General features: G+C 47.7%; 91 protein-coding genes (1 of these 91 running past the window's edge). 76 read left to right on the top strand and 15 right to left on the bottom strand.

Translation table 11 applies throughout. The annotated features are described in order from the left end of the window. Together NE473_RS16390 and NE473_RS16385 are read right to left on the bottom strand one after the other, a co-directional pair. Positions 1–160 (bottom strand): helix-turn-helix domain-containing protein (locus tag NE473_RS16390; protein WP_256265338.1); only part of this gene is annotated, 160 nt, incomplete at its 3' end. A 545-nt stretch (positions 161–705) separates the two neighbouring features. Then, positions 706–2,127, bottom strand: coding sequence for a uracil-xanthine permease family protein (locus NE473_RS16385; protein WP_055649619.1), 1,422 nt, complete (start codon positions 2,125–2,127; stop codon positions 706–708). Positions 2,128–2,463: 336 nt separating this feature from the next. Here NE473_RS16385 and NE473_RS16380 point away from each other — a divergent pair, with 336 nt between their 5' ends. The 29 genes from NE473_RS16380 to NE473_RS16240 all read left to right on the top strand — a co-directional run bounded on the left by NE473_RS16380 (position 2,464) and on the right by NE473_RS16240 (position 39,353). Continuing rightward, positions 2,464–3,150: a helix-turn-helix transcriptional regulator gene (locus tag NE473_RS16380; RefSeq protein ID WP_006775490.1), complete on the top strand. Its 687-nt coding sequence runs from the start codon at positions 2,464–2,466 to the stop codon at positions 3,148–3,150. A 107-nt stretch (positions 3,151–3,257) separates the two neighbouring features. Continuing rightward, complete coding sequence (locus tag NE473_RS16375) at positions 3,258–3,680, top strand: hypothetical protein (RefSeq protein ID WP_006775489.1); 423 nt, start codon at positions 3,258–3,260, stop codon at positions 3,678–3,680. Between the two features lie 221 nt (positions 3,681–3,901). Further along, on the top strand, positions 3,902–5,179 hold the full coding sequence (locus NE473_RS16370) for an L-cysteine desulfidase family protein (protein WP_055649617.1): 1,278 nt from the start codon (positions 3,902–3,904) through the stop codon (positions 5,177–5,179). Between the two features lie 16 nt (positions 5,180–5,195). Next, the gene (locus tag NE473_RS16365) at positions 5,196–6,527 is read left to right on the top strand and encodes a cation:dicarboxylate symporter family transporter (RefSeq protein WP_055649616.1); all 1,332 of its coding nucleotides are present in this window, start codon (positions 5,196–5,198) and stop codon (positions 6,525–6,527) included. Continuing rightward, complete coding sequence (locus tag NE473_RS16360) at positions 6,524–7,864, top strand: CoA-disulfide reductase (RefSeq protein ID WP_055649615.1); 1,341 nt, start codon at positions 6,524–6,526, stop codon at positions 7,862–7,864. The genes NE473_RS16365 and NE473_RS16360 overlap by 4 nt, the downstream gene beginning before the upstream one ends. Before the next feature lie 33 nt (positions 7,865–7,897). After that, on the top strand, positions 7,898–9,469 hold the full coding sequence (locus tag NE473_RS16355) for an AbgT family transporter (protein WP_196411666.1): 1,572 nt from the start codon (positions 7,898–7,900) through the stop codon (positions 9,467–9,469). Positions 9,470–9,524: 55 nt separating this feature from the next. Then, positions 9,525–10,601: a M24 family metallopeptidase gene (locus NE473_RS16350; RefSeq protein WP_055649613.1), complete on the top strand. Its 1,077-nt coding sequence runs from the start codon at positions 9,525–9,527 to the stop codon at positions 10,599–10,601. Between the two features lie 146 nt (positions 10,602–10,747). Beyond that, the gene (locus NE473_RS16345; protein ID WP_006772193.1) at positions 10,748–12,400 is read left to right on the top strand and encodes a plasmid pRiA4b ORF-3 family protein; all 1,653 of its coding nucleotides are present in this window, start codon (positions 10,748–10,750) and stop codon (positions 12,398–12,400) included. Between the two features lie 192 nt (positions 12,401–12,592). After that, on the top strand, positions 12,593–13,813 hold the full coding sequence (locus tag NE473_RS16340) for an ATP-binding protein (RefSeq protein WP_055649612.1): 1,221 nt from the start codon (positions 12,593–12,595) through the stop codon (positions 13,811–13,813). Positions 13,814–13,926: 113 nt separating this feature from the next. Next, the gene (locus tag NE473_RS16335) at positions 13,927–15,234 is read left to right on the top strand and encodes a YecA family protein (RefSeq protein WP_172682239.1); all 1,308 of its coding nucleotides are present in this window, start codon (positions 13,927–13,929) and stop codon (positions 15,232–15,234) included. A 10-nt stretch (positions 15,235–15,244) separates the two neighbouring features. Then, complete coding sequence (locus NE473_RS16330) at positions 15,245–15,835, top strand: RQC-minor-1 family DNA-binding protein (protein WP_055649610.1); 591 nt, start codon at positions 15,245–15,247, stop codon at positions 15,833–15,835. A 57-nt stretch (positions 15,836–15,892) separates the two neighbouring features. Beyond that, complete coding sequence (locus tag NE473_RS16325; protein ID WP_055649712.1) at positions 15,893–16,282, top strand: ribosomal maturation YjgA family protein; 390 nt, start codon at positions 15,893–15,895, stop codon at positions 16,280–16,282. Between the two features lie 335 nt (positions 16,283–16,617). After that, the gene (locus tag NE473_RS16320) at positions 16,618–17,715 is read left to right on the top strand and encodes a nucleotidyltransferase domain-containing protein (RefSeq protein WP_155521575.1); all 1,098 of its coding nucleotides are present in this window, start codon (positions 16,618–16,620) and stop codon (positions 17,713–17,715) included. Beyond that, complete coding sequence (locus NE473_RS16315; RefSeq protein ID WP_055649609.1) at positions 17,705–18,535, top strand: nucleotidyltransferase domain-containing protein; 831 nt, start codon at positions 17,705–17,707, stop codon at positions 18,533–18,535. Before NE473_RS16320 ends, NE473_RS16315 begins: the two co-directional genes overlap by 11 nt. Before the next feature lie 2 nt (positions 18,536–18,537). Next, positions 18,538–19,671, top strand: coding sequence for a Gfo/Idh/MocA family protein (locus NE473_RS16310; protein WP_055649608.1), 1,134 nt, complete (start codon positions 18,538–18,540; stop codon positions 19,669–19,671). A gap of 52 nt (positions 19,672–19,723) precedes the next feature. After that, positions 19,724–23,248 (top strand): DEAD/DEAH box helicase, encoded by a 3,525-nt coding sequence (locus NE473_RS16305; protein ID WP_055649607.1) that lies wholly within the window; start codon positions 19,724–19,726, stop codon positions 23,246–23,248. 60 nt (positions 23,249–23,308) lie between these two features. Next, positions 23,309–24,910 (top strand): response regulator transcription factor, encoded by a 1,602-nt coding sequence (locus NE473_RS16300; RefSeq protein WP_242866088.1) that lies wholly within the window; start codon positions 23,309–23,311, stop codon positions 24,908–24,910. A 16-nt stretch (positions 24,911–24,926) separates the two neighbouring features. Beyond that, positions 24,927–25,775 (top strand): sensor histidine kinase, encoded by an 849-nt coding sequence (locus tag NE473_RS16295; protein ID WP_155560818.1) that lies wholly within the window; start codon positions 24,927–24,929, stop codon positions 25,773–25,775. Beyond that, positions 25,772–27,160 (top strand): sugar ABC transporter ATP-binding protein, encoded by a 1,389-nt coding sequence (locus tag NE473_RS16290; RefSeq protein WP_055649604.1) that lies wholly within the window; start codon positions 25,772–25,774, stop codon positions 27,158–27,160. Before NE473_RS16295 ends, NE473_RS16290 begins: the two co-directional genes overlap by 4 nt. After that, positions 27,157–28,065, top strand: a complete 909-nt coding sequence (locus NE473_RS16285; RefSeq protein WP_256265342.1) for an ABC transporter permease subunit — start codon at positions 27,157–27,159, stop codon at positions 28,063–28,065. Before NE473_RS16290 ends, NE473_RS16285 begins: the two co-directional genes overlap by 4 nt. 94 nt (positions 28,066–28,159) lie before the next feature. Next, positions 28,160–29,188 carry a sugar ABC transporter substrate-binding protein gene (locus NE473_RS16280; protein WP_055649602.1) on the top strand — a complete coding sequence of 343 codons (1,029 nt, stop codon included), beginning with the start codon at positions 28,160–28,162 and terminating at the stop codon, positions 29,186–29,188. A 466-nt stretch (positions 29,189–29,654) separates the two neighbouring features. After that, on the top strand, positions 29,655–31,157 hold the full coding sequence (locus tag NE473_RS16275; RefSeq protein ID WP_039891063.1) for a sugar ABC transporter ATP-binding protein: 1,503 nt from the start codon (positions 29,655–29,657) through the stop codon (positions 31,155–31,157). Continuing rightward, entirely contained in the window at positions 31,144–32,103 is a 960-nt protein-coding gene (locus tag NE473_RS16270) for an ABC transporter permease (RefSeq protein WP_006772178.1), read from the top strand. The genes NE473_RS16275 and NE473_RS16270 overlap by 14 nt, the downstream gene beginning before the upstream one ends. 150 nt (positions 32,104–32,253) lie before the next feature. Beyond that, the gene (locus NE473_RS16265; RefSeq protein ID WP_055649601.1) at positions 32,254–33,114 is read left to right on the top strand and encodes an MBL fold metallo-hydrolase; all 861 of its coding nucleotides are present in this window, start codon (positions 32,254–32,256) and stop codon (positions 33,112–33,114) included. A gap of 347 nt (positions 33,115–33,461) precedes the next feature. After that, entirely contained in the window at positions 33,462–34,205 is a 744-nt protein-coding gene (locus NE473_RS16260; RefSeq protein WP_055649600.1) for a metallophosphoesterase family protein, read from the top strand. A gap of 278 nt (positions 34,206–34,483) precedes the next feature. Continuing rightward, complete coding sequence (locus NE473_RS16255) at positions 34,484–35,716, top strand: hypothetical protein (protein ID WP_055649599.1); 1,233 nt, start codon at positions 34,484–34,486, stop codon at positions 35,714–35,716. Positions 35,717–35,891: 175 nt separating this feature from the next. Further along, positions 35,892–37,031: a restriction endonuclease PLD domain-containing protein gene (locus NE473_RS16250; protein WP_055649598.1), complete on the top strand. Its 1,140-nt coding sequence runs from the start codon at positions 35,892–35,894 to the stop codon at positions 37,029–37,031. Positions 37,032–37,042: 11 nt separating this feature from the next. Next, the gene (locus NE473_RS16245) at positions 37,043–38,884 is read left to right on the top strand and encodes a Z1 domain-containing protein (protein ID WP_055649597.1); all 1,842 of its coding nucleotides are present in this window, start codon (positions 37,043–37,045) and stop codon (positions 38,882–38,884) included. Between the two features lie 49 nt (positions 38,885–38,933). Next, positions 38,934–39,353: a very short patch repair endonuclease gene (locus NE473_RS16240; protein WP_055649596.1), complete on the top strand. Its 420-nt coding sequence runs from the start codon at positions 38,934–38,936 to the stop codon at positions 39,351–39,353. A 42-nt stretch (positions 39,354–39,395) separates the two neighbouring features. Here the strand turns inward: NE473_RS16240 and NE473_RS16235 are convergent, their stop codons facing one another. Continuing rightward, positions 39,396–40,448 (bottom strand): DNA cytosine methyltransferase, encoded by a 1,053-nt coding sequence (locus NE473_RS16235; protein ID WP_055649595.1) that lies wholly within the window; start codon positions 40,446–40,448, stop codon positions 39,396–39,398. A 1-nt stretch (position 40,449) separates the two neighbouring features. Next, positions 40,450–40,776 carry a helix-turn-helix domain-containing protein gene (locus tag NE473_RS16230; RefSeq protein ID WP_055649594.1) on the bottom strand — a complete coding sequence of 109 codons (327 nt, stop codon included), beginning with the start codon at positions 40,774–40,776 and terminating at the stop codon, positions 40,450–40,452. 239 nt (positions 40,777–41,015) lie between these two features. Here NE473_RS16230 and NE473_RS16225 point away from each other — a divergent pair, with 239 nt between their 5' ends. Continuing rightward, positions 41,016–42,938, top strand: coding sequence for an AAA family ATPase (locus NE473_RS16225; RefSeq protein WP_055649593.1), 1,923 nt, complete (start codon positions 41,016–41,018; stop codon positions 42,936–42,938). Further along, on the top strand, positions 42,913–43,524 hold the full coding sequence (locus NE473_RS16220; RefSeq protein ID WP_055649592.1) for a retron system putative HNH endonuclease: 612 nt from the start codon (positions 42,913–42,915) through the stop codon (positions 43,522–43,524). Before NE473_RS16225 ends, NE473_RS16220 begins: the two co-directional genes overlap by 26 nt. Before the next feature lie 229 nt (positions 43,525–43,753). Here the strand turns inward: NE473_RS16220 and NE473_RS16215 are convergent, their stop codons facing one another. Both NE473_RS16215 and NE473_RS16210 read right to left on the bottom strand, forming a co-directional pair. After that, positions 43,754–44,533 (bottom strand): DeoR/GlpR family DNA-binding transcription regulator, encoded by a 780-nt coding sequence (locus NE473_RS16215; RefSeq protein WP_055649591.1) that lies wholly within the window; start codon positions 44,531–44,533, stop codon positions 43,754–43,756. Between the two features lie 24 nt (positions 44,534–44,557). After that, positions 44,558–44,842: a hypothetical protein gene (locus NE473_RS16210; RefSeq protein WP_155521573.1), complete on the bottom strand. Its 285-nt coding sequence runs from the start codon at positions 44,840–44,842 to the stop codon at positions 44,558–44,560. A gap of 233 nt (positions 44,843–45,075) precedes the next feature. Here NE473_RS16210 and NE473_RS32865 point away from each other — a divergent pair, with 233 nt between their 5' ends. From NE473_RS32865 to NE473_RS16155, 11 genes are all read left to right on the top strand, one after another. After that, a complete protein-coding gene (locus NE473_RS32865; protein WP_055649589.1) occupies positions 45,076–46,617 on the top strand; it encodes an ABC transporter ATP-binding protein in 1,542 nt (513 codons plus the stop codon). After that, the gene (locus NE473_RS16200; protein ID WP_039891047.1) at positions 46,595–47,674 is read left to right on the top strand and encodes an ABC transporter permease; all 1,080 of its coding nucleotides are present in this window, start codon (positions 46,595–46,597) and stop codon (positions 47,672–47,674) included. The genes NE473_RS32865 and NE473_RS16200 overlap by 23 nt, the downstream gene beginning before the upstream one ends. Then, the gene (locus tag NE473_RS16195; protein WP_055649588.1) at positions 47,671–48,606 is read left to right on the top strand and encodes an ABC transporter permease; all 936 of its coding nucleotides are present in this window, start codon (positions 47,671–47,673) and stop codon (positions 48,604–48,606) included. The genes NE473_RS16200 and NE473_RS16195 overlap by 4 nt, the downstream gene beginning before the upstream one ends. A 91-nt stretch (positions 48,607–48,697) precedes the next feature. After that, entirely contained in the window at positions 48,698–49,828 is a 1,131-nt protein-coding gene (locus NE473_RS16190; protein ID WP_055649587.1) for a BMP family lipoprotein, read from the top strand. 84 nt (positions 49,829–49,912) lie between these two features. Next, the gene (locus NE473_RS16185) at positions 49,913–50,803 is read left to right on the top strand and encodes a dihydrodipicolinate synthase family protein (RefSeq protein WP_118040547.1); all 891 of its coding nucleotides are present in this window, start codon (positions 49,913–49,915) and stop codon (positions 50,801–50,803) included. A 13-nt stretch (positions 50,804–50,816) separates the two neighbouring features. After that, positions 50,817–51,761, top strand: a complete 945-nt coding sequence (locus NE473_RS16180) for a ribokinase (RefSeq protein ID WP_055649586.1) — start codon at positions 50,817–50,819, stop codon at positions 51,759–51,761. 18 nt (positions 51,762–51,779) lie between these two features. Then, the gene (locus NE473_RS16175; protein ID WP_055649585.1) at positions 51,780–53,111 is read left to right on the top strand and encodes an amidohydrolase family protein; all 1,332 of its coding nucleotides are present in this window, start codon (positions 51,780–51,782) and stop codon (positions 53,109–53,111) included. Between the two features lie 39 nt (positions 53,112–53,150). Beyond that, positions 53,151–53,618 (top strand): hypothetical protein, encoded by a 468-nt coding sequence (locus tag NE473_RS16170; protein ID WP_055649584.1) that lies wholly within the window; start codon positions 53,151–53,153, stop codon positions 53,616–53,618. A 7-nt stretch (positions 53,619–53,625) separates the two neighbouring features. Continuing rightward, entirely contained in the window at positions 53,626–54,177 is a 552-nt protein-coding gene (locus tag NE473_RS16165; protein WP_070102770.1) for a nitroreductase family protein, read from the top strand. Positions 54,178–54,241: 64 nt separating this feature from the next. Further along, positions 54,242–54,895 (top strand): deoxyribose-phosphate aldolase, encoded by a 654-nt coding sequence (deoC, locus tag NE473_RS16160; RefSeq protein WP_055649709.1) that lies wholly within the window; start codon positions 54,242–54,244, stop codon positions 54,893–54,895. Between the two features lie 165 nt (positions 54,896–55,060). After that, entirely contained in the window at positions 55,061–56,077 is a 1,017-nt protein-coding gene (locus NE473_RS16155) for a DUF7309 domain-containing protein (RefSeq protein WP_055649583.1), read from the top strand. A 275-nt stretch (positions 56,078–56,352) separates the two neighbouring features. On the opposite strand, the gene NE473_RS16150 is transcribed toward NE473_RS16155, so the two are convergent. Next, positions 56,353–57,270 carry a helix-turn-helix transcriptional regulator gene (locus NE473_RS16150; RefSeq protein ID WP_070102769.1) on the bottom strand — a complete coding sequence of 306 codons (918 nt, stop codon included), beginning with the start codon at positions 57,268–57,270 and terminating at the stop codon, positions 56,353–56,355. A 177-nt stretch (positions 57,271–57,447) separates the two neighbouring features. Here NE473_RS16150 and NE473_RS16145 point away from each other — a divergent pair, with 177 nt between their 5' ends. The 6 genes from NE473_RS16145 (at position 57,448) to NE473_RS16115 (ending at position 71,223) form a co-directional block, all read left to right on the top strand. Next, on the top strand, positions 57,448–59,505 hold the full coding sequence (locus tag NE473_RS16145) for a DUF2264 domain-containing protein (RefSeq protein ID WP_055649582.1): 2,058 nt from the start codon (positions 57,448–57,450) through the stop codon (positions 59,503–59,505). A 229-nt stretch (positions 59,506–59,734) separates the two neighbouring features. After that, positions 59,735–65,368, top strand: coding sequence for an Ig-like domain-containing protein (locus NE473_RS16140; protein WP_055649581.1), 5,634 nt, complete (start codon positions 59,735–59,737; stop codon positions 65,366–65,368). 13 nt (positions 65,369–65,381) lie between these two features. Further along, positions 65,382–66,416 carry a hypothetical protein gene (locus NE473_RS16130; RefSeq protein ID WP_055649580.1) on the top strand — a complete coding sequence of 345 codons (1,035 nt, stop codon included), beginning with the start codon at positions 65,382–65,384 and terminating at the stop codon, positions 66,414–66,416. A 26-nt stretch (positions 66,417–66,442) separates the two neighbouring features. Next, entirely contained in the window at positions 66,443–68,212 is a 1,770-nt protein-coding gene (locus NE473_RS16125) for a sensor histidine kinase (RefSeq protein WP_341474584.1), read from the top strand. A gap of 25 nt (positions 68,213–68,237) precedes the next feature. Further along, the gene (locus tag NE473_RS16120) at positions 68,238–69,839 is read left to right on the top strand and encodes a response regulator transcription factor (protein WP_055649578.1); all 1,602 of its coding nucleotides are present in this window, start codon (positions 68,238–68,240) and stop codon (positions 69,837–69,839) included. Between the two features lie 58 nt (positions 69,840–69,897). Next, positions 69,898–71,223 carry an ABC transporter substrate-binding protein gene (locus NE473_RS16115; protein ID WP_006774973.1) on the top strand — a complete coding sequence of 442 codons (1,326 nt, stop codon included), beginning with the start codon at positions 69,898–69,900 and terminating at the stop codon, positions 71,221–71,223. A 2-nt stretch (positions 71,224–71,225) separates the two neighbouring features. Here NE473_RS16115 and NE473_RS16110 read toward each other — a convergent pair whose 3' ends face one another. Genes NE473_RS16110 through NE473_RS16095 form a run of 4 tightly spaced genes read right to left on the bottom strand, consistent with a single transcriptional unit; the run spans position 71,226 to position 75,620 of the window. Next, positions 71,226–72,548 (bottom strand): sulfatase family protein, encoded by a 1,323-nt coding sequence (locus NE473_RS16110; RefSeq protein ID WP_055649577.1) that lies wholly within the window; start codon positions 72,546–72,548, stop codon positions 71,226–71,228. Positions 72,549–72,573: 25 nt separating this feature from the next. Further along, positions 72,574–73,392 (bottom strand): carbohydrate ABC transporter permease, encoded by an 819-nt coding sequence (locus NE473_RS16105; protein WP_055649576.1) that lies wholly within the window; start codon positions 73,390–73,392, stop codon positions 72,574–72,576. Beyond that, a complete protein-coding gene (locus tag NE473_RS16100; RefSeq protein ID WP_055649575.1) occupies positions 73,389–74,267 on the bottom strand; it encodes a carbohydrate ABC transporter permease in 879 nt (292 codons plus the stop codon). The genes NE473_RS16105 and NE473_RS16100 overlap by 4 nt, the downstream gene beginning before the upstream one ends. Positions 74,268–74,279: 12 nt before the next feature. Next, positions 74,280–75,620: an ABC transporter substrate-binding protein gene (locus tag NE473_RS16095; RefSeq protein WP_055649574.1), complete on the bottom strand. Its 1,341-nt coding sequence runs from the start codon at positions 75,618–75,620 to the stop codon at positions 74,280–74,282. Positions 75,621–75,738: 118 nt separating this feature from the next. Here NE473_RS16095 and NE473_RS16090 point away from each other — a divergent pair, with 118 nt between their 5' ends. From NE473_RS16090 to NE473_RS16080, 3 genes are all read left to right on the top strand, one after another. Then, a complete protein-coding gene (locus NE473_RS16090) occupies positions 75,739–77,577 on the top strand; it encodes a sensor histidine kinase (RefSeq protein WP_055649573.1) in 1,839 nt (612 codons plus the stop codon). After that, positions 77,561–78,349 carry a response regulator transcription factor gene (locus tag NE473_RS16085; RefSeq protein ID WP_006774141.1) on the top strand — a complete coding sequence of 263 codons (789 nt, stop codon included), beginning with the start codon at positions 77,561–77,563 and terminating at the stop codon, positions 78,347–78,349. Before NE473_RS16090 ends, NE473_RS16085 begins: the two co-directional genes overlap by 17 nt. Before the next feature lie 111 nt (positions 78,350–78,460). Continuing rightward, the gene (locus tag NE473_RS16080; protein WP_006774142.1) at positions 78,461–79,867 is read left to right on the top strand and encodes an MATE family efflux transporter; all 1,407 of its coding nucleotides are present in this window, start codon (positions 78,461–78,463) and stop codon (positions 79,865–79,867) included. Between the two features lie 129 nt (positions 79,868–79,996). On the opposite strand, the gene NE473_RS16075 is transcribed toward NE473_RS16080, so the two are convergent. Further along, the gene (locus tag NE473_RS16075; protein ID WP_055649572.1) at positions 79,997–80,851 is read right to left on the bottom strand and encodes a MurR/RpiR family transcriptional regulator; all 855 of its coding nucleotides are present in this window, start codon (positions 80,849–80,851) and stop codon (positions 79,997–79,999) included. 255 nt (positions 80,852–81,106) lie between these two features. Between NE473_RS16075 and NE473_RS16070 the strand changes: the two genes are divergently transcribed. The 5 genes from NE473_RS16070 to NE473_RS16050 all read left to right on the top strand — a co-directional run bounded on the left by NE473_RS16070 (position 81,107) and on the right by NE473_RS16050 (position 87,530). After that, a complete protein-coding gene (locus NE473_RS16070; protein ID WP_055649571.1) occupies positions 81,107–82,483 on the top strand; it encodes an FAD-dependent oxidoreductase in 1,377 nt (458 codons plus the stop codon). 64 nt (positions 82,484–82,547) lie between these two features. After that, complete coding sequence (locus NE473_RS16065; RefSeq protein ID WP_055649570.1) at positions 82,548–83,819, top strand: citrate transporter; 1,272 nt, start codon at positions 82,548–82,550, stop codon at positions 83,817–83,819. 82 nt (positions 83,820–83,901) lie between these two features. Next, complete coding sequence (locus tag NE473_RS16060) at positions 83,902–86,037, top strand: hydantoinase/oxoprolinase family protein (protein ID WP_055651626.1); 2,136 nt, start codon at positions 83,902–83,904, stop codon at positions 86,035–86,037. 51 nt (positions 86,038–86,088) lie between these two features. After that, on the top strand, positions 86,089–86,760 hold the full coding sequence (locus NE473_RS16055) for a hypothetical protein (RefSeq protein WP_055651584.1): 672 nt from the start codon (positions 86,089–86,091) through the stop codon (positions 86,758–86,760). 107 nt (positions 86,761–86,867) lie between these two features. Beyond that, positions 86,868–87,530 (top strand): metallophosphoesterase family protein, encoded by a 663-nt coding sequence (locus NE473_RS16050; RefSeq protein ID WP_055651585.1) that lies wholly within the window; start codon positions 86,868–86,870, stop codon positions 87,528–87,530. A 290-nt stretch (positions 87,531–87,820) separates the two neighbouring features. Here NE473_RS16050 and NE473_RS16045 read toward each other — a convergent pair whose 3' ends face one another. Then, on the bottom strand, positions 87,821–88,618 hold the full coding sequence (locus NE473_RS16045; RefSeq protein ID WP_256265341.1) for a P-loop NTPase family protein: 798 nt from the start codon (positions 88,616–88,618) through the stop codon (positions 87,821–87,823). A gap of 214 nt (positions 88,619–88,832) precedes the next feature. Between NE473_RS16045 and spoIIID the strand changes: the two genes are divergently transcribed. Further along, positions 88,833–89,111: a sporulation transcriptional regulator SpoIIID gene (spoIIID, locus tag NE473_RS16040; RefSeq protein WP_006774147.1), complete on the top strand. Its 279-nt coding sequence runs from the start codon at positions 88,833–88,835 to the stop codon at positions 89,109–89,111. Positions 89,112–89,115: 4 nt separating this feature from the next. Here the strand turns inward: spoIIID and NE473_RS16035 are convergent, their stop codons facing one another. After that, a complete protein-coding gene (locus NE473_RS16035) occupies positions 89,116–89,568 on the bottom strand; it encodes a type II toxin-antitoxin system PemK/MazF family toxin (RefSeq protein WP_006774148.1) in 453 nt (150 codons plus the stop codon). A 272-nt stretch (positions 89,569–89,840) separates the two neighbouring features. Between NE473_RS16035 and NE473_RS16030 the strand changes: the two genes are divergently transcribed. The 5 genes from NE473_RS16030 to NE473_RS16010 all read left to right on the top strand — a co-directional run bounded on the left by NE473_RS16030 (position 89,841) and on the right by NE473_RS16010 (position 94,629). After that, entirely contained in the window at positions 89,841–90,245 is a 405-nt protein-coding gene (locus NE473_RS16030) for a protease complex subunit PrcB family protein (protein WP_085952166.1), read from the top strand. Positions 90,246–90,490: 245 nt separating this feature from the next. Beyond that, the gene (gene cysE, locus NE473_RS16025; protein WP_006774152.1) at positions 90,491–91,144 is read left to right on the top strand and encodes a serine O-acetyltransferase; all 654 of its coding nucleotides are present in this window, start codon (positions 90,491–90,493) and stop codon (positions 91,142–91,144) included. A 27-nt stretch (positions 91,145–91,171) separates the two neighbouring features. Next, positions 91,172–92,095, top strand: a complete 924-nt coding sequence (locus tag NE473_RS16020) for a tRNA 2-thiocytidine biosynthesis TtcA family protein (RefSeq protein ID WP_055651587.1) — start codon at positions 91,172–91,174, stop codon at positions 92,093–92,095. Positions 92,096–92,172: 77 nt separating this feature from the next. Further along, positions 92,173–93,783 (top strand): DUF3794 and LysM peptidoglycan-binding domain-containing protein, encoded by a 1,611-nt coding sequence (locus tag NE473_RS16015; protein ID WP_022030937.1) that lies wholly within the window; start codon positions 92,173–92,175, stop codon positions 93,781–93,783. A gap of 576 nt (positions 93,784–94,359) precedes the next feature. Next, entirely contained in the window at positions 94,360–94,629 is a 270-nt protein-coding gene (locus NE473_RS16010) for a GIY-YIG nuclease family protein (protein WP_022030936.1), read from the top strand. Here the strand turns inward: NE473_RS16010 and trhA are convergent. Continuing rightward, complete coding sequence (gene trhA, locus NE473_RS16005; protein WP_006774157.1) at positions 94,614–95,261, bottom strand: PAQR family membrane homeostasis protein TrhA; 648 nt, start codon at positions 95,259–95,261, stop codon at positions 94,614–94,616. The genes NE473_RS16010 and trhA overlap by 16 nt on opposite strands. Before the next feature lie 216 nt (positions 95,262–95,477). Here trhA and NE473_RS16000 point away from each other — a divergent pair, with 216 nt between their 5' ends. The 14 genes from NE473_RS16000 to NE473_RS15935 form a co-directional block, all read left to right on the top strand. Beyond that, a complete protein-coding gene (locus NE473_RS16000; protein WP_055651588.1) occupies positions 95,478–96,212 on the top strand; it encodes a nitroreductase family protein in 735 nt (244 codons plus the stop codon). Between the two features lie 11 nt (positions 96,213–96,223). Beyond that, entirely contained in the window at positions 96,224–96,931 is a 708-nt protein-coding gene (locus NE473_RS15995; protein ID WP_055651589.1) for an RluA family pseudouridine synthase, read from the top strand. Between the two features lie 53 nt (positions 96,932–96,984). Beyond that, positions 96,985–98,586: an AbgT family transporter gene (locus tag NE473_RS15990; protein ID WP_055651590.1), complete on the top strand. Its 1,602-nt coding sequence runs from the start codon at positions 96,985–96,987 to the stop codon at positions 98,584–98,586. A gap of 193 nt (positions 98,587–98,779) precedes the next feature. Next, a complete protein-coding gene (locus NE473_RS15985; RefSeq protein ID WP_055651591.1) occupies positions 98,780–99,832 on the top strand; it encodes a LacI family DNA-binding transcriptional regulator in 1,053 nt (350 codons plus the stop codon). Between the two features lie 23 nt (positions 99,833–99,855). Beyond that, positions 99,856–100,920, top strand: a complete 1,065-nt coding sequence (locus tag NE473_RS15980; protein ID WP_006774162.1) for a zinc-dependent alcohol dehydrogenase — start codon at positions 99,856–99,858, stop codon at positions 100,918–100,920. Continuing rightward, on the top strand, positions 100,920–101,711 hold the full coding sequence (locus tag NE473_RS15975) for a sugar phosphate isomerase/epimerase family protein (protein WP_055651592.1): 792 nt from the start codon (positions 100,920–100,922) through the stop codon (positions 101,709–101,711). Before NE473_RS15980 ends, NE473_RS15975 begins: the two co-directional genes overlap by 1 nt. A gap of 29 nt (positions 101,712–101,740) precedes the next feature. Next, a complete protein-coding gene (locus NE473_RS15970) occupies positions 101,741–102,793 on the top strand; it encodes a Gfo/Idh/MocA family protein (RefSeq protein ID WP_055651593.1) in 1,053 nt (350 codons plus the stop codon). Then, positions 102,790–105,030, top strand: a complete 2,241-nt coding sequence (locus NE473_RS15965) for a glycosyl hydrolase family 65 domain-containing protein (RefSeq protein WP_055651594.1) — start codon at positions 102,790–102,792, stop codon at positions 105,028–105,030. The genes NE473_RS15970 and NE473_RS15965 overlap by 4 nt, the downstream gene beginning before the upstream one ends. After that, a complete protein-coding gene (pgmB, locus tag NE473_RS15960; protein ID WP_055651595.1) occupies positions 105,005–105,658 on the top strand; it encodes a beta-phosphoglucomutase in 654 nt (217 codons plus the stop codon). The genes NE473_RS15965 and pgmB overlap by 26 nt, the downstream gene beginning before the upstream one ends. Positions 105,659–105,680: 22 nt before the next feature. Then, positions 105,681–106,763: a CdaR family transcriptional regulator gene (locus NE473_RS15955; RefSeq protein ID WP_006776447.1), complete on the top strand. Its 1,083-nt coding sequence runs from the start codon at positions 105,681–105,683 to the stop codon at positions 106,761–106,763. A 109-nt stretch (positions 106,764–106,872) separates the two neighbouring features. Further along, positions 106,873–108,228, top strand: a complete 1,356-nt coding sequence (locus NE473_RS15950) for an ABC transporter substrate-binding protein (RefSeq protein ID WP_118040580.1) — start codon at positions 106,873–106,875, stop codon at positions 108,226–108,228. A 180-nt stretch (positions 108,229–108,408) separates the two neighbouring features. Beyond that, positions 108,409–109,359: a carbohydrate ABC transporter permease gene (locus tag NE473_RS15945; protein WP_006776450.1), complete on the top strand. Its 951-nt coding sequence runs from the start codon at positions 108,409–108,411 to the stop codon at positions 109,357–109,359. After that, positions 109,356–110,399 carry a carbohydrate ABC transporter permease gene (locus NE473_RS15940; RefSeq protein WP_006776451.1) on the top strand — a complete coding sequence of 348 codons (1,044 nt, stop codon included), beginning with the start codon at positions 109,356–109,358 and terminating at the stop codon, positions 110,397–110,399. The genes NE473_RS15945 and NE473_RS15940 overlap by 4 nt, the downstream gene beginning before the upstream one ends. Positions 110,400–110,418: 19 nt before the next feature. Further along, positions 110,419–110,926 carry the 5' portion of an ABC transporter ATP-binding protein gene (locus tag NE473_RS15935; protein WP_022030925.1) on the top strand. The gene runs 596 nt beyond the window's last position, so 508 of the gene's 1,104 nt are visible here — the first part of the coding sequence; the start codon lies at positions 110,419–110,421; the stop codon falls past the right edge of the window.

The following is a 110,926-nucleotide window of genomic DNA, read 5'->3' as shown; positions in this document are numbered from 1 at the left end:
ATGCTCCGATTCCATGAATTCTGTATTTAGCAACCCACTCTTTCAATGTTTTACACCCGATATTATATTTAGTGGCTAAATAATTATAGGAACCCAATCCATCAAGGTATTCCTGTGACACCTTTGCCCGGAATTCCGAAGTATGAGGGGATTTGGACATAAAAATACCTCCTAAGTAGATTTTGGTTATTTATCTTGTCTACTTAAGAGGTATCATATCAAGTTTAGGGTGGTTTTCTATGTTAAGCTAGCGACAAATCAAATAAATGAATGTCAGTAACGCTAAGATAAACATTCCAAAGGCCATTAAATCCTTAAAATCGAAATGTTTCATAGACATCACCTCCATCCTATGTAGAATGAAGGCCAACGCCACCCTGCAACACGATTGCTCCCTAAAGAAAGTATATTATATGAGTTCAAAGACAACAATAAATAAATGTACGAAATTCTCTGCCAGCAGTCCGTTTCACGGTCCGCGCAGTCCCTTGTAAACACCCCTAAATATCATAATAAAAAGCAACAAAAAGTAATAGCAGCTTAAAAGCAAAGAGTTATACTCATAAGCTTATTAAGTGATCCCTTTGATACGAGTGAAATCAAGATGTGTATAAAAATCAGGTATAATAAACAAGGAATCGCCAGAACCGGCATTTGCCGGAACTGGCGATTCCTAATTAAGGACTTATTTTAGAGCCCCTCTGATTATTTTTTTGCCGTCTTTTCTGCAGCAGATTCTTTTGGAAGGCATACATTTAAAATGATTGCCACCAGAGCAGCCGGAACGATACCGGAACCGCCGAAGATTAAACGTACCGGTTCAGGAAGGTATGTAAGGGCAGCTGCATTGGAGCCAAGGCCGTAACCGAGGCCGAGGGCTACGGATACGATGGTAATGCTTCTCGTATTGACCTCCTCTTTGGTGATCAGCTGGATACCGCTGACTACGATGGAGGCGAACATCATGACAGCCGCTCCGCCGAGAACACTCTGAGGCATGATGGATACGATGGCCGCCAGTTTCGGGAATAAACCGCAGGCGATTAAGAATACGCCGCCGGTTGCAATGGCGAACCGGTTGATGATCTTCGTCATGCCGACCAGACCTACGTTCTGGCTGAAGGAGGTGTTGGGAAGTACGCCGAAGAGGGCCGCAAAGGAAGAACCGAGGCCGTCACACATAACGCCGCCTGCCAGTTCCTTATCTGTGGCTTCCCGTCCCATACCGCCTTCCGTGATACCGGAGATGTCACCTACGGTCTCAACTGCCGTTACGATGAACATGATTCCGATCGGGATAATGGCGCGGGCGTCAAACACCAGCTTTACAGGCATCAGCTTTGGAATGGAAAACCAGCTGGCTTCGGCAACCTTATTCCAGTTTAAAACCCAGGATTTCGTCAGCTCTGCCGCAGCTCCGGTAGCCGGATCCGTGAAGGTGAAGGTATTGGGAAGAAGGAATCCCATGACTGCCGCTACCACGTAACCGATGATGATACCAATTAATATAGAAGATACGCTTGCAAATCCTTTGCAGAAATGCTTTAACAGTACGATGCTCAAAAGGACTACAAAGCCCAGGAATAAATTCTCCAAAGAGCCGTAATCCTTAGAACTGCTGCCGCCGCCGAAGGAACCGATGCCGACGCTGATTAAGGAAAGACCGATGGAGAGAACGACTGTACCGGTAACCACAGATGGGAAGAAACGGCGCAGAGGCTTTAAGAAAAAGCCCAGTACTGTCTCAAACAATCCGCCCAGCAGCGATGCTCCGAGAATGGCACCGTAAGCTGCGACACCGCCGCCCATGACGCCGGCCACACTCTGGCATACGCCGATAAAACCGGAGCTGGTTCCCATGACAATGGGAAGTTTGCCTCCCACCGGACCGATGGAGAAGAGCTGAACCAGTGTGACGATACCGGCTACCAGCATGGCATTCTGAAGAATTGCCACCTGTTCCGCAGAGCCGGCTGTGATCCCGCACGCGCCTGCGATTAAAAGAATCGGTGTTAAGTTTCCTGCGAACATGGCGAGAACGTGCTGAAGACCCAGCGGGAATGCTGTTTTAAGCGGCAGTTTTCCGTCCAGTTCGTAGGGAGATGAGTAATTTGTTTCCTGTTTCATATCAATGCCCCCTTTTAGGATAATAATGTTTCCATGAAAACTATACATAAAATGGCAGAATTTGTCAACAAATTACAATAAATGATACAATTTATTGAATTTTACGTAACAGTTCAGACGGCGGGAAAATTGGTGCGAAAATGGACGTTGAACTTGCTCATAAGACCGTCTTTGCACCAATTTTCACATCGGATGAATATCCGATGCTTCTTGACCTGCTTTTTCGGTCAAGAAGATGAGCCGTCTGCACTGTTACAATTTTATGGCAGAATGGGGCGGCGGAATCGGTTGCGGAACGGTTTTTCCTCTGTTATAATGAAAAAAGAGTTTTGAACGATGCGGAAAGGAACTGTGGAATTGGACATACTGGATTATTATAAAAAGCTGGTTGATTTTCTGGGAGAGGTTCTGGGAGAGAATGCAGAGGTCGTGCTGAGAGACTGCCGCAAACCGGACCACGATATTATCGCCATTGCCAACGGACACGTCAGCGGCCGTACGATAGGGGCGCCTATTACTGATTTTACGCTGTCCATACTGGCCAATGAAGAGTGGAAAGAAAAGGATTATGTAGTAAACTATGAGGGGAAAGCGGCTCCTGATAAGCGGCTGCGTTCTTCGACGTATTTTATCCGGGAGGAAGGGAAACTGGTGGGACAGCTCTGTGTCAATATTGACATGACGCCGTATGAGCAGGTCATGGATCGTATCCGCCAGCTGAGCGGCATGGGGCTGATGAGCGACGGCGGCCAGTCGGGAATCATCTGTTCGGGCCCTGTCGAGAATTTCTCTGAAGATGTAATTGGGGATATGATGAAAAAAGCTGTGATCACCGTGGTGGGATCCAGCGAAGCAAAGGTCAGGGAGCGTCTGACGCAGAAGGAAAAGATTGAGATTATCGGAGAACTGAACCGCGCGGGACTGTTCCAGCTAAAGGGCGCGGTGGGCGCGGTCGCAGAGTATTTATACTGTTCTGAGGCGAGTGTATATCGTTACCAGTCTAAAATTCAGAAGAAGACGTAAGAAAAGAAGCAGAAGAAGAAAAATATGAGAAGAAATATATAAGAGGATATAGGTAAGAGAATACATACAAGACGATATACAAAAGAGAAAATGAAGGGGGATTTCTGATGAGTAAGAAATCGATGATCTTGATGATTGTAACACTGCTTTGTATTATTACGACGGTAGTTCTGCGGGGAGTTGTCGATAAGGCGGACGCGGAATATACAGAGGTTGAGGTGAGGGTTGTAAGTTCTGATACGGTATACCGGAAGATATTAGGGAAAAGGCAGATGCAGTATGATGTCTTTGTATCCTATCTGGGTCAGGAATATGAACTGAAGAATGCCCACAGCAGTGCGCCCTATATACCGGGACGCAGTGTGACCGCCTATTTATCCAAGGGTAACTTGTATGCGAACATTGAGGGGGTCAAGACCTCCACACCAGCTGCGATGGTCTACTTTGGCTTCCTGTTTGCTTCGTTTGCCATGCTGATTACTACTCTTTCGTCTTTTGGAAGCGGGCGGAAGAAATTAACCGCTGTTTAAAAAGGGCGGCAACATACATTTCAACTGAAACAGGAGAGAGGTCCGGAAGGCAATAGTCCGGGTCTCTTTTTTTTCTGTTTAGAAGGATAAACTGTGTGAAGAAAAGAAAAATTATTATTATAATAAAAAAAAATCATTAAAATCATTGACATATCAAACAGAATAAGATAAAATTTTCCTATAAAATTATAAAAAATATATAAAGAAATCGGAGGGAAATCATGGAGCGTACCGGAATTCAATATTCTACCTATGTACAGATTTTAAAAGAGGAACTCGTGCCTGCCATGGGGTGTACGGAGCCGATTGCTCTGGCCTACTGTGCGGCTAAAGCCAGGGAGGTGCTGGGCTGCCTTCCGGAACGCTGTGTGGTGGAAGCCAGCGGCAATATCGTGAAAAATGTAAAGAGTGTCATTGTCCCCAACACGGGCGGGCTGAAGGGAATCGAAGCCGCGGCGGCAGCAGGGATTGCAGCCGGAGATGCCTCCAGGATTCTGGAAGTCATCGCAGGGGTGACAAAGGAGCAGAAGGCACAGATCAGGGAGTATCTGGATCACGCAGATATCTGTGTGAAACCACTGGATACGGATGAGATTCTCGACATGGTGGTGACGGTATACGGAGGCGGGTCCTGTGTGAAAGTGAGGATCGCGGGGTATCATACCAACATTGTACTGATCGAAAAGGACGGAGAGGTTCTTTATAAAGTGGGAGCCGTGGCCGCCAGGGAAGCCCAGATGGCGGACCGGAGCCTTTTAAATGTGGAAGACATCTACGAGTTTGCAAAGACGGTAGATTTAGATGATGTGAGAGAAGTGATAGGGCGCCAGATCGCTTATAACCGTGCGATTTCGGAGGAGGGCCTTAAGAACGACTGGGGCGCCAATATCGGAAGCGTTCTGTTAAAAGCCTACGGTGACGATATCCGCGTCAGGGCGAGAGCTGCGGCCGCAGCGGGATCAGACGCCCGTATGAGCGGATGCGAGCTTCCCGTCATTATCAATTCCGGAAGCGGGAATCAGGGGATGACAGCGTCTCTTCCCGTGATTGAGTATGCGAAAGAACTGGGATCCAGTGAGGAGGAGCTCTTCCGTGCCCTGGTGCTTTCCAATTTAATTACGATTCATCAGAAGACGGGAATCGGCCGTCTGTCTGCCTACTGCGGAGCAGTCAGCGCGGGATGCGGAGCCGGGTGCGGAATTGCCTTCCTGCTGGGGGGAGATTATAAAACGATCGCCCACACCCTTGTCAATGGTCTGGCCATTGTGTCGGGCATCATCTGCGACGGCGCAAAGCCTTCCTGCGCAGGCAAGATCGCGGCTGCGGTGGACGCCGGAATCATGGGATATTACATGTATTTAAACGGCCAGCAGTTTAAAGGCGGCGACGGTATCGTGTCCAAAGGCGTGGAAAATACGATCACCAACGTGGGCCGTCTCGGAAAAGATGGAATGAGAGAGACAGATAAGGAAATAATCCGTATTATGACGGAGTGCTGACAGAAAGGGAATATTCATGAGTACAATCGGGTTTTTAGGATTAACGAGGGCGGAGAGTCTGGCAGGAGTGATTGTGTTTTTCGCTCTGCTTTTTGGAATCAGCCGCCTGCCAAAGAAGAAGTTTTCGTTTGCCTCCAGAGTGCTGATCGGAACGGGAACGGGAACCGTATACGGACTGATCGTATGGGGGGTATCCGGCCGCACGGGGGCGTATGCGGCTGATCTGGGCCGATGGTTTTCTTTAGTTGGGAACGGATACGTCTCCCTTTTCCAGCTTTTGATCGCGCCGGTTGTCTTTACTGCAGGAGTGCGTCTCGTGATTCACACGCCTCTGGTTAAGGCGGAAACACCTCTGACCAAATGGAAAAAATGGGTGAATACGCTGATGCTGGCGGCCAGCGCCCTGATCGGCGCCTGCTTTGGCCTCTGGTTGAAAGTCGGCGCGGCACCGGGAGCGGATACCGTGGTCTTTTCCTGGGATGTCGGGGAGGGACAGAAGATTACCGATTCCATCGCGCATCTGATCCCCTCGGGTGTCGGTTTTGACTTCCTTACCGGCAATGTGGCGGGAATTTTCGTTTTTGCCGTATTTATTGGTATTGCGGCCCGCAGAATGTCCGGCAAATATATGGATACGGTAAAGCCGTTTCTCGATTTCACAGATGCGGCGTTCTCCGTGATTACGAGTGTGTGCAAGGCCGTTATCGCCTACAAGCCCATGGGAGCGGCTGCGGTCATGGCCGCATTTACGGCGGCGTACGGGCCGGCGTTTCTCCTTATGCTGGTGAAGATGCTGCTGGTTCTCTGTGCGGCGTCTCTGGCCATGCTGGCAGTGCAGATGATTCTGTGTGCAGTTTCCGGTGTGAGCCCGGCGGCATTTTTCCGTGCGGGAAAGGCTGCGATGAAAAAGGCTCTGGTTACCCGCTCCGGTTCTGCCTGTCTTCCGGACGCTCAGGAGGCGCTGGCGGCCGGGCTGGGTCTTAAAAAGGAGATTACCGACGAGGTATCTGCTTATGCGATTGCTTCGGGTATGCAGGGGTGCGGCGCTCTGTTCCCGGCTATGGCCGCGGTATTTGCCGCAGGCTTAAGCGGTCTGACCATGACACCGGCGCTGGTGTTCGGCCTGGTGGTGGTTATCGTGCTGGTCTCCTATGGAATTACCGGAGTTCCGGGAACGGCCACCATGGCGGAATTCGGAGCTGTGATGGGAAGCGGAATCATCGGCGCGGTGAACGGCCTGGGACCGATGATCGCTGTCGATCCCATCGGAGATGTGCCAAGGACACTGATTAATGTAACTGGCTGTATGACAAATGCGATTATCGTAGAAAGAAGGGTGAGAGAGTGAAAACAGTGATTATCGGCGGTGTGGCCGCCGGAATGTCGGCGGCATCCAAGTTAAAAAGACTTCTGGGCGATGCGGTGGAAATCGTGGTTTACGAGAAAGGCGGAGAGGTATCCTTTGGCGCCTGTGGTATCCCGTTTTATATTTCTGATCATATCAAGCAGGGGAAGGAACTGATTGCCAGGACGGCGGAAGAGTTTGCCAAAAGCGGGATTCCGGTAAAGACTTACCATGAGGTGACTGCCGTGGATACGGATGCGAAGACCGTGACGGTGAAGAATTTGCAGACCGGAGAGGTGTTTGAGGATACCTATGACAAGCTGGTGATCGGAAGCGGAGCGGGGGTGCGCCATTTCCCACCGTTCGACCGTTCTTACAGCAATTTATTCGAGATCCGCGACGTGGCGGATGGAACCAGGGTGAAACAGGCGTTATTCGATGAGAACCAGCGCCATGTAGTCATCGTCGGAGCCGGGTTTATCGGCCTGGAATTGTCCGAGGCATGCAGGCATTACGGCAAAGAGGTAACGATAGTGGAGCTGGCCGATCACGTGCTCCCGGCCTTTGATGCCGAGGTCAGCGAGGCTCTGGAGGCCGAGCTTGCCGGAAACGGGGTGACCGTGCGTGTGGGAACGATGGTTCAGAGTCTGATCGAGGAAGACGGCCGTATCGTGGGCGCCGTGCTCTCAAGGGGAGACGGAACCGAAGAAATCCCGGCGGATATCGTGATCAACAGCGCGGGCATCGCACCTGCGACCTCGTTTATCACCAATGTGGAGAAGGCGAAGAATGGGGCCATCTGCGTGAATGAGCGGATGGAGACCAGCATTCCGGATGTTTACGCGGCGGGTGACTGCAGCATCATGAAATCCGCAGTCACCGGAGATTATATGTATGCGCCGTTAGGAACCAACGCCAACAAACAGGGAAGAATCATCGGTGATATCCTGGGCGGGGCACAGCCGAAGCCGTTTAAACTGATCGGAAGTTCGGCGCTGCGGCTGTTTGGCATGGATGCGGCAAAGGTCGGTTTATCGGAGAAAGAGGCGAAGGCCAGGGGGCTTAATTACAAGGCTCATACGATTACGGGAAACAGTTATGCGTCCTACTACGGAACGGAGAAGCTGAACATTAAGCTGATCTACGACGCCGATACGAGAAAGATCCTGGGGGCGGAGACGTACGGACAGGGAATTGTGGTTCCGAGAGCCAATTACTATGCCATCGCTATTTATGCCGGACTGACGGTGGACGAGATGGGATTTATGGATTTGTGTTATTCCCCGCCGTTTTCCGGTGTGTGGGATGCCGCTCTGATTGCGTCAAATACTGCGAAATAGGCAGTAAATAATATAATGTATAAAGGAGAAAGTATGAAAAACACAACCAAGACAAAAAAACGTTCCTGGATCCTGCGCTTTCTGGATAAGATCGAAACCGCAGGGAACAAGCTTCCGACACCGCTCACCATATTCTTTTACTTAGCTGTGGCGGTAGTCATCGTCTCCGGTATCGGTTCGGCCCTCGGGTGGAGCGCCGCAGGTGAAATGTACAACTCAGGCAGCGGTACGGTGGAGGAGGCCACGGTATCGATCGTCAGTCTGTTCAGCATTAAGGGGCTTCAGTACATGCTGACCTCCGCGGTAACCAACTTTACCAGCTATGCGCCGCTGGGATTTACCATTGTGATCATGCTGGGAATCGGCGTGGCGGAAAGCTCCGGCTATTTAAACGGCCTGATCCGCAAGGTGGTTAAGGTGACGCCGGCTGCGCTGGTGACACCGATGGTCGTCTTTATCGGCGTTATGACAAACGTGGCGGAAAATGCCGGCTATGTTGTCTTTATTCCGCTGGCTGCCATGATCTTCAAGGCATACAAAAAGCATCCCCTGGCCGGTATTGCCGCAGGATTTGCCGGTGTATCCGGCGGCTTCTCCGCAAACTTACTGATCGGTTCCGCGGATGCCACCTTATCCGGTTTCTCTACTGCAGCAGCACAGACGCTGGATCCGTCCTATACGGTTACACCGTTGGGAAACTGGTTCTTCATGATTGTATCGACGATCCTGATCACCATTGTGGGAACCTATATTACTGAGCGTGTGATTATCCCGCGCCTTGGGCCGTATAAGGAAAATGGAGACGGAACTCTGATCGAGGCGTCAGACAGCATTTCCGCGAAAGAAGAAAAGGCATTAAAGGCAGCTAACTGGGTATTTGTAGGAATCGTGGCATTCTATATCATCTGCTGTATTCCGAAAAATTCCTTTATGAGAAACCCGGAGACCGGCAGCTTAATCGACGGTTCCACCCTGATGAACGCGATTATTCCGCTGTTCACCCTGCTGTTTTTCATTCCTTCGTTTGTGTATGGGAAAATGTGCGGTACCTTCCAGTCCGATAAGGATGTGGTGGCTTCCTTTAATAAGGCCATCGCTTCCATATCCGGTTTTGTGGCAATGGCGTTTGTTGCGGCTCAGTTTACCAATTACTTCAGCTATACCAATATCGGCCGTGTTCTGTCTTTCAAAGGTGCGGAGCTGTTAAAGAGCTTAAATGTGAACTCGGTTGTTCTCGTGATCTGCTTTATCCTGGTTGCAGGCTTTGTGAACCTGTTTATGGCTTCTGCATCCGCGAAATATGCGATCTTCGCTCCGGTATTCGTACCGATGTTTATGAAGATGGGATTATCCCCTGAGCTGACTCAGGTGGCCTACCGGATCGGCGACAGTACCACCAATATCATCGCACCGGTTATCGCATGGATTCCGTATATCCTGACGATTATGAAGAAATACGACAAGGATACCGGCTGGGGAACCCTGGTTTCCTCCATGCTACCGTACTCCATGGCCTTCTTATTCTTCTGGTCTCTGCTTCTGGCTGTCTGGATGATCGCGGGCCTGCCGTTAGGACCTGGAGCGCCTGTATTTTACGGAGTTTAATGGAGTAAAACAGTTGACGGGGTACGCCGGGTGCCCATAGTGAGGAGGAAGAACGATGTTTGAAGAGAGAGTAGGCCGCGTCTTACATAATATGGAGAAGATGGGCCTGGAGCAGATGATCATCAGCGATCCGCCGTCAGTCTTTTATCTGACCGGCAGATGGATACTGCCCAATGAGCGTTTGCTGGCATTATATTTAAATAAAAATGGGAACCACAGGCTGTTCATCAATAAACTGTTTACCGTGGACGGCGATATCGGAGTGGAGAAGGTCTGGTTTTCCGATACAGACCCGGCCTGCCAGATGATTGCAGACTGCACAGACCACGGCAAACCGCTGGGGATTGATAAGAAGATGGCGGCCAGGTTCCTTCTGGAGCTGATGGAACTGGGAGCCGGTTCTTCCTATAAAAATGCGTCCGAGTGTGTGGACGGAGCCCGCCGGATCAAGGACGAGGAAGAGAAGGAAACGATGATTCTGGCGTCCCGGTTAAATGATGAGGCCATGGCCCGTTTCCGCGGCCTGATAAAGGAAGGCGTGACGGAACTGGAGGTTGCCGCAGGAATGTGTGCGATCTATAAGGAGTTGGGGACGGAAGGGCCATCCTTCGGCCCGCTGGTGAGCTTTGGGGCCAATGCGGCCATCGGCCACCATAAGCCGGATGGAACGGTTTTAAAGGACGGAGACTGTGTGCTCTTCGATGTGGGATGCAAAAAAAACAGCTACTGCTCCGACATGACCAGAACGTTTTTCTATAAGAATGCAAGTGAAAAGGGCAGGGAAGTGTATGAGATCGTAAAGAAGGCTAATTTAGCTGCCCAGGCGGCCATGAAGCCGGGCATGAAGTTCTGCGAGATCGATAAGGTGGCCAGGGATATCATCACGGAGGCCGGATACGGCCCATTTTTCACACACCGTCTCGGCCACTGTATCGGAATCGAGGTGCATGATGCCGGAGACGTGTCCTCCGCGAACCAGGACGTTGTGCAGGAGGGCATGATCTTTTCCTGTGAACCGGGAATCTATCTTCCCGGCGAGCTGGGAGTAAGAATTGAGGATCTGATGCTTGTGACGGCGGACGGCGCCGTGAGCCTGAACCGGGATTCCAAGGAGATGGAAATCATCGGCTGACGATCCGGACAGATACGCCGGGGAGGAAAAAGTAATCTGGAATATGGTACTGCTCAAAGAAAATTTGCAAATAGACTGGACAGAAGCAGGGAATCTGTGGTAAATTGTCATGGCGTCATTTTTTACTTTGACAGGAGGATATTTTCATGGGAGCTTATCAGTTCAAGATTATAATAAAAGGAAGTAAACCACCGATCTGGCGAAGGGTCCTGATTCCGCAGGGAATTACGTTCGAGACGCTGCATCAGATGATTCAGACGGCATTTTGCTGGTCGGACTGCCATCTCTTTGAATTTGAGTTCCGGACTATGGGAATTCGTGTAACCGATGACCGGCTGGAGGAGGAGTTTTCGATGCCGGGAACTGTTTCCGGCAGTACGGTTATTGATGAACTGGTGGCTGATACGAAGAAATTTACGTATACATATGATCTGGGTGACAACTGGGAACATACCATTGAGGTGGAGAAGATTCTGGAAGAAGACACGGAGCCGTATGCGCGGGTGGTGAAGTATAAAGGTGATGTCATACCTGAGGACTGCGGCGGAATTTACGGGTATTATCACCTTCTGGATATTCTTGCAGACCCGAAAAAGCTTGAGGAATTAAAAGCGGAAAACGGGATCGATTACCTGGAATGGGCCGGGAACCAGGGAATGGGAACCTATGATGTGGAGCTTGTGAATGAAAAGCTGAAGGCGTTGTCCTTTTCGGAGGGGCGTGTTCCGGAGTCGGGAAAGCTGCTGCTGGAGGATATTTTCGGCTGTTATGATAAAGAAAGTATCACAGCACTGGCAAAACGCCACGGTATGAGCGGATATTCGAAGTATAAAAAGGAAGAACTGATCAGGGAGACTGTGGACTATTTAATCCGGCCGGAGGTGATGAGACGGTATTTCCTCTGTGCAAGAGATAAAGAGATTGAGCTGTTCGAGCAGATTCTGGAGGGCAATGGCTGGATTCCGTTGTATGAAGACGAAAATATAGATTATCTCTACGCAGGCGGCTATGTGACAGAGGCCGTTCAGCAAGGGACGTATCTGGTGGCTGATGATGTGAAGACGGCTTATGGAGTAATGAACACGGAGCAGTTTCAGGCTGAGCGCAGCCGCATCAGCCGGATCGGTGACTGCCTGTGTGCGGCCAACTCGCTGTACGCGGTGTCACCGGTATCTGCGGTACTCGATATCTTTAATGAGTATGCCTCCCCAAAGCTGACGGAAGGAGAACTTCTTGAGGCGTATGAAACGCTTTCTGCGGCCCGTCCGGTCGTGGAACTGGTTGATGGAAGGTTTGTTGACCGTGTACTGGCGGAGCAGAATACATATGAGGAACTGTACCGTATGCAGAGGAATATTCCTTACTATATTCCCTCCCTGACCGAGTTGAAATTTATGGCGGACAATGGCGGCTTCCTGATGGGGAAGGAGCTGCAGAAACTCGGGGAATTCCTGACTGGTGAGCTTGGTGTTAAAGATGAAGTGATTCCGGATATTCTGCGTGATGTCCAGTCTGCAATCAGTGTGGGTGCAAATTTACAGACCGTGATAGACGAGCTTGGAAATTACGGAGTCGTATTTTCTGAACAGCGGGAACTGGAGAAGTTCTCGAACGTGATTATAGACGTGTGGAACAACACACGCATGGTTATGAATCACGGGTATACACCGCATGAACTGGTCAGGTATGGCTTCAGTGAGGCGCCGGGACAGAGGAAAAATGTTCAGAAGATCTATCCGAATGATCCGTGTCCGTGCGGAAGCGGGAAAAAATATAAAAAGTGCTGTGGAAAGAAGTAATACCGGCGAAAGAAGCGGAAGCTGCCTGATGGGACAGGGGCTTTCGCTTCTTTTATTTGGAATTGGAAATGGAATTAAATCCTAAAAAATGAGATAATAATAAAAAGTTAGGAAATAATTCCTAACTTTTGTTGACAATGGAATAAAACAGGATTAAAATGTATATAATAGCAGAAAGAAAGGAGTGACAGAATGACAAAAATTAACCGTGAAGAGTATATGGACTGGCTGATCAGGTGGAAGGACCGTCAGATTATAAAAGTAGTTTCAGGCGTGCGCCGCTGCGGGAAGTCTACGATGTTTGACATGTTTCGGGAATATTTACTGACAGACGGAGTGAGCCGGAGCCAGATTATCATGCTTAACTTTGAAGATATTGAGTACGAAGAATTAACGGATTACCAGAAACTGTATTATTATATAAAAGAACGATTGCTTCCGGATCAGATGAATTATATATTTCTCGATGAGATTCAGCATGTAGCCGATTTTGAGAAGGCGGTGGACAGTCTTTTTATTAAGGAAAACTGCGATGTCTATATCACCGGTTCCAACGCATACTTTATGTCGGGAGAGCTGGCGACGCTTCTTTCCGGCCGTTATGTGGAGCTTAAGATGCTGCCGCTGTCATTTGCAGAGTTCTGCAGCACTTTGACGGAAACGGATTTTTCACTGCAGCAGAAATTCAGCCGGTATTTGGAATACAGTTCGTTTCCTTACGTTACACGTATGGGATTGGAATTAAAAGACGCCAAAGAGTATCTGATGGATATTTACCATACGGTTCTTTTAAAGGATGTCGTGGCAAGGCTTAATATTTCCGATATCACCGTATTGGAAAATGTAGCAAAGTTTCTGCTCCACAACGTTGGAAACCTGGCGTCTCCCACGAAGATTGCCAACACGCTGAAATCACAGGGGACAAAAGTGGATCAGAAGACCGTGGATAAGTATTTAAGGGGTCTGACAGACAGCCTCCTTCTCTACGAGGCGGGCCGGTATAATATTAAAGGAAAACAGTATTTGACACAGCAGTGCAAGTACTATGCGGTTGACATCGGCCTCCGCAATGTTCTGGTCCGGGGAAAAGACAGTGATATCGGTCACATTTTGGAAAATGTCGTCTATCTTGAACTGCTCCGGCGCGGCTTCCAGGTCCGGGTCGGCCAGATGAATGACGGGGAGGTGGATTTTGTAGCCATGAATTCGGAGGAAACCGTCTATTATCAGGTGGCTGCGACCACGCTGGAGGAATCAACTCTGGAACGGGAACTGGCGCCTCTCCGGAAGATTCAGGATAATTACCCCAAATACCTTCTGACCCTGGATGAATTGTTCGGAAACGCGGATTATGAGGGAATTAAAAAGAGAAATGTGCTGGAATGGCTTTTGAAAGAAAACAGATCACTTTAAAGCAGTGAAAAGCTGAGAATACAGTGTTGGAATTTTAATGGTAAACAGGTATACTATAGGTAACACAGATGCTGGATAAGTGCATTTATCACATGGAAAATACAGGGGGGAAAATGGACGAATATTTATTTGACGATTTAAGTATGGAATTAAGGTCATTGTTTGATATGGTAAAGGAACCGCTTGTAGAGTCATTTTTTTTAAAAGGAGAGCCGGATCACTGTCTTGGAACGTGCTTAAAAAGATGTCCGGAATCTCTTCTGGATGTAATAGCTGAGGAATATGGACTGGAACTGGGGAGAGGAAAAGAAAGGAAAAGACAGCTGGAGTCGTTGGAACATAAGATTATTGAGGGGCTGTCCGCAAAGATCGAAGCAGTGCCGGCAAATGAGCTTCAATTGCTGATAAAACTGGCTGTTGAAGAGTGTGAGACAGAAGAAGCGGCAGAGGGGCTCAGCCTGCAGAAGAACGGCTGGGTATTTTACTATGTTGACGAAGAGGAAATGAATACAACTCCCGTGGTTCCATATGAAATTGTGGATAAGATAAAGGAGTTAGCCGGGGAGATGGGGTTTGCCTCACGTATGGCTTACTATGAGATGGTTCGAAGTTATATCAGTACATTCCTGAGGCTGTATGGAGTCTTTGAAACGAAATGGCTGTTTGAGGTAATCAGGAAGCACGATATTCCGGCGGAGAGTGCGGAAGAGGAAAGTACGGCAAAGGAAAGTATGGCAGAGGAAAGGACGGCGGAGAAGTCAGAAGATATACCGGAAAAAAGAGACTGGCTGCCAGACGAAGCGGCACTATCAGATGAAATGTTGGAAAAAACGGTCGTCAGGCTGAAAGAGGAATCAGAAAATTTTGGGTTGGAGGCGGGATATCTGTTTGATCCCGATTTAGAAGATGAGGAGGAGTATAAAGAGCGCTTTGATGCGGTGAAGGACATGCCATATTATGAGCCATCCATTGAGGACCTCCTGTTTTACCGTGAGAACTACATTGATGAGCATTTGAAAGAGTACCGGATATTAAAAGGGTATCTGAGTAAAAGAATGGACAGCAGTATGGAGGCGGAGCAGCTGTTGAGGGAACTTTCCATTGAAGCCGTGGAGGAATTGGGTGGAATATTTGCAGTTTCAGAGATTATGGAAAGATATGAGGGTATTTTTTCTTCCGGTGAGGAGTTAAAAGAATTTGAACAGCTTTTCAGGGACTGGGAAGATCATGTGCGAAAATGGAATAACCGTGGATTCACCAATGCAGAAATGAGAGCGCGCGGGGAACATGGCTGCCAGACAAAAATTGAATGGGATCTTACCAAAATAAAGTTTAAAGCGAATACGCCTGATCCTGACGCTCCCTGTCCATGCGGCAGCGGGAAGAAATACAGGCAGTGTTGCGGAAGAGTGAAGAAGTAAGGTATGTGTAATGACCAGAAAATCAAGAATTCATTATGAACTGGAAACAGGGGAGATTACCAGCCTTAAGCCTGAAGAACTCAGGGCCATATTAAGAGCCGCGGATGAGCTGATTGCAACAGGAGGCCGGGGTATGCTGGTAAAGATATTAAAAGGCTCAAAAGATAGGAAAGTGCTGGAATATAAGCTGGACCAGTGTCCAGCCTACGGCTATTACCATGATCTGACGATGGATGAGATCAGCAGACGAGTAGACTTTGCAATTGTAAAAAGGTATCTAAGGATTGAATACAGTGGCCGCCTTCCCATGTTGGTATTTACGGATAAGGGATGGGAAATAGAATGTGAAACGTATACGGAAGAGTGGTTTCAACGTTTTGAGGAGGCAGTGACATCAAAGGTACTTCATCTGGATATGTTTGAGGAGTTAAAGAGGGTTAACCACCAGGTGGTATTTGGACTGCTGAACCGGATAAAGGAAAGGGGAGATAAAGAGTACATTCCTCTTTTGAAGGCATGGCAGGAAGGTGAAGTACGCAAGGTCAGAGAGAAACTTGGGGGAGTTATTAAATTTTTGGAAGAAGGCAAGGGGTGTGAATAGGATACGATACGCTGGGATGGTGTGGAAGATCGTATGAAGAGGAAAGGAACCTTCGCGATGAGAGGAATGACAGAGAGAGATAAGAAACTGCGTCTGCTGTACGGAGCTGCGTTTCTGGTGCTGATGGTGGTGGAAACGCTGATTGCCCTGTACGTTCACGACAAAGTGATACGTCCCTATGTGGGAGACATGCTGGTGGTTTTAGTAGTATACTGTTTTGTCAGGATCTTTATCCCGGTGAAGGCGCGGCTGATGCCGCTTTATGTGTTCGTGTTTGCGGCATGTGTGGAAGTGCTTCAGTATTTTGATCTCGTGACGCTGCTGGGACTATCCGGAAACAGATTTGCCAGGATCGTGTTCGGCTCGGTGTTTGACGTGAAGGATCTGGCCTGTTATGCGGCCGGGTGTCTGCTTTTGGAGGTCTGGGAGCGGAGAATCCGAAGATAAATATGCGGAAAGACGGGACAGAAGCGGGAAGAACCGGGAAGTGGCGGGAAGAACCGGAAGTGGCGAGAAGAACCGGTATAAAAGAGGCAATAAAAAATGAAGACAGCCGATAAGGAAATACTGGTTCTTAAAGAAAAGTAAATAGGTATGATAACGCAGTACCCGGTGATTTCTGAATATGGAATACCGGGTATTTTTCTGTGTTTTCCGGTTATATGCCACCCGGTAATCCGGCAGTATGGTTCTCGGGTTTAAAAGTCTGAAACGGTTGTTGGCATTTTTCCGGGAAGCAGTTATACTATAAGTATTCTATTTGCAGGAAAGGGGGAATCCCCATGAGTGATACAGAGACGATAACAGAGCTGCCGAAGTCGACGCGGCCACATTTAACGCAGCCGCATATAACACAGCAACTTCCATCACAGGAGCTCCTGATACAACCGCAGTACAGCTTCTTAAAAACAGATCCCCATCTGGGAAAACACATCATCCTGCTGGGGCTGGCAGGCAGTTATTCCTATGGAACGAACAATGAAAACAGCGATATTGATGTCCGGGGCGTGACATTAAACAGGAAATCCGATTTGATCGGAATGACCTCCTATGATCAGTATACGGATGAGAACACGGATACCGTGATCTATACGTTTAACAAGATCATCCGGCTTTTGCTGGAGTGCAATCCCAATACATGTGAACTGCTGGGGCTGAATGAAGAGCACTACTTATACTTATCCCCAATCGGGAGGGAACTGCTTGCCAACCGCCGTTTATTCCTTTCAAAGAGGGCGATCCAGTCCTTCGGAGGATACGCAGACCAGCAGCTGAGGAGGCTCCAGAATGCGCTGGCGCGGGACCGGATGGCTTCGGAGGAACGGGAAAGACATATCTATAATTCCGTAAAGAACGCCATGTATGAATTCAGGGAGCGCTACCGGATTTCCGATTACGGAACGCTGAAAATCTATATCGACGAGGCGGAGAATCCGGAGATGGACACAGAGATTTTTCTGGATGCTCAGTTTTCCCACTATCCGCTGCGGGATTACCGGAACATCTGGGGTGAGATGAATAACATTGTGAAAGAATATGATAAGATTGGTAAACGGAACCGGAAGAAGGATGACAACCATCTAAATAAGCACGCCATGCATTTAATCCGCCTGTTTATGATGGCGATCGATATACTGGAGAAAGAAGAGATTATTACGTACCGGAAGGACGAGCATGAGCTTCTGATGAAAATCCGCGGGGGAGAATTTCAGAAGGAGGACGGCACGTACCGGACGGAATTCTATGAGATTCTGGCTGATTACGAGAAACGGCTGCACGAGGCGGCTGAGAACACATCGCTGCCGGACGAACCGGATTATGAGCGTGTGCAGGAATTCGTCATGAGTGTCAATGAAAGGGTGGTAAGAGATGAGATATAAGGATTTTGAAGGAACTCTGGAAGACCTGGTAGAACAGAAGCTTCAGGAGATCGAGGAAAAGGAGCACGTGCGGATTCTCCACGCGGTGGAATCCGGAAGCCGTTCCTGGGGATTCGCTTCCCCGGACAGCGATTATGACGTGCGGTTTATCTATGTGCGCAGACCGGAAGATTACTTAAAGCTGGAACCCGTCCGTGATGTGATTGAATGGGAGCTGGACGAGACGCTCGATATCAATGGATGGGATTTACAGAAAGCTCTGAGACAGTATCACCGATCCAATTCCACGCTGTTTGAATGGTCCAATTCTCCGGTTGTTTACCGGACGACGGAGGAGTGGAAGCAGATTCATCAGGAGGCGTCCCCGTATTTTTCCGTAAAGGCGTCTATGTACCATTATTATGGAACGGCGAAGAGTAATTTTATGGAGTTTCTGCAGGGGGACACTGTGAAATACAAGAAGTATTTTTATGTGATCCGTCCGGTTCTGGCATGTCTGTGGATTGAGGAGCGTGCATGTCCGCCGCCGGTACTTTTTTCGGAGCTGATGGAGGCGGTGCTTGGGGATCAGAGCCAGAAGGACGAGTATCGCAAGGTGCGTCAGGCCGTGGAACGGCTTCTGGAAATCAAAGCGCTGACACCGGAAAGCGGTGCCGGGGCAAGGATTGAAGTGCTCAATTGTTTTATAGAAGAGCAGCTGGAGCACTCGAAAAAACTGCTGGATACCATGAAGGATGACAGGACGGACAGCTGGGAGACGCTGGACCGGCTGTTCCTGGAACATGTTTGCAAAGGAAATGCAGAAGGGAGAATTCTTTGAAAATGACAATGGATCAATCATTACTGGAAAAAAAGCCGTTTCGTTTTATCGTAGTCGGTTCCGGCTGGAGATCGCTGTTTTACTGGAGAATTGCCTGCGCATATCCTGAATTATTCACCATGGAGGCCATGCTCTGCAGGACGGATGAAAAGGCCGGGGCTATGAGACGGCAGTACGGTGTGCCTGCGATCACGTCAGAGGCGGCCTGTGAGGCGATGAAGCCGGACTTTGTGGTGATTGCGGTGAACAAGGCTTCCATCTTTTCTGAGACGAAGCGATGGGCTAAAAAGGGATATCCGGTGCTCTGTGAGACTCCGGCTGCCTTAAAACTGGAAGACTTAAAGGAACTGTGGCGCATGAAAACGGAGGAGGGGGCTAAGATACAGGTAGCCGAACAGTACTATCTGTATCCCTCCTTTGCAGCAGCCATGGAGGTGGTCAGACGCGGCTATCTGGGGGATGTGACTATGATGAACTTATCTGCCGTCCACGATTACCATGGAGCCAGCGTGATCCGGCGTATGCTGGGGACGGGACTTCAGAATATGACGGTTTACGGGAAGGAGTATCCGTATACTCTGGTGGAAACGGATTCCAGAGACGGCGCCGTCACCGACGGACGAAGGGCTGAGAAGACGAGGCGCAGATTAACGTTCGAATTTGAGGGCGGGAAGACGGCTTTTTATGATTTCAGCAGCGCACAGTACCACTCCTATATCCGCAGCCGCCATTTAAACGTTCAGGGGCCGGAGGGAGAACTGGATGACTGGATTGTGCGGCGGATAAAGGAAGAGATTCAGCCCTCGGGAAGACGTTTTCTGCCGATGGAGCAGACCATGAGTGTGGAGCGGGAGGCGTCAGGCAGCGGGATTATACGGATTTATTTGGGAGAGGAACAACTTTATGTAAATCCATTTGTACATATGGGGCTGAAGAAGGTACTGCCCCAGGATGAGACTGCTATTGCCGTCCTGATGATGGGGCTGAGGCGCTATATTGAGGAAGGGACGGAGTGCTATCCGCTGGCGGAGGGGCTTCAGGACGCTTACACGCTGATTCTGATGGAAGAGGCACTGAAAGATCCCGGGCGGCTGGTACGGTCAGAAACCCAGATATGGGCGGGAAAACAGATTTAGGATAATTGCAGGGCAGACAGGTTCAGTCAGAGAAACGGAGTAAAGAGACGGCATGATACAGATAAAGGCAATTAGAGTGGAATCCAGTCCCCAGTCTTTTACGAGAGGAAACCAGCTGTACAGGAGCGGGATGGTGGAAGACCTGGATTTTCAGAAAAGCAAAGGGAGGCTGGAGGCAAGCGCATGGGTGGAGGGGTCTTATGACAACCGCTACCAGGTGGAAATGACGTATGATCTGAAGCGTGATACATTTACAGAGTATTACTGTGAATGCCCGGCCTACCAATCGTATGACGGGATGTGCAAGCATTGTGTCGCGGTTGCGCTGGAGATGATGGAACGGGAAGCAGAGGAGGAGGAAGCAGAAGAGGAGGCAGCAGATGCTCTGGCTGGCGGAGCAGCGGAACGAAGAGGGAGTAAAGCAGATGCTGCTTCGCGTACCGTGTCAGGCAGGGCATCGGCCAGCGCGTCGGCCGCTGCTTCCAAGATTAGGCAGCCGCCGACGGATACCGCGGTTAAAAAACTGATTTTTTCCAGCACCATGCGGGAAAATGCCCACTACTTTCAGCCGAATTTAAATGGAAATATCAGGCTGGTTCCTGCCCTGCACCGCAATGCGGAGGGTTGGACGGTTGAGTTTAAAATCGGTTCAGACCATCTGTACGTATTAAAGGATATTACCGCAATGGTAAATGCTCTAAAGGAAGAAAAGTATGTATACTATGGACAGAAACTGGCTTTTTACCATGTAAAGAGCGCATTTACCCAGGAAAGCCGCAGACTGGCGGACTTTTTGGAAGACTGTGTGAATCAGGAGCAGGACTTTATTACGGAACTGTATATGGTTCGCCGCAGTTATCTGCCCACAGCGGCCACCGGACGGAATCTGGTTCTGTCCGGTGACAAGATGGTGCGCTTTTTGCAGGCAGTGGGGCCGGGAGTGATCGCTCTGGAATCCAGATTCTCAGACCTGGCCCGGATCAGGATTGTGGAAAAGGATCCGGTTCTTGGCTTCTTCATTGCGGAACGGAGCGGAGGGGGATGCCTCCTTTCAGTTCCCAAAGGGGAAGCATTTGCAGGCAAGAGCGGGCTGTGTGTCCTGGAGGGAGACACCATCTACCTGTGCAGTCAGGAATTTAAAGAGCGTATGGGTGGTATATGCAGTCTGATGGAGCCCTATAAGAAGCAGGAATATCATATCAATGAGGAAGATCTGCCGGTTCTCTGTGCTTCGGTACTGCCGTCACTGGAGGAGTTTGCCATCCTTAAAAAGCCGGATTCGCTGGAGCGCTATCTGCCGAAGCCGTGTGAGATACTCGTGTATCTGGATTATGTGGACCGGACTCTGACTGCATCTATTTACAGTCAATATGGAGACGCGCGCTATAATCTGATTGAGGGACTGGAAGTCAAGGATTTATACCGTGATATGGAAAAGGAGCAGTATACGGCTAAGCTGGCGGCCGGGTATTTCAACTGTGTGGATGAGAAGAAACAGCTGCTGTACATTCCGGAGGAGGACGAGGAGGCACAGTACCGTCTGCTCAGCACTGGAATTGCGCAGTTTCAGCAGATCGGTGAGGTATATATTTCCGATTCTTTAAAACGGCTGAGAGTTTTAAAGGCGCCTAAAATTACAATGGGGATTGCCCGTAACAGCGGATTGCTGGATATTACGCTTCAGACGGAGCGGTTAGAGGCGGGAGAACTGGAGGAACTGCTGTCCAGCTACCGGAGGCGGCGGAAATATTATCGCTTAAAGAACGGAGATTTTCTGGAGCTGGAGGACAACGGGCTGTCAGCGGTGGCAGAGCTGGCCGAGGGGCTGGAACTGAGTGCCGGGGAGCTGGAAGCGGGCCATATCCGGGTTCCGGAATACCGGTCCTTCTATTTAGACCAGGTTCTCCGGGAGCATGAAGGGATGCTGGAGGTAAAGCGCAGTTCCTCTTATAAGGCATTTCTGCGGTCCATGAAGAATGTGGAGGACAGCGACTATGAGGTTCCTGCCGGTCTGAACGCGGAGTTAAGGCCGTACCAGAAGTTTGGATTCCGGTGGCTCATGACGCTGGGCGCCATGGGATTCGGCGGAATTCTGGCCGACGATATGGGGCTGGGGAAGACGGTACAGGCGATCGCATATCTGGCGGCGGTGAAGGAGATGCGGGAGACGGAGGGAAGTGACGGGGAGATAAGAGGTGCGAAAGCAGGCGATGCAGAAATAAGCGGTGGGGCGGCAAGCAGCGCGGTGGTAGGTGAGGCAGAGACAGGTACAGCGAAAGCAATTGCCGGAGATGGCCGGAAACAGGAAGCTTCCAGGCGGAGCCTCATCATCTGTCCTGCATCCCTTGTCTATAACTGGGAGAGTGAAATACACCGGTTTGCCCCCGGACTGACAGTGGATACGGTTGTGGGAAGTGCCGGGATCAGAAAGGAAAAGATAAAGGAGAGCAGAGCGGATATTCTGCTTACATCCTATGATTTATTAAAACGGGACGTGGAGGCGTATCAGGAAACGCTGTTTGATACTGTCTTCATAGACGAGGCGCAGAATATTAAGAATCACGGAACGCAGGCGGCAAAGGCAGTGAAGGCGGTCAGCGGTGCCAGACGTTTCGCCCTGACCGGAACACCCATTGAGAATGCACTGAGTGAGCTGTGGAGTATTTTCGATTTCCTGATGCCCGGATTCTTAGGCGGTTATAAGCATTTTAAGGAGAAGTATGAGCAGCCGGTGACAGCAAGACAGGATGAGGTGGCGGCGGAACGGCTGCGGCGGATGATCCGGCCGTTTATCCTGAGGCGGTTGAAGAAGGAGGTCTTAAGGGAGCTTCCGGATAAGCTGGAAGAGGTGGTGTATTCCCGTATGGAGGACGCGCAGAGGGAGATTTATGAAGCCAGGGTGCAGAAGCTGCTGGATTCACTTGCGAAGCAGAGTCAGGAGGAGTTCCGGGTAGGGAAGCTGCAGATTCTGGCGGAGCTGACCCATTTACGCCAGCTGTGCTGCGATCCGTCGCTGGTCTACGAGAACTATAACGGCGGGGCGGCCAAGGTGGACACCTGTGTGGAGCTGGTGAAAAATGCGGTGGAAGCGGGAAATAAGATCCTGCTGTTTTCGCAGTTTACGTCTATGCTGGATATTATCAGGAAGCGGCTCGACGAGGAAGGGATCGGATACTATATACTGACAGGGGCTGTATCCAAGGAGAAGAGGAGTGAACTGGTGCGGGCGTTTAATGAAGATGATACGCCAGTATTCCTTATTTCCTTAAAAGCGGGAGGAACCGGGCTCAACCTGACGGCGGCCAGTATCGTGATCCACTTCGATCCGTGGTGGAATCAGGCGGCTCAGAACCAGGCCACCGACCGGGCCCACAGAATCGGCCAGCAGCAGGTGGTCACAGTGTACAAGCTCATTATGAAAGACACGCTGGAGGAGAAGATCCTGGAGATGCAGGAAAAGAAGGCGGGGCTGTCTGAGGAGATTATCACGGAGGGAAGTATCAGTGAGGTGATTGGCAGCAGGGATGAGTTCCTGGAGATTCTGCGCGGGGCGGCGAAGGAATCGGCGGGGGAATAGCGGACTGGAGAATGACGGAAAGAAACTGGCAGATGAAAGATATGGGGGATGAGGAAATACATGCTTAAGGTATTGATTGCAGACGATGAATATAAGGTGGGCTTCTTAGTAAAAAAATTAATAGAATGGGATAAGCTGAATCTGGAATTTGCCGGGCTCGTTCAGGATGGGATGACCGCGTATGAGAAGATATGTGAGTGTGCCCCGGATATTGTGATTACGGATATCCGTATGCCGGTTTTAAGCGGCCTGGAATTGATAAAGAAGGTAATTGATGAGGGGCGCAGTGTCCATTTTATTGTAATCAGCGGATATAAATACTTCGAATACGCCCAGCAGGCTATCAAATATGGTGTGGAGGACTATCTGCTGAAGCCGATTGACGAGGTGGAGTTAAACCAGATCTTAAAGAAGATTGCGGACACAGAGACGAACCGGGAGAAAGAAAGCCGCAGCGTGGATACGATGGTGAAAAAACTTCACGACAGCCGTTATATCCTTCACAGAGAGTTTTTAAATTCCATATCAGGGGACGGGGAGATGAATCTGGAGGAGGTCAATAAGAATTACGGCCTGAATTTCGGAGACGGTCTGTTTCGGGTTATCTGCTGTAAACTGGACGGCGACAACCGTGTGGAGAAAAATGAGCAGCAGATAAACCTGATCTTAAAAAAGACGGGAGCACTGGTAGAGCAGGCGTTTCAGGGATGTGTACGCGATATCGCCATTACCTATCAGAAAAATTCTGCCGTTACGGCTGTCCTCAATTATACGGCTGAATGCAGAGACGAGGTGGAACAGCGGATTGACAGATTGTTTCAGTCACAGATGGACTATTTAAGCGGATTTGAACACTACGAGCTGACGATGGGACTGAGCACGGAATGCGGGGAGTTCGGCAGACTTCACGTGGCAGTGGAGACGGCCAGGGAAGCCGTAGCGTGTCGGATTCTGGGCGGAGCCGGGAGACAGATTGACGAGCGGTTCATCGAACGGGATTCCACAGTCTGTGCGGAGGAGATCTGCGGGGAGCTGGAGGAGAAACTGGCCGGAGCCATGGAAACCGCAAGATACGACGATGTGAAGTATATGATCGGACTGGCGTTCCACGAGGCCAGAAAGCGCAGAGCATTTGCCAGTGAGTATTATCAACTGGCGGGGCTTCTGTTTAAGTGCTATCTGGACCATAATCCGTTTCTTCGTACCGTGGAAAACAGCGAAATGAGGGAGCGCTGGAATGAAGGTGCGGGAAACTGCAATTCTGTTTCAGCCTTAACGGAGTATGTGGCAGAGCAGATAACCGCCGACCTCATGGAGTGTGTGGAGGCGAACCGGGAGAAAGAGCGAAGGCCTGTCTTAAACGCCGCAGAGTATATTAAAAAGAATTACAGCCAGAAGATTTCCCTGGAAGAGATCGCGGAGCGGGGCGGCTTCAACATGAATTACTTCTCAGAACTGTTTAAGAAGGAGATGGGAAAGACATTTACCGCCTATGTGACAGAGGTCCGGATGGAGGAGGCCAAAAAGCTTCTGAGGGATACGGATCTGCCTGTTTACGAGGTGGCGGAGGACGTGGGCTATAAGGATTCAAAATTTTTCAGTCAGCAATTTGTTAAGAACGTCGGAATCAAGCCTATGGAGTACCGGAAGCTTTATTATTAAGAGATGGAGAAGCGGGATGATGATTGCTGTGACAGCGGCGGTACTGGCATCGGCAGCCTGTGTGCTGCTGGGGATGTACTGCCTTTATTTAAAAAATAAAATAAAAAACGTGGAAGCTGAGCGGGAACGCCAGCTGTCTGAGCTGGAGGTAAAACTTCAGGACGAATATTCAGTACGCATGGTGGACAAGCAGGCCAAGCTTTCCGCGCTCCAGAGTCAGATCAATCCGCACTTTTTGTATAATACGCTGGAATGCATCCGGAGCGAGGCGCTTCTCTATGACTGTGACAGCATTGCCAGAATGGCCAAGGCGCTGGCATCATTTTTCCGTTACAGCATCAGCAAGAAGGAGAATATCGTGACGCTCCGGGAGGAATTCAATAATATCGAAAATTATTTCCTGATTCAGAGTTACCGGTTTGACGACAAATTCTCGTTTGAGATACTGGCCGCGCCGGAAGATAGGGAGGCGTATTCGTGCCTGATTCCCAAGCTGTCCCTGCAGCCGATCGTGGAAAATGCGATTTTCCACGGGCTGGAGACGAAACCGGATAAGGGGAAGGTGACAATCCGGGTTGAGATGACGGAAAAGAATGTCATCATCATCGTATCGGATGATGGTGTGGGAATCGGCAGAGAGGAACTGGAGCAGATGCGGGATTCGCTTAAAAACTCGAAGAAAGAGACGGAGAAGGAATGCAAATCTCCGGGTGAACGGGGCAACGGAATCGCGCTTGCCAATGTCAGCCAGAGAATTAAACTGATTTTCGGAGATGATTACGGGCTGAATCTATACAGTACGAAAGGAATCGGCACAGATGTGGAGATCATACTGCCGATTATGACGGATAAGTCATTGTTATGAAGAGAGAACTGCTGTTATTAAAGAAAGTGACTGTCCAGGGCATGGACAGCGGCAACCGGCTGTATGATGTGGACCTGATCCTGCGGGAATCGGAGTGCTTCTGCCTCGTCAGTGCGGTGCATCAGAAGGAAGTTCTGGTGGAATTTTTGCAGGGGCTGGGAAAACGGATTTCCGGAAGCGTAAGGATAAGGGGAAAGGAACTGCTCCAGGCTGACAGGAAGACTCTTGAGAAAAACAAAGTATTTGTGATAAGCAGGAGTACTCCGTATATGAATACTTTGAATATTGGTGAAAATATCTTTCTTCTCAGAAGAAACAGCCTGAAAAAGGTCTTAATTAATGAGCGGGCAATCCGAAGCCAGACAGAATACTATTTTAAAAAATATAAGATAGAACTGGATCCGGACGCGGAACCGGAGACTTTGAGCAATGCGGATAAGATTATCATTGGAATCATCAGAAGTGTGTCTCAGGGCGGTCGTCTGATCGTACTTTACGACACGTCGGGGGCATTTTCACAGAAAGAAATGCCGCGTCTCATTTCCCTGATTGAAACGCTTAAGGCAGAAGGGATCGGGATTCTGATCTCAGATAATAATCCGGAGGCGTTTTTCTGTGCCGCAGACCGCCTTGTTATCTTCAAACACAAGAAGATCGCAAAGAAGATATATGATCGTGAGCAGTTTCCGCTGGCGGCAGAGATCATTCTTCGCGGAACAAAAGCCGTGGATGAGAGCCAGAAGGAAAAGAAGAGAGGCGTCCCTTCCGTCCGTATTAACGGATTGAAGACAGGAGAACGCACAATTTCCATCGAGGCCTGCAGAGGAGAGATTGTGCTGGTGTCACGTGAAGCCGCACCCATAGACAGTCTGTGGGATCAGTGTCAGCGGCTTTCCGCCTGCGGCCCTGAGTTTATCATCGATGGAAAAAAGCTTCCGTCCCATACGATGGCTGATTTAGTCAAAAACAGGGTTGGAATGATGAGCTGTGAGGTATCCCGCATGGGCGTAATGGAAAATCTGACCAGAGAGGATAACATCCTGATGCCTTCTTACCGGAAGATCAGCGACAGACTGGGATTTTACCGTAAGGCATCTTCGTATATTTTAAAGGATAACTTTCTGTTTAAGGATGGGGAAGCCTTAGATGACATTGATCTGGGAAAAAATGGGTGGAAGCTGGTTTTCTACCGGTGGAAGCTCTTTAATCCGCGTGTCTTAATCGTTCATAACTGCATCACGGCTGCGGATTTATGGGAGCGGGACTGGATTAAAAAGCAGCTGCTTGAGATGGCGGAGAGGGGGACTGCCGTGATTCTGCTGGAAAATGAGGCGGCATTCTGTTCCGGCTTTTCCGACAGAGTATGGACGGAGGATCAGGCATGAAGGTACAACGGTTTATACAGATGAATTTCTTAAATATTGTGGTATGGGCCGCATTTTTCATCATGTGGGCGGCCGGTATGTCGAGCAATGTGTACTGGTCTGTCACACGCCAGCTTCTAACCATGATTTTTATGGTATTTGGCCTTATGATTCAGATGATAAGCGGCGTGCTGGATCTGTCCTTTGCTGCCGAAATCGCGGCATCGACCTGTATCGGTGCCTGTTTGCTGCGCGCGGGAACTCCTCTCGTGCCGGTGATGGCAGCAGTGCTGGCTTTCCATCTGGGACTCGGCGCGCTGAAAGGATATCTCACAGCCAGTCTGCGGGTCAATCCGGTAATTATCACTCTGGCACTTCAGATTATCGTAAGCAATCTGTCCGGTCTTTTTATCGGTGAGCATATGATTATTTTCGACCGGAAGGATGTGTACGCGAGCCACGCTTTCTGGCTGTGCCTGTCTGCCCTGGCGCTGGTTTCCAGTTTTCTCCTGTGGTTCCTTCTCAAACGGACCTACTATGGGAAATACCTTCGGATGCTGGGCGAAAATCCGGCCGCTGTCAGGGAGAGCGGACTGAATTATACGGCCATCCAGACGATCATCAGTATGGCGGCCTCGGTATTTTATGGAATTGCGGCGATGATCCTGCTGTTTATTACTTCATCAGGCAGTTCCTCAAACGGCAGCCATTATCTTTATCTGGTCATCGCAGCAGCCTGTATGGGTGGAATCAGTTTTTTAAACGGAAAAGGAAAGGTATCCGGCGCATGGATCGGAACTCTGAGCGCCGTCATGTTTATGCATATCATCGTAATTCTGGGAATCCAGAGCAGTTTTGAGACGATTCTGGAGGGTCTGATTATCATCATTTCCATTCTTTTAACAGTGAGGACTGCAAACAGCTGAAAATAGTCCCCTTAAATCTGAAAATCCCCTCATTGAGAGTTTGGCCGCGGCAGGGTATCATAAAGACATCAAAAAACTCAGGGAGGCAGCAAAAATGAAAAAACAATTAGCAGCATTACTTTGCGGAACCATGCTTTTGACAGCAGCGCTCAGCGGCTGTACCATGAATTCACCGGTTGAGGGAAAAGCGGAGACAACCACCGCGGCAAAGACAGAAGGAACGGTAGCAGCCGGCGGAGAGGCAGGCAGTTCAGAGGCAGCAGTCCAGAAGGCAAAGATCGGACTTCTGGCACCGACACTTCAGACCGAGTTCTTTATCAACATTGACGATGGTTTGAAGAAGGAATGTGAAGCCAGAGGCTGGGACTATGTGGCGGTCAGCTTTGACAATGACTCTGCGACAGCAGTTACTTCCATTGAAAATATGGTCACCGGAAAATGTGATGTGATCGTCGCCATGGTATCTGATGAATCGTGTGACGACGCTTTAAGGAAGGCTCAGGAGGCCGGAGTAAAGATTATTGAATGCGGTGTGCAGACGGAAGTATTCGACGTCTGCTTGAATACGGACCAGTATATGATTGGTAAAGAGATTGGAACCATGGCGGGTGAGTGGATCAACAGCACACTGGATGGAAAAGGAAAAGTAGTGGTTTATACCACTTTCCAGAATACGGATATGCAGAACCGCGGCAACGGAATTCAGGATGGCCTGAAGGAAGCAGCCCCCGATGCGGAGATTCTGGAAGTTGTTGATATCGGAAAAGACGTAGTTGGTTCCGGTACCACGACAACGGAGACCATGCTTCAGAAATATCCGGAACTCAACTGTATCGCAGCCTATGGCGACGCAGCGGCGGTGGAGTCATCAGAGGCTGCAAAGGCGGCAGGCAAGAGCGGGGACAGCTTCGGTATCTTCTCCTGCGATGGAACAAATCAGGCGTTAAAAGGAATTGCTGAGAACGATCCGATGCATGGAACTATCAAATTCGAAGAATTGGGTACAATTATGGCCGAATACAGCGAAAAGTTGCTGGCAGGTGAGACATTCCCGGAACCCATTCAATTTCCAACACAGCGGGTTTCTTCTTCTAACGTTTCAGAATTTTACACGGCGGAGTAGGAGCTGTCTGCCGCAGTGCTGCGGGGTCAGTTTTGCCGACATGTCTGTTTTCTGCTTTAGAATCGAGGAGTTCTGGAAACGGAACTCCTTTTTAAAAGGAGACATGAAGTGAAAGGTGCGGCGAAGTGAAAGGTGCGGCAAGATGAAAGGTGCGGCAAGATGAAAGGTGCGACGATGTGAAAGGTGCAGCGATGTGAAAGGTGCGGCACAGTGAAAGGCGTTGCAGTGCGAAAGGTACGGCAAGGTGGAAGGCGCAGCGATTGAAAGGTGTAGCCAGGTGAAAGGCGCGGCAGTGCGAAAGATGCAACAATGTTAAGGCGCGGCAGTGCGAGGCGAACAGCGATGCCAAGTGAACCTGCGTATGAAGGAAGCGGCGGAAGAAACGGAGCGGAAACTAAAAAGTGACTACAAAGAGAACTGTAAAAGGGAAATGATGACTGTGGCAGAGGAAGAGAGGAATGGTCAAATGCCGGAGAATACAATATTAAGCGTTAAAAACATCGTAAAGACCTATCCTGGTGTGATTGCGATTAACCATTTTTCCATGGAAGTAAGAGAGGGAGAAGTCCATGCGCTGATCGGAGAAAACGGAGCGGGGAAATCCACACTGATCAAGACTCTGTCCGGGGCAATTACCCCGGATGAGGGCACTGTCTGTGTGAACGGAAAAGACTTCACCGCCATGACTCCGAAGCTTGCGAAGGAGCAGGGAATCGAAGTTATATATCAGGAATTTACGCTGGTTCCGGGAATCAGCGCGGCAGAAAACGTGTTTCTCGGTGAAAAGACGAAGCCGGGATTATTTGTAGATATTAAGGAGAGGGAAAAAAGGGCAAGGGAGCTGTTTGAGCGGTTAAATGTAGATATCGATGTCTCAAAACCCGTGAAGGATTTGTCTCCGGCCCATCAGCAGCTGGTAGAGATTGCCAAGGCAGTCAGCAAGCAGGTAAAGATCCTGATAATGGATGAGCCGACAGCGCCCCTCACAGTCAGTGAAGTGGAGACCCTGTTCCGCATTATTAAGGATTTAAAAAGCCGGGGAGTCACCATTATTTACATATCCCACAGGCTGGAGGAGCTGTTTGAGATTGCAGACCGCGTCACGGTCATGAGGGACGGTTGTTTTGTGGATACAAAAGAGATTGCGGAGATCGACAGGAAGCAGCTGATATCCATGATGGCCGGACGGGAACTGAATGAGAGTTACCCCGAGAAGAAGTGTGAAATCGGGGAGGAAGTGCTGCGTGTGGAGCATTTGACGGGAAATGGGGACTCAGATATTTCCTTCAGTCTTCATAAGGGAGAAATTCTGGGCTTTGCGGGTCTGGTGGGCGCCGGGCGAACGGAGCTGATGAGAGTCATCTACGGAGCAAATGCAAAAGAGGCCGGCCGGATCTTCGTCAATGGAAAAGAGGAAAAAATAAGGTCCTGTCAGGACGCCATACGTTGCGGAATCGGTTATATTCCGGAGGACAGAAAGAATCACGGTGTATTCCTGAGAATGTCCATCAAATGGAATACGGTGGCCAACAATTTAAAAGGGTATTCCAATGGCCTGTTTGTCGATCAGAAGAGGGAAGCCAGGGCCGCGGAGGAATATCAGGAGAAATTTAAAATCAAGACTCCGAATCTGGATCAGCTGGTCGGCAACTTATCGGGCGGCAATCAGCAGAAGGTAGTTATCGCGAAAACGCTGGCGGCAAACAGCCGGATTATCATTTTCGACGAGCCGACGAGGGGAATCGATGTGGGAGCCAAGCATGAGATCTATAAGCTGATGAATGAACTGGCGGAAGCAGGACACTCCATTATCATGGTGTCTTCAGATATGCCGGAACTGCTCGGTATGTCCGACCGGATTGTGGTGATCTATGAGGGCCGCAAGACCGGTGAGGTTTCAAAAGAGGAATTTGACCAGAATTATATATTGGATTTAGCTTCAGGAGGAGAAGAAAATGGAAAAAACTAAGACAAGCTGGATAGATTTATACAAGAAATACGGGATCTACATCTTTTTAGTGGTGGTCTGTGCCTTCTTTTCCGTGGCGGCCCCCAATTTCCTGTCGGCATCCAATCTGATTAATATACTGCGGCAGGTATCCATGTTCGGAATTGTGGTAATCGGTGTTACCATGGTTATGATCGGTGGTGGAATGGATCTGTCCGTCGGCGGTCAGATGGCGGTTGTAGGGATGGTTGTCGGTTTTCTGCTGGTTAAGCTGAACCTGCCGATTCCGGTTACAGCTCTTGTTGGTATTCTGACGGGCATTGCGTTTGGCACGGTAAACGGGATTGTAGCGATTAAGCTGAAAATCATGCCGATTATTGTTACGCTCTCCACAATGCTTATTTTGCAGGGCGTTGCCTACCTGATTACGGGCGGTTATCCGATTACCGGGATGCCGAAGCCGTTTCTGATGCTGGGCCAGGGATATATTGGGCCGATTCCGATCCCGGTTATCATATTTGTGTTGTTTATCCTGTTTGGCTGGATCGTGATGAATAAGACTTATCTGGGCCGTATGATCTACGCGCTGGGCGGGAATAAAGAGGCGGCCAGACTGGCGGGAATTAACGTGGATAAGCTGACGGTTATGGTGTATGCATTTGCAGGATTTGCGGCAAGTATTGCGGCGCTTATTATGGTAGCCAGGACAAATGCTTCACAGCCGGGTGCAGGAAGTTCTTATCCGTTTGACTGTATGACGGCGGCGTGCCTGGGCGGAATCAGTATTGCAGGCGGCGAAGGCAAGATATCAGGAGCGGTGATAGGTGTTATTATTATCGGAGTTCTGGATAACGGGCTGGTGTTAATGGGTGTTAATTCCAACTTCCAGAGTGTAGTGAAAGGCATAATACTGCTGCTGGCCGTGGCAATTGACTGTTATGAGGCGAAGAATAAGAAGAAAGCGTGAGAATAGGATGTGAGAAAAGAGCAGTAGAAAAGAGTGTGAAAGGCTGGTGTGAAAGGAGGGCGTGAGAGAAAAGCGGGGGAGAAGGGAATAAGAAAAAGATGCAGGAGAGAGAAATAAGAGAAAGAATTAAGAGAAAGGCGGTGGTTTTATATGCTGAGCAGGAAGCTTCCATTTTATGAGATAGAGAACGGAATTTATGAGATTGACGAGTTTGACTGCGTGAGTGTGTTCGTTGTCGTGGGGGAAAAGAGGGCTCTCGTTGTGGATACAGGGACAGGGATTGGGGACCTGAAGTGGATAATTGAAGAGAAAATCACGGATAAACCGTATGATGTGGTACTGACTCATAATCATGGGGATCATACAGGCGGAGCCGGATTCTTTGATGAGGTGTGGATCCATGCAGCCGATATGGACTGGACCGGCGCAACGGCGCCGAGTGTGGAGTTTCGAAAGGATTATGCGGGAACGATCAGGCGGAGAGAGAATAAGAATTACGATTATGATGTGGAGACGGACATTCGCCCGTGGGAGAAGATGCCAAAGCTAAACGAGATGACCGATGGCCAGGTGTTTGATCTCGGCGGACGCAGGGTGACTGCCTGGCACTGCCCGGGTCATACGGCCGGGGAGATGGTCTTTATCGATGACCTGACGAAGACGCTGCTGCTGGGCGATGCATGCAACTGCAATCTTCTTATGGGCCGAGGTTTTGGAAAAGATCCGCGGGATGAGATCCGAACAGCGAAGGAAGGACTTGAGCGTCTGATCTCTATGAAGGGGCAGTATGATCATTTCTATAATGCCCACCATGATTTCAGGGGCTTTGGACAGACTTTGTACGCGGATGCACTGGAGGATGCTGTGAAGTGTTTTGAGGGGATACTGGATGGAACCGCGAAGTTTGTGGAGGTGCCGGACAGTCTGTTTCTGGATAATCCGCCTAAGATAGCGGCGGAGTATGGGAAGGTACAGATTTCTTATATGGAGGGGAGGATTGATGAGGTTTAGGTTCGAACAAATCTGTTAATTTGTTTGTGTTTGATTGAAGGAAGGCATTCAAGGCATCCTGATTCTTTCGGTGTATGAAAGATCGGGGTGTCTTTTTTTTCTGTCTGAAAGGATTTGGTAACATGGAGGCAGCGGTATGAAGCAGGCAATAAAGGATCGGGAACTGTGAAATTGACCGTTGGAGTCAAGTGTGATACGATTGGATTAATTAAAATTTATTTTTGGCAGAGGAGTTAGGAGAAGCGTTTTTGATATAGGATTGATGCAGAATGGAAGGAATCACGTAAGGCTGACTGGTAAGTACTAAGGGGAAGAATACAAAGCAGAAACGGGAGGGGGAAACGGGGATGATTTATGTAACTGGAGACTGTCATGGCGATTACTGCCGTTTTCGTGCGGATATATTTCCTGAGCAGAAGGAAATGACGAAAGATGATTTTGTGATTATCTGCGGTGATTTTGGATTCTGGGATGAATCGGGCGAACAGAAATACTGGAGAAAGTGGCTGTCTCACAAACCATTTACAACCCTGTGGGTGGATGGGAACCACGAAAATTATGATCTTTTGAAGAATTATCCGGTGGAACAGTGGAAGGGTGGAAACGTGCAGTTTATTGCGCCTGATATCATTCATCTGATGCGGGGGCAAATATTTGAAATTGAAGGGCTGCGCTTCTTTACATTCGGAGGCGCCAGGAGCCATGACATCTCCGGCGGCATTTTAGAACTCGATGATCCGGAGTTTAAACGGAAGAAAAAGGAACTGGATCACGGCTGGGAACCGTACCGCATCAACCACCTGTCCTGGTGGAAGGAGGAGATGCCGGATAAAAATGAATTCGAGGAAGGACTTCGAAGTCTGGATCGGTGCGGCTGGAACGTAGATATTATTGTAAGTCATTGCTGTGCCTCTTCGATTCAACAGGAGGTCTGCGGCGACAGATGTGAGAAGGATGAACTGACAGAGTATTTTGAGATGATCATGGGGCGGTGTGAGTTTGGAAAATGGCTGTTTGGACATTATCATGAGAATCGGAATGTGGGGAAGAGGTTTGCGGTGTTGTATGAGCAGATTGTGAGGGTTGTGTGAGGAGATAAGTGGATTATACAGATAGAGCGATTTGTTCAATTATGGTAGAATAGGAGGAAAATTTCGGAAGAGGAATTATACAATCTGCAGAAATGGCTCCGGAGGTGCTTTTATTGGAGGCATGAGGATAAGATGATATTGAAGACCGAGAAGTTAGAGCGTGCTTGATGTTTGGAAATCATTTAGTAGATAGAGGTGCTGATGAAGAGCATGCAGAATGAAAATAGATAATTTGTAAAAATAAAGATTAATAATAAAAATGTAAAGGAGTATAGAATATGCAGACATTATGGGATGAATGTAAGAACTGTTTTAATGAAGGATCGGATTTATGGAATTACTATAGCGCTAGTTTTGAAAATCCATTTGGTGATAATCAGGCATCTATTAATTTTATTAAGGATTTTTTTAAGGCAGGAGGTAAAGAAATAGCAATTGAAATGGATTGGAGGGATACAGAGGTTAAAAGACGAAGCACTCATTCGATCTATGTGTACTTTTTAGGATTATTATTATATAGAGCAATTGGAGAGAAGCTTGAAATAAAGTCTGAGTATGGAGCAAATTACGATTTTTCTTATTTATGGTATATTGTTTGTTTAGCCCATGACTATGGTTATGAATATGAAGTAAAACAAATTAGTGAGATAAAACTTGATAGCTGGTGCAGGTATTACTTAAACTATTTAGAAAATAATATTAAGTCTGCTAATGGCGAACTTAAAAGGTTTGGATTGTTTAGACCTAACAGAGATCTTTTTTATAAATTTATGGGGTATGATATTACAGGATATGATACATGTGAGACAACTGAAATGTTAATGATGGATGGTGGAAATCAGTATACAAGAAAACAATTATGGCTTAATAAAGATATAGAATATACAAATGGGTTAAAAGTTAAATCTGGAATTTATACAAAAGAAATAATAAATCAATATTTTCAATACAGATTATATCATTTTAATTGTATTGATCATGGCATAATCGGAGCAGATAAACTGTATTATGGATTGGTTAAAAATTACTGTAGTAAGTTTAAACAATGTCAGAAACCTGTTGATTTTAATAATTTTGTATTTAATAATCTGCATTTTTGCATAGAACAGTTTAGAATTTTTCGTTATATTAGTGACTGTATTGCTTCTCATAATATATGGTATGCTTCGGATATGTCAAGTAAAAGGTCTTATATTAATTTTGGATTAAATTCTCTTGTATATAAAAAAAATCGAAAAATATCATATGAAAAAAATCCTCTGTTTTATTTATTATGCCTGGCAGATTCGTTAGAGCCTGTAAAGCGTGGAAATGAATCAGATGCTCAACAGATTCTTGAACAAATTAAAATAGATTATTACCATACTAGCAAGACTGTAAAAATAACAATAAGAAGTTATTGGTCCAATAGTGAATGCGGAAAGCAATATATCAGAAATGTAAAAGAGCTGACAACTTGGCTGGATGTTAAAATAGAGTGTATAAACTGGGAAACGGGAAGTATAATTTGAGAAATATGAGAAATATAATTGAATTATAAGGCTTATAAAGGGAATTTTTATAATAATACATACTATATAATATTTTGATATTTGGTATTTAAAATTAATGTAAGAAAGTGGTATAATAAAAAATAAACTATAATTTCGTTTCTGTCAATATAGTAAAAGTTTGGTGAGGTTAAAGATGAAAATTTTGTATAGTAATATACAGCCTTTGGGATTAGAAAACGGCCAAGAAACTATCGAAGAATGTATAAAGAGACAAATAGAAAATGCAGATAAAATAGAAATAGCAGTTGGTTATGTTTCAAAGGCCTCTTTAGAGGAATTAGATAGTTTAGTTGATATGCATCAAATATCAAATATCTGTTTAAATATTGGCATGTACTATGTTGAAGGTATGCCGGAGGGTACATATCATACTGCGATAAAATGTGATAATAGATGGAAAGAAAAGAATATTGGCGAAGTACGCATGATCAATACGTTTAAGTATCATGGGAAAATTTACTGCTTTTTCAAGAATAACGAAGTATTTTCTGCTGTTATAGGTTCTGCCAATTTAGGTGTTTTAAAGTTGGAGGCCAATAATAGAAGGCAGTATGAATCATCTATTTTAACTGAAGATGCAGAAGAGTGCAGAGAGCTTGCTTTATTACTTGAAAGGTTAAAATCACCTGTTTGTTCTGCAAACATTCAAGAAATAGATGTTCCGATAATTAGAGAAGAAAATACCTCTTTGAACAGCATTGAATCTGTAGAGCAAATACCACAAAAGGAAATAGAGCTATATAAAATACATAAAACTGATATTTCTTTTACGCTGCCTCTTAAAGTTCCAGCCAGTGCAGAACGGCATATGGATGATGGTAAACATTACACTAAGTCGAATCTTAATGTTTGCTATGCGGCTCCAAGAAATTTGCGTAAATCTAGAGACTGGTTTGAAACACAATTAACTGTGAGCAAAGAGATTACAAGAATGGAAGGATATCCAGAAAAGAATACCCCCTTTTTTGTGGTAACTGATGATGGTTATTGGTTTAAAGTTCATACCACAAGTGATGGTAATAAACAGTTCAGTGCAGTAGGAAATGAACTTATAATGGGAAGATGGATTAAAGGGCGTTTAGCAGCTGCGGGGTTGGTTACCCCAATAAATAATACAGGAATAGATACAGAAAGAACAGGTATGATAACAAAGGAAATGTTGGCTGCGTATGGTTGCGATAAATTAGTCTTAACTAAGACTACGCAGAGAGCAGTTGACGAGTATGGAAACGAATTAGATGTATGGTTTTTTTCATTTGAAGCATCTGAATAAAGGAGCTGAATATGAATTATCTTAAAAAATATTTAAAAACCATTTCCGATAGAGGAAATATTAAACTTTCGGAATCTATTTTAAAAACTTCAGACGATATAGGAGAAAAATATATTCGTAGTTTTCCATATACTGGACATGAAATAGGGCTGTTATTTGGAAATGTACAGTCGGGAAAGACTGGACAAATGTTTGGAATTATATGTAAAGCAGCGGATCTTGGTTTCCCTGTTTTTGTCCTTCTAACAACTGATAATATTGTTTTGCAGCAGCAGACATTAGAGCGGGTAAAGGAAGATTTAGATGGATTTTGCATTTGCGGAGAAAATGACGGCGGATTATTTCTTGATAACAATTTACTGCAGCCGGTAATTATTGTACTGAAAAAAAACGTTCGTATTTTAAAACTTTGGTCTAATATTTTAAATTCTACTGGCTTTATGAAGGGGAATCCTTTGTTTATTATTGATGATGAAGCAGATGCAGCATCTCTTAATAATTTAATTAATCGAGACAAGAAATCTTCTGTTAATCGCTATCTAGAATCAATAAAAGACGGAGCATCCAGCAGTCTGTATCTGCAGGTTACTGGTACTCCACAGGCAATATTACTTCAAACATTAGCCTCTGGCTGGCATCCATATTTTACTTACTACTTTGAACCAGGAAATGAATATTTAGGCGGAAATTATTTCTTCCCTCCTAATCGGAAGTCTGATGCAGTTTTATACTTAGAAGATATAGATAATCCAACTAGAGCTGTAATAATTCGTCATCTTGTAGTATCAGGGCAAATTATTAGGATGGGAGGAAAAGTATCAAATTGTCTTTTTCACCCGAGTGTCAGACAGAATATTCATAATCGATATGCTGAAGAAGTTAATAAAGAACTTAAATGGTGTTTAAAGTTTATAGATACTGATTTTAAAGAAGAATTAAAAAAAGAATATGCATTTTTAGCTCCTCAAAAGACAAAAAAAGCGCCTTTTGAGGAGTTATATGAAACGGTTGTCACTTTGCTTCAGAAAGATCAGATCAAAGTTTTAATTATGAACGGGAAAAGTGAAGTTTCCAGTTCTGACTATGCAGAAGGAGTTAACATAATTATTGGAGGAAATACTCTTGGAAGAGGTGTCACTTTCCCAAGCCTGCATACAATTTATTATACTAGAACAAGTAAGAAGCCTCAGGCGGATACTATGTGGCAGCATAGCCGTATGTTTGGATATGACAGAGATCCCGGTATGATGAAGATTTTTATTGATGAATGTCTTTATAAATTATTTGCAGATATTAATGCTACTAATAATTCTATTATATCGCAGATAGAAAATGGAAGCGAACGAATAAATATCTATTATCCTAAAGGGATAAGCCCAACTAGGATATCTGTTTTAAATAAAGATAAAGTAAATCTTATAACAGGAGGCAGAAATTACTATCCATTTAATCCAGATAATGACACAATTGAAAAATTAGATCAATTATTGGCACCCTTCGATCATAATGAATTATTTTATCAAGTAAATATACGATTAATGCTTGAAATTTTTAAACATATAATATCGGATAAAGATTTTAAAATTTCAGCTTTTAATGGTGCTTTATTGGCAATACTGGCAAATAACCCTACTGCGCAGGGCATTTTAATTGTTCGGAGAAATAGAGATATTACAAAAGGTACCGGAGCAATGTTGTCACCAAATGACTGGTCTTTAGGTGCTTCACACTCAGATAAGACTGTGTTGACAATGTATAAGGTAACAGGAAATAAAGGGTGGTCCGGAAAACAGCTTTGGATTCCTAATATAAAACTACCGGAATCGATGGTTTATTACGATGTTGAGGAATAGTTAGTATAGTATTTTATCAATTGCTGCAGCAGGAATTTGGAGGATAGATATGTCAGATAATCATACAAAAGAAATACGAAGTAAGAATATGTCTCATATTAGAAGTACAAATTCAAAACCAGAAGAAATTGTTAGAAAATACCTGTTTTCTAAAGGACTGCGTTATCGTAAAAATGTTAGAAATTTACCGGGGTGTCCAGATATTGTACTCTCTAAATACAGAGTGATAATTTTTGTTAACGGTTGTTTTTGGCATCATCACAATTGTCCGCGATTTGTATGGCCCTCTTCAAATGTAGAATATTGGAAAAATAAAATAGATCATAATGTTGAACGAGATAAAAAAAATAAAGAACTTTTACAGGCACAGGGGTGGAGGGTTATTACAGTTTGGGAATGTGAATTAAAGAAAAAAATAAGAGAACAGTGTCTGGAGAAACTTTATCAAGAAATTGTTGGGCTAAATTAATAGAAAAAGCAAAGCACATATGACTTGTACTTTGCTTATGGATTATTCGTTTATATTGGCATCAATAGATTCGTAGGGGATACCGGCAAAGCTGTTTAATACTGCTTCAAATATAATTTTTGCGCCTTGACAGGGAACCGCCATACCTATTTGTTTGCGAACGCTTTCTTTATTACCAATAAATTTATAAGTGTCCGGAAAAGTCTGCAGTCGTGCACGTTCACGATTAGTTAATGCTCTAGGTTCTAACCAATGATATATGTGAGTGCCGCCGCCGCCGCTTCCGGTAACCGTATAGGCAGGTTTTTTTGGATCCAGCCGTTTATAAATTTGACTAATTTTAGCTCCTGATACATGTAATTGAAGTTCCTCAGGTATATTGGCAGTAAATGCATTTTCGCCAGGTTTTATGCATTTAAGCCGTTCGATAACAGTTTTGGACTGTTTAGTTGGCTCATTATTCATAGCATCAATAGGAATAGGGATTTTTTCAAGTGCAGTTTTACATGTATTGTCTACCTTTTCATATGGCTTGGGAGATGGTACACGGAATGTAATGTTGAGATCATTTCGAATTCCAATAATAATAATACGATGGCGCGCTTGAGGAATGCCGTATTGCTCAAACTTATATAAGTGAGGTGTTAAGGTGTATCCAGCGTCACCCATCTCTTTAAGAATTTTTGTAAACGCTTTGCCAGAATTGGCATTACGGAGACCACCTACATTTTCTGCTAAAAACCACATGGGAGTGTACTGCTTTAGGACTTTGATACCATAGGAATAAAGCGGGCCATATGTTCCATTCATGCCTTTTTGTTCACCTACTACGCTATAATCGTTGCAGGGAAACCCAAAGGCCAGCGCATCGATAGGAGCAAGTCCAGTTAGATTAAAAGTTCGAATATCTGCATGATATACAGTAGATGGCTGGTTTGGACAGATATTATATCGATATGTTTCACACGTGTTTTCATCGTAATCATTAGACCATTGATGAACGATTTTAAAATTGGGATCTGCAATCTCCGCGTTTATGGCGCCCCAGGCAAGTCCACCAGGTCCACAAAATAATTCGCCTAGTCTAAAAATCATATTATGTTTCACCTCGTTTTTTAATAAGCAGATTAATGGTAGTCTGAATACAATCCTTTTCTTCAGGATTTAATTTGTCTGCATTTTTAAATATATACTGATGATTAGAAAGATCTTTGTCATCTAGAAAGTTACACATCTTATATAGTGAGATCAAATCTACATTGTATAAGATAGAAAGCTGCTTTAATATTTCGGGGCTTGGTGTTTGCCCGTGTTCTATCCTGCTCAATATTGAGTTAGTTATATTTGTAGCTTTTTGAACGTCAGACTGGCTTAAGTTAGAGCTTTTACGTAAATTTTTTAGATATATTCCTATATTATTCATAACATCACCTTGATAAAGAATAACATATTTGCTGCGATAATGCAATAGAAATAAAAAAAATACTTTATTATCGCAGCAAATAATAAAATTAAAACAGCACTATAGAACATACGTTCACTATATTATAACAAAAATTTCTGTTTAAATCAATATAAAATAAATTTTTATGAAAGAATAAAGAGGCAGAGTCATTCTATTTAGAGAGTAACTCAATTTGCGTCTATTATGAGGTATATAACATGATAACAGGGGTCTATTATATTCAGTTAAAAGATGCACACATAAATTGGGGCAAACATAGGAAAACCAATACAAGAAAATTGCGTGAGGAAGAAGCTTATATTGCGATACCAGCAGAATATGCTTACGCATATAATTTAAAAAAAGGTGATATTTATTTATGCGTACTTGAAAATGGAAAATCCATTGAATTAAAAGCTTCTGGTTCACAAAGCAGGAAGGAATATGCTAAACAATTTGAAGGTAATGGAAATCTAAAAATCATATATGATTGGTATAAATCTAATAATGCAGTTGAAGGGGATTATGTGGTAGTAACCATACATGATAATAAAACTATTGATTTAGAATTTATTTCTGCTGCCGATCATATGCGGCTATTAAATTTAAATATATTTGGAAAAAAGGGAAAAATATCTAAGCTAGATGAACGCGTAAATGTAGGATTTCGATTGATAAGTCTTAAGCTGAAAAATAGAGAATCAGAACATTATAACATCAGATTTTTTCCAGATGATTTAAAGAGCAAAAGTGAAAGGCCTATTACGACATTAATTATTGGAGCAAATGGAGCTGGAAAAAGTTTTATTTTAATGATACTTTCAGACATCTTTAATGCAGTTCAAAATACTAATTCAGTATCACAGCTGAAATACACTTATTATGGGTTAAAATATATATTAAATGGTGATTTAATTGAAATAGAAATAATTAATCGAGCAGTAATTATTCATAAAAATGATGTGTTATTGGATAAGGGAAACTATGCTTTACCTAAGAAAGTACTTGCGGTTGCATTTATGCTTAATGATAAGTTCCATTTTAAACAAAATACTGCTTTAAATGAAAATAACATTTATGAATATTTAGGCGTAAGAGTAACGTCAAATGCTTCATGGACAAGCAGTATAGGAAATAAAATTGCTGAATGTTTAGTTAACCTTGCGTCAAATGAAAGACTGCAGGACTTTATAGAACGCTTATCAAAATATCTTGAATTAGATTCTAAATTATCAATAGGATGTGAAATTTCTGCGAGCGATTTTTGGCATGATGATTTAAAAACATATTTAATAAAATGCGGACAAAAAATAACAGATCAAGAGGAATTTAGACGTGATGCGGTAAAAAGAATTTCAGAAGATGATTACGAAATATTAGCAGAATATTTATCAGAGATTAGAAAGAATAATCTATATATACAAGAAGGGAACAAAATTCAATTTGGTGTAGTTTTTAGTACAGATAATACTCGAGATGAGATACTAAAAGTTAAAAATGATTATAAATTAATTAGAGATTTGTGCAATCTTAAGGTAATTAAAAATTTAAGTTTGTACTTATATAAAAAGGGTGAAAAATATTCTTTTGATGATGCGAGTTCTGGAGAAAAGCATATTTTGTATTCGTTTGCAAATATTTTTAATACTATACAAGAAAATTCACTGGTTCTTATCGACGAACCTGAGATTAGTCTGCATCCAAATTGGCAGATTAAATATATTAGCTTTTTAAAAGATGTATTTAAGCACTATAATTCATGCCATTTTGTAATTGCCACGCATTCTCATTATTTAGTGTCTGATTTGGATCCAGAAAGTTCATCTTTGATTACTATGGAGAATGGTCAGAATAATGAGAAAATAGTGAACACAATTAATTATAGTACTTATGCCTGGTCGGCAGAAAACATATTATATAATGTCTTTGGTGTTAGAATGACAAGAAATTACTATTTTGATTTTGATGTAAGACAGCTTCTCTATTTGATCAGTCATCAAAAAAAGGAAGAGCTGTTAAACATTAAAAAATTGTACTGCAAACTTAATAAATATGTTTTAGATGAAAACGATCCTTTAAAATGCGTTTTAGATGAAGCAAAGGAGTATATTAATAATGTTGAATGCGGCGAATCCAGTTAAATATTCCAAAGGCCAAAGGCAATATATTAAAAAATTAGGTACGCCTCGATATGAGGATTGGTCAGTTAATAATAAAATTAATAACAATATTAAAAAAACAATTAGGTATCAATTGTTGATACAACAAAATAACCGCTGTGCTTATTGTGGGTTAAAATTATTTGAAACATCCAGACCTGAGATAGAGCATATTGCGCCAAGAAGAATTCATCCGGAATTCGAATACATAAATAAAAATTTGGTTATAGCCTGTCAGTATTGTAATAGTTCTTCAAGAAAAGGAAGTTATGATACAATTGCAGTTAAGACGGATTATTATAATGCCTGTCAGTTTAACATAGTACACCCATATTATGATGATACAGATAAGTATTTTGACGAAGAAACATTTATAATTAAAATAAAATCTGGTCTTCCTGAAAATATGAGAAAAAAGGCGGAAAAGACGTTCGAAATTTTTAAAATAGATGATCCATTACAAGTAGAAGCAAGAGCAAAGCAGGTGATTTTTGACCGTTGCAGGCAGAATTACTCACTTAGTGAGTTAGCTGAAAAATTATTGAATGAAATCAGTACTTATAATTAGATATTTTATAGATGATCAGTGTTTGTGATATTTTAAGGGATTCTAAAAGTAACTGTCTATTTATCTGTATCTTGTATAATATATAGTCACGGAGGCCGTAAATGATTTTATATATTTACGACCTCCGTTTTATTGCTGAAATCGTAATAGCTCCTTTATAATTTACTAAAGCAATCATTTCTAAATCTCTAAAAATAATTTTATAAGCGCTTATTTTACCTAATCAACCCTACACCAAATACAACTCAATCCCCACCCCCCGGATATACTCCTGCCACTCTTCCGCCAGATAATGATCGGTCACAATAATATCAATACATTCCAGCGAGGCAAAATACGCTGGCCGGATCTGGTCAAACTTGCTGGAATCGGCCAGCAGGATCTTGGTGACAGAAGATTTTATAACTGCCTGCATCGTAGATATCTCGTAGTTATGCATACATGTAATCCCAAGCTCCCGGTGAATACCCGCAGCGGACAGAAAAACCTTGTTGGCACGAATCTGATTAATCAGATCAATTGCCTGCTGGGATTCAAACATCTGGGCGTTGGGATGGTAGAAGCCACCCGGGAAGATCAGGCTGATATCTTCTTTGGTGATCAGTTCATTCAGTATATTCATACTATAGCACAATGCCGTCACAGGCATGCCGCTCGGAATGTAATGGGCCAAATGTTCGGTGGTGGAGCCGCTGTCAATGATGACGGTGTCATTGGGTTCCACCAGAGTTGCGGCAAATTTGCCAATCAGCTCTTTCTGCAGGTTGCGTTTCTCTTTTTCTGATTCCAGAGAGTAGGAAGGAGATGCCTCTGACAGACTGCTCTGGGGATTAAACATGATTTTTCCGTTTTCAAAATTAATGGTATGATCTGCGGTCAGTTCTTTGATATCTCGGCGAACAGTCATTTCGGATACATTTAGATGAGTGGCCATCTCCTTTACGGTGATGCTGTTTTTTATCTTTAAAAAGTGTATGAAATTATTTAAACGGGTCTCTTTTTTATTCATGATTGATCTCCCTCGTTTTACTCATTATGACTTTATTGAATTTAACTCTATTGAATTTAACTTTATCGGCTCTAACTCTATCAATGCTAACTCTATCAATGCTAACTCTATTAATGCTAACTCTATCGGATCGAACTCTATCAATGCTAACTTTATCGACTCTAACTCTACCAATGCTAACTCTATCGGATCTAACTCTACCAATGCTAACTCTATTGACTCTAACTCTATCAATTCTAACTCTATCGATTTTAACTCTATCAATCCCAACTTTATCAATTCTGACATTACCGAATCTAACTTCACCAATTCTAACATTTCTCAATTCGATATTAACATTTTTGCCTTGAAAAGTAAACGGATTCCCCGAAAAACCTCAATTATCCTATCAAAAACGTCAAAATTAACAATTTATCAGTAACAAAATGTGAGTATTCACAAACATTTTTTCGAATATTGACTTTAAATGTAAAAAAAGTTATCATAAAACTATCTAAAAGGCAGAAAATGTTAAAAAATATAACATTATTAGGGAGGACGACGTGGAGGAGCTTTTAAAATTACAAAATATAACCAAAAAGTTCGGAAATGTAGTCGCAAATGATCATATCAACTTAAGCGTGGGCAGGGGAGAGATCCGGGCTCTGCTGGGGGAGAACGGAGCCGGCAAATCGACTCTGATGAATATCATTTACGGCCTGTATCAGCCCACATCAGGGGAGATCTTTTTCGGCGGCAGGCAGGTGGCAATTCATTCTCCGAAAGAAGCGATTCATCTCGGCATCGGCATGGTTCACCAGCATTTTATGCTGATACCGGAACTGAGCGTGGTGGAGAATCTGGTTCTGGGGAGACGGTCGCGGAGAGAACCGTTTCTGGATCTGGAAGAAGCGTCGGAGGAGATCCGGAAATTGTCTGAAATGTATGGGCTGGACGTGGATCCAAAGGCAAAGGTGAGTGACCTTCCGGTTGGAAGCCAGCAGAGAGTGGAGATTATCAAGGCGCTGTACCGTGGTGCAAATGTCCTGATTCTGGATGAACCGACTGCGGTGCTTGCCCCGCAGGAAGCGGAACATTTAGGGACTGTAATCAGGACACTGTCGGAACAGGGAAAGACGGTTATCTTTATTACGCATAAGCTGATGGAGGCCAGAGATCTGGCTCACAATATTACGATTTTAAGGAACGGAAAGACAATTGTGACCGTACCGGCGAGAGAGAAGAGCAATGAGGAGCTGGCACAGCTGATGGTGGGGCATCCGATTGCCACCGACCTTCCGAGAAAGGAATACGCACCCGGCAGGGAAGCGCTGAAGATCAGCGGCCTTTCCATGACGGCAAAGGATGGGAAACGTCTTCTGGACAATATTAACCTGACTGTACACGAAGGGGAAATCGTTGCAGTTGCCGGAGTGGATGGAAACGGCCAGTCTGAGGTAGTCGAAGCGGTGACCGGACTTCGTAAGATCACGGATGGAAAGGTGGAGTTCTTTGACCGGGATATGAGCCGGACTTCCGTCCGGGACAGAATCCGCGAGGGTATGGGCCATATCCCCCAGGATCGCCATAAGGAGGGAATGGCGCTGGATATGAGCCTTTCCGACAACATGATTCTGGAAACTCATGGTGATAAGAAGTTCAGCAGATGCGGATGGATCGACTACGACAAGGTTAATCAATACACCGGTGAAATGATTGAAAAATACAATGTGAAGGCCACCGGTTACACCGCGCCGGCGGGAAGTCTCTCCGGAGGCAACCAGCAGAAGGTGGTGCTGGCCAGAGAAGTGTCGAGAGAGCCGAAGATCCTGATTGCCGCACAGCCTACCAGAGGCCTTGACATTTCGGCAGTGGAGTTTGTTCACAGGAAGCTGCTGGAATCAAGGGATTCCGGTGTTGCAATCCTGATGATTTCCACGGAACTGGAGGAATGTCTGTCGATCAGCGACAGGCTGGCAGTCATGCATCAGGGCAGAATCATGGGAGTGATGAAACGTGAGGAATACGATGTGGAGAAGATTGGCCTGATGATTGCCGGGGTAAATGATGGAGAACAGAAAAATGAAGATAAAACAGAACGATAAGAGAAAAATTTTGACGCAGTTACTGAAACCGGTGGCGGCAATTGCGGCGGCACTGCTGGTTGGCGCAGTTTTGATTCTGTACGCAGGGGCAAATCCTGTCACAGCGTACAAATCGCTTCTGGCCGGGGCGTTTGGTAGCTTTTATAACTTTACAGAGGTGCTGGTGAAGGCGTCTCCATTGTGGCTGGCAGGTCTTGGCGTGGCACTGTCGTTTAAAGCAGGCATTTTTAATGTGGGTGCGGAAGGGCAGATTATGATGGGGGCACTGGCCACCGCGTGGATCGGCGTTGTGCTGGGGAATCTCCCTATGGTCATCCTGCTTCCTGTTACCATGCTTGCCGCAGTGCTGGCAGGAGGCATCTGGGCAAGTATCCCGGGCATGATGAAGGCGAAGCTGGGGGTCGACGAGATTATTACCACAATTATGTTTAATTACATTGCAACCTGGGTGGTCAGCTATTTTGTGACAGGGCCTTTAAAGGATCCGGCGGGGGTTAATCCGCAGACTGCGGAGCTGGGAGCGGGGGCACAGCTTCCGATTCTGGTGAAGGCGACCAGGCTTCACGCGGGTCTGATTGTTACCCTGATTCTGATTGTCGTCATGTATTTTGTCATAAAAAAAAGCACGTTTGGTTATAAGGTGAGGCTGCTGGGGAGCAGTTTATCCGTGGCAAGAGCATCGGGGGTCAACGTTCCCCTGACACTGATCACTACGATGATCATCAGCGGCGGCCTGTCTGGGTTGGCCGGGATGATGGAGATATCGGGGCTGCACCACAGACTTTTAAATTCATTTTCTCCAGGCTATGGTTTTACGGCGGTTGTCGTGGCTCTGCTTGGCAATCTGAATCCGCTGGCTGTATTCGTATCGGGATTTTTCTTTGCAGCAATGACGGTTGGGGCTAATGAGATGCAGAGAAGCGCTGCCATTCCCACCTCGTTAATCAGTGTGATTCAGGGATTGATCGTGTTCTTTGTTCTGATCAGCGAGGTGAAACACTTTCCGATACCCCGTATTTTCACATCGAAAAGGGAAAACAGGGAGGTGACGGAATGAATATCTTAAGTATGGCATTTATTGTGGGACTTTTGACTGCCACGGTCCGTATGATGGTCCCGATTCTTTTGTCGGCACTGGGAGAAACGTATTCGGAACGTGCGGGTATCTTAAACATTGGTCTGGAAGGCATTATGCTGATCAGCGCGTTCTTTGCCTTTCTGGGATCTTACTATTTTGACAGTGCGGCCGTAGGCGTCCTGTTTGGAGCAGCTTCCGGACTGATAGTGGGGCTGATCGCGGCATTTTTAAGTGTTACTCTGCAGATTAATCAGATGATCAGCGGCATTGCCTTAAATATGGTGGCTGCCGGGCTTACCAGCTTCTTCTACCGGGTCATGTTTGGCGTACTTCCGATCCCACCTCAGGCAAAAAGCCTGCCAGTACTGGAGATTCCGGTGCTGCGAGACATACCGTTCCTGGGTGAGATTCTGTTTCAGCACAATATTCTGGTTTATGCAGCATTTATTCTTGTACCGGTATCTTCCATCATTCTGTATAAAACCAGCTTCGGATTAAAGATCCGCGCGGTGGGCGAGAATCCAAAGGCGGTGGATACGGTGGGCGTCAGCGTGAACGGTGTGCGGTATTCGGCGGTGTGTATCTGCGGCCTGCTTACCGGGCTGGCCGGGACGTGTCTGACCATCGGACAGCTCAATATGTTTATGGATAATATATCTGCCGGAAGAGGGTTTATCGCTCTCGCAGCCGTTATTTTTGGGAAATGGAATCCAAAAGGTGTTCTGTTTGCTTCCGTTATTTTTGCATTTGCGGATGCTCTTCAGCTAAGGCTCCAGTCTCTTGGCTTCCAGATTCCGTATCAGTTCCTGGTCATGCTTCCCTATGTGCTGACCGTGGTGGCACTGGCCGGAGTCGTGGGTAGGAGCAAAGGACCGGCCGCATTGGGAAAAGCATACAGTAAGGAAGGATGACGGAACAAGTCAATCAACAAAACCTGTGAAAAAACTTATCAGCAAATCGCTGAAAGTATAAATGTCTTTCTAACTACAAGGAGGAGAAGAAATGAGAAGGAAACTGAGTTTGGTAATGGCAGCGGCACTGACAGCAGCGCTCCTGGGGGGATGCGCAGGCGGAAATGCAAAACAGCCGGCAGGCGATACAACGGCGGCTCCGACGACGACGGCGCAGGCGGAGGCCGGCAGTACGGAAGCAGAAAAGACAGATGCAGAAAAAACGGAGGCGGCGAAGACAGATGACAAAAAAGCCGGGGACAGCGCTAAAACCGGGGACGGACAGTTTAAAGCGGCTCTTATTGTAACAGGATCGGTCAATGACGCTGGATGGAACGCGGCTGCCTACAATGGCATGAAAGCGATTGAAAGTGAAATGGGGGCGGAAATTAATTTCTCAGAAAATGTGTCTCTTCCCGATGCGGAACCGGCATTGAGAGATTTTTCCAACAAGGGATATAACTTAATCTTTGCACACAGCATGGAGTACGGCGAGTCTGTGACAAAGATTGCGGGGGATTATCCGGATACAAAATACGCAGTCTATACGGGAACTGTGGAAGCGGACAACGTGGCTTCCATCTCCTTAAACGAGCACGAGACGGGATATCTGGCGGGAATGCTGGCGGCCTCCATGTCAAAGACGGGCAAGATCGGAGTCATTATTGGTTCTGACTTACCTCCGATGATCCGAATCGCAGAGGCGTACAAGCTTGGCGCGAAAGAGGTAAATCCGGATATTCAGGTGTTTGACGTATTTGCGGGCAGCTGGGACGATATTGCAAAAGGAAAAGAAGCGGCTCTGGGACAGATTGAAAACGGCGCCGACGTTATCTTCCATGTTGCGGATAAGACTGGACTGGGAGCGATTCAGGCGGCGCAGGAAAAAGGCGTGTATGCAATTGGCTCGTCTGTGGATCAGAGTGCAGTGGCACCCGGAACCGTATTGTCCAGTGCCCTGGATCATGCGGATAAGGCCTATTTAGCGGCGGCGAAGAGTGTTTCAGATGGTACCTTTAAGGGCGGAATCATGAGGATGGGACTGAAGGAAGAGGCGATTGGCATGGCACCGTACGATCCTGCCGTTCCGGAAGATGTAATTAAGAAAATAGAAGAAAAGACTGCACAGATCGTAAGCGGAGAATTTGAAGTTCCGGAGATTCTGGAAAGAACTGCAAAATAGGGAAGGTGCAGCATACCGGGAGTACGCGCTTCCCGGTATGCTGTCTGACTGAGCATAAAAAGGATGAATAGAAAAGGAAACAAGATGAACGATTATTTATTTTACGGTGCGATGACGGAACCGATCGCGCCCATGGACAAAGAGGGAAACATCGACTATGAGCTTTTAAAGGCCCAGGTGCAGTTTCAGCTGGACCATAAGATTCACGCGATTTTCGTCAGCGGACTGACGGAGTGCATGGTGACCAGTGTGGAAGAGCAGATTGAGATGCTTCGGGAAACTGTGAAGACAGTAAACAGCCAGGTTCCGGTTATGGGAAATATCTGTTTAAACCGCCCGGAGGATGCGCTGTACGCCATCAGAGCGTTTGAGGAGGCAGGCGCGGATGCGGTCAGCATTGCCCAGCCTCACACCTTTACGTATGAGGAGGACGCTATTTATGAGTACTATACGAATCTGATCCGCGGGACAACGCTGCCGGTCTACGTGTACAACGCGCCCCAGACGAATAATGTGCTTTCCCCAGGTCTGGTGAAGAGGCTGGTGGAAGAAAATGACAATGTGAGGGGCTATAAAAACAGTGTTCAGGACATTCTTCATCTGCAGAGCGTCATGGAGCTGATTCCGAAGGAACGCCATTTCGAGTGTATCGCGGGCAGCGATTCAACAATTTTTGCAACACTGGCACTGGGGGGCTGCGGAATTATTTCCTGGGTATCCATTATGTTTCCGGAGCTGATCGAGGAACTGTGCGATGCGTATTTCAGAGGGGATATCGAGGAGGCGAGAGCTCTTCAGTTCAGGGTGCAGAAGGTGAGGACGATTTTAAAGCATGCCCCTATGGATTCGGGGTACCGGTATGCCGGAGAACTGATCGGACTTCCTATGGGATACCCGAGACAGCCGATGTCACAGGCGACAGAGGAACAGAAAAACTACATCAGAGAAGAACTGACAAAACTGGACATGATTTGACAAAGGAGCGGAAATGAAGCCAAAGAAGTTAATAACGCTGGGAAGCTATCATACGGATTATTTTTTGATTGGAGACAGGATTCCGGACAAAGGTGAGACGGTAACGGGAAATTACTATTTTACAGAAGGCGGCGGCAAGGGGTCCAATCACGCCTGTGCCTGCTCTATCCTGGGCGGAAATGTGGTTTTGATTCAGAAGCTGGGAAGGGATGAGGGCGGGGAGACGGCCTGCAGAGAATTCGCAGAATACGGCCTTTCTCTCGACTACGTCCGGATGGTGGAAGGTGAGAAGACGGGGCTGGCGCCGATCATGATTGACAAGGACGGAAATAACGCCATTATGGTATTTCCCGGTGCGCACGGTCACTATACAAAAGAAGACATCGACAGGGCAGACCGGGAGTTTGACGACGCATTTATGGCGAGCTTTGTATTTGAGACGAATCTGGATATGACGGAGTATGCCATTAAAAAGGCGTATGAAAAAAATGTGGCCGTATTTCTGGATCCGTCTCCGGTGACGAAATTCAATCCGGATCTGTATCCCTATCTGACCTGGATCAAGCCCAACGAGCATGAGGCTACTCTCTATACGGGGATTGAAGTGACGGATTATGAGTCTGCTGCCGATGCAGGCAAATGGTTTCTGGCAAGGGGAGTTAAAAATGCGCTGATTACATTGGGGGAAATGGGATCGGTTCTCGTCACGCCTGATTTAATCCGGACGTTTCCGGCGCCGAAGGTGACGGTTGTGGATACGACAACGGCGGGAGATGTGTTTGCCGGGGCGTTTATCTATGCGCTGTCGGTTGAGATGCCCTTAGACGAGGCAGTGCTGTTTGCCTCCTGTGCGGGAGCATTAACGGCGACAAAGGCGGGAGCGGTGAAGTCGGCTCCTCATATGGAAGAGGTGCAGCAGCTTTTGGCTGAATTTAAAAAATCAGCCGGACTTATATAAATGCGGCAGGAGACTGAGATGAATCATACGATATTTGCGTTAAAGGGAACAATCGCCTATACGCCGGCTCCGCAGAGATTTGTTTTTGAGGAAGAGAGCTTTCTTGTGTGCAGGGACGGGAAGGTCAAAGGAATCTGGAAGGAACTGCCGGATGAGTTAAAGGGGATTAAGGTCTATGACTACACGGGAAAGATTATTTTCCCGGGCATGTGTGATCTGCATATGCATGCGCCTCAGTATGCGTTTCGGGGGCTGGGGATGAATCTGGAGAATCCGGACTGGGATATGTGGTTTGAAAAGTATGCGTTTCCCGATGAGAAACGGTATGAGGACTGCGAATACGCGAAGATGGCGTATGAGCGGCTGACTGATGATCTTTTAAAGACGACGACAACGCGGTGTGTTATGTTTGCCACGATTCACCGGCAGAGTACGGAGATCCTGATGGATTTGATGGAAGAAAAGGGAATCACAGCCTATGTGGGCAAGGTGAATATGGACCGGAATTCGATTCCCGGACTGCTGGAGACCACAGAGGAGAGTCTGGAGGAGACAAAGCAATGGATTGCTGACTGTGAGGATAAGAAAAAATACAGGAAATGCCGCCCCATCATTACGCCCCGCTATATTCCGACCTGTACGGATGAGCTGATGAGCGGACTGGGAGATCTGATTGCGGAGAAGAAAATTCCGGTCCAGTCCCATTTGTCTGAGGGCCTGGATGAGATGGAGTGGGTGCGGGAACTGAAGCCGGAACTCTCGTTTTATGGAGAAGGCTACGATGAGTACCATATGTTTGGGGACACGGTTCCAACGGTGATGGCTCACTGCGTCTATTCTCCGGAGGAAGAGATACAGCTGATGAAGAAGCGCGATAAGCTGATTATCGCACACTGCCCGCAGTCCAATATCAGCAGCTCCGGCGGGATTGCCCCGGTGAAGCGGTATCTGGCGGAAGGAATCCGGGTGGGACTTGGAAGTGATATGGCCGGCAGTAATACGCTTTCTCTGCTGCGGGCAATTACCGATGCCATCCATGTGTCGAAGGCACGGTGGGCTTTTACGGAGCGCGGGGACGATCCTCATGCGAAGAAGAATGTTCTGTCTCTGGCGGAGGCATTTTATCTTGCAACCCACGGGGGAGAAGGTCTGTGGGAGCGGGTTGGAAGCTTTGAAGAGGGATACTGCTTTGACGCTGTGGTCATGGACGATTCCAGGATCAGCGACTACTGTGAGCGAAGCAGCTATGAGCGGACGGAGCGGCTAATCCTGATGTCGGACGACAGGGATATTGAGGCGAAGTTTATCGATGGGAGCATGGTATACCAAAGGGATGCAAAACAGAGATAAGAGTGGAGAAGGATACTGGGAAAGGGGAGAGGCTGAAACGTGAAAACAGTTGTGATTGAGGACATCAGGCCGGACAATGACTATGGCCTGATTGTACAGATGCCGGAGGAGGGAAACGTATATCAGGATGATTACTTTTACTGGAAGGGAAGCCTGATTCCAGCCTGCTTTCAGACAAACCGGATATCGACAGGGACGATGAAGACGTGGCACCGGGATCCTGTGTTTCAGAAGCTGGAATTCCATGAGGATTATGAAAAATTCGTGTTTCTTACGGGGACAGCCCTTTTTCCTGTGGCGGATACGAGAGATGGCGCTGTCTGTGACGAAAGTTTCCGGGTTCTGCGGGTGAGCCCGGGTACGGAGGTGCTCGTACCTCCGGGAAAAGCCCATTTTATGCCGGTTGCAGAGGGGGATGAGCCGGTCCGTATTACGGTAGTATGCCCGGAAATGCCGTTTTACCATGTGTTTCTGAGTGAAGCGGTACGGGCCGAAGTAAAGGAGTGAGAATGGATTGGACAATATCTGCTTAAAGCGGTATTCCTGCCGGTGTTTTCGGAAAGAGAGAGTGTCGGAAGAGGCGCTGATCCGGATCTTTCAGGCTGCGATGCAGGCTCCGTCTGCGCTGAATGAACAGCCATGGGAGTTTCTTCTGATAAGAGAGGCATGTATGAAACAGGAGGTTGCAGGGATTAATCCATACTGCCATCCGGCAGCCGAAGCAGACTGCCTGATTCTTTTATTGGCTGATTTGAACAGGCTTAAGAAGGACAGCCCCTGGTGGGTTCAGGATATGAGTGCATGTGCGGAAAATATGCTGCTGCAGGCCGTGGAACTGGGACTCGGGGCCGTCTGGCTGGGCGTCTATCCAAGAGAAGAGAGGATGAAGAAACTGAGCAGGCTCGTGTGTCTTCCGGAAAACGTGATTCCGTTCGCTGTAATTTCTGTGGGATATCCGGATGAGGAACGGGATCCGGTGCTGAGATTTGACGGGGACCGGATATACGGGGAACAGTATGGAACCAGGCTGTTACTGCAGAAAGACAGCGGGGAGACAGAATGGTGAACGTGTGAAACAATAAGAATCTATGGAAAATTGGGAAGGTATCAGTAAAATGAATAATAGTGAAATGAACAATAGTGAAATCTATTCACATGTGGATCATACGCTGTTAAAAGCGTATGCTTCATGGGAAGAAATAAAGAAATTATGTGATGAAGCCGTGACGTACCGGACTGCCTCCGTATGCATCCCTCCATCCTATATAAAACGGGTCAGGGAGACGTATGGAAAAGATTTTAGAATCTGTACGGTGATTGGATTCCCGCTGGGATATCATACAAAAGATATAAAGGTGCGTGAGACTCTGCAGGCCATTGAAGACGGTGCGGATGAGATTGATACGGTTATTAATATCGGGGACGTGAAAAATGGAGATTTCGATCTTGTGCGTTCGGAACTGAAAGCCATCAGGGAAGCTGTTGGGGAAAAGATACTGAAGGTAATTATAGAGACGTGCTATTTAACGGATGCGGAAAAACGGGAAATGTGCCGTATCGTGACCGAAGCGGGAGCTGATTATATCAAGACTTCCACCGGATTTGGAACGGAAGGGGCTGTGCTAAAGGATATTCTCCTGTTTAAAGAAGAGATCGGTCCCGGTGTAAAAATTAAGGCAGCAGGAGGAATGCACAGCCGACAGGATTTTGTGGAGTTTTTAAATGCCGGATGTGACCGTCTGGGGACGAGTTCCGCAGTGAAGGTGCTGGAGAAGACGGATTGAGAAATAGTAAGAATAATATAAAATTCGCGTAAATCTATTTATCAGGATTTATGCGAATTTTTTTGCTTTTTCCTGGAAAGACATTTATAATAAAATAATAAATATCAGGTTGACGGTAACAGAGATGATACGAAAGAGAAGTACACAAAGCGTGAAGGAGACTCTATGAGAAAAGAAGCCAGTCTGGAACAATGGAAGGAATTATATGAGGTAACGCTGAATTTGAAGGCGTTGGAGCCCTGGAATTACTTTGGCAGTGAGGATCTGGTGGCGATTGCGCTCCAGGGAGAGGAAGAGCCGGTATTTATGAGCATCATGGGGATGATGGGAACCTGCTATGGGATCAGCATGTATGAAGGCATGGAAGGATTCTGTGATTTTGACATGGTTGCCAGAGCGGGAGGAGAGGACGGGCTTCCTGTTCCGTATGCGATGATGGAGCAGTCCTGCATTACATGGTACGTCGGCGACAGGGAAGAGGTGCCGGAGGATCAGAGGAAGGTGATTAAGAAGCTGGAACTTGGTTTCAGGGGAAAAGGCCAGTGGCAGTACTTTTACTCGTTTGCGAAAGGGTATATGCCCTTTACCCCGGATGCGAGGGAAGTGAGCGTTCTGACGGAGGCGTTTAAAGGGCTGTTCATGGCGACCCGTGCAGTGAAGGAAAAACGGATATCCGTAGATTTTGAACACGGTGAAATTCTCTGGAGAGTCTACAATGCAGAGACTGAAGAGTGGAACATGTTTGCAGGTCCCCTGCCTCCGTATGAACGGAACTATCCGGAGATAGAACTGGAGGATCAGGATTTGAAGCTGGAGCTGAAGGCGAAGCCGCGGAACAGTCAGGAACTTGCGGTTGATATCGCTTATATGAAGACAGGGATTCGCGATGAAGAGTATGACCGGCCTGTCTGCCCGCGTCTGCTCGTTGTCCTGGACTGGAAGGCGGATATGATACTGAGGATGGATATGATGAAGCCTGATGACGATGAGATCGGAATGGTTTTGGATTTCTTTGTGACTTATGTGATGACTGCCGGCCGGGTGAAAAAAGTCCGGGCGAGGAACCCCTGGGTGTTTGCGGCTTTGAGCGAGATCTGCGATTACTGCGGAATTGAACTGAAGAAGGACAGGCTGGGAAAAGTCGATAGGATTCTGGAAGAAATGGCAGGTATGATGGGGTGAGAACCGCTGATGTCCCGCAAAGTCACCGGAATGTCCTCCGTGGATTCTGGAATACCGTGTGTCCTGTGTGCGGAGCGCCCAAAAGCAGTTTTGACAGTTCAGGGGAAAAAATAAAGGGATACGTATAGAAGAAAACGTGTAGAAGAAAAGTATCGAAGAAAATGAATCGAAGGAATTGAACAGAAGGAAACAATAGCACCAGCTAAATTCGCCTGAAACAGAGGCGGTTTATCTGGTGCTATTGTTTCTTTTCCGTATCTTTCCTGTATCTTTCCTCAGGCTTCCATATTGGTCACCCGATAATGTCCGGGCGATACCTGGGCGTATTTTTTAAACGTCCGGATAAAGTTGGAATAATCATGAAAACCGGACAACTCACAGGTATCGGTGACACTTTTTCCCTGTTTTAAAAGCGTTTTGGCAAGCGAAATCCGTTTTAAAATTATGTATTCCTGTATGGAACAGCCTGCCTGTTCCCTGAATTTACGGCTCATATGGGAACGGTTCATGTAAAGGTGATCAGCCAGGGCCTGAATGGATAAATCCTCTGTCAGATGCTCATCAATATACCTCATGATCTGGCTGGAAAGCTGGGGCATGAGATTTTCCGGAATCCAGGTGGATTCGTAGAAACAGGTGTTGGCCAGAACCAGGAGCTGCAGAAGATAGGTGGAGGCCAGGATATCGTGACCGAAGCTGGCAGAAGCCACGGCTGTGTGTAAATGATCTGTTAAATACAGATAGTGTTCCAGAGATTTAGGCGTCAGTGAAAGCAAATTTCTGTCCGCATTTTTCCTTTTTTCGAAACAGGAGAGCAGATCGGTCTGTTCTGTACAGTAATTCCGGACCAGTTCGGGATAAAAATGGGTGGCAATCCGCTCATAGGGAGTGCCCTCGCTGGCGACGGCGCGGTGAATTTCCTGACTGTTAATAATCAGCAGATCACCGCGTTTTAACCGGTAGCGGTGGTGTTCGATATAACAGTCCGTACAGCCGCCTAAAAACAGCAGCAGCTCATAGGAATCATGCATGTGATAGACGTCATTAACCGGCCTGGTGGAAAGCATATGGTGGCTTCGTATGGTCTCCGGAAAATGAATCCGGCGGCAGCTGCCGTTTTCCTCTGTAACGTGTTCGGGCGGCAATGCAGCAGACACACCATTGTTAATTCTCTGTTCTGTAGAAAAAGTCATAAAGTACCCATCCTCCTGTCCGGCATCTCAGACGATGCGATTTTCCAACAGCCATCCCTTGCTCAATAAATCACATAACGCAATAAAAAAACAAAAATCAGCAAAGAACACGCATGATATTTATTATATGATAAGGAATAAAAAAAGCAAGCAGTATCTGTCTGGGAGGTAATATTTATGAAGTTTGAATTGAAAAACCCTGATTATGGGAAGAGCCCGTATACAGGCATGACGAAGGAACACTGGCTGGAGGTGTGTGAATTTCTTCTGGAAGGGATATTTTCCGGGATTGAACGTATGGATGGGCATCCGGTAAGCCGGAGAGTGGAATTTGAGGTGAGTTATCCAAATAAAAACAGTTCTCCGACAAAGGCCAGCGCAGAACAGTTTGAAGGGCTTGCCAGGAGCTTTCTGATTGCGGCGCCGCTGCTGTATAACCGTCCGGAAGCTGTGGTTTGCGGCGTTTCGATAAGGGATTACTATAAAACACGGATCCTGGAGGCAGTGACGCCTGGAAATCCCAATTATCTGTATGGATTACAGGAGCTTCTCGCCATGGCAAAGGAAGGAGAGGATACCTTTCAGCATACCTGCGAATGCGCCTCACTCGTAATTGGCCTGGATCAGTGCAGGAAGGCCGTCTGGGATACGTACACTGCTGAGGAAAAAGACCGGATCGCCTCCTATATCCGGGAATTCGCCTATGGGAAGACGGGGGCGCATAACTGGAGGCTCTTCAACATGCTTATTCTGGGATTCCTGCATCAGGAGGGATATGAGATCGACAAAGGCGTAATGAGAGATCATGCGCAGACGATTCTGTCGTACTATGCAGGAGACGGCTGGTATCGTGACGGCCATCGCTTTGACTATTATACTCCATGGGCATTCCAGGTGTACGGACCGATCTGGAACCGGTGGTATGGATATGCGGAGGAACCGTGGATTGCGGGGAAGATAGAGCAGTACGCCAATGCGCTTACAGATTCTTTCCTTTCCATGTTTGACAAAGAGGGCCATGTGACGCTCTGGGCGAGAAGCGGTCTGTACCGCAATGCCGCCGCCTCCCCCTTCGCCTCCGCATATCTTCTGAATCATACTAATGTCAATCCGGGACTGGCGAGAAGAATCAATTCCGGAGCGCTTCTGCAGTTTATCACGAGGGAGGACGTATTTGTAAACGGCGTGCCGTCACTGGGATTTTACGGCCAGTTTCTCCCTATGGTACAGGATTACAGCTGTGCGGAAAGTCCGTTCTGGATCGCAAATCCGTTTGTGGCATTGACGTATCCGGAGGAGCATCCGTTCTGGTCTGCAGTCGAAGAAAATGGATGCTGGGAACGGCTGGGCAGACAGGAAGCGGAGCCTTCTCTTCCGTGTTCGGCAAAAGGGTATGAGGAAACGGTCATGGACGGCCCGGGAATTGTCTCGGCACAGCTGGGAGGAAACGGAGCCTGCGAGTTCCGGACGGCCAAGGGCCTTTTTAAACCGGGAGACGAGTATATCAGATATTACATACGCCTTGCATTTCACAGCCACTATCCATGGGAGACGTTTGACGGCCAGGGTGCGGAAGCGATGCAGTACAGCCTTTTTTATGACGGAGCTGCGGAGGCGCTGGTGCCTAATATCATCATGTACGGCGGCGTAAAGAACGGGGTTCTCTACCGGAAGCAGTACTTTGATTTCCACCATAACTTCCAGGGCGGAGCTTCTATTGATCTGGCTGATTTCCCGGTGGCAAACGGCCATATCCGGGTGGATAAAATGCGTATTCCCAACAAACCATTTACACTGACCATGGGGGCCTACGGTTTTCCGGAGTTTCAGGATGAAACGAAAACTCAGGTGATCAGGCGGTCCTGTGAAGGCGCGCAGGCAGTGATCTTAAAACAGGCCGGCCGCCAGCTGGCACTGGTTGCTTATACTGCGTGGGAATCTGTTGAGACAAAGGAGAGAAGAGGAGTAAATCCGGCTGCGGAGAACAGCATACTGGCCTACGGAAAGCTGCGCAGAGAAAAAATGTACGGGTATGAGCCCTATGTGATGATCAGCGCCGTATTAAGCAGGAACGATGATGGGGAATGGGAGGAGGACGAACTGTTCCCGGTCAGAGAGATCACCTTTATGGATGAGGAGCAGTGCGGCGGATACGGTCCGGTTACACTCCTGATGACGGACGGACGCACGGTTGTCGTGGATTTTGAGGGGCTGGAAGGGCATTTGATGATTTAACGATAAAAACCTTAAGATAGTGTAAAAATATGAAAATATTACAAATATCCCTGGTTACGATCTGAAGATTTTGTAAAAAGGCAGTATGAAACTTTATTTGCTTTTCAGATTCTTGATGTTATATTGAAACCATCATAATTACAAGGAAATATGCGGGAAGACCAGGGATATCACGGAGCGGATAAACGCGCCTGCCGCTGGTCTTTCAGCAGAAAATGGAGGAGACATTATGAAAAAAAGCTGGAAAAGGGGACTGGCGCTTTATCTGTCATTTGTTATGGCAGCAGGCAATTTTGGAAGCGGTATCTCTTACAGCTTCGCTGCCGTAAATGGCGGCGGAGGAAACGGGACGGGAAAGGCCACATCTTCCAATGCGGCCGGATCGGGAAGCGGCCATACGCATACATCAAAGGCCACTTCATCTAATGCGGATTCCGGCAGTTCAGACCGGGAACCGGATAAAAGGGCGACGGAGTCAAATGCGACAATGTCCAATGCCCTGAAGCTGCTTCTGGAGAAAACGGAATTTTCTCTGACAGATGATTTTAGCGATACACAGGGGCCGGTCTGGTACTACAAGTATGGAGACAAGGACAGCGGGGAAATATCGGAGCTTCAGAAGTATGAGGCAGCTACACTGCGGTGGCTGGATAATAAGGACAAGTATCTGAGAATATTTAATGATGGTATGATGCCGGGAAATAAGGGGGACGACGTGATTCTGGAATGGAAAGCACCCGCGGACGGCCTCATTCAAATATCCGAGGATGACGGCTCCATATTCATGGAAACAGACCTGAATGACAGAGATGGAGTCCTACTGTCCATACAGCAGAATGGAAAATTAATCTGGCCGGATACAGGGACGATATCGACAGAACACAATAAGACAGATGTCAAGTTCCAGCCATTTTATGTACAGGTCAGGAAAGACGATGCCATCCATTTCCGGGCCAATGGAAATAAAGAGTACAACAATGACCGTGTAAAATGGTGTCCGGTTATCACGTATCTGGAAGAAGAGGATGTCGCAATGATATCCGATATTACCATGACGGGAAGAGATTCCCTCGAATTTACAGCGGCTTCGAAAGAACTGTCCGGTGATATCCGGGATCGGATTTCTTTAAGCGCAATTATAAACGGAAAAAAAGAAGAGGCGGTAACCGTCCGTTCCGCTGAGGCAAAAGACGGCAAAGTTGTGGTTGCATTTGATGAGGTCGAGGCAGCAGATAAAGATCAGATACAATTACTGGTCGGTTTTGATGAGGATCATCGGTTCGTTACATACAGCCCTCAGGATTTTGCAGTGATTTCCGGTCTGACCTATTACGTAGACGCGGTAAATGGAAACGACAGCAATGACGGACTTACAGAGGAGAATGCCTGGAAGAGTCTTGACAAGGTTAACAGCACTACATTTCTTCCCGGAGATTCTATTCTGTTAAAGGCCGGCTGTATCTGGAACGGTTACCTGTATCCGAAGGGAGAGGGAAGCGAGAGAGCCCCTGTCACACTCGGAAAGTACGGCGGAGACGGATATCCGATTATTAACGGCGATGGGTCGGTTCCTTACGATGCAAAGTATAAAGTCAGAAAAGATCATGTATACAGCCCTGCCGTTCTGCTGAGTGATCAGAGCAACTGGGTGATCGACGGGATTGAAGTCACAAACAGCGCAGATGACAATTTCAACCATGTGGGAATTCTGGTATTTACCACAGGACAGACTGGGGTGGTATCTAATGTGACTGTGCAGAACTGTTATGTGCATGATGTGACGGCCGAAGTGGCAAACTCTAAGATGACCGGCGGAATTCTCGTGATCGGTGCCGATGCATGGATCGATGGGCAGAAACCGGAAGGCGAGATGACTTCTGATATCGGTTTTAATGAAATTCTGATTGAAAACAACTATGTTAAGAATGTAGCAAAAGAAGGAATCCGTTCCAGCGGCCAGAGTACAGGCGCGGAGGGCGTTGGTTTCCGCAATACAAAAACTTTCCGCAATATTACCTTCCGTGGAAACTATATAGAAGAAATTTTCGGCGACGGCATAGTGCTTGCAGAGGTCGGTGAAAACGGACTGGTAGAGAATAATGTGGTGAAGAATCACTGCAACTACGATACAGCAAATTACGCAGGCGCATGGCTGTGGCAGTGTGACGATTCAGTATTCCGCTATAATGAAGTGTTCGGCGGTGAATATGGATATAATGACGGAGAGGCATTTGACTATGATATTGGCTGTAAAGACATCATCTATGAATATAATTACAGTCACCACAATAAGGGCGGTCTGCTTCTGACCATGTATGACAATGCTTCCTATCATTTCCGCTATAATATCAGCGCCAACGATGGAAAGCCCAGCCAGGAACTGTTCCATTGCCAGACCGGTAAGACGAAGATCTATAATAATACCATGTATATCGGAAAGGGAATCACAACTTCGATTTTCCAGACTGGGTCCGTGGGATACTTTAAAAACAATATTATTATGGCGCACGGTAGTGTTCCCAAATTTGGTACCAGCTCCATCAGCGTATCGAAGGGAGCGATGACCAACAATATTATATACCCGGCCTCTATCACAAGTGTCAACGGTCCTTCAGAGGCAGTTCTGGAAGATAATCTGTTTGTGAACCCAAGATTGTCTTCTCCGCAGATGAGTACAAAATACAGCAGTGAAGAGTATGGCCTCACTTACGAGAATATGGGACAGGGAGAAGAATTTATTGCCGGTCTCAGAAAACGTATGGAGATCTTTAAACTGCAGGAGAACTCGCCGGCGGTGGACGCAGGCGTGGCAATTCCGGAATCGAATGCAAAAGAGGATATCTTTGGCAATGCGATCGCTGATTTACCAGATATCGGCGCCCATGAGTTTAATAACGATCCGGGCCCTGTGGAAGAAGATACAGAAAAAGCAGAGAAAGTAATTTTAGATAAGACAGAACTTTATATGACGGTAGAAGACAGTGTCCAGTTAAAGGCCTCTGTACTGCCGGAAGATATCCTTGATGACAGTATTGCATGGTTGGCTCAGGACCCGGAGGTAGTAAGCGTATCAGCGGCAGGTAAGGTTACAGCCCGGATGAAGGGAGAAACTGTGATTACGGCTGTCAGCCTGAGTAATCCGGAAGCAAAGGCAGAGTGTATCGTTCATGTATACGAAAAGGATTCTGCGTCTGTCATAGCAGATAAGGATGCCAGGGTACGTGATGACGGTACCCACAGCGGAACGGAAGAATCGATGACTGTGAAGCTGGATGGCAGCGGTTATATCAGAAATGTGCTGATGTCCTTTGATCTGTCTTCCGTTCCGATAAGCTATAAAAGAATTCTGTTGAAATTCCATATAGACAGCACAGAAGCAGATAACGTTCCGTTTACCATATCTCGGATTGGTGACGAGTGGGAAGAAGAGAGTGTAACATGGAGCAGTATGCCTGACAAGGGCGAAAAAATCCTTGATTTTTCATCCAGTATCTCGGACGGTGGGACCTGGAAGGAGCTGGATATCACGGATTATGTGGAAACCTTACTGAACTCAGGGGAAAAGAGGCTTTCCATTGTCTTTGAAGGCGTAAAAGTAGGATCGAAGAATTACACCAATATTCATTCCAGAGAAACAGATTATAAACCGCAGCTTGTATTTGACAATGAAACTGTAAAATCAGCGGAAGATATATTTGTTAAGGTTCCGGTTGGAACAGCACCGGCCTTGCCGGAGACGGTAAAGGTAACCTACAGTGACAATACAACTGCCGACGCGGCCGTAGTATGGGATGAGATTCCGGCCGTGAAATATGAGAAAGAAGGCCAGTTTACCGTATGTGGTTACATTGAAGAAAGAAAACTTCCGGTTATTGCCTATGTGACGGTTTCTGATTCTATTATTACAGCAGTTTCCGCAGGGGATGTGACAACGCGGGCTGGTGTTGCACCGATACTGCCTGAGACAGTGAACGCAACCTATATTAACGGTTCAGAGGAACAGATACCCGTTGTATGGGAACCTGTAAATGAGAGTCAGTATGCAAAACCTGGAACATTTACTGTGAAAGGAAAAGTAAACGGCTTTGATGCCGGGTGCATCATTAAGATCATCGTAACGGAAGCCGGAGTAGTTGAGGCTGAGGCGGTTGATATAACCGGTTATGTGGGATTTATGCCGGTACTTCCTGAAACTGTTACAGTCAGATATACAGACGGCAGCAAGGGGACAGCCAGAGTTGCGTGGGAAGAGACGGAGGAAGAAAAATATCAGAAAGCGGGAGCCTTCACTGTTTATGGAACCTGTGAGGGACTGGAACAGAAAGCCGCTGCCAATGTGACGATGATTGATGCGGCTGTAAAACCGGCAGAAATGAAGAGTCCGGCAGGTAAATATCCGGCGCTTCCATATACCATAAAGCTGGAAAACCGCAGCCGCGCAGCCAATGCATCGGAGGTACCTGTGGTATGGGAAACGGTCAGCAGGGAGTTATATCAGGGCAGCAATCCATATGTGGTAAACGGTTATATCGCAGGAACGACCATACCGGCTTCCATAAAGATAACACCGGCAGATCCGCTGGAATATATGGATGGTGTAATTGATACGAACGGCGATACGTATATTCAGGTAAGCCCGTCAGACGGTAATCATGGTAATAAAGATGTAATTCGGATTAAGAATTATGAAGGGGAATATAAACGTATTGGAGTAGTGCAGTTTGATTTTAAATCCATGAATATTTCAGACTTAACGGAAATGACGCTGAGACTGTATTTTAATAAAATGGATGAGAAAGAAACGGTTACTGAGACCTATTTAAATATCTATACCAATACCCCGGGCTGGGTTGAAAATACGGCATCTTATGATTCCATTACGCAGGCCAGCGGGTATAAGGCGGAACTCATTAAAGAACATGTTGTAATCAAACGTGACCAGGTGGGAAGCTATATTACGATCGATGTATCCGATGCAATTGATTATATTGAGGACGGAAAGATTTCATTTATTCTCGATATTGAAGAGAATCCGGAGAATGATGCCAATGGTTCTAATTCAGGTCTTGAATTTTCAAGTAAAGAATCCGGAGCAGAAAAGGCGCCGAAGCTCTTCGTATCAAACCAGTATGTGACGGAACTCGAGGCAGTGAATTTAGAAGCCGAAGTAGGAAATACGCTGGATCTTCCGGACACAATTACGATTTATTATGCGGATGGCACTGAGAAACAGGAACCTGTTGCGTGGGAAGCTGTCAGCCCGACTCTGCTTAGCAGAAAAGGAACATTCCTGGTAAGGGGACATGTGGAAGGGCTTTACTGCAGTGTCACTGCGGCTGTTACTATGAAAGCAGAAGATCCGGACACCCCGGATACGCCAGATACCCCGGATACGCCGGACACTCCGGATACTCCAGATACCCCGGATATGCCAGATACGCCAGACACCCCGGATACTCCAGACACTCCGAATCACCCAGAGAAGCCGAACAAAGAATCTTCCTCATCTTCTGGTAAGGCAGTTACGACTAACAGCTGGGTTCAGGGAATTGGCTATAAGAAATGTATTTTGGGTAATGGAGAGTATGCAAAAAATGGCTGGTATTATCTGGAATGCAATGGTATTATGAACTGGTATCGTTTTGACGAGAATGGAAATCAGATCACTGGATTCTTCACAGATCAGGATGAGAACATTTATTATCTTGATAAAGATGGAGTCATGATGACCGGATGGCAGCTGATTGATGGTAAATGGTATTACTTTAATCCGGTTTCTGATGGAACCCGTGGCTCGTTGTATCGGAATACTGTAACTCCCGATGGATATCATGTTGGACCTGACGGGGTATGGAAAAATTAATATGAGGTGAACCGTGAAGAAGAAAACAGCATTTTTGGTTTTAACATGGTTCCTGATTCTGGAATGTCTTGCCGGCTGTGCCCGGCAAGGCTATTCCTGTTTTATGGAAGTGGGGAGCTATGAGATATCAAAGGAAGAGTATGCCCTTCTGGCTTATGACAATATTGCCGTGACAGCCAGAGAATATGGAACGAAAGACGGGATCGATGTAAATGTTCCGGGGTTCTGGGAGAGGGAGACAGACGGCGTATCCCCAATGGACCGTGTTCGGGAGCTTACAGATGAGAAAGCTGTTCAACAGAAAGGAATTCAGATCCTGGCAAAGAAAAACGGAATCATTGATGATATCGGATATGATTCATTTTTAAAACAGTATCAGGAAGAGAATGAGCAGCGCAGGCAGATGAAGGAAGAGGGAACGGTCTTATACGGGCCGGTGGAGCTGTCCGTCAGCCAGTACTATTCCTACCGTCAGAGTCAGCTGGAGCAGCTGCTGGAAGAATTTGTGGAACAGAACATTATCACAATCGGGGAAGAAGAGCTGAAAGAATATTATCCCGTTGTGAAGCAGAAGGAAGAAAAAAAGAACTTTCAGGCAAAACTCAGCCTGGCAGTCTTTGAAGATGCCGGTGACGGGCAGACTGCTGCTGTAGAGCAGTGGGTTGCGGATCATGGAATCACAGACTCTCTGCCGGAACTGTTGGCTGAGGATACCGGAATTGTGGCGGATGTTGAGAAGATGAGCGTGGACACCCTGGAACTGGGAAAGGAAAATCAGCTTCTGGACCGGGTGGTACTGGCCATCCAGGGGCTGGAAGCGGGAGCAGTTACGCCGGCTATAGAATACACAGATGGAATGAATGCAGTGATTGCGGTTGAATCAAAGGAATATGTGCCGTTTGGCAGCTGCGATACGGAACGGGATTATGTGGAATACCTGCTTCGGGAGAAAAAAGCCAGGGAGTACATCGCAGATGAAATCAGCAGGATGGAAGTGAAAAGAGGGGAAGCCTGGGAAACACTTACCTATGAAGATGTTGTAAAGTAAAACAGAACAGACAAAAATGGAGCAGAATGATGAAGAGGTTATTACAAAACAAAACAGTAAAATTTAAAATCATGGTATATAACATCTGCATTATTTGCGTCATCGGAATCATATTCAGTGTTACAAATTATGTAACTGCAAACAGAAAAGCCATACAGCTGGCTCAGAATTCCGTAGAGTACCATGTGGAAAGCATCTCCAGATACTATCAGGAGGTCTACGATCAGATGGTGAATCTGGTGCTCAACTGTGCGGAACGGGAGATGTTTGATTTAAGTTCCCTGGGGCAGCTGGATACTGTGGAGGAAAAGAGAAAGGGGCTGGACTATGCAAAGCTGGCCGCCAATTTCTGTGCTGTTACGGGATATGGGGATTACATTACAAGGCTGTCCATTTTTGACGACAGCGATGTTCACATATCGGCGGGAACGGCCTTAAGCAGTGTGGACGACGGGAGAAGAATCCGGAGTGCCCCCTGGTTTGACCGGGAACTGAAGAAAGATATGTACGATTACCGGCTGGATCTGGTGGATTCCCCTTTTTACAAGGAAGTGGGAATGGCGATCCCCATCATCTGCAAAAACTCCGGGTATAAAGACAGCGACTGGTCCGCTCTCTTCCTGTCGCCGCGTCTCTATCTCGACCGGCTGAAGGAGGATGACAACGGAAATACAATGCTTGTGACCACGTACCGCGGAGAGCGGATTGCCACGCTGCGGGAGCCGGAGGGGCAAAAAGAGGAGAGTGACCGTTTGATTGATTCGATTCTCCGCAGAGAGGAGAACCGTGGAATCGAGCGGTACCGGATAAGCGGCGAGCCGTATCTCGTATCCTTTAACAAAGAGTCCCAGAGCGGAGTAGTGGTGATTGAAATCATGGATATGGCAGTCTTAAAAAATGACAGCCTGATGCTCATGCAGACCGTCGGCCTGATCTTTCTTTCCTGTGTACTCCTTGGGATTTCCATGTCGTTTCTGTTTACCAATGCAGTCAGGAAGCCGATCGACCGGCTGGTTAACCATGTGGGCAGAATTGCAAAGGGGGATTTCGGTCAGGAGGAATCCCTGGAAAGTGAGGATGAGATCGGACTCATCGGGAAGGCTGTAAACTCCATGAGCAGCCAGATCGAACAGCTGATGGACAAGCGGCTGGAGGACGAAAAGGAAAAAAGCAGTCTGGAAATCCGGATGCTGCAGGCGCAGATTAACCCGCATTTCCTCTACAATACTCTGGACTCGATTAAATGGATTGCCGTGATCCAGAAGAACAGCGGAATTGTGAAGGCGGTGACCGCACTGTCAAAGCTGCTTAAGAACATGGCGAAAGGGGTGGACGAGCGCGTTACGCTGAGAGAGGAACTGGATTTTGTCCGTGACTACGTAACCATCGAGAAGCTCAAATATGTGGAAATGTTTGATCTGGAGATCAACATCGAAGAGGAGACGCTCTACGATGCGCGAATCGTGAAGCTGACGCTGCAGCCGCTGGTCGAGAATGCGATTTTCAGCGGGATCGAGCCGGGAGGAAAGAATGGAACCATCCTGATCCATACATATGAACAGGACAAGTGTCTCTGTATTGAGGTGCGTGACGATGGAATCGGGATACCGGAAGAAAAGATCCCCGAGCTGCTGAACCATTCAGAAAAGTTAAAGGGCGACCAGATGAGCAGTATCGGAATGCCGAACGTGGACAGACGGCTGAAGCTGATCTATGGGGAGGAGTACGGACTTTCTATTGAGAGCCGGGCAGGGGAGTATACACAGATTACCGTCAGAATTCCTCTGGAATATTAACGGAGATATAAGGGAGAGTGAGCTTATGTACCGGATTATGATTGTAGACGATGAACCGTTAATACTGGCGGGGATAGCCTCGCTTCTGAACTGGGAGGAACATCAGTGCCGGATTGTGGGAAAGGCATCGAACGGGCAGCAGGCTCTGGCTCTTTTGGATACGCTGCGGCCGGACATCGTGATTACAGACATCAAAATGCCGGCTATGGATGGGATTACCTTTATGAAGACAGCCATGGAAAACGGCAGTGCGGCAAGTTTCATTCTTCTTACGAATTTAGAAGAGTTTTCTCTGGCAAAAGAGGCGCTCCATCTGGGGGCGATTGATTATCTGGTTAAGCTGGAGCTCAGCGAAGAAAGCCTGGTCCAGGCTCTGGAGAGCGCCATAGAGCGGTGCAATATGAATTACCACATGACACATCTGGCAGAAGAGCCGCTGACTGTGGACGAGCGGATACAGAACTATTTCCGGCGGATTCTTATCTATGACACGGATGTGGAGGCGGATGCCGGGCTTTCCGTTTTAATCCGGGAGCGATATCCACGGCCGGCGCTGATGCTGATCAATTTTAACTATGGATTTGAGGGCTTTTCCGAGGCATTTACAAGAGCGGACCAGAAAAAGGTCATGGGGTTTGCGGAAGACATAATCAGCGGCATGGTAAAGGGCTTCTTTGACAACAGCTGCGTTCTGCGGCGGGAGCAGAGCGGATTTGTCCTGGTACTGTCAACGGAAGGCATGGATGACTTTAAGAGGGAAGCCAGCGTGATGAGTGTGAAATTCCGCCAGGTTATGAAGGATTACTTCGAAGTGCCTGTTTCCATCGCGGTGAGCCTGCGGGGAGGAGGCGTGGACGAGATCCAGGATCTGCTGTATCAGGCCATGAGCGCCATGAATCTTACGTTTTACGATAACACCGGCGGCGCGGTGTTCTATTCGGAACTGTGCGAGGACAATCGCAGCCACAGCAGCAATTTTAACATTAATTTCCTGAAAAAGGACGTGACGGAAGCCATTCGCCAAAATGACTGCGAAGAATTTTCCTCCATTATGAATCAGATGATCCAGCTGTTTTCCGAGTGCAGGCCTTCCAGGAGGCAGGCGGTGAATGCGTGCAATAATCTCTATTATTTTATCACCTCTCTGATCGAAGACCGGGGCGACCAGGACTTCCCCTACGCGGTGGATATTGTGGGACAGCTAAACCGCATGGATAATTTAAGCGCTGTACTCACCTGGCTCGAGGGCTTCCGCGATCAGATGATAAAGGTGCTGGAGAATCATCAGGAGGCGCGTAAAGATAAAATCGTGGAGCTGGCTCTGGAATATGTAAGAGCGCATTATCAGGAGAAGATTACGCTGAGCCAGGCCGCTGCCGTGTTAAATGTCAGCCAGGGGCATTTAAGCAGCACGTTTAAAAAGCAGACAGGGAAGAATTTCTCTGATTATGTGACGGAAATGAAGATCGAGAAGGCCAGGGAGCTGATCGAATCGTACCAATACAGGATGTATGAAATCTCTGATATGCTGGGATTTGACACGCCGTATTACTTCAGCTCGGTGTTCAAGAAAATAACAGGGTATACGCCGAAGGAATATGAGAATCTGGTGGTAAAGAAATTGTAACGGTCCAGTGCTTTACAGTGACAGGAAATCACACATGTAATTTTTGGGGAGGAATAATATGAAAATCAGCAGGATAGCTTCAGCGATTTTTCTGTTGGCAATCGTAGCCGCAGGAGCCGCGGGCTGCAGTTTGGGCAGAGATATGACGTCCGACAGCGGCAAAGCCGCGGAAGGAAGAAGCGCCGCAGATGGAGTGAAGGAGGGGCGTGTGAAAATAACGGTGTCCGTCTGGGATAACGCCAATTCTCCTCAGTTTCAGGCCATGGCGGACGCATTTATGGAGAAAAATCCGGATATCGATGTGGAACTGGTCGATATCCGGTCGGATGAATACAACAGTAAGCTGACTGTACTGCTGGCAGGGAATGAGTCTGACCCGGATGTGATTATGATCAAGGACGCGGATACGCAGATTTCCATGAGAGAGAAGGGGCAGATTCTCGACCTGACCAGCTATATTGCCAGGGACGGCGTGGATTTAAGCATCTACAACGGCGCAGCGGAACAGCTTCAGATGGATGGAAAGCAGTATACGCTCCCCTTCCGCCAGGACTGGTATGTGCTGTTCTATAATAAAGATCTTTTTGATGCAGCGGGGGTGGCGTATCCGGCGGACGATATGACCTGGGAAGAGTATGAGAAGCTGGCGGAGAAGATGACCTTCGTCAAAGACGGCACGGCAGTCTACGGAACCCACCATCACACGTGGATGGCCCTGGTTTCCAACTGGGCGGTGCAGGACGGGCAACACACGCTGATGAGTGAAGACTACGCTTTTTTAAAGCCGTATTACGAGCAGGCGCTCAGGATGCAGGATGAGGGGATTATACAGAACTATGCCAGCTTAAAAATTAGCAACATCCACTATACCAGTGTCTTTGAACAGCAGCAGTGCGCCATGGTTCCGATGGGAACGTGGTTTATTGCAACGCTGGTTCAGGACCGGAAAGCGGGGATCTTTGATTTTAACTGGGGAGTCACGAGAATTCCGCATCCTGCGGGGATCGAGGCGGGGAGCACGGTTGGCTCAGTCACCCCGATCGCCGTCAATGCGAAATCAGATGTGCCGGATCAGGCATGGGAATTCGTGCGGTTTGCCACCAGCGAAGCGGGGGCCGAAATTTTAGCCGATAACAGTGTGTTTCCCGCTATTACCACCGCCGGCGTGGTGAGCCGTCTGGCTTCCATCGAGGGATTTCCGGAAGACGGAAAGGCGGCTCTTTCGGTAAAGAATTTTGTGTTCGACCGCCCGGTGGATGCGAAAATGGCGGCAGTGCGCAAGGTCATTGAGGAAGAGCATGACTCCATCATGATAGGAGAGGAAACGGTTGATGCCGGTATCCGCAACATGAATGAGAGGGCGGCGGAAGCCAGAAGCAGATAACCCTACTCGCTTAATGTGCAGCCGGGATCCAGGTCGCAGAGCCGGTTCACCCATGCGCCTTCCGGTTTCGGTACCCGGTATCCCACGCGGAGCAGCGGATCTCCGGTTCGCTCCATCCAGTTTTCAAGGCGCAGCCGCAGATCGTCGTACACCTCTTTGTAATCACTGCTGTTCACCAGATTGTTCCGCTCCAGCGGATCCAGCGCCAGATCGAACAGCATCTCCCGTTCCCGGGCCTGCTTCAACAGCCCGGCTTCAATCATGCTGTCCTTGCTGGGGGAGGCATCAATATTGGCCGGAACGTATCCGTTGTGATAATCGAAATACCGGATCAGCTTATACCGGCTGGTGCGGATGCAGCGCATGGGTTCATAGGCCGCGTGATAGGTGACCTCTGCGAACACTTCTTCGTTGATCTCCAGCTCCGGATTGTCAAACAGCCCGGCAAAAGAACGTCCCTGCAGATAGTCCGGTTTCTCGATTTCAAGCAGGTCACAGAGTGTGGGGTAAACATCGATCTGGGAGATCAGGGAATCGCTGACTTTTCCGGCCGCCTGGTTTCCTGCGAATTTCATGATCAGCGTCACACCAATTCCCGTATCGTAACAGCTGCATTTCATAAACGGAAATGCAATTCCGTGATCGGTCGTGAAGATAACGATCGTGTCATCTTCACGTCCGGAGCGCTTCAGCGCGTCCAGCACAACGCCGACCGAATCATCGGCGATCCTGGCAGAATACATAAAGTCTGCCATATCTTTTCTGTTTTCCTTCGTGTCCGGTATGGTCATCGGCGGCTTCACGTAATCCGGATTGACGAAATCGGCAGGCGCCTCCGGGTATCTCCGGTGCGTATTGATAAATCCCACAGACATAAAAAACGGTTTTTCTTCCTGGTAATGCAGCAGATAGTCCGCGGCACGGGTACAGGCCGCGGTGTCCCTGCGGATAAACTCCGAGTGGTGGCAGTCCTCGTCAAACCAGTAGTCATACCCCAGCATGGCGGCGTCCGGCGCTTCGTGCTGTACACCGAACAGGCAGGTATGGTAGCCCTGACTGCGAAGAAAATTGGAAAGATGCGTATCGTAACAATCCATCTGGAAGCCCCTCTGAGCCAGCCCAAGCATGTTGGTACTGTGGGGGGACTGGCCCGAGAGCAGCCCCACGCGGCTGGGAGAACAGGTAGGAGCGGCGCAGTAGGCCTGACGGAACAGCGTCCCTTCTTTTGCGAGCTTCATCAGATTCGGCGTCTTCACGGATACGCCGAACGGCTCTAAATAACGGCCGCTGTCATGGGTATGCAGGTACAGAATGTTTTTTTTCACAGATTACTCCTTTCGAAACTTATTTTTATCCTTTGACGGCTCCTGCTGAGACGCCGCCTACAATATATTTCTGGCCGAACACGAAGATAATGAGGACCGGAAGGGCAGTCAGCGTGATATCTGCGCTTACTAAGTTCCAGCTCTGCTCAAACTGGCCGAAGAAATTGTATACGGCCAGTGTCATGGGCCATTTCCCGGAGTTGTTCATAAAGTACAGCGGCATGGAGAAATCATTCCAGATCGCCATAAAGTTTAAGATTCCCACTGTGACGATGGTTGGCTTCATCAGCGGTAAGATGACGCTGGAGAACAGCCTCATGGGGCCTGCGCCGTCGATGACGGCCGCCTCGTCGATTTCCCGCGGAAGCGTTTCCACAAAGCCAAACATGAGGAACAGCGCCAGCGGAATATTCATGGCTACATAGAGGAAGATAAGCCCGTACCGGGTGTTGATAAACGCGGTGGCCTTCATGATCTTCATGAGAGCCACGTTGTTCACCGGCATGGCAATTCCCAGTACGATGAGGTAGTAGATTACCCGGTGCAGCCGGCTGCGGTTCCGCGACAGCACATAGGAGGCCGCGGAGACAACTGCCAGGATCAGCAGTACGCTGAAGGTAGCATACAGGGCGCTGTTAAAGAAGGAAGAAAGCAGTTTTCCGCGTTCGATCACGGTGGTATAGTTCTCAAACATGAATTTTTCCGGCAGAGTCAGCGTCATGACCATGGATTCTTTCTGTGATTTAAAGGAATTTACCAGAACTACCAGCATGGGTACCAGGACAATCAGGCTGGCGATCCATGCCGCCAGATTGGCAAGTACGGTAAAGAGTCTCTTTTTCATTGTTCCACCTCCTTGTTGCCCACTGCTTTTAAGATGAAATAGGAAATCATCATGACAAATATAAAGAGAAGGCTGGAAAGCGTGGTGCCCATGGCATAATTGCCCTTGGAAAATTCGCTGTAAACCGCCGTGTTGATAACACCTGTAGAATTGCCGGGGCCGCCGTTAGTCAGGCTGTAGATTAAGTCAAACACGCGGAAGCCGTAGGTAATATTTAACACCGTTACACTGATAATGACATTTTTAAGCAGTGGCAGCGTCACATACCGAAACTTACTCCAGAAACCGGCTCCATCTAACTCCGCGGCCTCGTAATAGGTGGCCGAGATGGAATTCAGCCCTGCAATGACCACCATCATTACATATCCCGTACCTTTCCAGGCATCTACGGAAAAAATTGATTTGAAAGCAAAATCCAAGTCGCCCAGCCAGTTTTGGGCTAGGAAATCGAGGCCTATAGCTTTCAGTGTAATATTGATGAAGCCGCGGCTGGGATGAAGGATATTCTTGAACACCAGGCCAATGATCAGAAAGGACATGACCTGGGGCAGAAACACCAGCATACGGTGCATGCTTTTCATTTTGACCATCCTGCTGGTGAGCAGGATGGCCAGGGCGATTCCGAGTGTAGTCTTGGTGATGGAGCTGACTGCGGTAAACAGAAACGTATTTTTGATAAACATTCCGTAATTCGTGCCGCCTTCAAAAACTTTTAAATAATTTTTCCAGCCTACGAAGTTTACTTCGCTGCTGTAAGCATTCCAGTCCGTGAAGGAATACCCGATGCCCATAATGCCCGGCAGAAAAAACAGTCCGAGATAGAAGATGAGCGCGCCGAGGGTAAACCAGGTCGGATACAATTTTTTTGTCTTCATAGGCCCTCCGATTTAGTTCCATGCCGGGTCTTTCTGCAGCTCTGCCTGCTCATCCCGTCTTCTGGATATGCTTTCCATAACCTGTTCTGATGTCATGGCGCCTGTATACATGGCTTCAATATCTTTTCCCGTATCCATAAACTGAGGATCGATGTATTTGACGCCTACCTGCATGATGGTGCCTCTTTCCAGAGAATCAATATATTTATTGAATTCATCCGGATAGGATGGCGTGATCTCCGGCCAGCAGAGTCCCATCTCTTCCGGATTGTTGTCCTGTCTGTACTGTAAGTTTTCCGGTCTTGCAAGGAAACGGAAAAATTCCAGGGCATACTCGACGTTTTCACTCTTTTTATTGATAAAGTAAGCGGCGCTGGAGGCGTTGTTTGCCAGTACGTCGTTGTCACCGAAAGGCATCAGGAAGATACCGATCTGATCCTTCATCTCAGGATAGGCTTCTTCCACCTGCAGGGCAAAGCCGGGAGCCGCAAGGTACATGGCCGCTTTTGCTGTTCCGATCTCGTCTTTTGCCGCATCTACGGTATTGCTTAAGTAATCTTCTCCGTAATATCCAAGGTCTGCAAATTCCTTCATCTGGTCCAGGATGGTCTTCATCATGGCCACATCCTTAATGTCTTTTTCGTTATTGTTCAGCGCATCATATAAGCCTGGTTCCAGTTTTTCAAAGTATGGTCCGCTGCCATAGAGCGGCACGCACTGATGCCATGCGCTCTGGGTTGCTTCATAAATCGGGATGGTTCCGGAATCCTGAATCTTCTGGCAGACTGTTTTAAATTCTTCATAGGTAACAGGAATCTCCAGTCCCAGATCAGCGAATATCTTTTTGTTGTAATTATAGAAATTCAGTTTTGGTTCTGCAAAACGGATGGCATAGATTTTATCGTCGTAAGACACACACTCTTTTGCATAATCCGCCATGCGGTCCACCCATTCCTCGCCGCTTAAATCCACGCAGGTCTCATCCGGGCGGACACGGGAATAAAGGCTTAAAGGATCGGCATCGACGCAGAAGATATCCGGCGCCTCTCCGGAATCCAGCTTTACTTTTAAAAGGTCGCGCCACTGTGCGTCAGGAGATACCTGAAAATCGATTTTGATGCCGGTTTCCTCCTCGAACCGGCCTGCCAGATCCTGAAGAACACCGCAGGACGGGATACCGGACTGATGGGTTCCAAAGGAAATCGTCACATTTTCTTTTTTGCCTGCAGCAGTGGATGCACCTGCCGCCGCTGAGCTCTGACCGCCGCTCTTTTCAGCCGTGCCGGCATTGCAGCCGGCCAGACAGGATACTCCAAGTGCCATAGTTAACAGTAATGCAATTTTTCTCTTCATAGCAATCCTCCAAAAGTTTTTTAGTAGCTTTTTACTATGTTCTATAGTACAATAACTAGAAATAAAACAACATGCACAAAATAGTTTTGATCCTTGTATTTTTTTGACTGGAGGAATCATGAAACGGAAAGCACCATCCCTGCAGAAATCGCTGCCTCGGTACTATTTTCTGGTAATCTTTGTGATCTTTACCGCAATGCTGACAGCCTTTTACATCTATTATACTAGAAATCTGAGAGCCAGCGAATATCTGAATCTTCAGAACGTCTGCGATTCCGCATATTCCAATATGGAACAGGAGATAGAAAAGATGTCCACGGTATCCTTAAATACCATCTATTCCAAGGACATCCTGCCCGGTATCCGGAAGATTCCGGTGGACCAGCTGGGCACTCAGCAGACCTATACCCAGGTGCAGGCCATCTATAATTCCATATCGGCCATGATCGGCCCGCAGCAGACAGTTGCCCAGATTAATCTCTACCACAAAAATGGATTTTCGGCAGGCACCGGTTTCTATACATACAACAAGAAGATCGACCTGAAAGAAAAAAGCTGGTATAACGATGTACTGACGGAAAACGGATACAAGGTCATGAGTACGCCCCAGCCAATTTCCCATTTTATACCGACCGCGGCGATTCCCTACGAACCGTATTACATTTCCCTGACCAGACTGTACTTTGACGACGTCCATGAAATGGAGGGCGCGGTGGAGGTCCTGCAGAAGAGCGATACTTTTTTTAATTATATAGACCGCCTGACGGCTGCAAATCCCGCTCTCAGTCTTCTGATCATGAACAGGAACGGGGAACTGGTTTATCCTGTCAACGGCCGGGGGGAAGAACTGGTACATGAGATCACGGCGCTGGCCCATAAGCAGGACATTCCCACAGGGCGGACGGTTCATGTCAGGGATGAGAGCGGAAGGAAAAACGCGCTGTATCATCAGACCGTCAAATCCGCCGGCTGGCAGATCTACGTCTTTGAACCGGACAGCGTCATAACAAAGTCCCTGGCGGCACCGACATTCCTGTTTCTGGCTGTGCTGGCTGCAGGAATTGCACTTACCATGGCTGTCTGTTTCTCCATTTCCCGGAGAATCTTACAGCCGGTGGGAGAGCTGACGGAAACCTTTGAGACGCTGGTGCTGGATGACGTATTTTCCCATACGATCGATACGGTTTCCCTGCCCCGGAGCCATTACGAGGAGATACAGACTCTGATCACTTCCTTCCGGGATATGTACAACAAGATGAATGCCTCGATCATGGAGATGTTAAAATCGCAGGAAAATGAGATCCGTGCCAAGGAGATCGCCACCCAGTCCATGATGAAGCCGCACTTTCTCTATAATAATCTGGCCAACATCAGCGTCATGGCGGAGGAGAACATGAATCAGGAGATTATCACGCTGACGGAAAATCTCTGTGATTATCTGCGGTATACATCGACGGGAAGCGAGATCCGCGTGCCGGTCAGCGATGAGTTTTTGTATACGCAGAAGTATTTGGCCTGTATGAATGTCCGTTACAGAGGCCGGCTGACCTGTGATTTTACCCTGGATGAACAGATGGGAGAGATAAAAATCCCCAAGCTGAGCCTTCAGCCCATCATTGAAAATTCATTAAAGTATGCGTTCATGAAAAAGCCTCCCTGGCATATCTCCGTACGGGGGTATTTAGACAGGGATGCGGGGAAATGGTTTATCACGATCACGGACAATGGGGTGGGATTTAAAGAAGAGGAGCTTCAGGAACTGGCTCATACTCTGGAATCCATCCGTGATTCCAAAGACATTACCCGCCTGAAAATTGGAGGCATGGGACTTCAAAATGTATATCTGCGGCTTCTGCTCCAGTACGGTCCGTCTGCCAGCCTTACAGCAGAGAATCATCCGGAGGGAGGAGCCTGCATTACGATGGGAGGAAGTATTACAAATGACAGAAACAGCTGACAGAAAACAGTATGACGTCGTGGTGGCGGAGGATGAACTCCTGATCCTGGAAAATCTGGTGAAAAAAATTAATGCCATGCCGCTGCCGTTTTGCGTAAAAGGCGCATTCGAGGATGGAGACAGCGCCCTGGAATTTATAAAAACCAACCATGTGGATCTGGTGATCACCGACATTAAAATGCCGTTTATGAATGGGCTGGAACTGTCACGCGTTCTGCATTCCTCATTTCCGTCCATTAAAATCCTGATTATCAGCGGATACAACGAATTTACGCTGGCTCAGGAGGCCATCGAATACCAGGTGAAGGGATTTCTCTTAAAACCCATTAAGCAGGAGCAGTTAGAACAGGCGCTGACAAAGCTGCTCATTGAGCTGGACAGTGATAATGATACGCTTCAGGCCAGTGTACCGGAACACTTGAAGACCATGGGAAAGGAGGAGATTGCCGGCTGCGTGGAAAAGTATTTAAAAGAAAATTTTCAGAAGCAGATCTCTATGGGAGATATCTCGGATAAACTGGGATTTGCCCCGGATTACTTAAGTCATCTGTTCAAGAAATACCACGGGGAATCTCCGGTCCGGTATCTGACCGGCCTTCGCATCAATTATGCGAAGCAGCTGCTGATACGCCAGCCGGATCTGGAGGTGGCGGTGATCGGCGAGATGTCCGGTTATCCGGACCCGGTCTATTTCAGTAAGGTATTTAAGAAAAATACGGGGATGTGGCCGAGTCAGTACCGGGCGGAAGGGGGCTGCCAGAGACCGGAGTAAAAATTAGTCAAATTGCTTCTTGACGGAAAATCAAGGAAGGAGTAGCCTGTTAGATAGAAACTGCATAAAAAGGCAGAGAACGATTACATCAGGAAGACAGGGGAAAAGAGTATGACAGGCAGTATGGCCAGGAAAGAGCCGCCTGCAAAGGGCAGGGGCTGCGCTTCGGAAACGGTTGGGCAGAAGCAGTACTTATTTACAAACAGCGATTTAAAACGTCTCATCGCTCCGCTCATTGTGGAGCAGATTCTGGCGGTTACCGTGGGAATGGTAGATACGATGATGGTGTCCAGCGCGGGGGAGGCGGCCACGTCTGGCGTATCCCTGGTGGATATGATCAACAACCTGCTGATCAACGTGTTTGCAGCGGTATCGACCGGCGGTGCGGTGGTGTCCTCCCAGTTTCTGGGGCAGAAAAACCGGAAACGGGCATGCGAGGCGGCGGATCAGCTGATGATGATTACAGGGCTCATTTCCATTGTGATCATGGCAGGGGCGATTGCGTTCCGGCACGGACTGCTGCGACTTCTATACGGCGGGATCGCAGATGACGTGATGAAGAACGCGCTGATCTATCTGGTGCTGTCGGCACTTTCCTATCCGTTTCTGGCCATTTATAATTCATGCGCGGCGCTGTTCCGGTCCATGGGGAATTCGAGGATTTCCATGCAGGCCTCAATTGTCATGAATATCATCAATGTGGCGGGAGATATTCTGTTTATATTCGGATTCCACTGGGGAGTGGCAGGCGCTGCGCTGGCATCTCTGATCAGCCGTATAACGGCGTGTGTCATTCTCGTTATCCGTCTTCACAATACGGGGCTGGAGATTCATGTCAGCTTTGGACGGCTTCACTGGAACAGCGGTATGATCGGGAAGATCCTTCATATCGGGATTCCGGGTGGGATTGAGAACAGCATTTTCCAGCTGGGGCGCGTGCTGGTAGTCAGCATCATTGCCCTGTTTGGCACGACGCAGATCGCGGCCAATGCGGTCGCCAATAATCTGGACGGAATGGGTGTACTTCCGGGACAGGCCATGAATCTGGCCATGATTACCGTGATCGGCCGCTGTGTGGGCGCAGGCGATTTTGAACAGGCGGAATATTACACAAAGAAAATGATGAAGCTTACGTACCTCATCAGCGGACTCTGCTGTCTGGGGGTGATTATCACCATGCCGCTCACCATGAAGCTGTACGGCCTTTCTGAGGAAACCCTGAAACTGGCGGCAGTACTCGTGCTGATTCATGACGGCTGTGCCATCCTCCTGTGGCCGGCGTCCTTTACCCTGACGAATGTTCTGCGGGCCGCCAACGATGTCAAATTCCCCATGTGCATTTCCATTCTGTCCATGGTGATCATGAGACTGGGAGTTGGTTATCTGCTGGCCGTCGGCCTTGGGCTGGGAGCCGTCGGCGTATGGTGCGCCATGATCCTGGACTGGGTGGTTCGCGTGATCTGCTTTGTGGGGCGGTACCGGAGCGGGAAGTGGAAGAACTTTTATCACGGGGTATGATGGACAAGATCAGGAAAAATGCTTTAAGCAGGCCGAATATGAAATAAAATATAAAAATGGTTTCCGGAGTAATTTACTCTGGAAACCATTTTGCATATAAAATCAGACTGTTGATTTAATAATGCTTTTTTAGTACTCAAATACATAAGAGTCCATCGTCAGACTGTTGTTAATCAGCGCGTCGCTGCTCAGCTTTTTCTGTCTCAGCGCCTTATCGCTCTTTAGGAGGGCACTGTAGATAATATCTGTCACATAGAGGTACATCAGATTATCGGACAGGGCTGTGGTGTTGTTGGCGATCAGCTTATCTGATACGATAAACTTGTAATCCGCGATATCGTTCAGCTTGGGAGAATCCACGCTTGTGATGGTTAGATTTTTCCCGCCCCGGTCGATGGACGCATTGGCCGCCTGATAGATATCCTTCATCATGATGCTGCGTGCAATGAAGATGGATAAGTCGCCCGGCGACGTATTGGTAACCTGAAGGCTGATACTTAAAGGATCAGTGTACTCTTTTGCACGAATACCCGCCAGCTCCAGTTTGTAACGGAACTCTCTGGCTGCAAATGTGGTGTTGGCCAGAGCGTATAAGTTTATATTTTTTGCATTTTTTATCATTTCTGCGGCCTTAAATACCGTGCTTTCGTCCAGGAGTGCCGCCGTATTATTTAACATGCTCCGGTAGTCGGAGGTGACGGAAGCGATAAAGTTCCCGCCGGCGGAGGGCGTCTCCTGAACCATGTTGTTGTAGAAACTTTCCTGAGCTAATGCAATCTTTAATCCATTGAATCCTTTATATCCCAGCTTTTTACAGAAGCGGTTAATGCTGGCTTCCGAAGTGCCGGTTTCATCCGCCAGAGCGGTGATCGTCGTAGTAAGAATCTGTTCTGCATGACCTATGACGTACTGGCTGATGGCGTTCTCACTCACGGTGAAGTTAGGCTGCATGGAGATGATTTTAGAAATAACGGTCGATACCATAAAATCCTCCTTTTTTCGTTCTTAAAGTATACCATATTTTCAAAATATTTGCAAATAGTGACTTGGAGTGAAAATATAAATCAAATATATTGACAGCAAATGAAAATAGTGATAGTATAAAATCATAAAAATAAGGGCGATGCCTACGATAAACTGATGAATATGTACAAAAATCACGACTGATCAATGAAAAAAGTGATTTGCAATGAAAATCATTTTCAGGGCTGCCGTTATGATTACAGGAAAGGAGAAAGTATGAAGGAGTTTGGCTATGAGAAAACGTACGACGTGATTGTAGCTGGCGGAGGGGTTTCCGGTACAGTGGCTGCGATAGCGGCCGGTCGTCTGGGCGCGGAGGTTTTGATTATTGAAGAAGGCGCGTATCTGGGCGGAGCGCTGACCGGATGTGGAGTTGGCCCCATGATGACGTTTCATGCAGGCGAAAAGCAGGTGATCCGTGGTATCATGGAGGAGATTGTAGAGCGGATGAAAACTGCCGGATATTCTACGGGCCACATTTATGACACCATGCAGTATATCAGCTATTTGACACCGTTTAACTCGGAGGGCCTTAAGGTGGTGCTTGATGAGATGACGGCGGAAGCGGGCTGCACGGTTCTGTTCCACACGTTTATCGGAGCCGCGGAGTGCGGGGAGGGACTTATTAAGTCTCTTACTGTATGCAACAAGGACGGGATTCACAGTATATCGGCCAGGGTATACATAGACGGAACCGGCGACGGCGATGTGGCCGCATTTGCAGGAGCATCCATGACAAAAGGACGGGAGTCCGACGGCGCGGCGCAGCCCATGACCATGAATATGAAATATTTAAATGTGGACACAGATGCCGTCAAGGAGCATATCAGAACACATATCACTGATTTCTCCCGTCATCAGGGCAATGAGGAGCTGATGGACAGCGTAAGCCGTTTTTCATTCTGCGGCTTCCAGGAGGAATTCCGGGAGGCCAGGGAGAGAGGGGAACTGGAGATCCAACGGGAGGATGTACTCTGCTTTGAGACGGACCGTCCGGGGGAGTATATTGTGAATACTACCAGGATCATCGATCATGATGCGGTGAACGCGGCCAGTTTAAGTGATGCAGAGGTGACGGGAAGACGCCAGTGCAGACAGCTGGACAGCTTTCTCCGCAATCATGTACCGGGGTTTCGGAACGCTGTACTTGAATTTACCGGTCCCAGAGTAGGTGTGAGGGGATCCAGACAGCTTTCCGGGAAATACACACTGACTGCGGAAGATATTCTGGAGCGGAAAACCTTTGACAGCGTCATCGCACATTCTGCTTATCCCATTGATATTCATAACCCTAAGGGCGTGGGAACGGACAGCCGTTTTTTATCGGAAAAGGGAACGTACTACAGCATTCCGTATGAAACACTTTACTGCGCTGAGATTAAGAACTTACTGACTGCCGGGCGGTGTATTTCTGCGTCTTTTGAGGCGCAGGCGGCCATCAGGACGACGCCAACAGCCGGGGCGCTGGGGCATGCGGCTGGAGTAGCGGCGGCTCTGGCGGCCAAAGGGAATGGAGATGTCTCCGGAGTCTGTATCAGGGATCTGCAAAGACTGTTGCTGGAACAGGGTGCTTACCTCGATCTGGTAAAATAAGTAATGTAATTTATTTGATTCATATTAAAAAAGTAATGGATAAAAATGAAGGAGGATTTTTCTAATGACAATTCAGGTTATTGGAATACTGGGGTTATTTGTTTTAATGGTAGTTTTGATGATGACGAGAAAGCTGCCGACCATACTGGCTCTGCCGATTATGGCTGTGGGTATTGCGCTGATTGCGGGTATTCCGTTTATGGGCGGAGAATTCAGCATTGCAAAGGATGTTCTGGAAGCAGGCGCCATGCGTATGAGCACGGCAATTGCCGGGCTGTTCTTCGGCGGCTTCTTTGGAAAGGTACTGAGCCGTGTGGGAATTACTAATACAATTATCCGGAAAGCGGCCGAGATGGCGGGGGATAAACCACTGCCAATTGCGTATGCATTTTTAATCGTGTCTTCTGTTATTTTTGCGGCTTCCAACGGTCTGGGAATGTTTATTCTGGTTGGAACGATCATTGTCCCCATTATGATCAGCGCAGGCTTGAGCCCGCTGGCAGCAGGAACCGTTCTTCTGCTTGGAAACGGAATCGGCGTTACATTTTCCGTTGGAACGCTGGGCGTGTATATTGATACATTGGGACTTCCGCTGGAGACGGTAACCCGGTATTCGTTCCTCTGTGCGGCTCCTCTGATGATTGTAGCTGTTATTATGGTTTATGTAATGGTTAAGTCCGGAGGAAAGAAGAGAAAAGCATGGGCAATGCCTGCTTCCGATATGGGAAGTGAGAAAAATGTCCGTTCGATTGCACTGATTTCCCCGTTGATTCCAGTTGGACTGGTATTTGCATTCAAACTTCCGCTGGTTCCGGCCATTTTAATCGGGATCGTGGCAGCTCTGATTCTTGCAACTCCAAAGAACGCGGTTCATGTAGTATCCAGCTCGTTTGTAGAAGGTATTCAGGATACGGCAGGTGCCTGCGGTCTGATGATCGGTATCGGCATGGTATTAAAAGCAGTGATGGCTCCCGAGGTTGCGGCTGTCTTAGAGCCTGTGATCAAGGCGATCATTCCGTCAAGCGCGATTATGTTTGTTCTTGTATTCGGTCTTCTGTCCCCGTTAGCGATCTACCGCGGGCCGTTAAATGTGTGGGGGCTCGGTTCCGGTATTGTAGCTCTTCTGGCTTCCTGCGGCATGAACCCGGTTGCGGCTATGGTTGCTCTGAGACTTGATTCCAACGTTCAGGCAGTCTGTGATCCGACTAACTCACATAACGTATGGATTTCCGATTTCACGAAGACGGATGTCAATGACTATTTAAAGAAAACGATTCTCTGGATTGCGGTTTCCACACTGGCCGGACTGATCGTCGCAAGCTTTATCGTATTATAATTCCCGGTTCGTGCAGGCGTTCGCCTCCGGCGAAGCCTGCACGGCAGCAGGGTGTTTTGAGGAAGAGGAGAGTCAGATCATTATGAGTAAGAAAGTAAGGATAGGAATTGATGTGGGAGGAACCTTTACGGATGCAGTCGTCATTGACAGCAATACGTATGAAGTGATTGCGAAGAGGAAGATTCCGACTACCCATGAGGAAGGCGTGGCGGCAGGCGTTGTAACGCTTATCAGCCAGCTGATGGAAGAACTGGGGATAGACCCGGAGGAGGTAGTTTTTATCGCCCACGGAACGACCCAGGCTACCAATGCGCTGCTGGAGGGAGACGTAGCGAATGTTGGCATTATCGGCATGGGAACCGGTATGGATGCCCGGGGCGCCAGAAATGAGACGAATGTAGGCGATATTGAACTGGCTCCGGGGAAATTTTTAAAGACGAGCCATACGTTTATCGACTCCAAATCAGTAAATGACTCAAGTATTCAGGCTGCCATCAACGAGGTGAAGGCTGCAGGTGCAGAGGTGGTTGTTGCCTCCGAGGCCTACAGTGTGGATAACCCTGAAAATGAGCTTCTGGTACAGGCAAACGCCGAGAAGCAGGGACTTTACTGTACAGGCGGCCATGAGATATCCCAGCTTTACGGCCTGAAGATGAGGACCAGAACGGCCGTGGTCAATGCATCTCTGATTCCGAAGATGATGGAGACTGCCAATATGACGGAACAGGCGGTGATCGACACGAAGATCCGTTCCGGACTGATGATCATGCGTTGCGACGGCGGTGTCATGAGTATTAATGAGGTGCGGAAACGCCCGATTCTCACTATGCTTTCCGGTCTGGCGGCTGGCGTGGCGGGTGCGCTGATGTATGAAAAGATTTCGGATGGAATCTTTTTCGAGGCCGGCGGAACCAGCGTCGACATCTCTGTTATAAAGAACGGGAAAGTCATGATCAAATATGCCCAGGTGGGCGGCCATAAGACGTATCTGCAGTCACTGGATGTCCGGACGCTGGGCGTGGCGGGCGGCTCCATGGTGCGGGTAAGCGGAGGAAAAGTGGCGGACATCGGTCCGCGTTCCGCTCATATTGCAGGAAAAGAGTATGAATGCTTCCAGGAGGAAGGGGAACTGGACGGCTCAGAGGTGCTGTTTGCCAGCCCCAGAAAGGACGACCCGAAAGAGTATGTGCTGGTAAAGAACCCGGCTGGCAGGGAGTATTCCCTGACACTTGCCGGGGCCGCAAACCTGTTGGGCTACATTCCGGAAGGGGATTACGCCAGGGGCAATGCTCAGACGACGAAAGCCGCCTGGGACGCTTTGGGATCGTATCTGGGATGTACAGGGGAAGAGGCGGCCAGGCAGACGATGAATCTGGCTATGGATAAACTGGAGATGGTTGTAGAGGAATTGATCGACGAGTATGAACTGGATACAAAGTTTGTCACCCTGGTGGGCGGCGGCGGTTCCGGCGCGGTAATCGTCCATGCTCTGGCGGAACGCATGAACGTAAAATGGAAGATAGCAAAGAATGCGCCCTACATCTCAACGATCGGCGTGGCTCTGGCTATGGTCCGGGAGCAGATGGAGAGGACGATTGCCAATCCTACGGATGATGATATTAAGAAAATGCGCCGCGATATTATCGAGAAGATCGTGAAATCCGGTGCAAATGAGGAGACTGTGGATGTAACCATTGAAGTGGACGCGCAGAAGAATATTCTAAGAGCGATTGCCACAGGGGCTACAGAACTGAGGCAGAAGGATTTGGCAGCTGTGAATCTCAATCCGGAGCAGCTTAAGGGAATTTCGGCGGAAGCGCTGGGAACATCGCCGGAAGACACGAACTGTGTGGCTTCCTCAGGTCGATGGAACGTCTATGAGTCTGTGTTAAAGAAAAAATTCCTGGGTTTATTCAGCCAGAAGAGCCGCCGGCTCTGTGTCATTGACCGGGAAGGCGTGGTAAGGCTTAAGAAGGACAAAGCGGAGTATTTAAAATTTGCCAAATCCAGAAAAGGTGATCAGTTCGCAGAATTTCTGGATGCCAACACGACATTCTCTGATGCTAACGCGACAATTCCGAAAGTGTTTATTTTCTATCGGGAAAAAATGTTGGATTTGACAGGGATGCAGAGCGCAGAGCAGTTGAATTCTATCCTGGATGTGGAGATCGAGGGGCTGGAGGACAGCGAGGAGCTGATTGCAGTCGCATACAAGTAGTTTTTAACGGCAGGACTAAATAGCCAGTGCAGCAAAGAAAGGGGTCTGAACATGATATCTGATGAGGTTCTGGGAATGTTTGAACTTAGCAATGACCTTTTGTATGGAAGAATACCAGAGGACAGATACCGCTATTATGTGGAAGAATCCCTGCGCCTCGGACGGGAAGCTGCCCGGAACGTAAAGGGGACAGGCGATATTTTTGCGCTGTATGAAAAAGCCGGAATCGAGATCATTTATCAGGAGACCAGCGGGGAAAATTACGGCGTCTCTTTCCGGGCCCAGAGTGAATATGGAAAAGATGGAAGCGCAAAGGTTTTGATGTATCAGCAGTCCATTGCGGAACTGGCGAGACACAGTCTGGATTATGTGATCGGCGAAGAAGAGGCGCTGGCTGTCCACCTGTCCCATGAATATTTTCATTATCTGGAGTTTCACAGCGGGGAAATGAAGGATGATAAAACCATACCGTATTACAGCTGCGGATTTGTCTCCGACTATTTAGAGCCTGTGCAGCTTGTAAAGCTGTTTGGGCGAAGACGGAATGCGGGAATCCTGCGGTGCAGTGAAATTGCGGCCCACGCGTTTGCAAAAGAAATGATGGGACTGGAAATTCTGCCTAATTACTACGATTATTCCTGGCTGATGGCCGGGGGAAAACTGCGCCGGGAGGACTTTCTCCAGAAAGTCCGGCGGTTTGAGGAGATGGTCCTGCTGTGGTGACAAGACACAGCAGGACCATCTCCTTTCTTCCATGTCCGGGTTGTGAAATGGCAGCGAATCGGGTATAATTTACTTAGATGAGCAGGAACAGGAAGGAGGGCGGAGTTATGCGGTATTATATATCCGATCTGCATTTTTACCATGAAAACCTGAATTACCAGATGGATCATCGGGGGTTTTCCAATGCTGCTAAAATGAACGCCCATATGATTCGTCAGTGGAACAGCAAAATACGGGACAGGGATGAAGTGGTCGTTCTGGGAGATTTATCTCTCGGTTCCGGGGAGGAAACCAACCGGATTCTGAGTCAGCTGAAAGGGCGGATCAGCCTGATTGAGGGGAATCACGATTCCTATCTGACGGACAGACAGTTTGACCGGAGCCGTCTGGAATGGGTGAAGCCTTACGCGGAACTGCGGGATAATAAGAGAAAGGTGATTTTAAGCCATTACCCCATGATCTGTTACAACGGCCAGTATCGGCGGGATGAGGAGGGGAGACCCAGAAGCTACATGCTGTACGGCCATGTGCATGATACCTTTGATGAAGCGCTGGTGAACCGCTATCAGGAGGAGACCCGGCGCGCCGAGAGGCCGGCCTGCCACGGCGGCCCGCCGCTTTCCGTACCGTGTCAGATGATTAACTGTTTCTGTATGTTTTCGGATTATATTCCGCTTACCCTGGATGAGTGGATTGAAACAGACGGAAAGCGACGCAGCGGGAGAACGGATGAGATTTCTTTTCGCACAGAGGGAACGGAAAAAAATTGAAAACGCTTTCGACAAATTTCGTAAAGATTCGACAAAATTCTACACACCCCATTGTATTACGGGAAGGAATCCTGTAAATTGTGAGTATGGTTACAACAGGGACAGCACAGAGGCTGGTGAAGATAAAATGTAACTATGAGGCATTTCGGAAGGGGCCGGTCGGAACTCTTCCATACAGGTATCTATCTTGCTTTTCCGGTTATTCGTTCTGAAATAATAATCTGTGGGAGAGCAGTGCGCAGGGCAGTCCTCGGGGAACCCTGCGTATTTTCTGATCCGGCAGTCCCGGATCAGAAAATACGCAGTAAGTCCGTCAAATCATAATGTTTACTTTCTATATCGCAGCATCCGGCCGGCAGTAATGTCATAACTTCGTTTTCCAGTCTGATTCTGCGTCGGAAATGGCTGATCATGCCGTCAAAATCCTCGATCTGATGTACCTGTCCATAGGGGGACCGGCTCAAATAGCCGATCATCAGCTGATACCAGACTTCCTCGCCCTCCGGATTCACCCGTTCCTCTTTAATGGTTTGAATGCATTGCCGGATGTCAGGGGAAACTAAACGAATCAGCTTAAAGTTTGATAAATCCAGCAGCGCCGCCAGTTCCTGATAAAAATCCATAATCTGCTGATCACTGAACATTGCATACAGCATCAGTTCTTCCAGGATATTCTGGAAAAAGGAGCATTCAAATAAATTGCCGCCGGAATGAAAAGCGCGGAATCTCCGAAGGATGATGTCTCTGAATTCCGAAGGGCTTTTTCTTCCGCCGTACACCTCAAATTTTTCCATATATTCATAAAAATCATAATGCACGGTTTTGATTTTCGTATAAGGTGTTATAAAATGTGTCCCTTCTTTTACAGTACTCTTTTCAATCTCATCACGCAGATCCGCCAGATCGGAAAGCGCCTGCCTGTATTCCGTTTCCGTCATGTACGCGCACCAGGCCAGTTCGACTGGGGAGATATCGCCCTCCCGAAATACGCGGTAATCGGTAAAGTGGCGTGCCAGGGCATCTAACAGGGTCGATTTGCCGCTTCCCGGTATTCCTTCAATAAAAATATTATATGGTTGATTCATCATGCTGCCTCCTCTCAGGACGTGTTGACGTGTGAAGTAAGCTCCGTTTTACAATAAGGTTTCTCCGTTACAGTCTAACCGCAGGGCGAAGGAATGTCAATTACAGAGTGATGAATCAAAGGCCCAGAGGCTAATTCTGAATAAAGAAAGACGGCATGGCATAATCAATATTCCCCCTGCATAAGATTGTAAAAACGTCCTAAGCAGGGGGATTTTCTTGAAGGAATATATTGAAGAGCGTGCAGTTGCCATAGCCAACTACATCATAGACTATCATGCAACGGTAAGGCAGACGGCGAAAAAATTTGGTATCTCCAAATCTACGGTACATAAGGATGTAACAGACCGTTTAGAGCACATCAATCCTTCCCTGGCGGCCCGGGCCAGAGTGATTCTCGACATCAACAAATCCGAGCGTCATATCCGGGGAGGCCTGGCTACGAAAGAAAAGTACCAGCACAGGCTGGCCATGTGCAGCAAAGAGTCTGACCAGTAAGTGATCACGACTGCATGGAATACATGCGGGATGGGACCGCTGTCCGGACCGTCACAGGAGTGCGGTCACGGACAGCGGTCTCTCTTTTTAGCCCGAAGCTGGTAAGAAGGGCGGTGTCTGCCAGTTCCATCTGCCCGGGTGAGAGCTGTCCTATGTATTCTTTTAAGCGGCAGCGGTCGATGGTTCTTACCTGTTCGAGAAGGATGGTGGAATCGCATTTTAAACCGCTTTCCTCTCTGGTGACCGGTACGTGGGTAGGGAGCTTGGCTTTGGTTGTCCTGCTGGTAATGGCTGCGACGATTACGGTGGGGCTGTGACGGTTTCCTGTATTGTTCTGTACGATCAGTACGGGACGCAGGCCGCCCTGTTCAGAACCGATCACCGGTGATAAGTCAGCGTAGTATAAGTCACCGCGCAGTACAGGTTTTTCTTTATATTTATCTGATAAATGATTCATTATGGTCTCCTCCTGTTAAAACATCTATGTCAATGATTGTCCCATACGGTTCCGGCATCTGGCAGCCGGTTGTTCGTATCGTTCTGTTAGGAGTATTTCCAGAGGGCCGGAAGATAAACCGGTTTTTCATGAAAATTTAGAAAATCACGATAAAATACCTTTCACAGACGATTTTTGGAAATTCCGCATATTCCCCGGCATGGACGAATAAGATAGTAATAATCAACATAAACGGGGAGAGTGCTATGAAGAGTTTATTGAACAGAAAATGGATGCTGTTCATGTGCCTTTGCATGTGGGTTCTGGTTGTACGGACACTGAGCGGGTGCAGCATGAGCAAGGATGACGGAAACAAAGTACGGGACATGGAATTTTCCGTGACAGCGGAAGCAGATATTCCAGAAGAGCTAAAGCAGATTATCGCCGAAAAGCAGAAGACACCGTTCAAGCTGACATACAGTGACGACCAGAACTTATACATAGTGGTTGGATACGGCAAACAGGATACCGGCGGCTACAGCATTGCGGTGAATGAGCTGTATCTGACAGAGAATTCCATCGTTCTGGATACGGATCTGCTGGGGCCGGAAAAAGGCGAAAGCGGGGGAACGGAACCCTCATTCCCCTTCATTGTCATCAGGACAGAGCTTTCGGAGCTTCCGGTGGTATTCCAGTAAACCGTGCAGAAGAAAAGAAACCGCGCGTGCCTGGTAAGAGAGGGCGTCAAACAGTCAAAAGACTGTTCGGCGCCTTTTTGCTGTGATGGATGGCGGCATCCCGTGAGCTGATACGATCATCAGAGCCTCTTTAAAATTGTGGAAATTGTCCTTTTTTCTTTTCACATCATATGATATACTATGGTATACTGTTTCACTAGGAATTAAATGGAAGGTAATTATAGAAAGAAAAGGGGACGGATCGTATGATATTAAAGGATATATGGCTTGATGTGAAGGCTGTTCAGGAACGTGACCCGGCGGCGAGGAATGCCCTTGAGGTACTTCTTCTTTATCAGGGCGTTCATGCGCTGATATGGCACCGGTTTGCACACTGGTTTTATAAGCATAAGATGTTTTTTGCCGCCAGGCTGATTTCCCAGATCGCCCGGTTTTTCACACTGATCGAGATCCATCCCGGGGCACAGCTGGGCCACGGGATCTTAATAGACCACGGCTGCGGCGTCGTCATCGGAGAGACTACGGTAGTCGGAGACAACTGTACGATATACCAGGGGGTTACTCTGGGAGGCGTCGGCTTAAACAAGGGGAAACGCCATCCCACTCTGGGAAGCAACGTGACCGTAGGGGCCGGAGCCAAGATTTTAGGGTCCTTCGAGGTGGGAGACAACTGTACCATCGCGGCCAACGCCGTACTCTTAAAGCCGCTTCAGGATAACGTGACAGCGGTGGGGGTACCGGCCCGGGCAGTCAAGATCGACGGCGTTCCGATTCCCAAAAAAGAAAAGAATCTCGTGACCATGGATCACTACTGTAAGATGGAAGAGCGGATTCGGCAGATGGAGGAGACAATCGCGTCCCTTCAGGAAGAACTGGCGGATGCCAGGAGAAATAAGTAACCATGCAGACAGGAGCAGAGCGACCAGATGAAGGAACCAAAGACACGCTGCCAGCAGATAGAGCGCAGCATTATTAAGAATTACCGCAAAGAAATATGGCGCCCCTTTGTGGACGCGCTGAATGAGTATAAGATGATTGAGGAGGGAGACAACATCGCTGTCTGCATCTCCGGCGGCAAGGATTCCATGCTGCTGGCAAAATGCATGCAGGAGATTCTCCGCCATGGAAAGATGAAGTTCGGGCTTCACTTTCTGGTGATGGATCCGGGCTACCATCCGGCCAACCGGAAGTTAATCGAGGAAAATGCGGCCCTGATGGAGATCCCCATCGAGATTTTCGAGTCCGATATCTTCGACGTGGTGGTAGATGTGGATGAATCCCCGTGTTATCTCTGCGCGCGCATGCGCCGCGGCTTCCTCTACGCCCATGCGAAGGAATTAGGCTGTAATAAGATTGCCCTGGGGCATCATTTCGATGATGTGATAGAGACCGTGCTGATGAGCATGCTGTACGGCGGCCAGGTCAACACCATGATGCCGAAGCTTCACAGTACGAATTTTGAAGGGATGGAGCTTTTGAGACCGCTGTACTTCGTAAAGGAGCGGGCCATCATCGACTGGAAGGAGGAGAACGGTCTCCAATTCCTGCAGTGTGCCTGCAGGTTCACGGAGGCCATCGCCAAAGAACGCGCCATGAGAGCCGAGAATACAGCGGACGGGATGGCAGGCGGCGATATCGTCCACTCCTCAAAGCGCCAGGAGATGAAGGAACTGATAGAGGAATTCCGGAAAATCAATCCCAACATTGAAAATAATATCTTCAAGAGCGTATCCAACGTCAATTTAGACGCCTGTATCGGATATGTAAAAAACGGGAAGCGCCATCATTTCCTGGAAGAGTATGAATCAGACGGAGATTTAGCAGCCCTGTGTCACGCTGAACAGGAATGAAGATTAACGTAATATTGGAACATGCACCTGCATAAACTTTCTTAAAGGAATATAGAAGGTAAGGCAGGTGCTTTTTTATGTTGGAGCTGGTGAAGAAAAACATACATATGAACCGTTGGAAAGGAAATGCGACGTCACAGATAACCCTCGACGATGATTTTATCGTTCCGGATACCATGGATGATGTGGATCAGGTCATTCTCGATTCCGGAGAAATCGTCATCGAATCCGTGAAAAACCAGGGAGAACGGGTTCTGGTGCGGGGAAAAATGGATTTTAACATCTTATACAGGAAGTCAGAGGGAGGACTGCAGGCTTTGGGCGGATCCATTTCCTTTGAAGAGCCCATCAACGTACCGGGGCTGGAGGAGAAGGACTATGTGCAGCTGAGCTGGGATCTGGAAGATTTAAATGCCGGCATGATCAATTCCAGAAAGTTAAGCATCAAAGCTATTGTGACACTGGAAGTAAAGGTGGAGACTCTCTACGATGTAGAGGCTGCCGTAGAATTGGACACCGGTACGGCAGGCGCAGGGACGCCGGCTGCCATGGGAGGCGGAAGCGATTTAAACGGGACGCCTCAGGTGGAGGTGCTGCGCCGCAATGTGGATGTGGCGGCCATTGCGGTACGCCGCAAGGATACATACCGGATCAAGGAGAATTTACAGTTGTCCGGAAATAAGCCGAATATTGATCACATTCTGTGGAGTGAGATGAAGCTTCGCGGCATAACCACCCGCCCGTTAGATGGGAAAATGGTCCTGGATGGGGAAGTGATGGTCTTCGTCATTTATCAGGGAGAAGGGGAAGACGCGCCGGTTCAGTGGCTGGAAGAGAGCATTCCGTTTTCCGGAGAGCTGGATTTGTCAGAGGCCTCCGAGGAGATGGTTCCTTCGGTATCGGTTCATCTGATTCATCGGGAGATTGAAGCGAAGCCCGACTATGACGGGGAGATGCGGGAGCTCGATGTGGACGCAGTTCTGGAACTGGATATGAAGCTCTACCGGGAAGAGAGTATGGAACTGTTAAGCGATCTCTATTCCACAAACCGGGAACTGTCTCTCGAGACGGGAGAAGCGTGCTTCGATAAGGTGCTCACCAAGAACATGAGCAAATGTAAGATTGCCGAAAAGCTGAACATGGATCATGCAGACCGAATCCTCCAGATCTGTCACAGCGAGGGTATGGTAAAGATCGACGAGACAGAGGTAAAGGACGACGGGCTCCATGTGGAGGGCGTGCTGGAGGTAAGCCTGCTCTATTTAACCGCAGACGATACCCAGCCGATTCAGTCGTCGGTGGAGGTAATCCCCTTCCATTATCTAATCGAGGCGCCGGGAATCAATGAGAAGACCATCTGCCAGCTGGTTCCGGGGCTGGAGCAGATGAGCGCCGTGATGATGGGAGGCGGCTCTGTGGAGGTGAAAGCCACCATTGCACTGGATTTACTGGCTCTCCAGCCGGTATGCGAGCAGGTGATTAAAAATGTGTCGGAAGCTCCGATGGATTTAAAAAAACTGCAGCAGATGCCGGGAATTGTGGGTTACATTGTCCAGCCAGGGGATTCTCTGTGGAAAATAGCAAAAAAATTCCACACGACGGTGGAAACCATCATGACGACCAATGGACTGACTGACAGCCTGATTAAACCGGGAGACCGTCTGCTGCTGGTGAAGGAAATGTCGTAGGGGGATGCGCATGGGGCGGTATCAGGCTTATTTGGAGGAGCCTGCGCCGCCCTTTTTCTTTCCCGGATTCTTTTCGCAGAAGGGCGGGAACTTTTTCTCTTTTTCGTGGTGCTCTCTGCAGGAGCCGCAGTCACCGTGGCGGGGACATTTTACCCATTTGCAGGGACAGGCTGAGCCTGTTTCGTCAGTTTTATGATCCATGGTATGAAAATGGCCGCTTTATCGGAAGCAGGCCAAAACGATGCTGTATTTCCGGGCTACAGGAATAATATGCGCAGGATGCGCGGAGGCATTCACCGGTATGGAAATTCCGATATTTTGTGTTCACACATTTGCCTCTGATGTTATATAATATATTATAGCTATGCAGTACCCCAGACGGCGCCATAACGCATCCAGCTGGTGCTTGAAATAGATCACAGGGGAACATTCCTGGGCGGTAGTGACGTGATTGCAAGACGTGATTACCGTTTACATAACATGGATCAGGCCGGCGGCTGCCGGACGATGTCCAGACGGTGTGATGCGGCCGGAAGCAGAAAGAATGGGGAATTTCAGAAACAGGAGCAACGGAAGATGAATTATACGTATTTGCTGAAATGCGCAGACGATACGCTGTACTGCGGCTGGACAAACCAGCTGGACAAGCGTTTAAAGGCGCATAACGAAGGGAAGGGCGCAAAATATACCAGAGGACGCAGACCGGTCTCTCTGGCGTATTATGAGATCTTCGAGACGAAGGAGGAGGCCATGCAGCGTGAGGCCGCCATCAAGAGGCTTTCCAGAAAGGACAAGCTGGACCTGGTGGCGGCTTTCACGTCCGATGCATCTTATGCTACAAACTGATACATCATAATATAATGGCAGAGGCTTCCGCCCATAACGAATAAGTGGAATATTTCATGAGAGCCGAAATTCCTGTGTTTCGAGTTGAAGATCGGCAGCTTCAGCGCATAGATGATTCCACCCACTGTGTAGATGATACCGCCGGCCAGAAGCCAGCCAAAGGCGGCTCTTGGAAGGGCGCTGGTGATCTTTGTAAATGCCAGGACGCATATCCAGCCCATGGCGATATAGAGGACGGAGGAGAACCACTTGGGACAGTAGATCCAGCAGGCCTTGATGATGATGCCGGCAATCGCGATCCCCCAGACCAGTGCCAGAAGTCCCCAGCCGGTCCTGTCTCCCAGGACGATCAGGCAGATCGGAGTATACGTACCTGCTATTAATATGAAAATCATCATATGGTCGATTTTCTTCAAAATCCTGTTCACATTTGGAGAAATGTCCAGTGTGTGGTAAATGGTACTGGCTGCATAAAGCAGAATCATACTGATAATGAATATGGACAGCGCAGCAAGATGGAGGCTGTCGTCGGCCGCCGCTTTTAAAAGAAGCGGTGTGGCGGCAAACAGTGCCATGAGCATGCCGATAAAATGTGTGATAGCGCTTCCGGGGTCCTTGATTTTGAATTTCATAATGGTCTCCTCCTTGTCGAATTATAATAATTATGTGATGTAGTTATCAAAACTACATGTTCTCTTTTTATATACTATACAACTTGTGGAGGAAAAATGCAATGGATTTCCCAAAAAGTTAAAAAAATAAAGTGCACGAAATAAAAGATTATACTGAAATAATTAAAAAAACAGTGTAAGATACTTATATACTTTATGCAGGGAGGAAATGACAACATGAATCAGACAATACAGGAATTATATGAGAGAAAATCGGTGCGTGCCTACGAGGAACGTCCAATCGAACCGGAGAAGAAGGAGATGGTGATTCAGGCGGCCATTCAGGCGCCCAGTGCGGGGAATATGACGCTTTATTCCATTATTGACGTGACCGATCAGAAGCTTAAGGAGACGCTGGCTGTTACCTGTGACAATCAGCCTTTTATTGCAAAAGCCCCTATGGTGCTGGTCTTCTGCGCCGATTACCAGAAATGGTATGATCTGTTTTTGCAGCGCGAGGAGGAAGTCAGAAAGCCGGGCATGGGAGACTTTATGCTGGCATCCTGCGACGCGCTGATTGCCGCCCAGAACGCGGTGACAGCGGCACAGGCCCTGGGAATTGGTTCCTGTTATATCGGTGATATTATGGAGCGGTATGAGACACACAGGGAGCTTCTTCATCTGCCGAAGTATGTGGTGCCGACTGCCATGGTAGTCTTCGGCTATCCCACGAAGCAGCAGGAGGAACGGGAAAAGCCGGTTCGGCTGCCGGCGCAGGCGGTTGTATCTGAGAATACATACCGCAGACAGGAGGCGTCAGAGTATGCGCAGTATCTTTCTGACCGTCAGGGAAAGACGGAAGAAGAATTTGACCGCTGGCTGCATGCATTCTGCAAACGAAAATGGAATTCCGATTTCAGTGCAGAGATGAGCCGGTCCGTGGAAGTCATGATGAGGCAGTGGGCAGAATAGTGGAGTGGAAGATGAATATACTGTATGAAGATGATCAGATAATCGTTGTGGAGAAACCGGCGGGAATTGAGTCTCAGTCCAGCCGGTCCTTCGAACCGGACATGGTCAGCGAAGTAAAGAAACATATCAACAGTTTGTCCCCAAAAAAGGGGGATCCATATGTGGGAGTTATCCACAGGCTGGATAAACCGGTTGGTGGAATACTTGTTTTTGGAAAAACAAAAGAGGCCGCGGGGGCTTTAAGTAAGCAGATTTCTGAGCATCAGACGGAGAAAAGGTATCTGGCTGTTGTTTGTGGAAAACCTGTGGAAAACTTTGGGACGTACGTGGATTATTTGTGGAAAGACGGGAAAAATAATATTTCAAAAATTGTGGATAAGGGGATAACCGATGCAAAGAGGGCGGAATTAAGCTACCGGGTGCTGGCGGAACTGGAAGGAGAGGGCGGCCCGCTCTGCCTTATGGAAATTGATTTAAAGACAGGGCGCCATCATCAGATCCGCGTTCAGCTCTCGGGACATGGGACCCCGCTTTTAGGCGATTTGAAGTACAATCCAGACGGCCCGAAGGTGACCGGCCAGAGAAATGTGGCTCTCTGCGCCTGGAAGCTCTCTTTTACCCATCCGGGGAACAAAAAGAGGATGAAGTTTACGGTAAAGCCTCAGGGAGCGGCGTTTTATCAGTTTGACTTTGATTATTTAGCAGACACGCATACATAACTATACCTCATTCTGGTAAAAATAGAAAAGACTGAGGAGGTGTCTATTCTATTATGAAACAGAATGAAGGGAAAAAAGAAAGAAAATCACTGATTTTCCGTTTTCTTAATACCGTAGAGCAAGTGGGCAACCGGCTGCCTCATCCAATTACCATGTTTGCAGCGCTTGCCCTTTTTATCGTTCTTTTATCGGGAATCCTGGCTGCGGCAGGGATATCGGCAGAAGGCGAAGTGATAGACAGTAAGACCATGGAGGTGACGACGCAGACCGTATCGGCAGTCAGTTTGCTGGACCGTGACGGCCTGGTCTATATGCTGACTCACATGGTCAGCAATTTTACCGAGTTTGCCCCGCTGGGCGTAGTTCTGGTTACCATGCTGGGCGTAGGCTGCGCGGAGGGGAGCGGATACTTGTCTGCACTGCTGAAAAAGACTGTGTCGGTGACGCCCGCAAAGCTGGTAACACCGATGCTGGTATTTCTGGGTGTCATGTCTAATGTGGCCTCGGATGTTGGGTATGTGGTGCTGATTCCGCTGGGGGCAATGGTATTTCTGGCCTGCGGCCGCCATCCGATTGCCGGAATTGCGGCCGCCTTTGCGGGGGTGTCAGGAGGCTTCTCCGCCAATTTACTGATCGGTACGCTGGATCCCATGCTGGCCGGAATCAGCACGGAGGCGGCCCAGCTGGTCTCTCCCGGTTACATCGTGGAACCGTCGGCAAACTGGTATTTTATGATCGTGTCTACCTTTCTGATCGTGGCACTGGGAAGCTGGGTGACAGACCGGATCGTGGAACCGCGTCTGGCTGGGGGAACCAAAGCGAAGCCCGGAGAAGGAGGCCAGGCCAGCGCGGCCGGCGAACCGGATGACCGGGCGTCGGTCTCTCTGACAGACCGGGAGAGAAAGGCGCTCCGCCTGGCTAATACAAGTTTTCTGCTGCTGGCCGCGGCGATTACCCTTCTGGCATGGCCGCAGGATTCTTTTTTCAGAAATCCGGAGACGAAAAGCCTGATATCATCGTCTCCATTTATGACAGGCTTAATTGTGCTGATTGCCCTGCTGTTTTTTGTGCCCTCCGTGGTTTACGGACGTGTTTCCGGTGCGTACAAAGGCGAGAAAGATGTCTGTGCCCAGCTTGGAAGCAACATGGAAGCCATGGGAGGCTATATTGCGCTGTCATTTGCGGCGGCTCAGTTTATCAGTTACTTTAATTATACGAAGCTGGGGACGATCCTGGCGTTAAAGGGGGCCTCCGTTCTGGGCCGGATTGGAACGGGAGGGCCGGTTTTAATGGTGCTGTTTATTCTGCTTGCATCACTTATTAACCTGTTTATGGGGTCGGCCTCTGCCAAGTGGACGATCCTGGCTCCCGTTTTTGTCCCCATGTTCATGCTGCTGGGCTATTCGCCGGAACTGGTGCAGGTGGCGTACCGTATCGGGGATTCGTGTACTAACCTCATTACACCGCTGATGGCCTATTTTGCCATGGTTGTGGTGTTTGCAAAGAAATACGATGATAATTCCGGGATCGGAACGCTGGTATCCACCATGCTTCCATACTGTATCTGCTTCCTGATCGGGTGGTCGCTGCTGCTTATCCTGTGGATGGCGGCCGGGCTTCCTCTGGGGCCGGGAGCGGGATTGATGATATCATGAGAAGGGGAGGGCCGGATACTGGCACAACTAAACCAGTATCCGGTTCTTTTTTTGCATGTTGATCCTCTTTGTGCATCTGCACAATCGCCAATGGAGAATTCAAATAAATGCATAAAGAATGCGCTGGTAAATTGACAATGAAATTGGTTTGTTCTAAAATGACAACGTAGGACAAAATAAAGGCGGAGAGAGGGTGGTTGAGATTCAAAAAGCGAATATGATGCAGATTGCTGAGCACTGCGGTGTGTCTTTAAAGACAGTTTCCAGAGTATTAAATCATCCGGAGCAGGTGAGTCCGAAGACGAGGGAAGCGGTCCGGAGATCGATGGAGCAGTGCGGTTTCCAGGTAAACCTTCTGGCCAAAGGTTTAAAACAGAACAGGACCAACATCATCATAGTCTTTCTGGATAAGCACAACGGCGATTATATGAACTTATGGAGAAGCCGGATGCTTAAGTATCTGTTCCGTTATTCCAGCGGAATCGGTTTAAAGATTATCGTGTCTCCATCCGACAGCCATGGTTTTCTGGAAGATGAGACGGACGGATTTTACCTGCTTTCCAGCGGAATCGCCGATGGGGCCATTTTGCTGGAATACATGGCTGAAGATCAGCGAGTCGGGTATTTGAAACGAACCGGAACTCCGTATGTGGTTCTCGGACAGCCGGAGGAACAGGATATCCCGGCGGTCAGCCTCGACAACTTTGATGTGGGATTAAAGGGAGGCAGGTATTTAAAAGAAAAGGGTTTTAAGAAGATTTGTTACTTGACGAATGATGTGGGGTTCTATTCGACGAAGCTGCGTGTCGGCGGTTTTTTAGAGGCAGTTCCGGAAGGCCGCGTGATATATGGAGTGAGAGACGCGAAGACCGCGTATGAGAGAACCAGAGAGCTGCTGCAGGCAGGGGAGGCAGACTGCATTTTCACAAACGGAGACGACAGGTTCCTTGGAATCTACAGAGCTGCGGCTGAGTGTGGATACAGGATTCCTCAGGATTTGGGAGTGCTGTCGGCAGACGACCTGGCTGTCAACGAGGAAGCGTATCCGTCCCTGTCGTCTCTGGGGCAGGACTTTGAAGGTCTGGCGGAGAACTGTATTACCGTACTCCAGTCTCTTCTCCAAAAAAGACAGAGTCATGAGTCCGTGGCCCATAATCAGATTTTTCTGCCGTCCACGATCATTGAACGGGAATCGACAGGAATCACCGGTACAGAGGAAAAAACAGATAAAACCATAAAAGAATAGAAGAAAAGTTTGGAGGAAGCACCATGAAGAAGCTTGTAGCTACGGCACCAAGAACAGCCGAATTAAAAGAGTATGAGGACAGACCGATTCAGAGCAGTGAAGTGAGAGTGAAAGTGGAGTTCGCTGCACCGAAGCATGGAACAGAGCTTGCCGATTTCAGAGGAACGACGCCTTTTATCGACGGAAAATTCGATAATGACTGGAAGGTGTTTGTGGAGAGAGACGCGGACGAACCACGCGGCATAGAATTTGGCGATCTTCCCATCGGCAATATGTTTGTTGGAACGATTATTGAAGCGGGAGCCGATGTTACGGAATATGCAGTAGGGGACAGAGTTTGTTCCTACGGGCCAATCAGGGAAACAGAGATCGTAAATGCCGTGGACAATTATAAGCTGAGAAAGATGAGTAAGGAAGCTTCTGCAAAGAATGCTGTATGCTACGATCCGGCTCAGTTTGCATTAGGCGGAATTCGGGATGCCAATGTCCGCTCCGGAGACAACGTGGTGGTAATCGGACTGGGGGCAATCGGACAGCTGGCGGTTCAGATGGCAAAGAAATCAGGTGCCTCCATAGTTATCGCAGTTGACCCCATTGAAAAGAGGAGAGAGATTGCCGGAAAGTATGGCGCAGATTATTGTCTGGACCCGACAGCCTGTGATGTGGGATATGAGATCAAACGAATTACCGGTAAGATGGGAGCGGATGCGATTCTGGAGACCAGCGGCAGTGTACAGGCTTTGCAGTCCGCGTTAAAGGGGCTGGCATATGGAGGAACGATCGCCTATCTGGCATTTGCAAAGCCATTTCCGGCGGGACTCTGGCTGGGACAGGAAGCACATTACAATTACGGAAAGATCGTCTTCTCGAGAGCGTGCAGTGAACCGAATCCGGATTATCCGAGATGGAACCGTAAGAGAATCGAAGACGTGGTTTGGGATATGCTGATGAGCGGATATTTAGACTGCTCCGAGATCATCGATCCGGTTGTGAAATTTGAGGATTCGGCAGAGGGAATCTGTACCTATATGGATAAGGAACAGGAAAAGAGCATTAAGATGGGGGTTATATTTGGAGGTGAAGAATAATGCTGCTTGGTACACAGGACAGGGATTTTTTTCCGCAGGATTTAACAGAGAAATTTAAATTTGTAAAATCAATCGGTTTCGAATGTTTTGAGATCGATGGAAAGGTTCTGATGGAAAAACCGGATGAGATTAAGCGTGCCATCCGGGAGTCAGGACTTCCGGTCTCCAGCGCCTGCGGCGGATACCGTGGATGGATTGGTGATTTTATTGAAGAGAAGAGGTTAAACGGAATCGCTGATTTAAAGGTAATTATCAGGAACTTAAAGGAAGTGGGCGGAACCGGGGTGGTGGTTCCTGCGGCCTGGGGGATGTTTACCTACCGTCTTCCGCCGATGGTATCACCGAGAAGCCGCGAAGGGGACAGAAAAGCGATTCTGGATTCCTTAAGCCAGCTTGAAGAGACAGCTAAAGAGTGCGGGATCTATATCTACTTAGAACCCCTGAACCGATATCAGGACCATATGCTCAATACGACAGCAGACGCGGTTTCCATTATCGACGAAGGAAAATTTGAGATGGTGAAGATTACGGGAGACTTCTATCATATGTCTATTGAGGAAGATGATATTTCCGAGACACTGGAGAAGTATCGGGATTACATAGGCCATATCCACATCGCGGAGAATCACAGATACCAGCCGGGCACGGGAAGTATTGATTTCAAACGCCATATGGAGACGCTAAAGCGGATCGGTTATGACGGCGCCGTTGTCAATGAAGGAAGAATCCGCGGGGAAGACCCTCTGAAGGTTTACGTGGATTCCATTGCCTATATGAAACAGTTTATGTAAGACAGTTTGCATGAAAACAGGAGAAGGCCATGAGCATACTCAGGGTAGCAGTTATCGGGGCCGGGCAGGTAGCCCGGACCTCCCATATCAATCATTATAAGAGTCTCCCGGACGTGGAGATATGTGCGGTCTGCGATGTAAATCAGAACGCGGCAAAAATGGCGGCTGATGAATTCCATATACCATCCTGGTATACAGATGCGGAGACCATGCTGAAGGAAATACGGCCGGATGCGGTCAGTATCTGTGTGCCGAACAAGTTTCATTGCGATATGACGTGCCTGTGCCTGGAATACGGCTGTCACGTTCTGTGTGAGAAGCCGCCTGCGGTTACTTTAAAAGAAGCCGAAAGAATGCGGGATACTGCAAGGCGGTGCAGCAGAATTTTAACGTTCGGATTCCATTTCCGTCATGCGGAAACGATTGCCTTCCTGAAGAAGAAGGTGGAAGCCGGTGAGATGGGTACTCTGTACGCCGGGGACGTGACATGGCTCAGAAGACGGGGAATTCCTGGCTGGGGCAGTTTTACAAATCTGGAGATACAGGGTGGCGGACCGCTGATCGATATCGGTGCCCATATGCTGGATCTGGCCGTTTATCTGCTGGATTATCCGGAAGTATCGTACGTCTGTGCTTCTTCCTCGGACCGGATTGGAAAACAGGGCGGAACGGGATTCCTGGGAAGCTGGGATGGAGCCAGATTCGGAGTTGAAGACAGCTTATTCGGATTTATTCATTTTTCCAACGGCGGTTCCTTAACGGTAAGAACTTCCTTTACGATCAATATTGCGGAGAAGGAAGAGAGAAATGTTCGTCTGTACGGTGATAAACGGGGAATCAGCGTGTTCCCTTTCGAAATTTACGGTGACGAGGACGGACATCAGGTCAATTCGGTCTATCCCTTTGAAGAGACGAAAGACTGGCACTACGACTGTATACGTAACTTTGTGGAGAGCTGCATGGGCCGGGCAGATATACTAGTCACGCCGGATCAGGCCGTCTATGTGCAGAAGCTGATTACCGGTTTATATCAATCCGCCGGAACAGGCAGACCGGTTATATATGGGAACGGGGATCTATGATTTATTACGGAACAGAGGAGAAGGAAAAGGGGTTTCGCTTTTACGAACCGGAGAGGAATCCCGATTACAACAAAAAGACAGAGGCCGTTTTCGCACAATGCAATGGTTTTCTGGGCGTTCGGGCGTCTTTCGAGACGAAGCAGCTGGATGAGTCGAGGGGGACCTTCATCTGTGGTCTGTACCATAAGGCAGGTATTCACGAGGTGACGGAACTGGTCAACTGCCCGGATGTCACCGAATTCAGAATAAGAATTAATGGGGAGAATCTGCGGTTGGATTCATGCTGTCTGACGGAGTACGAGCGGTCTCTGTATACAAGGTACGGAGAACTGGAGAGCCGGATCGGTTGTGAGATGAAGTCTGCCGGAGGCGTACATCTTACAGCAAGACGGTTTGCCTCCGCGGACAACAGGCGGCTGTTTTGTCATCAGCTGCAAATATCCTGTGAGGAAGGCGGAGTTCTTGAACTTTCCACCGGGATCAACGGACAGATTACAAACAGCGGAGTGGCTCATTTTGACTGCATGGAAGCGAGGGTGTTTGAACATTGCCGGCTGTTCCTTGAATGCGGCTGCGATGACGGGCAGATACTATCCGTTATGACCGTCTGCAGCACGGGGGAGAGCCGGGAACCTGCGGCATTTCATCTGGAGCGAAGAGCGGTTTATCAGGATTTTAAAAAGGAACTGCAGCCTGGAGAAGTGTGGACAATCAGTAAATATACGCTGTTTGATGTGGAAAACAGGAAAGAATCTTCCGGGAAGACGGACGGGCAGGTTCTGGTGGAGATGACTGATGTACTGGCTGAAGCGTTGAAGGCCGGCTATGGTGAATTGAACCGCCGGCACAGAGATGCATTCGAACGTTTCTGGGATATGGCGGCCATTGAGATTACCGGGGCTGCAAAAGAAGAACGGGCAGCCGTTGAATTTGCAGAGTATCATCTGGCCGGCATGGTTCCATGGGAGGGAGATTCCTGCAGCATAGCAGCCAAGGGACTGACTGGAGAAGGCTATAAGGGTCATGTTTTCTGGGATACAGAGATCTTCATCATGCCTTTTTTTATACAGATGTTCCCGGAGACGGCACGCAATCTGCTGCTTTACCGGTACCGTGGTCTGGCAGGAGCACGAAAAAAGGCGGAAGAGTACGGTTATTCCGGAGCCATGTATCCCTGGGAGGCAGCGGCATCCGGCGAGGAGGAGACTCCCCTGTACGCGGCAATCGACATTCATACAGGAAAGGCTGCGAAGGTATGGTCCGGAATCAAAGAACATCATGTGACTGCTGATATCATCTATGGTCTGATCTCCTATTACCGGGCCACCGGCGACCGGAATTTCATGGATCAGTACGGCTGCCGGATGATACTGGAGACTGCTGTATTCTGGTACAGCAGAGCTGTGTGGAATGGGGATAAAAGACGCTTTGAGATCAGGGATGTGATCGGCCCGGATGAATATACAGAGCATGTGGACAACAACGCGTATACCAATTATATGGCCTTTGAAAACGTAAAAGCGGCAGGACAGGTGCTGGCCTCCTGGGACAATCCCCTGGCAGATTCCTGTCGGAAAGAGGGATGGAGTGAGCGTTTTGACCATTTTCTGCGGCATCTCTATCTGCCGGAACCGAATGAGGAGAAACTTATTCCGCAGGATGATACCTTTCTCAGTAAAAAGAAGCTTTCCAATATTGAGAAATACAGGAACGCGGATGTACGCCAGCTGATCTTAAAAGATTACAGCAGGAACCAGGTGGTGGACATGCAGGTATTAAAACAGGCGGATGTAGTTATGTTGTTAGAACTTCTGCCGGAACGGTTTGACGCTGAAACGGTTAAGAAAAACGTGGAGTATTATGAGGCGCTGAACACCCATGATTCTTCACTGAGTCTCTGTGCTCACGCAGAGGCGGAGGCAGTGATCGGGGAAATGGATAAGGCGATGGGATTTTTCCATCAGGCGATGGAGATCGATCTGGGCATGAGTTATAAGGATTCCGCAGAAGGCATACACGCTGCATCACTGGGTGGAATCGTCAACTGCATCCTGCGGGGGTTTGCAGGGATAAAAACAGATGGAAACATGTTCCGGTTCACTCCTCATCTGCCGGATCACTGGCAGTCCATACGTTTTTCATTTATGGATCACGGAAGAAAAAAAACGGCGGTGGTGACCAGTGAGGGAGCGGCCGTGACGGCGGAGGAAGATGATGATACAGGCGTTTATATTTGATCTGGATGGCGTGGTGGTGGATACGGCGAAATACCATTATCTGGCATGGAAGGAACTGGCCGGAGAGCTGGGCTTCGATTTCCCGGAGGCGGAAGGTGAACGGCTGAAAGGTGTGAGCCGGATGGATTCCCTGGAGATTGTACTGAAGTCGGGAAGGATAACCGGACTGACGGCAGAGGAAAAGAAAAGGCTTGCGGACCGGAAAAATAAGAGTTATCTCACTTATATCAACCGCCTGGATGAGAGGGAGATCCTTCCGGGTATCCTTAAATTCCTGAAAAAAATCAGGGCGGAGGGGTATAAGACTGCGCTGGGATCGGCGAGCAAAAGCGGAGGCATGATCCTTCAGAAACTGGGAATCGAAGATCTGTTTGATGTCATCGTGGATGGCCTTTCAATTGTGAAGGCGAAGCCTGATCCGGAGGTGTTTTTAGCGGCGGCTGCAAAGCTTGGTGCGGATCCGGGAAACTGTATTGTGATAGAAGATGCGCAGGCGGGCGTACTGGCGGCCAAAAACGGCGGTATGCACTGTATTGGAATTGGCAGCGAAGAAATTCTTAAGGGTGCGGACGTAGTTCTGGAACATACAGGACTCCTCCCAAACGTGAATTACCGGGCACTCTTTTGATGTCCTGGAAAGCGGGGATCACATGTACGAAAATTATCTGAATACAGAGAATGCTCAGAAGATTGCAGATGGAATCATGAAAATCATTCCCTGTAACATCAACATTACTGATACGGCCGGAGAGATCCTTGCGAGCGGAGATAAAAGCACTCTCGGAACTCTTCACAAAGGGGCGCTGACTGCGCTGAAGCGGAAGGAAGCCTATGTAATATATGAGAACACTCCAACGGAGCAGAGAGGAATCTGCCTTCCAATCATCTACAATAACAGTATTCTGGGGGTGATCGCCATAGGCGGGGACGTTGAGGAAGTGATGCCAATCGGCCAGATCTGCTTATCCATAGCGGTTCTTACCATTGAAAACCGCCTGCTGAGCGACATGTCCTCCATTAAGGAAAGCCGGCTGAAGGATTTCCTGTATGAATGGATCAGTCTAAGCAGAGAACAGTACGATGACGCGTTTTACGATCAGGCAGCGTACTTAGGCATTGATATGAAAATTCCAAGGACGGCTGTCGTCATAACCAGCAGCAGGATCCGCTACAGTATTATAGAAACCATAAAGAGCCATCTGGCAGCAGGAGAGTATATCGTGCGCCAGGGTATGGAGGAGGTTCTTATTCTGTTCCGGTCAGATAAACGGCTGAAATCACGTCTGGAAAAAATACTGGATATCAGCAAAGACCTGGAGAACTGTTACATTGGAGAATCAGACATAATTGCCAGCAGGACGACGAATTCCGTTATGCAGACGTTTCACATTGCCAGAGCGTTAAATATCCGCAGACGGATTCTGTGCTACCATGAGGTTTCCCTGGAATGCCTTCTGAATAATGTAGAAGTGACCAGGGAGCTGGAGGAGATTTTAAAGCTTTTAAAGGAGCGGGACGTGGACGGCGTCTTAAAAGAGACGATAGCCGCTTACGTGGAAGATAACGACAACTATGCCCAGATCTGCGACAAGCTGCATATTCACCGCAATACGTTAAACTATCGCCTTGCAAAGATCGAGGAACTGCTGAACCGGAACCCAAGGCGGGCGAAAGACTTGATGATGCTCTATATCGCCGTAATTAAAATGGGTGGAAATAAAGAAAAACGGTAGTTGTGCAAATGCACAAAAGCGAGGTTCGGGTTTGGGCGCTGTCACATTGTAGTGTGAATATTGGAATGTTATAATGTTATCATCAACAAATGGTAAAGGAGAGGGAATAATGAAAAAAAACTTAACGAAAAAATTAGCGGCACTTGGACTGGCGGTAATTACCACGGCGAGTATGGCGGGATGCTCATCAAAACCGGCAGAGACAAAGGCTCCCGAGACGACAACGGCTGCTGCAGCCGGAGCGGAGAGTACGGAGGCACCGGCCACGGAAGCTGCAAAGAAAGAGGCCGGCGGTTCTGACGTTTTAAAGGTTACATACAGCGGAACTCCGGAAATTCATGAGAAGCAGTATTTAATGGATACCTTCTTTAAAAACTTCGAGGAGGAAAATAACTGCACCGTTGAGGTGGATTTCGTGGCCCAGGCAGATGCGGTTAAGAAGATCCAGTCGGAACAGGAAGGGAAGAATTACATAACCGATATTATTTATGCAGACACGGCAAACATGGCGCCATATGTGAACGGCGGCTGGATGCAGGATATTACGGAACTGGTTAACAGCACAGGCTCCACTTACACTCAGATGTTTGACAACACAACAAATAAAGACGGCGTACGCTACTTCGTTCCATTCACTTTTGATGTATATGTGACCTGCGCAAATAAGAAGGCTCTGGATTACCTTCCGGACGGCCTTACAGAAGAGGATGTAGTCTCTGGTATTACATGGGAACAGTACGCTGACTGGGCGGTTGCAATTGCGGCCGGTGAGGGAGAAGGAAAGACCATGATGCCTGCCAACTTAACAAGCTCCCAGCTGTTATACCCGATGGGAGGAATGAGCCTGGCTTACGGCGGCGGATTCCCGGAATTTACATCTGATGGTTTTAAAGACGCGCTTGGCATTATCGCACAGATCGCGGCAGGCGATGGATTCTACGCAGAGCAGGATCAGTACACTGCACCGACAGATCCGTTAAACAGCGGCGATGTATGGCTGACATTTGCACATATGGCTCCTGTGGGTACAAGCTACAACGCAGCTCCCAACAACTTTGTAATCGGCGCAGCGCCTAAAGGCAGCAAGGGGGCGGGCTCCACGTCCGGCGCATGGTGCTACGGTATTGCCCAGGGCGCTCCAAATCAGGAACTGGCGGAGAAATTTATCAACTACATTGCAGATCCGGAAGTAAACTATGAATTTTGCTCCAACTATGGCGGATCCTTAAGCCCGATCGAAGAGGTTGGCGACATTCTGGAGTCCAGCGACGTAGTTATGAGAGCCGGTATTGAGATGCTGAAGACCACGATCGTTACCGGTGTTCCGGCATCAGAGTATTCCGACTGGAACGCAGTAAAACTGCTTTACGGTGATATTTTTAACGACGTATTAAAGAATAAAGCAGTTCCTGGAGATGATTACCTTGCAGAAGAGCAGAGTAAGCTGGAAGCATTGAAGAATTAATTAATTGTGCAAAAGCCTGGAAAGCTGCGGTGTGGGTATGATCTTCACCGGGTATTTTCCAGGCTTTTTCTGTGACAGGGGAGTGCGCCTGTCCGGTGCGCGAGCCTGGCTCTCCGGCTCTTTATGGTCCAATAGTAAAGTACAGACAGGTTCGCCTGCCTGAAGGAATGGGGGATTTATTTGAACGAGAACGATTCAAAACAGACGATAAAGAAAACGATATTCAGTAAAAAAAGCATTCCCTATCTGCTTTTGCTCCCGGCATTCCTCTTTTATGCAGTATTCTGGCTGCTTCCGGTGCTTTCGGGGGTAAAAGAGGTTTTTACTGATTTTGACGGCAATTTCACACTTCTGGGCAATTTTAAACTGATGGCCCAGTCCGATTTAATCGGCCCGGCAATTTTTAATACTGCAACCTTTGCGGCAGTCTCCGTGATGCTTCAATATTTTCTGGCGCTTCTCTTAGCCGTACTCCTTTCAAGAAAGTTTAAAAGCTCCAAGCTTTTGATGTTTATTTCCATGATTCCCATGGCCATCACCCCGACCGCAGTGGCGATTCTCTGGAAAACGGGACTGGTCAGAGATGGCTGGATCAACACCGTTTTGATCGGATTACACCTGATTGACAAACCTATTGTCTTTATGGGGGCGGAGGGAATGTCCGCAGTCTTCCTGATCATCCTGATCGACACCTGGACCGTAACCCCTTCCGTCATGATTATTTTAATTGCAGGACTTCAGGGGGTACAGAGAGAGTTAAAAGAGGCGGCTTACTTATTCGGAGCTAATAAATGGCAGACCTTTAAGGATATTGTGATTCCAATCTTAAAGCCGTCTATTACCACGTCAATTATTATGAGACTGATTGCTGCCATACAGGTATGGTCGATTGCGGTTATGGTATTGGGATACAGTAAGGTTCCGTTCCTGGTAGAGCGAATCGCGTTCTACGTGGAAGCCGTACCCGGCGTCAACACGAGCCAGAAGCTTGCCTTTACCCTGTCCTTCCTCACGACCCTGATCGTATTGTGTGCGACAGTGGTATACTTAAAGGCTTCGAAAGGCGCAGGAGCCGGTTCCCATGAAACAGGCAGGAAACGCCCGGCTAAAGTGAAGGAGGCAGCAAAATGATGGACAAACTGAATATCGTACAGAAAACTGTTATGGCCCTGATCCTGGCGACCATGGTCCTCCTTGTGGCAGTTCCGCTTCTCGCATTTACAACGGTTGCATTTTCCAACTCCGTGGAAATGACAGAATTCCCCAAGAGGCTGATTCCCAAGCGCACGGTTACCGTCAGGGTGGCTCCCACTCCGGAGGGGGAATTCGAGATTTTCTATGACAGCGGCGAGGGCTATGAATCCATTATCACGACGAAGAGAGCCTCCAAACTGGAAGCGCACTTTACCAGACAGTATGCAGTAACGGTGCCTGGTGAGGAGCTGGCAGAGGATTTTAAGCAGACTCTTACGAACGGCCCCATGGAATTTACCTATAAGAAAGACCTGTTCTATAATTTTAAGACGTTCTTCAGTATCGTGCCCAACGCGGCTGCTGCGCTGAAAAACAGTATCATCGTTTCGCTCTATACGATACTGATTTCTCTGGGAATCGGCAGTCTTGCCGGGTTCGCCATGGCCAGGTTCCAGTTTAAGTTTAAGGAACAGATTCACGTATCACTTTTAATCGTCCGAATGTTCCCTGTGGTGGGAATCAGTATTCCTATGGCGATGCTTTTGATTCAGTTTGGCCTGTTTGATACGAGGATCGGCCTGGCTCTTCTCTATTCCGTTCCTAATATCGCGCTGACGGCATGGATTACCAACAGTATCTTTATCGGAATCAACAAAGAACTGGAAGAAGCCTCCATGATATTTGGAGCGAACAGTGTACAGACCTTTGCGAAGATCACTCTTCCGCTGGCCTTTCCGGCTTTGGCGGCAAGCTCGATGTATTCATTTTTAACAGCCTGGAATGATACCATTTCAGCCCTGATTCTGACCAATAAAAACCAGACGCTGTCCCTGGTTGTCTATAAGGCGATCGGAACAACCTCAAGCGGAATCCAATATGCGGCGGCGGGAAGTATTGTACTTATCCTTCCGGCACTGGTGTTCACATTCATTATCAGAAAATATATCGGTCAGATGTGGGGTGGAGTAGAATTATAGTAACGATAGGAGGAAGCTTATGAGCTATTTGGAAATCAAAAATTTGCAGAAAAAATATACGAAAGATGGTCCGCTGGTTGTTAATAATATGAATTTATCCATTGAGAAGGGGGAATTCATTGTATTTCTGGGGCCATCCGGCTGCGGTAAGACGACCACCATCCGAATGATATCAGGACTTGAAGACATCAGCGGTGGTGAGATCTTAATCGACGGGGAAGATGTAATCGGAAAGAAGCCGAAGGACCGCGGTGTATCCATGATATTCCAGAGTTACGCCATCTGGCCTCACATGACGGTGTTCGATAATATCGCCTATCCGTTAAAACTCCAGAAGGTGCCGAAGGCTGAGATCAAAAAGCGTGTGACGGCGGCTGCGGAAGCTACCGATATAGTTGGACTTTTAAACCGTTATCCGGCACAGATGTCTGGAGGCCAGAGACAGAGGGTTGCCGTATCCAGGGCAATCGTTGTAAAACCGAAGATTTTCCTGATGGATGAACCGCTGTCCAATCTGGATGCCAAGC

It is taken from the genome of Hungatella sp. SL.1.14, assembly GCF_024460495.1.
Lineage (GTDB): Bacteria > Bacillota > Clostridia > Lachnospirales > Lachnospiraceae > Hungatella > Hungatella hathewayi.
The sequence above is the reverse complement of the archived record's forward strand: the minus strand, read 5'-3'. Positions and strand labels throughout refer to the sequence as shown.

What these genes read in the sequence shown, in the direction of transcription:
- NE473_RS15950 (WP_118040580.1), top strand. Translation starts at nt 106,873, where the DNA reads ATGAAAAAAAACTTAACGAAAAAATTAGCGGCACTTGGACTGGCGGTA.
- NE473_RS16095 (WP_055649574.1), bottom strand. Translation starts at nt 75,620, where the DNA reads ATGAAGAGAAAAATTGCATTACTGTTAACTATGGCACTTGGAGTATCC.
- NE473_RS16270 (WP_006772178.1), top strand. Translation starts at nt 31,144, where the DNA reads ATGGAAAAAACTAAGACAAGCTGGATAGATTTATACAAGAAATACGGG.
- NE473_RS16220 (WP_055649592.1), top strand. Translation starts at nt 42,913, where the DNA reads ATGTTGAATGCGGCGAATCCAGTTAAATATTCCAAAGGCCAAAGGCAA.
- NE473_RS16090 (WP_055649573.1), top strand. Translation starts at nt 75,739, where the DNA reads ATGAAACGGAAAGCACCATCCCTGCAGAAATCGCTGCCTCGGTACTAT.
- NE473_RS16060 (WP_055651626.1), top strand. Translation starts at nt 83,902, where the DNA reads ATGAGTAAGAAAGTAAGGATAGGAATTGATGTGGGAGGAACCTTTACG.
- NE473_RS16020 (WP_055651587.1), top strand. Translation starts at nt 91,172, where the DNA reads ATGAAGGAACCAAAGACACGCTGCCAGCAGATAGAGCGCAGCATTATT.
- NE473_RS16200 (WP_039891047.1), top strand. Translation starts at nt 46,595, where the DNA reads ATGAAGATAAAACAGAACGATAAGAGAAAAATTTTGACGCAGTTACTG.
- trhA (WP_006774157.1), bottom strand. Translation starts at nt 95,261, where the DNA reads ATGAAATTCAAAATCAAGGACCCCGGAAGCGCTATCACACATTTTATC.
- NE473_RS16105 (WP_055649576.1), bottom strand. Translation starts at nt 73,392, where the DNA reads ATGAAAAAGAGACTCTTTACCGTACTTGCCAATCTGGCGGCATGGATC.
- NE473_RS16315 (WP_055649609.1), top strand. Translation starts at nt 17,705, where the DNA reads ATGAGATATAAGGATTTTGAAGGAACTCTGGAAGACCTGGTAGAACAG.
- NE473_RS16055 (WP_055651584.1), top strand. Translation starts at nt 86,089, where the DNA reads ATGATATCTGATGAGGTTCTGGGAATGTTTGAACTTAGCAATGACCTT.
- NE473_RS15990 (WP_055651590.1), top strand. Translation starts at nt 96,985, where the DNA reads ATGAAACAGAATGAAGGGAAAAAAGAAAGAAAATCACTGATTTTCCGT.
- NE473_RS16155 (WP_055649583.1), top strand. Translation starts at nt 55,061, where the DNA reads ATGAGAAAAGAAGCCAGTCTGGAACAATGGAAGGAATTATATGAGGTA.
- NE473_RS16370 (WP_055649617.1), top strand. Translation starts at nt 3,902, where the DNA reads ATGGAGCGTACCGGAATTCAATATTCTACCTATGTACAGATTTTAAAA.
- NE473_RS16325 (WP_055649712.1), top strand. Translation starts at nt 15,893, where the DNA reads ATGAGAGGAATGACAGAGAGAGATAAGAAACTGCGTCTGCTGTACGGA.
- NE473_RS16305 (WP_055649607.1), top strand. Translation starts at nt 19,724, where the DNA reads ATGATACAGATAAAGGCAATTAGAGTGGAATCCAGTCCCCAGTCTTTT.
- NE473_RS16010 (WP_022030936.1), top strand. Translation starts at nt 94,360, where the DNA reads ATGAATTATACGTATTTGCTGAAATGCGCAGACGATACGCTGTACTGC.
- NE473_RS16145 (WP_055649582.1), top strand. Translation starts at nt 57,448, where the DNA reads ATGAAGTTTGAATTGAAAAACCCTGATTATGGGAAGAGCCCGTATACA.
- NE473_RS16365 (WP_055649616.1), top strand. Translation starts at nt 5,196, where the DNA reads ATGAGTACAATCGGGTTTTTAGGATTAACGAGGGCGGAGAGTCTGGCA.
- pgmB (WP_055651595.1), top strand. Translation starts at nt 105,005, where the DNA reads ATGATGATACAGGCGTTTATATTTGATCTGGATGGCGTGGTGGTGGAT.
- NE473_RS16180 (WP_055649586.1), top strand. Translation starts at nt 50,817, where the DNA reads ATGAAGCCAAAGAAGTTAATAACGCTGGGAAGCTATCATACGGATTAT.
- NE473_RS16350 (WP_055649613.1), top strand. Translation starts at nt 9,525, where the DNA reads ATGTTTGAAGAGAGAGTAGGCCGCGTCTTACATAATATGGAGAAGATG.
- NE473_RS16100 (WP_055649575.1), bottom strand. Translation starts at nt 74,267, where the DNA reads ATGAAGACAAAAAAATTGTATCCGACCTGGTTTACCCTCGGCGCGCTC.
- NE473_RS16275 (WP_039891063.1), top strand. Translation starts at nt 29,655, where the DNA reads ATGCCGGAGAATACAATATTAAGCGTTAAAAACATCGTAAAGACCTAT.
- NE473_RS15970 (WP_055651593.1), top strand. Translation starts at nt 101,741, where the DNA reads ATGAGCATACTCAGGGTAGCAGTTATCGGGGCCGGGCAGGTAGCCCGG.
- NE473_RS16120 (WP_055649578.1), top strand. Translation starts at nt 68,238, where the DNA reads ATGTACCGGATTATGATTGTAGACGATGAACCGTTAATACTGGCGGGG.
- NE473_RS16280 (WP_055649602.1), top strand. Translation starts at nt 28,160, where the DNA reads ATGAAAAAACAATTAGCAGCATTACTTTGCGGAACCATGCTTTTGACA.
- NE473_RS16195 (WP_055649588.1), top strand. Translation starts at nt 47,671, where the DNA reads ATGAATATCTTAAGTATGGCATTTATTGTGGGACTTTTGACTGCCACG.
- NE473_RS16215 (WP_055649591.1), bottom strand. Translation starts at nt 44,533, where the DNA reads ATGAATAAAAAAGAGACCCGTTTAAATAATTTCATACACTTTTTAAAG.
- NE473_RS16295 (WP_155560818.1), top strand. Translation starts at nt 24,927, where the DNA reads ATGATGATTGCTGTGACAGCGGCGGTACTGGCATCGGCAGCCTGTGTG.
- NE473_RS16070 (WP_055649571.1), top strand. Translation starts at nt 81,107, where the DNA reads ATGAAGGAGTTTGGCTATGAGAAAACGTACGACGTGATTGTAGCTGGC.
- NE473_RS16245 (WP_055649597.1), top strand. Translation starts at nt 37,043, where the DNA reads ATGAATTATCTTAAAAAATATTTAAAAACCATTTCCGATAGAGGAAAT.
- NE473_RS16310 (WP_055649608.1), top strand. Translation starts at nt 18,538, where the DNA reads ATGACAATGGATCAATCATTACTGGAAAAAAAGCCGTTTCGTTTTATC.
- NE473_RS16385 (WP_055649619.1), bottom strand. Translation starts at nt 2,127, where the DNA reads ATGAAACAGGAAACAAATTACTCATCTCCCTACGAACTGGACGGAAAA.
- NE473_RS16035 (WP_006774148.1), bottom strand. Translation starts at nt 89,568, where the DNA reads ATGAATCATTTATCAGATAAATATAAAGAAAAACCTGTACTGCGCGGT.
- NE473_RS16345 (WP_006772193.1), top strand. Translation starts at nt 10,748, where the DNA reads ATGGGAGCTTATCAGTTCAAGATTATAATAAAAGGAAGTAAACCACCG.
- NE473_RS16225 (WP_055649593.1), top strand. Translation starts at nt 41,016, where the DNA reads ATGATAACAGGGGTCTATTATATTCAGTTAAAAGATGCACACATAAAT.
- NE473_RS16190 (WP_055649587.1), top strand. Translation starts at nt 48,698, where the DNA reads ATGAGAAGGAAACTGAGTTTGGTAATGGCAGCGGCACTGACAGCAGCG.
- NE473_RS16125 (WP_341474584.1), top strand. Translation starts at nt 66,443, where the DNA reads ATGATGAAGAGGTTATTACAAAACAAAACAGTAAAATTTAAAATCATG.
- NE473_RS15980 (WP_006774162.1), top strand. Translation starts at nt 99,856, where the DNA reads ATGAAGAAGCTTGTAGCTACGGCACCAAGAACAGCCGAATTAAAAGAG.
- NE473_RS16085 (WP_006774141.1), top strand. Translation starts at nt 77,561, where the DNA reads ATGACAGAAACAGCTGACAGAAAACAGTATGACGTCGTGGTGGCGGAG.
- NE473_RS16340 (WP_055649612.1), top strand. Translation starts at nt 12,593, where the DNA reads ATGACAAAAATTAACCGTGAAGAGTATATGGACTGGCTGATCAGGTGG.
- NE473_RS15965 (WP_055651594.1), top strand. Translation starts at nt 102,790, where the DNA reads ATGATTTATTACGGAACAGAGGAGAAGGAAAAGGGGTTTCGCTTTTAC.
- NE473_RS16330 (WP_055649610.1), top strand. Translation starts at nt 15,245, where the DNA reads ATGACCAGAAAATCAAGAATTCATTATGAACTGGAAACAGGGGAGATT.
- NE473_RS16335 (WP_172682239.1), top strand. Translation starts at nt 13,927, where the DNA reads ATGGACGAATATTTATTTGACGATTTAAGTATGGAATTAAGGTCATTG.
- NE473_RS15955 (WP_006776447.1), top strand. Translation starts at nt 105,681, where the DNA reads ATGTACGAAAATTATCTGAATACAGAGAATGCTCAGAAGATTGCAGAT.
- deoC (WP_055649709.1), top strand. Translation starts at nt 54,242, where the DNA reads ATGAACAATAGTGAAATCTATTCACATGTGGATCATACGCTGTTAAAA.
- NE473_RS16000 (WP_055651588.1), top strand. Translation starts at nt 95,478, where the DNA reads ATGAATCAGACAATACAGGAATTATATGAGAGAAAATCGGTGCGTGCC.
- NE473_RS16030 (WP_085952166.1), top strand. Translation starts at nt 89,841, where the DNA reads ATGCTGTTCATGTGCCTTTGCATGTGGGTTCTGGTTGTACGGACACTG.
- NE473_RS16265 (WP_055649601.1), top strand. Translation starts at nt 32,254, where the DNA reads ATGCTGAGCAGGAAGCTTCCATTTTATGAGATAGAGAACGGAATTTAT.
- NE473_RS16050 (WP_055651585.1), top strand. Translation starts at nt 86,868, where the DNA reads ATGCGGTATTATATATCCGATCTGCATTTTTACCATGAAAACCTGAAT.
- NE473_RS16380 (WP_006775490.1), top strand. Translation starts at nt 2,464, where the DNA reads ATGCGGAAAGGAACTGTGGAATTGGACATACTGGATTATTATAAAAAG.
- NE473_RS16255 (WP_055649599.1), top strand. Translation starts at nt 34,484, where the DNA reads ATGCAGACATTATGGGATGAATGTAAGAACTGTTTTAATGAAGGATCG.
- NE473_RS16175 (WP_055649585.1), top strand. Translation starts at nt 51,780, where the DNA reads ATGAATCATACGATATTTGCGTTAAAGGGAACAATCGCCTATACGCCG.
- NE473_RS16300 (WP_242866088.1), top strand. Translation starts at nt 23,309, where the DNA reads ATGCTTAAGGTATTGATTGCAGACGATGAATATAAGGTGGGCTTCTTA.
- NE473_RS16230 (WP_055649594.1), bottom strand. Translation starts at nt 40,776, where the DNA reads ATGAATAATATAGGAATATATCTAAAAAATTTACGTAAAAGCTCTAAC.
- NE473_RS16375 (WP_006775489.1), top strand. Translation starts at nt 3,258, where the DNA reads ATGAGTAAGAAATCGATGATCTTGATGATTGTAACACTGCTTTGTATT.
- NE473_RS16150 (WP_070102769.1), bottom strand. Translation starts at nt 57,270, where the DNA reads ATGACTTTTTCTACAGAACAGAGAATTAACAATGGTGTGTCTGCTGCA.
- NE473_RS16075 (WP_055649572.1), bottom strand. Translation starts at nt 80,851, where the DNA reads ATGGTATCGACCGTTATTTCTAAAATCATCTCCATGCAGCCTAACTTC.
- NE473_RS16235 (WP_055649595.1), bottom strand. Translation starts at nt 40,448, where the DNA reads ATGATTTTTAGACTAGGCGAATTATTTTGTGGACCTGGTGGACTTGCC.
- NE473_RS15975 (WP_055651592.1), top strand. Translation starts at nt 100,920, where the DNA reads ATGCTGCTTGGTACACAGGACAGGGATTTTTTTCCGCAGGATTTAACA.
- NE473_RS16285 (WP_256265342.1), top strand. Translation starts at nt 27,157, where the DNA reads ATGAAGGTACAACGGTTTATACAGATGAATTTCTTAAATATTGTGGTA.
- NE473_RS16065 (WP_055649570.1), top strand. Translation starts at nt 82,548, where the DNA reads ATGACAATTCAGGTTATTGGAATACTGGGGTTATTTGTTTTAATGGTA.
- NE473_RS16015 (WP_022030937.1), top strand. Translation starts at nt 92,173, where the DNA reads ATGTTGGAGCTGGTGAAGAAAAACATACATATGAACCGTTGGAAAGGA.
- NE473_RS16290 (WP_055649604.1), top strand. Translation starts at nt 25,772, where the DNA reads ATGAAGAGAGAACTGCTGTTATTAAAGAAAGTGACTGTCCAGGGCATG.
- NE473_RS16080 (WP_006774142.1), top strand. Translation starts at nt 78,461, where the DNA reads ATGACAGGCAGTATGGCCAGGAAAGAGCCGCCTGCAAAGGGCAGGGGC.
- NE473_RS16140 (WP_055649581.1), top strand. Translation starts at nt 59,735, where the DNA reads ATGAAAAAAAGCTGGAAAAGGGGACTGGCGCTTTATCTGTCATTTGTT.
- NE473_RS16115 (WP_006774973.1), top strand. Translation starts at nt 69,898, where the DNA reads ATGAAAATCAGCAGGATAGCTTCAGCGATTTTTCTGTTGGCAATCGTA.
- NE473_RS16320 (WP_155521575.1), top strand. Translation starts at nt 16,618, where the DNA reads ATGAGTGATACAGAGACGATAACAGAGCTGCCGAAGTCGACGCGGCCA.
- NE473_RS16240 (WP_055649596.1), top strand. Translation starts at nt 38,934, where the DNA reads ATGTCAGATAATCATACAAAAGAAATACGAAGTAAGAATATGTCTCAT.
- cysE (WP_006774152.1), top strand. Translation starts at nt 90,491, where the DNA reads ATGATATTAAAGGATATATGGCTTGATGTGAAGGCTGTTCAGGAACGT.
- NE473_RS16045 (WP_256265341.1), bottom strand. Translation starts at nt 88,618, where the DNA reads ATGATGAATCAACCATATAATATTTTTATTGAAGGAATACCGGGAAGC.
- NE473_RS16250 (WP_055649598.1), top strand. Translation starts at nt 35,892, where the DNA reads ATGAAAATTTTGTATAGTAATATACAGCCTTTGGGATTAGAAAACGGC.
- NE473_RS16185 (WP_118040547.1), top strand. Translation starts at nt 49,913, where the DNA reads ATGAACGATTATTTATTTTACGGTGCGATGACGGAACCGATCGCGCCC.
- NE473_RS15940 (WP_006776451.1), top strand. Translation starts at nt 109,356, where the DNA reads ATGATGGACAAACTGAATATCGTACAGAAAACTGTTATGGCCCTGATC.
- NE473_RS16260 (WP_055649600.1), top strand. Translation starts at nt 33,462, where the DNA reads ATGATTTATGTAACTGGAGACTGTCATGGCGATTACTGCCGTTTTCGT.
- NE473_RS16355 (WP_196411666.1), top strand. Translation starts at nt 7,898, where the DNA reads ATGAAAAACACAACCAAGACAAAAAAACGTTCCTGGATCCTGCGCTTT.
- NE473_RS15995 (WP_055651589.1), top strand. Translation starts at nt 96,224, where the DNA reads ATGAATATACTGTATGAAGATGATCAGATAATCGTTGTGGAGAAACCG.